Origin of the sequence: Nostoc sp. 'Lobaria pulmonaria (5183) cyanobiont' (genome assembly GCF_002949795.1) — a bacterium.
Taxonomy (GTDB): Bacteria; Cyanobacteriota; Cyanobacteriia; order Cyanobacteriales; family Nostocaceae; genus Nostoc.
The window spans coordinates 905,857-1,021,199 of sequence record NZ_CP026692.1 but is presented as its reverse complement, the minus strand read 5'-3'; the positions used below and the strand labels follow the sequence as shown (position 1 = coordinate 1,021,199).

Genomic DNA, 115,343 nt, shown 5'->3' with positions numbered 1-115,343 from the left:
AGCAGGAAGCAGTCCCCCGCCTTCAGCTGCACCGGGTCGGGAACGCCATCTACCGACAGCCAGCCTTGACCGGAAACAACGGCGTAGCATTTGATACCTGCGTGTTTGGGGAACTGGAGGCACAAGTCTCCACCGACATCAAAGCCACCGCACCCATAACTGTGCAGTTTCAGCAGCGACAGCACATCCGAAAGCGGATCCATAGACTATCCCGGACGATTGCGAAAGTAATACGGACTTTATAGCATAGCCAAACTCTTTTCAATCACCTATCTTAAGCCTAGTGGGCTGCGAGTGTAGTCTGAAAACGAAGTGAAGGAGAAGTTGTGATGCGTGTTTTCGTAACAGGTGCTACCGGCTTTATCGGTTCTGCTGTTGTTCAGGACCTGATTAACGCGGGCCATCAGGTGCTCGGTCTTTCTCGCTCAGATGTGGGTGACAAGCCTCTTATTGCCGCAGGTGCTCAGGTGCATCGAGGTGATCTTGAAGACCTGGAAAGCCTGCACAGTGGAGCCGCGATATCGGATGGCGTGATTCACACTGCGTTTATCCACGACTTCTCGAAATTCCAAGAGAACTGCGAAATTGACAGGCGCGCCATCGAGGCGCTCGGCGACGCGCTCGCGGGATCGAACCGCCCTTTAATCGTCACCTCCGGGATATCCCCCACATCAGGCCGCCTCACCACAGAGGACGATGTGCCTCCTTCCGGCTCTAGCCTGACTCCCAGGGTGTCGGAAGAGACGGCAGAGGCGGCCGCGGCGCGCGGCGTGCGCGTGTCGGTGGTGCGCCTGCCGCAGGTGCATGACCGGGACAAGCAAGGCCTCGTCACCTATATGATCACTCTCGCTCGCGAGAAGGGTATCTCGGCTTATGTCGGCGACGGGCTCAACCGCTGGCCCGCGGTGCACCGGTTTGATGCTGTACCCCTCTACAGGCTGGCGCTTGAGAAGGGATCTGCCGGGGCGAAGTATCACGCAGTCGCCGAAGAGGGTGTGCCGGTTCGAGAGATCGCAGAGGCAATCGGCCGGGGCTTGAAGATACCGGTCGTCGCCAAGTCCCCCGAAGAGGCAGCCGATCATTTTGGCTGGCTCGGTTTCTTCGCTGGTATGGACGGTCCAGCTTCAAGCGCGTTGACGCAGCAACGGCTGGGATGGAGTCCGACACAGAAGTCTGGGCTCATTGCTGATCTCGATCGCGCGAGCGCTTTCGGAGGTTGAGAAAGGCCTTCATCGCGAGGAGCAAAGTCAATTTTTTAACGTAGATGCAAAACTGCCGTAGGCTAACGCAAAGAATGCATACTCCTACGGAAAAGCAAGCTACACGTTGGGTTTCGTAGAGAAGAACGTAAAGGAAGAGAAGGAAGAAATGCTTAACTGAACTGTATTGTCCTATAAATAATTTGCTTCTCCTGCCCCCTGCCTCCCTCAAGCAGTCACTATATAAGACGAATTGATTGCTGCTACACGACCAGCATCTACCAAAGCTTGATACACTATCGCCGCTACCTCAGCGCGTGTAGCATCGCGGGTAGGATTGAGTTGTTTCAGGTTTGGGTAATTGACGATAATTTCCTTGTGTATAGCTTTTACTACCTCATCCTTGGCATATTCAGGAATCTTGGCTTGGTCATCGAAAACTTTGATAGTTGCCGTACCATCGCTAGATAACCCCAGTCCATTCACTAAAGAGACAATTACTTGCACGCGCTGGATATTTTTGTTGGGACTAAAGGTATTGTCGGGAAAACCAGAGAGAAATAAACCTTGATATGCCTGCTGAATTACCTTGGATGCCCAGAAGTCTGCTGGTACATCTTTAAATTTGCTCGCCGGACGGCTTGGTGGTGGATTGAAAGCTTTTACCAGTATTGCCGCGTATTGTGCCCGTGTCATCGTCGCATCGGGTTTAAATGTGCGATCGGGAAAACCATTAACTATTCCCAATTTAACTAATTCCCGAATAAATCCACCTGCCCAATGATTTGCAATATCGGTTAATTCAATAGTAGGTGTTGGTGTTGGTGTTGGGGTTGGAGTTGGTGTTGGGGTTGGGGTTGGGGTTGGTGTTGGCGTTGGAGTTGGAGTTGGGGTTGGAGTTGGAGTTGGCGTTGGGGTTGGTGTTGGAGTTGGTGTTGGTGTTGGTGTTGGTGTTGGAGTTGGGGTTGGGGTTGGAACTGAACTATCTGCAAACTCTATGTTTCCAGTAACTTTAGACGCATCTATTTTATTTCCTAGAGAAATCAGCTTGTTGGAACTGACATTTTGCAAATCAAATTTACCGTTATTGCGTAGAGTATTGCCCCCTGGATTATTGGTACTGCCGATATCCGGTAGAGCAGTTCCAATCACTGTAATCCCATCATCAGTATTATTTTCACTAACATTATTACGTAATACGGGACGGGCACTACCAGAGATGACTATCCCAGAACGGTTTTCATAAATTCTGTTATCTCGAAGGATGGGTGATGCAGTATCACTAATGGCAATGCCAAAACCTGTTTTGAAGTAGGTATTATTTTCAATTTGACCTTTAGAATTTTTAGCGATCGCAATTCCATTAGCTGCATTCTCACTGAACACATTACCTAGAATCACTGGGTTAGCATCGCCAGTGGCAAATACTCCCTCCCGCTTATTGTTGATGAAGGTGCTATTAGCAACAGTAGGGGCAGTTGATTCAATCCAGACACCACTACCACGGCTAGCCAAATTTGTTACAGTCACTCCCCGCAGTTCAGCTTTATCTAGCAGCACAAAAGTGACATTCTGACCAGCAAAAGTACGGCTCATATAGCTACCACTTCCTTCAATCAAAATGCCATTGCCTTTATTGGTTTCATTACCCACAACTGTTACGCCAGATGGAATCGTTAACGGAAAGACTTCACCGCTAGCAGCATTGTAATTACCATTTGCTAGTTGAATCTTAGTATTAACAGTAGCTACCTTGAGGGCTTGCGTAATAGTTTTGAAAGGGGCTTGTTGGCTACCTGGGTTGGCATCACTGCCTGCTACTGAATTTACGTAAAAAATTTGAGCCATATTTATACTTTCATAAAATACATAGCTATCCTAGCGCTAACCATGAAGATGGGTAGCAGTTGATGCATTAAGTAAGTTTAAGTACTTCTCACTACAAAGTTAAAAAATTATTGACATGATGCGATCGCTCTGGGATGCGAAGACATCGAGCAGATGGTTTACTGATTGTCTTTGTGGTGGATGATATTGATCGGGAATACGCGCGAATTCAATCAGTAAGGTGTGAAAATTACAACGGAGATCGAGACTGAACCTTGGGGTGAAAAGTTCTTTCAAGTCACAGACCCCAACGGTATCGTGATTCAACTCGTCCAGTGAATCGCCGAAAATATAGGAGAAATAGTATGAACTATGCCCCGCCACCTGCGATAAAAATAAACCTCCGCCCTGCTAGCTTTGCTGATTTGGATTTATTGCGCCACTGGGATGAGCAACCTCATGTGGTTAACTCCGATCCTAACGATGACTGGGGCTGGGAAGTAGAACTTAAGCGCGTTCCCGAATGGAGAGAGCAATTGATTGCTGAAATTGATGGTCGTCCCATCGGATTTATTCAGATTATCGATCCAGCACATGAGGATAGCCATTACTGGGGTGATGTTACGGCGAATCTTCGTGCCATTGATATCTGGATTGGGGAAGAAACTGATTTGGGTAAAGGCTATGGAACACAAATGATGCGGCTTGCACTTGCTCGATGTTTTGCTGATCCGCAAGTGACGGCTATACTTGTTGATCCGCTAGCCAGTAATACCCGCTCTCACCGCTTCTATGAACGCTTTGGCTTCAAATTTATCGAGTATCGACGGTTTGGTGACGATGAGTGCTTTGTTTATTGCCTGAGTCGAGCAGATTGGCATGGTGGGCGTTGCAGAACAGGGGGATGAATTTAGGCAGGCTCTTGAAGCAGGGGGTGCAGGGGAAGCAGGGGGAGAAATTTTATAACTTGCTAAATCATCCCTCAATTCAGCAACGCCGCATGGTGAAAGTGAAATTAACTGAATCACCAGATGAGGAACAATTCAATCAATGACTACCCGAATTTAATCAACGACTGCCCGAATTCAATCAACGACTGCCCGAATTCAATCAACGACTGCCCGAATTCAATCAACGACTGCCCGAATTCAATCAACGACTGCCCGAATTCAATTAACGACTGCCCGAATTCAATCAACGACTGCCCGAATTCAATTAACGACTGCCCGAATTCAATTAACGACTGCCCGAATTCAATCAACGACTGCCCGAATTCAATTAACGACTGCCTGAATTCAATCAACGACTGCCCGAATTTAATATAGGAACTTAGCAAACTTGCTTTTATTAAACACAAAAGCGATCGCTTACATAATTTATTTTTTCTGGTCGTTTATTTTTTTGGTAGTCCCGTAAGTTCTAAAAAAGGAAAAAGCAGGCAGAAGAGTTTCTTCTCTGCCTCTTTTCACTTATTTCCTATTTAGGACTTACGCAAAACTACAGATTGTAGGGGCAATTCATGAATTGCCTCTACCTGAAAATAAGGGTTTCGGTTATTGTTTGCGTAAGTCCTCTTATTAATAGGGCCACTTCCAATCGCGAATTTCCGGCATATCGTCGCCGTACTTATCAATATATTGCTTGTGTTCAATCAGCTTATCTTGCAAATGCTGCTTGACATAAGCTGCCCTATATCCCAATTTTGGTACGCGCTCAATTACGTCCATCACTAAATGGAAGCGATCGAGTTCGTTAAGAACAACCATATCAAAGGGGGTAGTGGTAGTTCCCTCTTCCTTGTAGCCGCGCACATGCATCTGATCGTGGTTAGTATGACGATAGGTTAAGCGATGAATCAACCAGGGATAGCCATGAAAGGCAAAGATGATGTGTTTATCGGTAGTGAAAATCGTGTCAAAGTCTTTTTCGCTCAAACCGTGGGGATGTTCGCTTTTTGGCTGTAGTGTCATTAAATCGACTACATTTACCACCCGCACCTTTAAATCAGGGAAGTGCTGGCGCAGAATGTCCACAGCCGCCAAGGTTTCTAAGGTGGGAATATCCCCAGCACAAGCCATTACTACATCTGGATCGCCGTCTTGATCGTTGCTTGCCCATTCCCAAATGCCAATGCCTTTGGTGCAGTGCTTGATAGCAGCATCCATATTGAGATATTGCAATGCTGGTTGCTTTCCAGCAACGATGACGTTGACATAGTTGCGGCTTCTCAGGCAGTGGTCAGTTACTGATAGCAAAGTGTTGGCATCGGGCGGCAAATACACGCGAACGATATCTGCTTTTTTGTTAACTACATGGTCAATAAAACCGGGGTCTTGGTGAGAAAAGCCGTTATGGTCTTGCCGCCAAACGTGAGAGGTGAGTAGGTAATTGAGGGAAGCAATCGGTTTACGCCAGGGAATATGTCTGGTCGTTTTCAACCATTTGGCGTGCTGATTGAACATGGAGTCAATGATGTGGATGAACGCCTCGTAGCAAGAGAAAAAGCCGTGGCGTCCTGTGAGGAGGTAGCCTTCTAACCATCCTTGACAACAAGTTTCGCTGAGAATTTCCATCACCCGACCGTCGGGGGAAAGGTGGTCATCTTCGGGGAGGATCTGGGCTACCCAATCCCGGTCTGTGACTTCTAAGACAGAACTTAAGCGATTCGATACTGTTTCGTCTGGGCCGAGGATGCGGAAGTTGCGCCTTTCTTGGTTAAGTTGCATGATATCCCGGAGGAAAGTTCCGGCAACTTGGGTAGCTTCAGCGATCGCTTGCCCTGGTTTAAGAACATCTACGGCATACTTTTGAAAGTCGGGTATCTTCAGGTCACACAGTAAGATACCGCCGTTAGCGTGGGGATTGTCACCCATGCGTCGATGACCTTTAGGAGCTAGTTCTTTTAATTCAGGAATCAGCCTACCGTTGCTGTCGAAGAGTTCTTCTGGTTTGTAACTCTTCATCCAATCTTCTAGGAGTTTCAGGTGTTCTGGCTGTTTGGCGATGTTTCCAAAAGGAACCTGGTGCGATCGCCAAGAACCTTCAGTTTTTTTGCCATCCACTTCCTTGGGCCCTGTCCAACCTTTGGGGGTTTTCATGACAATCATCGGCCACTGGGGACGTTCAGTGAAACCATGTACGCGGGCTTCCCTTTGGATGCTTTGAATTTCGGCGATCGCTATATCTAAAGTCGCCGCCATCTGCTGGTGGACATCTGCGGGATCGTTACCTTCAACAAAGTATGGCTTGTAACCGTAGCCGACAAATAGACTTTCTAATTCCTCACGGCTAATCCGTGCCAATACAGTTGGATTAGCAATTTTATATCCATTCAAGTGGAGGATCGGCAGTACAGCCCCATCATGCACGGGGTTCAGAAACTTGTTAGAATGCCAGCTAGTCGCTAAAGCACCTGTTTCGGCTTCGCCGTCACCGACAACAGCAGCAACAATTAAATCAGGGTTATCAAAGGCAGCACCATAAGCGTGAACGAGGGCATAACCTAATTCCCCGCCTTCGTGGATCGAACCAGGAGTTTCCGGTGCAACGTGGCTGGGAATACCACCGGGGAAAGAAAATTGTTTGAAGAGTTTCTGAATTCCTTCAGCATCCTGGGAGATGTTGTGATAATACTCGGTGTAAGTCCCTTCTAAATAGGTATTGGCTACCAGTCCAGGTCCTCCATGACCGGGGCCAGCAATGTAGATTGTGTTGAGGTCATATTTTTTGATCACCCGATTCAGGTGAGCATAGATAAAGTTCAGTCCTGGTGTTGTTCCCCAGTGCCCCAAAAGTCTTGGTTTAATGTGTTCCAGCTTTAGGGGTTCTTTTAATAGCGGATTGTCGAGTAGATATATCTGCCCAACCGAAAGATAGTTAGCTGCACGCCAGTAAGCGTTTATCTTACGTAATTCTTCATCAGTTAAAGGCTTTGTCTGTGGAGTCGTTGCTAATGTCATTTCGACACTCCATTACAAAAGGATTTTGACGGATTCACCAGTAAGTGATTGTACTTGTTTTCCTGATGATGGCCATCTAACCGATGATGAAGTTTTTCAGCCTTCTTGACTAAATTTCTTGGCTTTGGGCACAGGTTGGAGTAGGAATTTTAAATTAATAATCTCCATTCAATTAATGACCTAATTATTAATTTCCAATAACCCAGGCGGTGGTGTAATTTCAATGCGACCAGATGGCAAGTCTACCACTGGTGCGATCGCTTCCACAAATGGAATCAAAACAGTCTTTTGCTTTTTGTCATTTGTCATTTGTCCTTTGTCAGTAGTAAATGATTCATCCAACTTGACTTCTAACAAATCATTGCCAGCAGGGATGATGTCTACCACCGTACCTACGAGTTCGCCAGATACTTGCATGAAGACTTCTAAGCCAATCAAATCGAGGACATGATATTCATCTTCGCCTAATTGGGGGCGATCGCTTACTGGCACCATTAACTTACAACCGCGCAACGCCTCCGCTTGATCGCAATTTTCCACACCAGCTAATTTGATTACATACAAGTTTTTGTTACTGATGTAACGTCCTGTCAATAATTCGATTGGTTGCGGTTCTGTGTCACCTGAACGCAACAACCAACGTTTTCCCGCCATCTCAAATCTTTCGGGGAAGTCTGATACAGGATAAACCTTTAATTCTCCAGACAATCCTTGAGGGGAAACAATTTTACCAATTTCTAGCCAATTGTCGAGATTGGGGAAGGTGGGGCCCCCTCTGGGGATAAGGGGTAATGGGGATTGGGGATTGGGAATTGGGGATTGGGGATTGGACTTTTTTGATTTTCCTCTTTCTCCTCTGCTCCTCTGCGCCTCTGCGCCTCTGCTCGCTATCTCTTTGTTAACTTCTTCGTGTTTCATTTCTATTTTCCCTATTAGGCAGTCACCGCAGCACCTTTATAAGCTTCTTCAGCGACTTTTGCTAAACGTTGCATGGCAGTGACAATCTCCTCATCGCTGCCTGTAAGGCTGATGCGGAAGCATTGGTGTTTGTGCGCCCACTCTTCCTCTAAACCGGGGAAGAAGCTACTTCCTGGGACAATAATCACACCTACTTGCTTAACTAGCTGGTAAAATTCCCAGTCACTGATGGGTAGATCCTGTAACCACAACCAAGCAAAAATTGCTCCTTCACCGCGATGGAGGAACCAAGGTAAATTTTTGGGCATCGCTTGTTCTAGGCTAGTTTCTAAAACGGCAAATTTATTTTGATAAAAGGGACGGATGACAGTGTGAGAAATTTCCACTAAAGCACCAGAATTGATAGCATAAGCTGCGATCGCTTGGCCGTAACGTGAAGAATGGAGACTCATATTTGCCTGAAAACACTCCAGCGCCTCAATCCACTTTTCATCCCCAATGGCAATACCAATCCTTTCTCCTGGCAATCCGGCTTTCGATAAACTCATACAGTGGAGAATATTATCACCAAACACTGGTGTCATGTCAGTAAAATTTAATGCTGGGAAGGGAGGCGCATAAGCCGAGTCAATTAACACGGGTAGATCGTAAGGCGCAGCCAGGGCAACAATCTTTTTCACCTCATCATCGCTGAGGACGTTACCAGTAGGATTACAGGGGCGAGAGAAGAGGATACAACCTGTGTTTTCTGTAATCGATAGTTGGCTGAAGTCAGGGCGATATTTAAATCGGTGGGCAGCTGCATCGATATCAAGGGTTGGTTTGTGGGCGATTAGGGCTTTTGGAACTAAGCAGATACCGCCGTAACCTGTGTAGTCAGGGCTGAGGGGCAAAACGATTTGTTTTAATTTGCCGCTAGGGGTATAGCCACCGAAGGTATTGGCAGCGTAGAAGTAGAGGGTTTGACTACCGGGGGTAATGAGGATATTGCGTTCGGTTAAGTTTAACCCGTAGCGTTTGTTAAAGTCATTGGCGATCGCTTCAACAAATGGTGCATAGCCCTGACTTGAGCCATAACGGCAAACTACCTCGCCATATTCTGGACTAGCCAAAAGCTGTGCAGTACAATCCCGCCATAATTGCTCTACCTCTGGCAAAATCAACGGATTACCAGCACTCAAATTAATAAAATGCTGCCCTGCACCCGCTCGTAATGTCTCGATAATATCCTTCATGATTGCTCTGACGCCAGTCAGGTTGGACATTTGAGCGCCAATTTGAGTTAGGGCAGGGTTCATAAGCTGTGACAAAATATATTAATTTAGGGGTGGACAAATTACTTGGGGTTTGCTGCTGACATCCAGTTTACATTGTTGTCAAAACAGCTGTTGCCGCCTTTAACCAATCTAGCTAGAGAATGATATTTTAACAAAGTAATATTTATCGTTATAGTGGCGATCGTGCTTAGTAAATATGATGAAGTAATAAAAAAGTTTATCATGTGTTCAACATTTATGAGGGGACAAGGAAAGCAGGGGAGAAGTTGCAGTAAATTTTACCCCAATGTCCAATGCCCTTCAGAAGTGCTGAGTGCTGAGTGGGGAATCTCACTTCTTTACTCTAAGCCGAGGAACTCGAAACTCGGAACTGTTTTGCCCAAGGACAAATGACAAATGACAAAACTAAACAGGAGCGCTGAATATTGGAAGTTAAAGCAGCAGTAGCTCACAGCCCAGGTAAGCCGTTGACGATTGAAACCGTTCAACTATCGGGGCCACAAGCTGGTGAAGTGTTAGTTGAGGTGAAAGCAAGCGGAGTTTGTCATACCGACGCTTTTACCTTATCGGGTGACGATCCAGAAGGTTTATTTCCGGCTATTTTGGGACATGAAGGTGCTGGTGTGGTAGTGGAAGTAGGCGCTGGTGTCACCAGTCTCAAACCAGGCGATCGCGTGATTCCCCTCTACACTCCCGAATGTCGCCAGTGCGAATATTGTTTGAGTTTCAAAACTAATCTCTGTCAAGCCATTCGCCTAACTCAAGGACGCGGTGTTATGCCCGATGGCACTAGTCGCTTTAGTATCGATGGGCAGATGATTCATCATTACATGGGTACATCCACTTTTGCTAACTATACGGTGTTGCCGGAAATCGCTTTGGCAAAAATTCGGGAAGATGCCCCCTTTGATAAGGTTTGTTACATTGGCTGCGGTGTGACTACTGGTATTGGTGCAGTTATCAATACTGCCAAGGTAGAACCTGGGGCAAATGTCGTGGTTTTTGGTTTGGGTGGTATAGGCTTAAATGTCATCCAAGGAGCGCGGATGGTAGGGGCGAATATGATTGTTGGGGTAGATATTAATCCCAATAAACGCGCTTTGGCGGAAAAGTTTGGCATGACGCACTTTGTTAATCCCCAGGAAGTAGAGGGTGATTTAGTTCCCTATCTGGTTGATTTAACAAAAGGCGGTGCTGATTACAGCTTTGAATGTATTGGTAATGTAAAATTGATGCGTCAAGCATTAGAATGCTGCCATAAAGGTTGGGGTGTTAGCGTAATTATTGGTGTTGCTGGTGCTGGACAGGAAATCAGTACTCGTCCTTTTCAACTAGTAACTGGACGCGTTTGGAAAGGTTCGGCATTCGGTGGCGCTAGAGGGCGTACAGATGTGCCAAAAATTGTTGATTGGTATATGGAAGGTAAGATAAATATTGATGATTTAATTACCCATGTGATGCCCATTGAGCAAATTAATCATGCTTTTGAATTAATGCACAAAGGTGAATCAATTCGCAGTGTGGTAACTTTTTAGCTGTTAGATGCAAAGCTTTTTCTCAAAATACAATTAACTGTAAGAGCGCACAGATGTAATGCGTACTTCAGCCAAAATATGAGAGAAAATCCTTGTTTACAGCCTCTGGCTGTAAATGTTATATTTCCTGACATCTTTGCTCATCGGCGACAGCATCGCCAACGCCGCCGCCGCTCCCAACACCTGCTCGTCAGTCACTTCCAATCTGTAACTAAATTCAGAAATAGCTGGTACTGGTGTACTAGTTTTGATACAACTGATTTACTTATTGACAGAGTATGCTAAATCTAGCATACTAACTGTTACATGAGCGAAACGCACCAAAAAGCTTTCAAATGGATTGGAAGCGCTTTAGATGACTTAAAGGATTTCCCTGAAGACGTACAAGACGTAATGGGTTACGCCCTTGATGTAGCACAACATGGGGGTAAGCATCCCGATGCAAAACCCCTGCGCGGTTTTAGAGGAGGCGGGGTTTTAGAGGTTGTAGATGATTTTGATGGAGATACATACCGAGCAGTGTACACTGTAAAATTTGCGGGGTTTGTCTACTTATTACACGCGTTTCAAAAGAAGTCAAAACATGGTATTGCTACATCACAACAAGATATAGATTTAGTAAAAAAGAGGTTAAAAGCCGCTCAGGAAGACTATTCGGAACAAGCTGCTAAACAAAAGGAGTAAATAAGTGACTAAAGAAAATAGCGTTTATACTAGCAGTGGAAATGTATTTGCTGACTTAGGCTTACCTAATTCTGAAGAAAGATTAGTGAAAGCTGAACTAGCACGCAAAATCAGTGAAGCAATCACTTTCCGTAAATTAACACAAGTCCAAGCTGCTGAACTTTTAGGAATTGATCAACCAAAAATTTCAGCATTGGTGAGAGGCAGACTTTCAGGCTTTTCAATTGATAGATTATTTCAATTTTTGAATGATTTAGATAATGATGTAGAGATTGTCATCAAACGAAAACCTGAAGACCGCAAGCAAGCTCGGACAACAGTTGTTTGCTAAGTAATAGATAAAAACTCGTGACAGCATATAAGATACCCCTTTAGTTGATTCTAAAGGGATATCTTTAAAAGTTAGCGAATAATCTGGTTTTGCATCGTTTTAAGCTTAAGAAGCATATCAAAACGGTAGGGATTTGGCATCAGGAGAAACAAATCTGCCACTCTCAATTTTTCCCCAGCAATGTTTATATGCTTTTGAGGAAATTTTGAGCGATCGCTTTTATCCAGGTCAGCCTACCACAGATGATTTAATGGATTGACACTCCTCAATCAAAACTCACAAGTAGCAAAATTTGTCAACTTGATAATACTTCATCAAAGTATCGATCAATTTCTGCCGTAAGTATTTCAAAGTCTACAGGCTTGGTCAAGTGGCATTTAAAACCAGCCTGAAGCGCAAGCTCCCTATCCTCTTGGCTACCGTAGCCGGTAAGCGCAATCATAATTGAGCGAGTAAATTTGGAGTCTTTGCTTAGTTCCTGTGCAACGGCGAACCCATCCATTTCGGGAAGTCCGATGTCACAAATAATCACATGAGGCTCAAGTTTCTTTGCAGTTTCTACCCCTAAAATTCCATTATTGGCAATGGAAACTTCATGCCCAAAATGCTCAAGCACTGCTTTTAATGTTATGGCTGAATCGTCGTTATCTTCAATGACTAAAATCTTCAACGATTTTTTAGCCGCCTCTGTAATCTCCATATCGTTGTCCAAGGCTGTAATCTCTTCGCATATAGGGAGAGTGACTTTGAATTCTGCTCCCAAATTGATCCCTCTACTTGAGGCTTCAACATTACCACCATGAAGTTCCACAAGACTTTTTACTACCGAAAGTCCCAAACCTAGCCCGCTCCGCGAACGATCTAAACTGCGATCGGCCTGGGTAAACGGCTCGAAAAGTTCTGGTAATATTGTCGGGTCTATCCCGATGCCTAAGTCTTTTACAGATAAGACCGCTACACTACCTGAGCCATTTTCACCTGGAATAACTGAGAAATCTACCCAGATCGTCCCATCTGGCTTGGAAAACTTTAAGGCGTTATCAAGAAGGTTCCCAAAGATTTGGAAGAAGCGAGTGGAGTCAACATAAGCCCATACAGGCGTGTTTGGCAGGTCTTGTACTACGTTAAGATTCCATCTCTTTATTGCTTGTGCATGGTCATTGAGACTCTGGCAAACCAATTCCACCAAATTAACCTTCTCAAGGTTTAATGAAATCTTCCGATAGGTGATGGATGATACGTCAAGTAACTCATCGATTAATTTCGAGAGGTGCTTAATCTGGTGTTGCATCCTTAAAACTGTTTCCCCAACTGCGCCAGTCTCGCCTAGCTTCAACTTGAGTAGCTGAACGCCGTTAGATATGGGGGCAACAGGATTCCTTAGCTCGTGAGCTAGCATCGCAATAAATTTGTCTTTAAGGGCGTTTTGGCTCGTCAGTTTCTGGAAAAGTTGCACGTTAGCGATCGCAACTGCCGTAGTTTCAGTCAAAATCTCAAGCATTCCGATCTCTTGAGGCGTGGCTAGGTGTCGTGTACTCCAGTAGGCTCCGATCGCACCCAGTGGATCGGAAACCCGAATCGGAACCATCACTAAACTTTTGACAAAAGTCACCTTGTACGCCTCAATAGGAATTCGTGCATCCTGGTAAATGTCCTCAATTACGGCTGCTTTTTTATTGAGCATTGCCCAACCGGAGATGCAAGACTTGAGCGGAAAACGCATACCTTTCCAAAGTGGCCCAATGGCGTTTTCATCTACATAGTGGCAACATTCACCATCCCGCAATACAAAAGTTACTCCATCAGCATTTGTGAGATCGCGAGCCGCCAAACGCACAATCTCAATAATTTCCTCAATAGTCCGTACACAAGCTAAATCCTTCACGACCGAAAGCAGCCTGTTGTAAGACGAAATGCTATAGCTCTGATCTGAATTCTGTTCTTGAGAGATGGAGGTTTGTAATGTATTTTTCATAAAGAACTCCGAACAAAAGGGATGTCTATATAAAAACTCACCTAAAGCGGGTAGGTTCAGCAGACACCTACTTTCAATCGTAATCTTAACTTTGATCTTGAGAGGACAATAGACTTTTTGCATGAATCAAGAGCTTTCACCCTAAATCCCTCTCCCAAGCTTGGGAGAGGGACTTTGAAATTGGCTCTCTCCCAAGCTTGGGAGGAGGGAACAAGGGTTTAAGACGCTCTTATTCAAAAGGGGTCTGAATCCTAAACTGAGGTAAAACCTTCTGCCCTCAGCATAGCTGCCTTCTTCAATTAGGCGTAGCATTTGCAAGAGAATCGACGATGCGTCATCAACAATCCTTCGTAGACATCATTGATCACAGGCAAATTATTTGGCGATCGCTAGATAATACTCAAATCGCTGCCCGAGTTGTTTAACCGTTAGATTTTGAGTCCAGTACTCCACTAGGGCGTGACCAAATGCCCAGGCGTTGCGATCGGGTGAAGCGGAGTTTTCCAGCAGTAGCGGCCAAAGGGATAGCAATTCAAAGTTGAGTGAGTTGGAGTTCAAGAGCGAGAAAAGTTCATATCCCATTTGCAGTTTGCCAATCACAATCGGCAACTGTTCGACGGGAATTTGCTCCGCCAGCATATATGCTAAAGCTGGAGATCCGGTTGAGAGCGTAGAAATAAACTGAAGGACGGGGCTTTTGAGCAATGTCGTCAATCCTTGTGTTGTCGTCATCTGGAAGGTGTAGTGGTCGATGATTTTAGCGGCGGCGACGATGCGGGCTTCTAGATTACGCAAAAAGCGGGCGAGACGGAGTTGCTTGGTAGGTGCGATCGCATCGACTAATCCCAACGATAGCGCCTCCACTCCCCAAGCAACCCGACTTGTTTTGCTGTCACTTGTAACCACAGGTAGAACGAGATTACAGAATTCTCCCAGCAGTCTGGCGCGATACTCAGTGGCTTCGCGAATGGCAATTTCTTTGGGGCGATCGCCCCATTCCCAATCATAAGGTGGTTGCCACTCGCGGATCGGACGCAGCCGGTCTACTTGGGTGACAATTACGATCGCAGGTAAATCTGCAACTTCTGCTTTGATGTCTTGCAAAAAGTCCACATCCATTTGCAAGGCAGGATCGAGCGCAGGGGTGGCTAACAGCAGCAAATCTGCATTGATGGCATAATCAAGCACCAGATTTCGGAGATCGGCACGGTTGACTTGTTCGTAACCAGGTGTATCCCAAAGCGTTAGGGTTTCCCCACTTTGAGTCTGCCATTGATAATTCTGAATGCGATCGGTACTGGGTAAGACATCAACGGCTGCGAGATCCGCCTGAAATAGGGTATTAATCAGGCTACTTTTTCCCGATCCCGTGCGCCCCACCAGCAGAATATTTACAGGTTTTTGCTCAACCGCCTTGGCTGGTTGAGCTTGAGTCAGGATTTCTCGGAGTGTTTGGGTTTTTGCCTTGGGTAAAGTTGGTGTAGATACTACGGTTGCTGGAACTGGGCTACGTCCGTAAAGTGCGATCGCTTGTCGGCATAAGTTTCTCAGGGCAGCTTCCCGGAATAACTGGCTCAAATTCCCCAATAATTGCTGAGTTGCTTGGTTACTGAAACCCTGACTGGCTTGTTTTGCCACCGCCGCCACCGGATTTAAGATCCATTGTGCCCAGTTCCAAACTTTCCAGAATTTCCGAGCCGATGGTTCCAACTTTCGGTAGACTTCATATCCTTGGTATGCTTGTCCAACTGTTACCTGATTGAGGACAGGGGATAACTTTTGCATCCACCGATCCATATCATCCACTGTTCCCCGAATCAGCCCGTAAGCTTGGGGGACGTAAATGTTCAGCAGGGGATATTGAATCTCAGGATTGTAGATATGAGCGATCGCTACCACTAAATCCTGACATCGCGTCCAAAAAGTTTGCCAGTCTTCCCAAATCGGGCGATCGCTTTGTGCTGCTTGCAGAATTTCTTGAAGGGCGGCTTCTACAAGCTTTGTGGTGTCACTTCCCACAGGTCGCGCTACTGTATCCTCTGCTGTCGATTCCAGTTCTTCACGGACTTGAGTTAATACAGCTTCTACTTGGTTAACAGCTGGTTGAGTCCATTTGACTAGCAGCCAACGCCAACCAACGAATAAAACGGTGAACACACCCCAAATCCAATTAATGCCCCACGCATGAATTTGTGAACCTGCGGCTACCAGTAAGAAAATAATGATAAACGCGATCGGGATTGCTAAGACGACCCACTGCCACGGTTTTAATCGCACCATTGCCCTATACCTGCTTTGATTAGACTTCTTATATTGCTATTGTCGATCTAATTATCTTGTGGTGAGTTCTGGATTACTGCGTGTATTAAAGTGTAAGAATTTGCTGGTAATAGCTTACACTGCCTGCTAGTTCATATGATCTGTTGTGGTAAAAGTGGAGATTTGCCTACCTTTAAGATAATATTTACGTGAATAAATCACAAAAAACTGCCTTGTGGGCGTTGAATTATGCTTGTAGATTTTACAGTCGAAAACTACCGCTCAATTAAAGAACCTGTAACCCTAAGTGCGGTTGCTCAAAAACAAAGCGATCGTCAGACAATCCAAAACAGCAAACGCAAACGGGTGAAGTCAGATCATGAAATTGCACCTGGATATCATGTTGAAGGGTGGGACATTGAGCTTTTACCTGTTCTGGCAATTTTTGGAGCTAACGCGTCAGGTAAGAGTAATGTTATCCAAGCTCTCGATTATTTATTGCTTATTATGACTTATGGTACTCAGGAAGCGGTGCAATTCCAGAGAATCTTTAAATATGCAAAACTAGACCCTTTTAAATTAGATAGGATCTCTGCTCAAAAACCTACAAGATTTGAATTAAGGACTTTATTTAATAATAATATTTATACTTATTCAATAGTAATTAATAAAAATAATATAATTTCAGAAAACCTAGACTATGCTTTAAACACAACTAAACGGACTCGTCGTTTATTTCATCGTCAATGGGATGAAAGTAACAAAAAATTTATATGGAAAACTGGTGATGATTTTGCTGGAGCACATAATCAACTTCAAGATAATATTAGAGAAAATGAGTTATTTCTTAGTACATTAGTAAAATTAAAAGTAGATATAATCGAGTCTTTTATAAATTGGTTAGGAAGTGGATGGCGTGGAATTAGCTTGGGAAGTGAAGATTTTGACCATGTTTCTATTACAGTTCTACAAGATGCTAGTATTTATGTATTCAATGAATTACTTAAACAAGCATTAAATATTATACAAAAATTTGACACGGGAGTGTCTAGAATAGAGTTAAAAAAGAAATCTGATGCTCCGGCTGACTACAACATATATGCTGTGCATAAAACTAATGACGGTAACGAAATACAGTGGCTTTTCGATGAAGAGTCTCTTGGTACTCAGCGTTTATTTTACTTGGCATTCCGCATAGTAGTATCTTTGAACATAGGCGGATTGATAATTGTTGATGAATTAGGCACAAATATTCATCCTAATATTGTAAAAAGTATTATCAGAATATTTCAAAATCTTAAAACAAATCCAAGAAACGCTCAACTGATTTTGACAAGTCATGATAACACGTTACAAAGAAATAACTTGTTACGACGCGATCAAATTTGGTTTACACAAAAGCGCTCTGATCAAAGCACTGAGTTATATCCCTTGACTGATTTCCATGTGCGAAATGATTTGGCGATTGATAAAGCTTATTTAGATGGTCGTTTTGGAGCTGTTCCATTTCTCCCATCTGAAGAGGAAATGATTTTACAGAGTGATGAGCAGTGCCAAGAAAGTTAAATCGCCGCCCACCTAGCAGGAATATTGCTCAGAAAATACTAATTGCTTGTGAAGGAAGTAAAACAGAACCAATTTATTTCAATAGTATTCGCAATGAATTACGTTCGCCAACTTTAGATATTATTGTATTGCCTCATCAAAACAGAACTGATCCACGTAGCATTATTGAAAGACTTATCGAAGAACGACAGCAGAGGAAAGATAACCAGCAATGGAGTAAAGAAGATAAAACCTGGGCTGTTTTTGACGGAGATGAGCATATTGAAAAAAGTCTGGCAAATTGGCAAAGTGCAATAAATCGAGCTATAAGCCAAAAGATTAATCTGGCAATTACCAATCCTTGTTTTGAACTCTGGTATCTAATTCACTTTCAAGACCATTTTGCACAAATCACTCGTGATAGGTTAGTTAATTTGCTCGAAAAGCATATACCTGACTACGACAAATCAATGTGTTTATATCCAAAACCATTGAAATCGTTAACTGAACAAGCGATTCAACGTGCTGAGAAGATGGCAAAGCAGATAGAACGTAATGAATTATCTGAACATTCAAATCCCTGCTGTAGTGGCTTGCCTAAACTAAAGAATAGTTAGATAAATTACTTAAAATTCTTTTAATCAGTTTTATCTAATTATTGCTTGTTATAAAAACTTAAAATACTCGGAAGCGATGTCTGATGACAAGTCGCTTTGCGTCTATACAAACAACAATAAAGATAGCGATCGCTTGCCATAAAACCTAAAATATTAGTAATGTTACACTTTTCATTGCGATATTGATTCTTCTACTAACAATTCTGATGCTGCTTCACTCTCACCCACGTTATCAGATTTGGAAAAACCATCTGCTACATCTTTGATAAAACCAGCTACAGGTACCGCAACTAGTAAACCTAAGACTCCGCCAACATTGGTTCCTACAAGCAAAGCAACTAATACCCATATTGGTCTAATGCCAGTAAATTTACCTAATAAACGCGGTGCGATCGCCTGATCGATTAACTGATCGATGACAACAGCTACGGCAAAAACCTTAGCTGCTAGCCAAAAGTCATGTGACGCTATTATTAAAGTTATTAAAACCAGACTAACGACATCACCAAAGGGAATTAAGCTTAAAAGCCCAACTCCCAAACCAAAGAGTAAACCAAACTGGACTTGAAAACCTAAAAACAATAATGTTATTGAAACACCCATCAGCAAAGCCAAAGTTCCCTGACCAATTAAGTAGTTTTGGAAGTTTTGCTGAATAGACTGGCTTATCTGCTGGGCAAGATTTCCAGGTAACTTCTTAAATATTACCTCCCAAATCCTTGGACCATCTAACAACAAGTAAAAAGTTATAACTACTGTGATTAACGCCTCAGAAATACTATCAATTGTATCTATGATAATACTTAAAAGTTTATCTGAAATAAACTCTAATTCATTAGGTAATTGGTCAGTAGTTTGTGCTAATAGCTGACTTAGATTCACATTTAATTTATGTTTAAAAAACCAATCATTGACAATCTGAAGTTTTTCTTCGCTAGAATCAATCCATTGGGGAAAGACTTTAACCATATCATTAAATTGCTCTAAAACAATGGGCAATAAAGTGATACCTAGAGCCACAACAATTACCAATGCTAATATAAAAACTAATGCTACTGCATAGCCGCGTTTAACTCTCCGCTGTTGGAGAATCGAAACAGGATAGTTTAAAACGAATGCAAGCAAGGTAGCCAAGACAAGAATTGTTACGACAGGTTGAAAGTTTTTAACCAGCAAAAATGCTAGCCAACCATTGAGAAATACTAGAGGAAATAACAACGTAAAAATTAACCATCTAAGTAGTTGATTCAGTGGAAAATTCATAATTAATTTCAAAGCGAAAATTATTCTATTTACTAGATTTAACCGAATAATCAAATCTGCTCAAGAGGACATAGACAATAAAAATCTTCCCCTAGTACAGACGCAATTAATCACGTTTCTCCCAACTCTCCATTCCCTACTCCCTATTGTTCAAATTACTAACTTTCAGCGAAAGCTAAAAATTGCTCCTCATTTATTCGCCCTGCTTGATAGAGAGTATTAGTAATTTCCGAAATAGTTAAAACTGCATGACTGCGATAACCATTTTGCTCTAACCTATCTTTCACCCCCTGTTCATGATCGATAAATACCACAATATCATTAACCTTTAATCCAGCTGATTCCAACTTTCCTGCCCCTTCCATGACACTTTTGCCGCTAATGAGAATATCGTCAACCACTACAACTGTTTCACCAGTATGAAAGTTACCCTCAATTACTCTGCGAGTTCCGTGTGCTTTCACCTCTTTACGCGGGAAAATCATCGGACAATGAAGGCGCAAAGCTAAACCAGTCGCAGTAGGTAATGAACCATAGGGAATACCTGCTAATCTATCAAAATTCAGGTTCTTCAAAATATCCTCATAAGCTGTGAGAACTTGATTAAAAACTTGGGGATTGGAAATAATTTTGCGTAAATCAATGTAATAAGGAAATATAGCTCCTGATGCTTGGACAAAGCTGCCAAACATAATGCAGTCAATATCATAAAGTTGTAAAATCAAATCTTGGTGGGGGTGCTGATTTAAAAAACAAACATCAGGAAACCACACAGAACAAGTAGAATTTTCGTGAATAATTTCAGTTTTTATTTGATTAATTTCTGCACGTAGAGACTGGACTTCCTCTGATAATTGTGTATTTACCAACATATCTTGAGGAACAGGAATCAGTAAACCATCACCATTACTATTCAAGCCAGCTTCTAAAATTTGCTTCAAGTTTTGACCCTGCGCCCAGATGCTACGCGCCATAATAATTCGTTCAGGTGCAACTGCTCGAATAAGTGCTAAAACTTCAGGATTTGTAGTTCCCACTTCCAAACCCAATTGTTCTGGAGTTCCCCAGGTTTTTGATTCTTTTACCACTTGTAAATAAAGGGGTGATTCATTTGTAGGATATTGCTGTAGAGCTTCTGCACCTGGATTAGAAGTACAGCATAAAATAAACACAGCTTTATCAGGATAGACTAAAAAAGGTGCTACGTGATCTTGTCCTGTATAGGGACTGAGAGTGATTGCATCCACCTGCCATTTTGTAAACACAGTCTGGGCAAAGATGCTACTAGTATTTAAGTCACTGTGTTTGGCATCTAAAATCACTGGAATGTGGGCTGGAATAGCTGCTAAAGTTTTGTACAGCAGTTCTAAACCAGGAATACCTAACGCTTCGTAAAAGCCAAATGTCGGTTTATAGGCACAAACGAAATCAGAAGTTTCCGCAATAATGAATTGTAACCACTTTTCCAAACCAGTGATGAGTTCTTCCGATTCATAACGCACAGGCATCATCTCTGGATTTGGATCAAGTCCTACAAATAGTAAGCTTTGATTTTGCAAAATATTACGATTAAATTTATCAAAAAAGTTCATTTTTTTATTTTCAAAAAGAGTTATTGGTCATTGGTCATTGGTCATTGGTCATTGGTCATTGGTCTTTATTCTGTGCGTCTCTCTACCTCCATGACCATAGTTTGTTTACTAAAACATTGATTCTATTAGTTGAGTACCTCCAGCTTTTTTCCCTAATTGATAGTGAATTACTACAAATAATATAACCATCGGCACTGAGGCAAAGTGAACAATTCGCAATGCTTGCCAATCGCCGAATAAATCCACAATCCAGGGAAATTGAGCAGGTTTATACATTCCTATCCCTGTAAATAATGCCAGCAGCAAAATGGGAATAATTGCTGTATAAGCAATCCGATGCCAAGCATAAATTAGGCGTTGGGAATTTTGAGTTTTTTGTAATGCTTTGAAGTCATTAGCACCTACAAAGCGATGTCGCCAGCGTCGGGTAATTAAAATGTAAATTCCATACCACAACAGATTCAGCGAGAATAGCCACATTGCTGCAAAATGCCAGTGTCTACCTCCTGCAAGCCAACCTCCTAAAGTAAATATCAAAGGAATGTGCAAACCTGCGCGTCCACCAAAAACAGGGTTGGCGTTGTAAATTTGTAGTCCACTGGTGAGCATGATAAATAGACTAATGATGTTACAAGAGTGGAAAATTTTGGCTCCTATTGCTTGAGTGGGTCGCTTTCGAGTTGGAGAGGGAACGTTATAAGTCATAAATTTTGACTGATAAAATTTGCTGTTTATCTGTCTTGGGTAAATAGCCCAGCAAGTTTGGAGGTGGGCATTGCTTATCTTTATTTTCTCATCATTAGATTCAGTATTTTGACATTGATGGTCTCCATCTGCTGTTTTAATTGTCAGTTTAGGTATGGCTAGGGTTGTTCTAACTGGAGTTTAGACTAAATATAAATGAGGGAAAAAAGGAAAAAAGGGGTCGGATTGAATACAGTCTCCCAATTGGCACAAGCACCAGAGTTGAATCACCTACTCTTACCTGCCAGTATGAAACTTGCCAGACTAGAAGAATTACGTCAAGTAGCTTATCAACATTTAGGTAGAGCCAAAGAAAAAATTCTATGATTGAATCACGCCAAATAATTTAAGGATGCAAAAAATTATCAAGGCTTTTTTGTAGCTTTTTTAGTCAGGGCTGGCTGCTATATATACAACGTAGTCTACATTAACTTCCAAAGCTTAATGGTGTGAGAAAATATCATACTGAATTAGAGTCAATGAGTAATGACTATAGATGAACTAGTATTCCTGCTAAAAGCCAGTCAAGCAAGCGGTTTAACGACGCTCCAAGAGTTGATATTGCGTTCTTCGTGGGAAGGAAAAACCTACACCAATATAGCTAGTGAAGCGCACTACGACGAGGAACGTGTCAAGAACATTGCTGCTCATTTATGGCAAGTACTGAGTAATTTTTGCAAAGAAGCCAATTGAAGAACTTGCTTACGCAGAAATGGCTGAACCTAGGAGTGTAATTTGCATCAAAGCACTCAAAAAGATGGGGAAAAGCTCTCTGGTGTTGCGGTTGCTTGCACACGCTAACAAGCAAGGCTTTCACACCGTAACTTTGGACTTACAGCAAGCAGACAAAGCAGTATTTGCCAGTTTGGATAAATTTTTGCGCTGGTTTTGTGCCAATGTTAGTCGGGAGTTACAGCTAGAACCAAAACTCAATGATTATTGGGATGAAGATATGGGTAGCAAAGTCAGCTGCTCCTAAAAGGCTGTTGTAAGAAAGCTCACAAGGCTTAAGCTGAATTGTAAACATTAACGCCTTGTGAGCAAATGACTTTAAAAAATAAGAACTAAAGTCCTTACTACAAACTTGCTTAGCTATTAATTTTGAGGGATAAGAGAACGAAGCGCATACTCCTACAAAGAAGCAAGCTATGCGTAGCGTCTCGTTAGAGAAGAACGCAAAATTAAGAGGTAAAGAAGAGAAATTTGATAACTGATTCACCTGTTAAAATTTTTGCGACAGACCCACTACGGTAATTTTAAATAGAAGCCGAACTTGTAAAAGTCTGGCTAAGTTTAATCAATCATCTATACGCAGTAGCTTGCGGTAAAACGGTTGTGAAAAATCGGTCACGCGATAACGTTTATAGTTGTCCATAAGTTCAATTAAAAAATTAATAAACTCGAAACTAGCCATCATCAGTTCATAACTCAGGTCAGCATTGCCATCAAACTGAATTCGGCAACGGGTTAAGTCTGAGGGTAAAGTAGCAACATTCCAGGAGGCGACAAAGGGGACATGTTCGCTGGCTTCAATCTTCCGATGTCCTTCCAAGACCCCTTTTTGATAAAGACTGATGGCATAGGGTAAGAAATTGCGCCTAGCACCCTGAACATAAGGTAAGTAAACACTGGCTTGTTGTTGAGTTGCAGGCTGGAGTTGCTCAATAGACATAGTTAAATATTCCTCAAGTTAGTTAGCAACTGGGGATATTAGTGGATATTAGTAGTATTCCCCAAAGATGTGTCTAAAGCACATAGTGGTCAGTGAAGAAGGGAATAGGGTACAGGTTACAGGGTACAGATTATTCCCTATCACCTGTCACCTCTCCCTAATCCCAATACCAATACCCCATGACCAATAAATGAAGTTACTACTAAGAAATATTAAAATTTCGGTTACAATAATGCTGCATTAACTGTTATTGAATCTGGGGATCATTAACACTAAAAATGTCTACTGTAAAGTGGTGGATGCCGTTGTTGCAGTTTTTCCCAACAAAAAGCTGCTGCTACCTTGCTATTACTTTACCCAAACCGGAGTTCTCATTGGAGAAAGTCCGACTCTAGAAGCTTCCTACCCAAGTGGCTATCAAAGGAATCAAGCCTTTGTCAAAGAGTAGCAAAGGTGGTTAATACGAGGTAATTACGCAGATGGCGGTGACAACAAAGGTAGTCCCAGCGGCTTTTGGCTTAGGGATAGCGGGTATTACAGTTTACCCATTCCGATTAATACCGGGAAAAGTAGCTTAGGGATATTTGTCCGTAAAATTACTAACTGTAGACAAATAGTGGTTTTTGAATCAAGCAACCTAACCTATGCCAGCGAATTCCTGGCCCGAAGAAGATTCTTATCAAGACCTCGATCCGCTCAACTCCTTGTTGTCTGACCTATCAGTAGATGAGGAGTCAGTGTTAGAGACAGATTCTATGTCTCTACCATCTCGGTTTCAAGGTCGTAGAGGCAAAGCAGCTCTAGTCTTGACTATCGTCTGGAGTGGCACGATCGCTCTACATTTAGTTTCTTGGGCTTCCATTTTTATTCTAGGACTGACCACCATTCTAGGATTTCATGCTTTGGTGGTAGTGTTTACTAAATCCCGTCGCTATCCAAAAGAAATACAGGGAGATTTACCTTCTGTTTCTGTGCTGGTGGCTGCGAAAAATGAGGAAGCGGTAATTGCTAAATTAGTCAAAAATCTTTGTAATCTGGAATATCCAGGTGGGCAGTACGAAATTTGGATAATTGACGATCGCAGCAGTGATAGCACGCCACGTTTATTAGCAGAACTCCAACAGAAACACGATCATCTGAAAGTACTAAGGCGTTCAGCAGAAGCTACTGGTGGCAAATCGGGGGCGTTGAATCAGGTATTGCCGTTGACAAAGGGCGACATTATAGCAGTATTTGATGCTGATGCCCAAGTAACACCAGACTTGCTGCAACAGGTAATACCTTTATTTCAAAGAGAAAACGTGGGGGCGGTGCAGGTGCGAAAAGCGATCGCCAACGCTAAAGAAAACTTTTGGACTAAGGGTCAAATGGCCGAAATGGCACTTGATACATGGTTTCAGCAACAGCGAACTGCCCTTGGTGGCATTGGCGAACTGCGGGGCAATGGTCAATTTGTCCGGCGTTCAGCCTTGGAAAGCTGCGGTGGCTGGAATGAAGAAACCATTACCGATGATTTGGATTTAACAATCCGTTTACATTTGGACAAATGGGATATTGAGTGTGTTTTTCATCCAGCAGTGCAAGAAGAAGGAGTGACAAGTGCAATTTCACTCTGGCATCAGCGCAACCGTTGGGCAGAAGGCGGATATCAACGCTATTTGGATTATTGGGATTTAATTCTCAAAAACCGCATGGGAGGGCGCAAAAGCTGGGATTTGCTGATTTTTATGCTAATTATGTATATCTTACCCACAGCAGCAATCCCAGATTTATTAATGGCGATCGCTCGTCATCGTCCCCCAATGTTAAGTCCGATCACAGGCTTATCCATTTCTATGTCGATGGTAGGGATGTTTACAGGTCTGAAGCGGGTACGTCAAGATCAAAAATTCCCACTTTCTACATATTTTATGATGCTGGTGCAAACCCTGCGTGGCAGTTTATATATGTTGCACTGGTTAGTCGTCATGAGCAGTACTACTGCCCGGATGTCGGTAAGACCAAAGCGCCTGAAATGGGTAAAAACTTTGCATACGGGGAATGAAGAATAGGGAGTAGGGCATGGGGCGTGGGTAATGGGGAATAGGGAATGGAGCGGGGGATGAGGAATAAGGGGATGATGGAGTAGAGGAGACTTTCTTCGGATCTTTCCCCAATGCCCAATGCCCAATTTTTTATTCATCATCTACTTCTGATTCTTCTACCCATTCTGGTGTAGTTGTGGAATCGGAGAATTCTGGGAAATCATCTGCAAAACGGATAATTTGTCCGTTGAAAAATTCTGCTACACGTTGAGCTGCGATCGCTACTTCGTCAGGTTCCCAATCAGGTGCGGGTGTTTGTTTTGGGGGTAGAGGCAAAGTTTGCATCCCGTTTCCATTTAACCCGTTTCCATTTGCCCTATTTCCATTTACACCATTTCCATTTGCCCTATTTCCATTTACCTCATTTCCATCTCTTACAACCAACTCGGTTTTTTGTGGTGCTGGTGGTGGATTAGTTGGCTGCGGTACTGACGCTGAAGGCGAAATTTGCTGGTTGTAGCTAGGTGTGGGTGATTGCTGAACGCGAGTAGAGTCTTTTGGCGGAGGATTTTTTTTGGCGGAGGTAGAGTTTGAAGAAATTCCTTTTTCTATATTTATCTGGATTTCACGCTGGAAAGTCTGCTGGAAAGCTGCCGTAATCATCGGTAGATAAGATTTTCCCTTGTCATACCATGCCTGTTTAATAGCAATTAGAGCCACAACACCGTCGAACTCCATGAGTTGGCTCATTTGACGCAGCATTTCTTGCCTTGATTTTGGCTGGAGGTTGGCAAGCACTTGTTGCCAAATCTGAGTTAAGTCATATTCTACTTCGCCAACAACTTCTGAAGTTACTGGTTCAATGTTCACTGATGGCACAGGAACAGCAACAGGTTCTGGCGTTGGTGGTGAAACTAAGTTAGCAACAGAATTGTGATTTGTTTGCTGTTCATCTGAGGCAGATGAAGTGACGGGCTGATTTTGGGCAGCCGCTTGATGATGGTTTACAGAATTATGATTTTTTTGCGGTTCAGCTACAGGTAAAGAAGAGACTGGGTGATTTTGGGCAGCCGCTTGATGATGGTTTACAGAATCATGATTTTTTTGCGGTTCAGCTACAGGTACAGAAGAGACTGGGTGATTTTGGGCAACTACTGGAGGATAGCTTGGAGATACAACAGGTGTATGAATTCGCAGCGCGACACTTGGGGCTTGTGGCTGAATATTCGTCGCACTCGGTAACAGTCCTAGTAATGTTACCTCCAACCACAAACGCGGCTGGGTGGTATTTTTAATTTGTACTTCAGCTTCTCGCAAGTGTTTTTGTCCTGCCAAAATCACGCTCATATCGAAGTATTGAGCAAATTCAATCAGCGCTGTCCAGGTTTGCTGAGTACAAGCAACCAAATCGTGGCGGTTGGGTGCTGTTTTAGCAATCAGTAAATCGCGGTAAAAAGCGGCGAGATTTTGCAGAATAGTTAGGGGTTCTCGACCACGATCTAGAATGTGGTGAGTACAGTCTAAAACTGCTTCCGGTTTATCTTGAGCGATCGCATTTAAAAGCGCTAACAAGTCCTGTTCGCTTACCGTCCCCACCAAATCCCAAACTCGCTCTGGTGTGACTTCACCCGCTAACAAGCCCAATTGGTCAAGTAGACTTTCGGCATCCCGTAACCCTCCCTGAGAAAGTTGGGCTACCAGGGTGACAGCATCAAGTGAAATATGAATGTTTTCATAAGATGCGATCGCACTTAAATGCTTCACCATCGCTTCTAACTGAATGCGTCTAAAATCAAACCTTTGACAGCGTGAAATAATCGTTGGTAACACCCGTTGCGGGTCTGTTGTCGCCAACACAAAAACCACCTGTCTCGGTGGTTCTTCTAGAGTCTTAAGTAGCGCATTGAATGCCTGGGTACTGAGCATGTGGCACTCGTCGATTACATAAACCTTGTAGCGACACTGCACAGGAGCAAACTGGGCTTTTTCAATCAACTCGCGGATATTATCGACACCAGTGTTGCTAGCGGCGTCGATTTCAATTATGTCTAAGGCGTAGCCCTTGGTGATCCCCTGACAAACCTCACACACGCCGCAGGGTTCAGCAGTGGGCTTGTCACTTTTGAGACAATTGAGGGATTTAGCCAGAATCCGGGCACTAGAAGTTTTCCCCGTACCTCTAGGCCCAGTGAATAAATAGGCGGGGGCGATTTTGGATGTGCCGATCGCGTTCGTGAGGGTGGTAGCGATCGCCTCTTGGCCCACCAGTTCAGCAAAACTTTTGGGGCGATATTTGTGGTGCAGGGGTTCGTAAGACATGAAAATATAGACTTCAATGCCTTTCAAAGTTAATTACTAGCACCGAGTCGAGTTTGGGATTCAACTATTTTAAACTCTCGTACCTGCTTTGTTTGTCGATTTTTGCCATAGCGCAAGACTCAACTAATGCCGTAAATTTTGGCACTCAGGAAACTTGCAGCCAGAGCTTATCCTCTACTATGATTTCAACATCAATGTATGGGAATTATAGCATATTATTTAGTACATTTGTTCTATCAAATAAAATTGGGAGTAGGGAAGAATAACTATTGCTCAATCAGGACTTACGCACTCACATCCTCCAACCTCCTTAAGGAGCTAGGGGGATCTACGTTTCAGGCTTCAGTGCGTAAGTCCTATATATACTCAAACTAGACTTAGAACAAAAACGCAGTTTTTTAAATGTTTATACTGTAGTTGAAAAGAGAAAGTATCGTTAGATTTACATAAACTACAAAAAAAATGCTTTTTAAAACTACTCCTAATAACTTGTGACTTGGAGGCTGAGGCTACATAAACTAACATTTTGAGGTTTCTTTAGTTAAAGATTTTCAGGCGTTGCATAACAGTAGCAATTGTATAGTATTTGTCTTTATTTTACAAAGAATCAGGACGCTATTTCCGTGTGCTTTTAAATAAGAACTCTTGTAAAAGTGTTTTGTGGTATGATTAGGGTTTTGGCAATTTGTGATTAGGACTTTGAGGAGCAGTGAAAATAGAGAAAGCCAAGCAGCTTACTGCAAAAAAATTTAAGCGAATGACTGGAGTGAGCCGTAAAACCTTTGAATTAATGGTTGATGTAGTTAAAGCTGATGCTCAAAAGAAGAAGAAGCCTGGTCGCCGTCCTAAATTAATTATTGAAGACCAAGTTTTAATGGTCATCCAATATTGGAGAGAGTACCGCACTTACTATCACATTGGATTAGATTTTGAGCTTTCAGAATCTGCGGTTTGCCGAATAGTTTTTAAAATCGAAAATATTTTAATTAAGTCCAGAAAGTTTAGTCTACCAGGGAAAAAACAATTATGGAAAATATCATCTGAGGAAGGTTTAGTCGTAATGGATGTTACCGAGAGTCCAATTGAAAAACCTCAGAAAGGTCAAAAAGGATTTTTTAGCGGAAAACAGGGAGAACATACTTTAAAAACGCAGGTAGTAATCTACCAAAAAAGCAGCCAAATCATCTGTTTGGGGCATGATAAGGGAAAAATCCCTGATTTTCGCTTATTTAAAAATAGTGGAATAAAATTTGGATAATTAGTTAAGGTAATAGCGGATAAAGGCTATCAAGGAATTGCTAAAATTCATCAATTAAGTGAAACACCAATTAAAAAACCGAAAGGAAAAAAGTTGACGAAAGAACAGAAAAAATACAATCGGGAACTCAATCGATTAAGAATTGTTGTTGAACACGTAAATCGTCGTTTAAAGATATTTAAAATTTTGTCTGATAGATATCGAAATCGTCATCGACGTTTTGGGTTAAGATCGAATTTAATTGCGGGAATTTATAATCACGAATTAGCCATATAAATCGGATATAAATTGGATAAAAAAATCTAATTAATCCAATAATTTCAGTATTAATCAATAACTGAAGTGATGTTTACTGCCATCTTATTGACTAGCGATCGCCAGATAATACTTGTTAGAAGAAAATCATAATCTCTTACTATTTTAATGTCCCTAAATTGAAAATAAAATAACCCTTAATTATACTACAAAATATTTATGCAAGAGTTCTAATAAATTCAATGCAGCTACGCGCACATTTAGCGGTACACCAACTAAGGCTGATGTCAGTGTTCTCAATATTAAATTGACAGCAACTGATACATCAGATCAAACAGTCATTGCTAATTTTGCTTTAAAGGTAGACAACATAAATCATCCACCCACCTTACAAAATGCGATCGCTGATCAAATAGCTAAACAAGATACAGCTTTCAGCTTTACTTTTGATGACAATACCTTTATTGATGTAGATGCAGATGATAGTCTGAGTTACTCAGCAACTCTACAAGATGGCAGTAATCTACCTAACTGGCTAAAATTCAATGCGGCTACGCGCACATTTAGCGGTACACCAACTAACGCCGATGTTGTCAATCTGACAATTGAGGTACAAGCTAAAGATAATGATGGTGTAAGTGCCACTGACACATTTGCATTAGCTGTCGAACCCAATAACGGCACACCTACCTTCAAGCTTTCAAAAATTGCGGATGATATCTTTAAAATCTCTAATAGCAGTAGCAAATCAAAACTTCAAGTTACTCTCACCGGACAAAGCTCTAATCTTGTAAATGAACTAGGAGTGTTTACCGTTGACGATGCTCAAGGTAATATCAATGGTATTGCTCCAGGCGCAGCAGGTTATGCCCAAGCAGCTTTAGACCGAGCTAAGGTAATTTTCTCTGCTATTGCCAATCTTCCCAATGGGTTTAATACCGACAATTTGACACATCTGTTGGAATTTAACTCCGGTGATAATTTCAGATTTTATTTGGTGAAAAATAGCACAACTGATGCTGTACGGACTGGAGTAACTTCATTCACAGACATACTATTTTCCGATCCTTTAACGCAAAAGATTACAGATTTGGGGAATGATGACTTTTCCCTTGCGTGGAAAGATGGCTCTGGTAATAACGCTGCTGACTTCAATAATCTGGTGGTAAAAATTCAGTCCACAAATGATTCATTACCTCTGGGTACAAATCTGCAAGCAAACCCCCAAGGAGAAGTGATTGATTTGCGCGGTGTCACAAGTCAGGTAAAAGCTGATTTTATCGTCAACAGAGAAGCGGCTTTCAATAATTTCATCGGCTTCTATCAAGTAGCTGATGAAAATGGTGGCATTGACACCAACTCAGATGGTAAAGCAGATATTCTCACCGGACAGGCTGGTTATACTGAAGCCGCAGTTCGGGGGCGGGTTGCAGGCATTGACTTGACAGTTAATAACCAAGGTAGTGCAACTTCCACAGGAACTTTCCAGCCAGATTCTATCTTTGTACCATTTATTATTACTAATGGTACGCCTGATGCTTTACTTGATAGCAATCCAAATAACGATCCAGCAGTTTACTTCCCATTTTTGGGAGCTAACACTGATAAAGTAGATCACATTCGCTTGTTAGGGAATAACGTTTTTGGCTTTGAGGATTTAGCAAGTGGTGGTGACAAAGATTTCAACGATATGATCGTACGAGTCAATATGACTATCGCCTAGTCTAAATTATTAAACATTGCCGCTAGCTAACAGTCGCCAATATTTCATAATGTCTTCTTAATAAATCTCAACACTTCCACGATTAACTATTAAACCTCACAGAATAGAACAAAGCAGATGAGCAGAGGAGCAGAGGGGAAAGTTGCTGTGAGTTTTTCCTCTCTGCCCAATGACGCCAGTCGCTCATGGGGGAAACCCCCTTCTCTACGAGACGCTCCGCGTTCACGGAGCGTCTCGTAGAGAAGGGGCTAGCGTCTCTCTTTGGGAGAAGACCGCGCTGGCTCCCCAATAATGCACTAGAGGAAAAAAGAGATTTCCTGTCTATACGTTTTATTGACTGAACTAACGCCATAGTCCAGTGCGATCGCTACAATTTTATAGATAAGTAAAACTCGATGGTGCAGCAGATGCTCAAGCGGCTATTTCAATGGCTCAAAAAGCTTTTTCAGAGCTTGTTTGGTGGAAAACAGACTACCTCAAAATATCGGGGAAATGTCCAAAAAGAACCAGCACCACCCTTAAGCGATACGGATCTGGAATTTCTCTTCAACGAACTGTTGCAAGGAGTACATCAAGCACGAGGGGAAGCATGGGCACAGAAGTGGCTGCATAATATCGAACATCGCATCACAACTGAAGACTGGGTTGAGTGGTTAGGGCGCTTTGGCGACAGATTGCTAGCATCTCCGACACCAAATAATGAAATGGCTGCGCGGTTAGTGCAATTGGGTGAGTTGGGCATCGGAGAAATTGGAGATGTTGCTTATAATATCGGGATGCAGTTGTTGACACGCAATGAAGGCGAACCAATTTGGGAATATGAAGGGCCAGATGCTTTTAGCACTCCTTTGCCCTCTGAGGTAGCTGCCCCAGTATCAGAGTCACCAGATGCACCAGAGAACCCCCCAGAGGGAGAATACCAAACTGTCACTCTAGAACAGTTGTTTGTGATGTTGCAGGAGGATGAAAATTTACGTCAGCAGATTGCTCAACAGCTTGCCGTTGAAACAGACGATCCACAAGTGCTTGTCCAAGCATTAATTAGTCAGTTATATCCTGGTGGTCAACCGACTACAGAGCAAACTGAAAATTAACTGCTTACCAAGAGTCAAATTCAAGAGTTAAATCTGGGAATTGTTACGTTGTAATGCTATGCTTTTGAAGATTTGTATATTTTTTGCTAACCTGCTACGGAAGCGCTGTGCGAATCTAATGGATTTTTACGTAATTGATGATTTTTTTAACACAACGATGGCTACAATCTAGAAAAACAAAATCCAAGAGTGTGGCAGATGCTCAGGCGGATATCGCAGTCGCTTAAAAGGTTTTTAAAGCGCCTCATTGCAAGTAAACAGAATAGTTCTCTCAAGGGTTCGAGAGGACGCACTCTGGTGGGGATACTACCAGAACTAACCAATGCGGATCTGGAACAATTGTTTATCCAATTGTTAGAAGGCGTGCATCAAGCACGAGGACGACAGTGGGCATTGAGGTATCTGCAACGGATCGAAAATCGCATTCCGGCTGAACGTTGGATAGACTGGTTGGTGATGTTTGGTGAAAGCTTGCTAGCTTCACCTACACCAAATCCTCTTTTAGCAACACAGATGGTGCAATTGGGGGAACTTGGTGTTGGCAGAATTGGAGAAGTTGCTTATGACATTGGCATTCGGCTAATGCAAAACTTACCTACAGAGATAGAATATCAGGACAATCAGGCACAAGATGATGTAGAAAGTACTCCTGGGCAAGAACTACTCCGCGATTTGGGCGAGCAGTTATGGGAGTACGAAGAGCCAGATGTAATAGAAAGTACTCCTGGGCAAGAACTGCTCCGCGATTTAGGCGAGCAGTTATGGGAGTACGAAGAGCCAGATGTGGTAGAAACTACAACCGATGAAGAAATTCTCCCAACTTCCCCCGGACAAGGGCTAATCCGTAGCTTTGGCGAGCAATTATGGGAGTATGAAGAGCCAGATGTTGAACCAATAACGTCAGCCCCCCAAAATGCCTCTTTTGAAGAGAGATCGCCCGAAAACTTAGAGGAACTGGTATGGGAATATGAAAGGGAAGACGCCCAAACCACAATACCAGAAAATATCCCTCTCCCGGCAGGGGAAGATTCAATCAGCTTGTTAACCCAACTTAGGTTCGATGAAGAAGAAGTTGTTCAAATTACAACACCAGCAAATCTCCTTTCCACTAGACAAAGGACTGAATTAGCAACGTCTTCCTCGGTGGAAACCTGGGATAACACTTTGACGAATTTAGAGCCGAATGTGGCTAATACTTTAGATGAGTTGTGGGTGAGGTTGGATCAAAGTACCAATTTAGTCCAGCAACTTGCTTCTGATTTGGCAGTTCAAAGCACTAATTCCCCTGATATTATTGAGCGACATAGCGATAATCCGATTACTGATGCTCAAGGGTGGTTTTACCAAGGTCTAAGCCAAGCGAAAACAGGCGATTTGTTAGGCGCGATCGCATCTTATGACCAAGCCATTGAAATGCAACCCGAATTTTCCGAATATTGGTTTAATCGAGGCTTGACGCTGTTCCATTTAGAACGTTTTGATGAAGCGATCGCCTCTTACCAAACAGCCATAGAACTGAAACCAGACTTTTACAAAGCTTGGTACAACCGGGGTGGAACTCTCGGAGAATTAGGATATTTTGAAGAAGCGATCGCTTCTTTTGACAAAGCTATAGAAATCAAGCCAGACTATCAAGAAGCGTGGTCTAGCAAGGGTTTGGCACTGCTGAAATTAGGTTGGCTACCAGAAGCTATTGCTAGTTATGACCAAGCACTGCAACTCGAACCAGAAGACCAGGAAAACTGGTATCACCGAGGCATAGCCCTAGCTGTCAGCGAACAATTTGCTGAGGCGATTATATCTTATGACAGAGCTATAGAAATTGACCCAGAGTACCACGAAGTTTGGATAGATCGGGGTGTAGTGCTGTTTAATTTAAGAAGATGGTCAGAAGCGATCGCCTCCTGGGACAAAGCACTTTCAGTTCAAGCCGACTTCTACTTAGCTTGGTACAACCGAGGTATAGCATTAGACAATTTAGGACGTAGACAAGAAGCGATCGCCTCTTATCAGCAAGCGATCGCCATTAAACCCGACTTCCATTTAGCTTGGTATAATCAGGCAGTAGCACTGTTTTATTTAGAACAATTTGCCGAAGCGATCGCCTGTTATGATCAGGCTTTGCAAATTAAACAGGATTATTGGGAAGCTTGGATTGGTCGGGGAACTGCGATCAGTAATTTAGTAGATTCTGACGCCTTGCGGAATTTGTCGAGTAGTCTCATAGTGACAAATCCCACCCTACAACAGGGTGGCTACGAAGGAAAATTAGCCAGCTACGAAGAAGGGTTAAAGCATCTGCGGACAGATACCCATCCAGAAGGTTGGGGTAGATTGCATTTTGCGATCGCTAATACTTACTACGAGCAAGGCAAAAAACATACTAATCCCCGCGATTATTGGCGCAAAGCTGCATCTGAGTACCATCAAGCGCTGTTAACCTTGACACTAGAATATTTTCCCCAGTTGCACTTAGAGGTTTTGCAATCTCTAAGCAAAGTGTTGATGGGTTTGGGACAAACCACACAAGTTCAAGAATTGCTGCAACGTGGGACAGATTTATTGCGACAATTACTGAGTGAAGAAACTCGCTCAGACGAAAGTAAAAAACAGCTAGCTCTAAAATTTGCCGGCTTCGAGCAATTGGCAGTTGATTTAGCTGTGGAATCGGGTGATTTAGTAGAAGCTTGGGAAATTGCCGAACAAGGTAAAAATGCTTGTTTAAACTGGCTGCTTTCTGGTTGGAATGATAATATATACTCGCCTTATTATGGCGCAATTCAACAACTATTCAATCCCACAACAGCAATTATTTACTGGCATATTAGTCCTGTTGCCCTACATACTTTTATTCTCAAAGACCAAGCTCCATCACCAATTCTCCTGTTTACACCCATGCAAGATGCTGGAGTAATACCTTTAGGAGAAGATGTTATCCGTCTAAATGAATTGCCTCTACCCGAAGCAGTGCAACGCCTAATTGAATTTGAAATTTGGCTAGAAGATTGGCATCAACAATACCAAGAATATCGCAGCACAGCCCACGACAAAGAAAGTAAAAGTCAGCATTCTTGGCGAGTTGATATGGAAGAGAAACTGTTGCAACTGTATGAAATCCTGAATATTTCCACAATTACCCAGGAACTCGAAGGTATCACCCAACTGGTCTTAATTCCTCACCGGGACTTGTACAGATTGCCCATTCATACACTTTTCCATCTTTCTTCGCCATCACCAGAAGAGTTACCGAATGTGGAATCAAATTTCAGCTTTACCTATCTACCTAGTGCCAAAATAGGTTTATCAATCAGAACTGAGGATATTTGGCAGTGGCAAAATAAGTTATTGCTCAGTGTAGAACATCCTGAAAGTACAGGTTATCCCCCACTAAAATTTGCCAAACTGGAGTCTGAAATTGTTAGTCAGATGTTCAATAATATCCAACGAATTCAGGGAGCAGAAGCTACAAAAAGTATTGTTGAAAATGCCTTATCTGATAATTATAATATCTTGCATTTTACGGGTTATGTCACTAATAATCTAGCTGAACCTAAAAAATCAGAATTAGCATTAGCGGGTGAAGACAGACTTACTCTCGATGAAATCTGCCAACAAAATCTAGATAGTTACAACCTTATTACCCTCTCGGCCTGTGAAAATTTAAGTACTAACAACTACACTATTAGCAGCGAATATGTGAATTTAGTCAGTGGTTTTGTCACTCAGGGCGTACCTCATGTAGTAAGTACTCTCTGGAGTGTAGAATCTTCGGCTAGTGCCTTGGTGATGATCGAGTTTTACCGACGATTACAGCCCAATAAATCAGCAGTTACTGCCTTAGCTGAAGCAACACGATGGCTGAAAGAACTAACTGCTGGAGAACTGACAAAATGGTATGAAGATGTTTTGAATAATCTGCATCCAGAGGAAGTAAGAATTCAAACTTATTTAGCGACACAACTATATAGAAATAGTAAAATGGCATCAGATAAAAATCTTTATAACCATCCTTACTACTGGGCAGCATTCACGATTATGGGTAAGCCTAGTTAATACTTTGAAACTTAGTCACAAGCAATTTTTGATTTTGGACATTCTATTCCAGCCATAAAATTAGCCAGATACTTGTTTTTAGCAGAGAAGCTAGTAAGCGTTGTCAGCTTATTGATACAAGAATTGAAACGGCAATAGGTTTAAAATAATTCGTACTGAGAGGTTTATTATGCCAGATGTTCGGTTTGATAAATACTATCGTTATGAAGACTTAACACGCATTGTACACAGTTATGCAAAGGAATTTCCCCAACTAGTACGCATAGAAAGCATTGGCAAGAGTTACGAAGGACGTGACATCTGGCTATTGACAGTAACTAACTTTGCCACTGGCGCACATCAAGAAAAACCTGCCGTCTGGGTTGATGGCAATATTCACGCCACTGAACTCGCACCATCAAGTGTTTGTCTATATCTCTTGCAAACATTAGTTACAGCTTACGGTACTCACTCAGAAATTACCCGTTGTTTAGATACCCGCACCTTCTACATTTGCCCCGTGTCAATCCTGATGGTGCTGAGTTGGCATTGGCTGACAAACCGAAATTTATTCGCTCCGGTACTCGTCCTTATCCCCACGATGACGAAGGCAACGATGGGTTAGTAATGGAAGATATCGATGGCGATGGTCGGATTTTACTGATGCGAATCCCCGATGCTAATGGGGCTTGGAAAGTCTGCTCTACTGAACCCCGGCTGCTGGTGCGGCGCGAACCAACAGAAATAGGTGGTCAGTATTATCGGGTACTACCATAGGACTTACGCAATAATTCTCTGAAACCTTATTCCTTTGTGTCCTTTGCGTCCTTTGCGGTTCGTTTTTTCATGATTTTGCGTAAGTCCTGTACCAGAAGGAAATATAGAAAATTATGACGGAGTTGAGATTAAAATTCAGCGTTCTAAAGAAGGGCTAGATTTAAACCGAAATTTTCCATTTTTGTGGCGGCAAGAATCTGAGCAATCGGGGGCTGGCCCCTATCCTACATCTGAAACAGAAGTGCGTAGGCGTAGCCCGTCGTAGACATCGCTTGTCGAGTTTATCACTACACATCCTAATATTACAGGAGCGATCGCCTTTCATACCTTTAGCGGTGTTCTCATCCGTCCCTACACCCACCTCAGTGATAACGAATTCCCCGTCAATGCGCCTCTACCGGCTGATGATGTTTTACAATCTATCTGGGATGGGATTTTACATGATCCCCGTTTGTATTACATTGTGGCTGATGTTGATAACCGGTTAGTAGCAACATGTAATTTAACCATTGTTCCCAACTTGACGCGTGGCGCACGTCCGTACGGCATTATTGAAAATGTTGTCACCCATCTCGATTATCGACAACAAGGATTTGGTAGGCAGGTGCTAGATTATGCCTTGGCTTTAGCATTGCAGCAACATTGCTATAAAGTGATGCTTCTGAGTGGCTCAAAACGCGAAGAGACGTTGAACTTTTATGAAAATGCAGGGTTTAAGCGTGGACTAAAAACCGGATTTGTTGCCTTACCTCCAGAAGAGTTGTAAGCAAGATTGATACCGATTAGACATCTTCCAAAAACTCTAGTTTATCTTTGGGTTCATTTTCATAAAATTGTCTTTTGGAAAAAAATAATTCTTAGGCGAAAATCTTGGGACAATCAGGCTCGAAATTTTTGATTGCGATCGCTAATTTCCGGTCTAGTATCTGAAAATTTACCATCAAGGACAACTATCTAAAGAGTGAAAGTTTTTCTTCAAAATCCAGCCCTGAGTTAGTTGTATAATCAGGGTAAAAGATTAACAATACACCATATCGCCAAGATTGAATTTATTTCTTAAATATTGCTAAAGATCATGATACATTGAGTTTGACGGCATTAACCCTCCTCGGCAATTATAAAGAGATGGCTATTAAAGGCCAATTATTTTACTGCTTGACTGCAATTTTAGAACTGAATAAAATCGCCTACTTGCATTAATTCTCTTTATTGTTGCAACATATTAAATTACCACAGGAGCCATGCTTATTTTTAGTGTGCTCTGCGGTTCTTAAAAAAATAGGAATTCGATACTATGTGTGGTGCACATGAGGATAAACGTTATGAGATATCAGAGCAGCTACTCATAATGTCCAGCGTTTTAATTTTCCAGAGCTAACAGGTTTCATTTCTGGTTTTCATGTCGAGGCGAACCAAATAATCATCTAGATATTTGTATTCACTTAACCTTGCATCCAGTATTTTCCACATAGTCAACCCAAGAAATTGAAAAGAGGATATTTCCATGTCTAGTTTGTCTCGTTGGTCATCAACAAAGGTTGCTTTGCTAGTTCTGGGAATGACAGCTGCTACAATAACTCCCATCGTAATTTCTGCCCCAGCTTCATCTCAAACTCCTGTTCCATCTGCGACACCATCACCTGAGACACCATCACCTGCGACACCATCACCTGAGACACCATCACCTGCAACACCATCACCTGAGACACCATCACCTGCAACACCATCGCCTACTTCAACAGTTAACCTATCTGATGTTTCCTCAGATTATTGGGCGCGTCCCTTCATTCAAGCCCTAGCTGAGAATAACGTGATTAGTGGCTTTCCTGATGGCACTTATAGACCAAATCAGCCTGTGACTCGTGCTGAATTTGCTGCCTTGATTCAAAAAGCTTTCAGTAACCAAAACCGAGTTCGGCAATTAAGTGCAGGTGGATTTAGTGATGTTCCTGCTAACTACTGGGCGGCTGCTGCAATTCAAAGCGCTTACGAAACTGGATTTTTGGCAGGCTATCCTGGGAACGTGTTTAGACCAAATCAAGAAATTCCTAGAGTGCAGGGGATCGTTGCTTTAAGTAGTGGCTTAGGTTTAACTGGTGGTGATACAAGTACTCTCACTAATTTCTATAACGATGCCTCAGCTATTCCAGAGTATGCTGTTGGCAGTGTGGCAGCAGCAACAGTAGGTAATCTTGTTGTCAACTACCCGGATGTAAAACAACTCAATCCCCAACAGTCTTTGACTCGTGCTGAAGCAGCAGCACTTTTATATCAAGCTTTAGTTAAACAGGGACGCGTGCAACCCATTGCTAGCAATCTTCCAGCTAGTCAGTACGTTGTGGCTGGAACTCCTGTCAGTACTGATATTGTTTCTCTAGCAGCATCCAGTAGTTCTTTTACAACTTTGACTTCTTTATTAAAGACAGCCGGTCTAGCAGATGTTCTTCAACAGCCAGGTCCTTATACAGTCTTCGCTCCCACCAATGATGCATTTGCTGCTTTGCCTGCTGCTACCTTACAACAGTTAGAGCAACCAGAGAATAGAGAAGCGTTAGTTAAGATTTTGAGATATCATGTGGTTCCGGGTGCGGTAACTGCTAGTCAACTCTCAGCTGGAAAATTGACAACCGATGAAGGAAGACCTGTAAATATTAAAATTGATTCCGCCAGTAGTCAAGTTTCGGTGAATGATGCCAAAGTTCTCCAGGCAGACGTGAAAGCTAGCAATGGTATTATCCATGCAATTAACCAAGTCCTAATTCCGCCTGATGTTAACATCAGTAAGTTAAATCAGCCACCAACAGGAAGTACAACACCTGATGTTAACGTAGGTAGAAGTACTCGTGGTGGCAGAAGCTATATCGGAGTTGGTGGTAACATTGGTTTGAGTGGCGATGATACAGCTCTGAGCGACACTAACTTTACAGTGATCAGCAAACTTGGCCTGACAAACAATATATCGGTGCGACCATCGGTAATCTTTGGGGACGATACAGTATTTTTAGTTCCTGTGACTTTAGATTTTTCTCCCCGTAGAGCAGGTTCAGTGGGTGAAAGAAGCTTTGCTATATCTCCTTACATCGGTGCTGGTATAGCAATTGAAGCTAATGCTGATACTGATATTGGATTACTGTTAACAGGTGGTGTAGACCTTCCTCTCGGTTCTAAACTTACGCTAACAGGTGGTGTAAATGCTGCTTTTGTGGATGATACTGATGTAGGATTACAGTTAGGAATTGGCTATAACTTCTAAGTATATAGAAGTTGAATATGTAATAAGGGCGCACAGTTAGTTGTGCGCTCTTGCTGTATTAAGGTCGCTTGATTGCTAAAGTAAGTCCATCAGCGATGGGGACAAGGGAGAGGCTAATGCGTTCGTCATGATGTAACTTCTCGTTGAACGCCCGGATTGCTTGGGTGCTTTCATCTTGATTTTGCTCGTCAGCGACTTGTCCAGACCATAAAACATTATCAATTGCAATCAATCCACCTGGACGCACTAATTGTAGCGATCGCTCATAATATCCATCATAATTTTGTTTATCAGCATCAATAAAGGCAAAATCAAAAGTCTCGGCTTGTCCAGTTGCCAATAGCCGCTCTAAAGTTTCCAAAGCTGGTGCCAATCGTAAATCGATTTTATCGGCAACCCCAGCTTCTTGCCAATACCGCCGAGCGATCGCAGTAAATTCTTCACTCACATCACAAGCGATAATCTGGCCATCAGCCGGTAGTGCCAAAGCTACAGAAAGTGAGCTATAACCCGTAAAAACTCCAACTTCTAGGGTTTTCTTCGCTCCAATCAACTGCACCAGAAGGCTCATAAATTGCCCTTGTTCTGGTGAAATCTGCATTCCACTCCGGGGATGGTTGGCGGTTTCTTGACGCAACTTTCCAAGAATCTCTGGTTCTCGCAGCGAAACGGATAAAAGATAATTGTAGAGTTGGTTATCAAGGCCTATAGACTGTTTTGGCATGATAGATGAGAAAATTGAGAGAAACTACAGTTATACTATCGCTGATAAGTGAAATCTCAGGAATAACATGGTGCGGTTAGTTTTGATAACAATATTGCTGGTGCTAGTGACAGCTTGTGGCAGTATTGGACTGCTACCAACTAGCGATTTAGTGCAAAAAGCGATCGCATTTGGGCTAGAACAAACTCAACAAAAACTTAGCCAACAGTTAGATTTAGATTTTCAAGGATTTGAAATTAAGCGGTTATCAATTACCCAGGAACAACCCCTGACGATTGACAATTTACCAGCTTTCCGCGTTCGGGGAACCTACGACTTGATTGTTAAACTGCCAAAACGGCGCTTGACGCAACCAAAAAAACCCTTTGATGTTTATCTACAAATTCAGCAAGAAGGTAAAACTTGGCGATTGCTGCTTGCAGAAAAAGGTAGTAAAGATAGTCAATCAATTTGGCGTAGTTATTTAATTGAGTAAAACTGTGTCCTCAAAGTGCTTTTTTCTGGTTGCGTAAGAATTGCAAACCAGTAGCGCAAACACCAAATGCCAGTAAAGCTGACACAAAATTGGGTTCAGGAACACTAGCAGTAGATACAGAATTGATACCTACAGCAAAGTCTTTATTCGAGTCTACATTATCAGCAAATGAACTATCGGCAGCACCAATAAATATAAATTTTGCATCGATGGGAACTTGCACAATAGCACCATTAAAATCTACACGTGATATGTAAAAAATACTATTGTTTAAACACTGAAATGGAAGACAACCATTAGGAAGAATTGCATTAATAGCACCAGGAACTCTATCAGTCGTTGCGCCATTATACGTTCCGCTGCTTGGTAGCAATTTATTGTCAATACTGAAAGTAGCCCACATTGCACCAAAATATTCGTCAGTCGGATCACCAAAGGGTGAAAAACTGCCAAACCGTTCCAGTTTAATTGTGTCCCCTGAATTAATTCCCAAATCTGTTAGAGAAAAAGGTACGCTATCAGGACTAAATGTATATGAGGAAATAATACTTGCACTGGGGTCGATGTTGAATTTAGCTGCAAAGGCTTGAGCAGAATCAATTTTGAATAATAATATTAAGCTGAAGGCGGTTTTAGCTGTTGCAACTGATAATTTGGTGAATAATTTAGGAATTTTTTGATTAAAAAAAAAGATTGACATAGGGATTTATTAGAAATTATTAATTACTGGAGTTATACAGAAACTGAGGTATCAAGTGATAACTAAGGTATCTTACTGTTTAATTTTTATTTTATTTGTGAGTATATTTAAATACTTAGTCGTAAAAGTATCTTATAAAAGATAAAATTGTCAATCTACCAATAGCTAGTTGACAATTGGTAACAATACTGTACGATTGCTTTTTATCTAAGTTTTGCTTGATGAATTGAAATTTTTTGAATGAAGTACAGTGGAATATGTGCTATTAGAAAAACTATCACAAGGATTCTGAACACAAAAATTTTTGAGGTTTGAATTCCGCACAGTGGGATATGTGCTATTCAAAAAACCATCACAAGCATTTACGTATAACTGCTAGGGTACAGTCATGATCGAGGTATAGTTTCACCGGAGACAGGGTAAGATGTATATCAACTTTTTCATCGGTTCCATTATTGGAATAGTGGTTCCGGTGCTGGTGGCTTTTGGCTTACTGCAATGGTTGCACATACCTACAGGTAACTTTCTTGATTGGGTGATTGGTGGTGCTAGTTTTTGGTGGCTATTGGTAATTGTCACCGTACCGTGGAATGTGCATTTTCAAGCCAAAGAAGTTTTAGCAGAAGCAGCACAATCAACTGAGAAAGGAATTCCAGTTGATGAGAAACAAGTGAAGTATGTGACAGTGTTGGCAAAGCGATCGCTCTGGGTTGCCATTGCTTTACACTTATTCTCTACGGTTGGTCTTTATACCCTTGCTGCCACTGGTATTAGTACGGTTGGGTATATAAGTTCTGGTGCAGCTTTGTTATTAACAATTTTGCGTCCAGCGATTCGGGCTTATGAGTATTTATATGCGCGGTTAGCGATGATTCGCCAAGAATGGAAGTATCCGCGCGAAGATATTTTTGAACTGCGCGATCGCTTCTCTATATTGGAACAAAAAATCCAGTCATTGGAAGATCAACTCAATCCTGAACAACCCTATTCCTTATCTGCAACTCAACAACGTTTTGCCGAAGAAACTCGTAGAGATTTAGCCCGAATTGCGGCTAATTTAGAAGAATTACGGGCGACAAATCAAACAGAACATGAGCGTTTGGGGAGAGAAGCCAGAAATGCGATCGCGCAACTTTCTACCGATGGGCAATTTCTCGATCATGTCCGCGAAATTATTCGATTTTTTAAGACCGCTTAATTATTGCTTTAATAGCTATAGCTGTAGCAGTTCTCGTTTACATGAAGTACATCTTTCAACCTCACCCCCAACCCCTCTCCTTACTAAGGAGAGGGAAGTGTTTGCTTTACTCAAATACGGGGTGAGGTTCCGACTGTATATGTTATAACTTTGTACGAATGATGATTAGTGAAGCTCACATAACTTCAGGAGTACTCACGGTGAATCAGATCCAATTGACTTTAACTATTGGTTACTTATTAATGACGTGCTATTTTTTAACGAATTGGTTAATATTTTCCCTACGTCATTCTGCTTCCAATCCAGAAGATAAATTTTTATCGTTTGTGATGTTTGTGGTAGCAACTATCTTCTGGCCTCTGATGATTCCGATGTCTTGTTTAGAAATGGTTCAACAAAAGCGAATAGACTTTAGTAAAATGATTCCTGTTCTCTTAGCAATATTTGTATTTAGTATTTCATATTACTTAACAGAATAATCAATAATTCCTCCTCACAAATTGCATAGATATTAAAGAGAAGCCGGAGGTTTGACTTGTTACCCTCCGGCTTCTTTATGCACAACTACCTTTACTTGTTAGGCAGTCTATTTATTAAACTTGGAATTTCCTAACGGCGTCTGCTGCCAAAACCACTTGAACGGCGCGGTGCTGTACTACGCCCACTACCAAAACCACTACCAGAATTGCGTCTGGGTGAAGTGGCTCTACCAGAGGGTCGCAAGGTACTACCACCAAAACCAGAACCAGAAGGACGGTTATTACCTGTAGTGCTACGCGGTGTATTGCGTATATTTGAATTTCCAGGATATGACCTTCTAATTGTCCCTGTATTGCGGAAGGCAGTGCGATTTGTCACGGCTGCGGGTGGCGCATTATAGCGAGTTTGGTAGCTTTGAATTGCTTGGCCATAGCTTCCACCATATCCACCAAAGCCACTTAATCCTTGTCCTGGGTAATAGGCAGGGGGTACATAATACTGGGGTCTAAACAACATACTACCAATTGCCTGTCCCGCCAAGCTACCAGCCACAGACCCAGCAAATGGTGCCCAGAAGTTATTTTCTCGACGGACTACAATCGTCTCTTGTTGTCCTGTTTGGGGATTAGTTTTATTCTCGGTAACGTTGTGGACGTACTCAATTTTAAAGTCTTCCGTCAGATATAAAATCGGTTGTCCTTTTTCTACCTTTAGATAGGTTTTCTTACCTTGCTTGATTTCATCATCGGTTAACCGTGCCATTTGCAAATTTTCGGTTGCAAAGGTTGGGGGATTATTGTTAAGTAAAAACAGGCTATACTCACCAGTTGCATCGTCATAAGTAGCTTGTTGTATTTGATACTGCCCGTCACTCAATTTAGTGTTAGTAGAAGTTTGGCTAACGTTCTTAGCTGGAGGGGTAGTGGTATTTTGCTCTCCTGCCCCACAGGCTACAGTTGTCAGGCACAAACTCATAGCTAAAAAAACGGCTGTAAATTTACGTACTATGGTCATGATCATTGGATTATTGTCCTATCTCTGAGCTTAACAATTTATCGATACGAGTAGTAAGTACGGACTACCCAACAGATTACAAAGGAATCAATTCTGGGTAATATTGCAGCAGTTGATCGCTAGTAAGTTCATCGCCTAACTGTGCCGGCGAGAAATGTACTTGGATTGCCTTTAATCTATGTTTATAATGCAAATTTATCAATGCTTTCAATCCTTCCTTGAGCGCCTGAACGTTAGAAAGGTCGGTTTCCAAATCTGGTACTTCTCCTTCATAAGCTACTGTAATCATCACAATGATGTTGCGAGTTACAGGTATCGATAAAGGTTCATTCAATCCATTGGAAGCGTAATTTGGTTCGCTGAGATATCTTTCGGCAGAGTCAGTAAATAATTCATTCACGTAATCTCCTGCCTCACCTTCATTCCAAAATACGTCACCTTCGTTGGCAGCAGAAAGCCAGTATTCATCATATTGCAGCAGGGTTTGGCTAATTTCTACTAATCCTTCTCCTAAAACTTCTAAGTCACCATCAGCATCGATCGCATCCCGTCCAGCACTATTTAATACTCCCAAAATTGGCGCTACTTCACCTCCCCCTAAGTGCAGAAATAGGCGAAACACTACATAGCGAGTTCGACCAATCATTTTATTAAAAATATTGCTCATTTTTTCCTCCAAAATTTTTGTTTTTTGTCATTTGTCATTAGTTCAATGCCCCATCCCGCATAACTAATGACTAATATAATGAAATCCTTTAACAAAATCTATAATAATATCTAATGAAGGTAATATATTTTTTGTTGAATCACTGGACATATCATAAGCTGAAGCATTAAGAGGAGAGCGATTAATAAATCTTTTTCCAAAGTTAGGATGGTCATAAACAATCAAAGTGTGGGCACTGGAATTCGTTAAAACTATTTGGGCTGGAGCTTTACAAAAATTTAATTTTACGGCTACTTCGATATTTTTTTTCATCTGTTTAATTGTTGTAGCCTGATTCATAGCTTGTTCAAAAAGAGTATTTAATTGTTTGACTATATGAGGCGATTTAAAGTTTTGGTTTGCCACAACTTCACTATTAATCATTTCCACTATACTGGAAATATTTTTTTGAGTAGATGCCGCATCTAGAAAGGGAAGAATGACAATGTAAGCTGTGGGAAATAATGCTTCGTCGCTATCTACATGAAAGGTAAAAACAGTCCGGCGACGGCCACTTTCGATACTTGGAGGTTGTTTCAGCCCTCGATATTCTTGAGCGATTTGGTAGTAAGCGCCAGCGATCGCAAAATTAGCTTCATGTTCTAGAACTGCATCAACAATAATCCGAATTGTTGGCGGTGTTTCGTTAAAAAAATCTCGTGACTCTTCAGAATGGAAGTTTTGGACAATGGAGCGATCGCCAGCTGGGCTAAGATCAACCCATTCACAAACCATGCCTTCGGTTTTTAAACCAAACCTGGAAGTGGCATAAAGCTTTGCTCCTGTTAAAGTTGCTCCTGTTAAGTCAGCACCGATCCATTCTGCTCTAATTAATTTTGCCTGAGTTAAATTGGCGTGGACTAAACTTGTATTTGTTAAATTGGCATTGCTTAAATCTGCGCCAATTAAATCAGCCCCGCTCAATTTTGCGCCGCTCAAATCTGCCCACCGGAGATTTGCACCGCTCAAATCTGCCCACCGGAGATTTGCACCACTCAAATCTGCCCCGCTCAAATTAGTATGGCTGAGATTGGCTTGTCTGAGTTCGGCATCTCGCAAATTTGCACCGCTCAAGTCAGAACGACTCAGGTCACTGGCGTTTAAGTTAGCCATCTCCAAATTAGCTCCGGTTAAGGAAGCACCTTTCAAGATCGTCTCACTCAAGTTAGCGTGACGGAGATTCGCTTGGCGGAGTGTAGCCTCTCGCAAATCAGCACTGGTAAGGTCAGCCTCCAACAAATCAGCGCGACTGAGGTCAGCGCGAATTAACTCGGCGCGGATCAATGAAGCTCCTCTGAGTTGAGCGCGACTCAGATCCGCTCGAATCAAATTAGCGACGTTGAGACTGGCGTTGTTAAGGATGGCGCTGCATAGATTCGCGCCACTTAGTCTAGCTACATTCAGCTTGGCATTGCTCAAGTTAGCCTCACTCAGATTCGCGCCACTCAGGTTGACTATACTCAAATTAGCATCGCTCAGATTCACGCCACTGAGTTTGACCCCACTCAGATTGGCTTCTGGGAGGTCAACACCACTAAAGTTTAAGACTCCTGCTGCGTATTGTTCCAGTAATTCCTCTACAGTCATTGATGCTACCCCTTGGATGCCAACTTTAATAGTTGGTAAAGTCATAAAAAACGGAATGTCAAAATCAAAAATGAATATTGGAATTTTAGGATTGGGACTGATAGGCGGATCTTTGGGTTTTGATTTGCGATCGCAAGGACATCATATCTTAGGAGTTAGTCGCCGTGAAGCAACCTGTCAAAAGGCAGTTACCTTGGGGAGTGTTAATGAAGCATCAGTCGATCTGAGCTTGTTAGCAGCCGCAGAAGTTGTATTTATTTGTACACCTCTAGCCCTTATTGTGCCCCAATTTGAACAGTTAGTCGCTTATTTGCCTACCGCTACAGTCGTTACTGATGTGGGTTCGGCGAAAGCACAGATAGTTAAGGATATTTCTCCGCTTTGGGATAATTTTATCGGCGGTCATCCAATGGCGGGAAGAACAGACAGTGGGATAGAAGCTGCACAGCGCGATTTATTTGTTGATAAACCTTATGTATTAACACCGATAACGACAACACCAACTAGTGCAATTACAGTTGTAGAAGAAATTGTGCGATCGCTAGGAGCTAATATCTATTTTTGTCAACCAGAGCAACACGATCGCGCTGTGAGTTGGATTTCCCATTTACCTGTAATGGTCAGTTCCTCGTTGATTGCTGCTTGTTTGAGCGAAACTGACCCCGATGTTTTGCAATTAGCCCAAAAGTTAGCCAGTTCGGGTTTTCGAGATACTAGTCGTGTGGGTGGTGGGAATCCAGAGTTGGGCGTAATGATGGCGCGGTATAATCGTCAAGCATTGCTGCGATCGCTACAACAATATCGTCAAAACCTTGATGAGTTGACTAACTTAATTGAGCAAGAAAATTGGCCAGTTTTAGAGGAAAAGTTCAAATCAAGGCAACAGGCACGACCTGATTTTGTTTAATAGTTTTCGGGTGCGTTTAGTTATGGATAACGTACCCATTTTTTAATTTAGTGAGTTAATTAATAAAGTTTGTTGGCTGCTTTTTTGTCGAAACAACTCTTCACAGCTACTCAGAAATTCCAACAATAAAATCTTTAAAAATGCTACTCAACAGTCTGATAGTCACCAAATCGATGTACCATACAGATAAATTTACAAAAATCAACAATGGTAGAACGTCCAATTAAGAAATCGGAACGTCAGTCTCAAGCAAGCGCTGACAGCAATTCCGAAAATTCGGATTCTGTAACCCCTATTGAATCCAACCCCAAAAGCTCAAAACCGAGCCGCGATCGCTCGTCTGACAAAGGGAAAAAAGGATCATCATCTAGAGATGAAAGCAGGCAACCGGTGAATCCGGCACTAGCGCGCGGCCCAAAACCTGTTAAACCACCAGCCCCCAAAGTTGAAACAGAAGAACTTGAAACAGAATCAGAATCTATCTCTGAGGAGTCTCAAGACTAACATTACAAGTGTTGTTGTGTGTGATGTGGGAGGCTATAAGCATATAAAGACTGGGATTTCTGGCTCCGAAGGCAGCGATCGCGCCCCCCATCACCATTAGGTTATTTTTAGCGATCGCATCTCTCAGAGAGTTCCTGTATGTCAAATGCGCGAATGGGTAGGTGTACAAATTCCACAGCCACAAAAAAGTGCTTCTATCTCAATACCGGCAAGCATTTCACCCTACTCATCACCCAATTATCATCCGCGCAATCTCTGAAATGCTCACAAAAACTAGGGTGTCAGTCTTTAATCTTTCCCGGCACTCTTCCCAAAGGAATTCTCTAATGCTATGATTGCTCCAGAATCGCGCAACCGCACCTTGAAAACTAAATATAGCTTGGCTTTGCGGCTTCCGCTATTGCAATTCATCAAAATCCCTATTAGGGATTGAAACAAAAGCTGTATCTATAGCTGCATAGTCCATACCATTGCAATTCATCAAAATCCCTATTAGGGATTGAAACATATTTTTCCTACGTTTATATGAAAAAAGCGATATTGCAATTCATCAAAATCCCTATTAGGGATTGAAACGTAGTTTGGCGATATCTGCTTTAGACTGCTCAACATTGCAATTCATCAAAATCCCTATTAGGGATTGAAACGTAGGTGCTGCCCTTCGTGGTAGTTGAATTTTGGTATTGCAATTCATCAAAATCCCTATTAGGGATTGAAACAAAAAACCACGGTTCCTTAAGAGGTGTTCGCAATAAAATTGCAATTCATCAAAATCCCTATTAGGGATTGAAACAAATATACCATTCCAACCACTGCCATTGTTGAACGAATTGCAATTCATCAAAATCCCTATTAGGGATTGAAACAATTGATTTTGAGCTTGTTTACGCCCTTGTATAAAATTGCAATTCATCAAAATCCCTATTAGGGATTGAAACAGAAAATTACTTGGTAAAAATGCTGAAAAGGCAGTAATTGCAATTCATCAAAATCCCTATTAGGGATTGAAACAGATATTTCTGATTACCCTGCCGTCTTAACGGCTATGATTGCAATTCATCAAAATCCCTATTAGGGATTGAAACTTTAAAATCCTTTTACGAAAAGGATGAAGCAGAACATTGCAATTCATCAAAATCCCTATTAGGGATTGAAACAACCTTGATATTTACAATAATGCAAAAAACCACATTAAATTGCAATTCATCAAAATCCCTATTAGGGATTGAAACTCGCCTATAACATCCTCCATCCCCGGATACATCGCATATTGCAATTCATCAAAATCCCTATTAGGGATTGAAACAATGGCAGGAATCTATTAAGGAAAAAGCTTTAAATATTGCAATTCATCAAAATCCCTATTAGGGATTGAAACAACTTACAGATTCAGCAGGTAACAAGTCTGACAATTGCAATTCATCAAAATCCCTATTAGGGATTGAAACTAGTATCTTAAAAAGTTGTATACTTGCAAAGTAGAATTGCAATTCATCAAAATCCCTATTAGGGATTGAAACATTAAAATCAGTTCCCCCAAACTGTAAATCATTAAAAATTGCAATTCATCAAAATCCCTATTAGGGATTGAAACTTTTAATTAACTCTTCAGACTTGTTACCAGTCTGATTGCAATTCATCAAAATCCCTATGAAATTTTTGTTGAGCAAACTAATATTAATGACTTCGCCTTTGACGTGGAAGGCAATCTTTATGGAGCAACGCACATATACAACAGTGTGGTGCGAATTGCAAGCGATCGCAGTAGTACTATTATTGCTCAAGCCGAGGCAGGTGTAATTGATAGCACATCTGTGGCTTTTGGTCAAACTGAGAGCGATCGCTCCACCACAATATATTACTGTTCTTCACCTTTTTCTTGAAGAAGCGATCGCCAATCTTCAATCGCCTTCTCCGTCCACAGCCAATTTTTAGCTAATTTATCTACCTGAAAATTTTCTGGATCGGACTTGAGAACCGTTTGCCGCAACTTGATCGCTTCGTTCAGATACTGTGTTTGCTTGCCATTAGATTGACTAAGTGCAGATTTATACAATCCCAGAGCTAAACCAGCATAAGAAGTTAAAGCATCTTGAGGAACTGCTGTATTTCGAGATGTTGAATTTGTGTTCTGTTCTTTGAGAGCTAAATTCAAAGCCTTGAACCAAGAATCATTGGCTCGATTCAGATTGCCTTCTGTGTAATAGGCAAATCCCAAAGCATTATTATACAAAAGCGATTCGGGTTTAGCTTTGGCAGCAGTTTCCCAATAACGACGAGCATCATCGACACTATAGTTATTGTCTCCAGTTTGGATAGACTGCCACGCCAATCTTCCCTTGTAAAAATTCACAGATGGATCGTCAGCTTGTTTACTGGGAATTAGTTTTAAAGAAGTTTCAGCCGCAGCCAGTGCGCCCCGATTGAGTAGTTCTTCTACAGCCAATAAGCCACCTTGCAAGTCACCCTGGCTCAATTTTTCCGTAGCAGTAGTGGTGACAATTCCAGTCGCTTCTATTTCTAAATCGATATTCGGCTGCTTTTGAATCGGTCGAGAATCAGGTAGAGACTGGGTGGGAATTTCTGGTATTTTAGGCAGTGCTTGGGGGCGATTTTGCCACCACCAATTTAAACCGATCGCAGCTGCTAATGCACTGATCCCCACAACACCCACAATCGGCCACAGCTGACGGCGACGGGTACGATTTCTTGGTGGGGGTGGTTGCGATGCCTGCGGCGGGCTATGCCTACGCGAAAAATTAGAATTTTGCCAATTTTCTTCAAGGTTCCCAGGAGTTGCAGGTGGCGGTGGGGGAACTTCTCCCCACAAATCTGCTGACTCTTCTGAGGAAGTCATTTCTTCTGAAATCTGGCTTTGGTGAAGACTATTTTCGCGAATTTGTCGATCCGGTTCAGTTGCAGCTTTTTGGTTATCTAGCTGACGAAACAAATCCGAAACGATCGCAGAATCCTCTTCATAGCTGGGGTCATCATACTCAATTTCATCAACCAGATCGCCCCAAGTATCTTCACCCAGCCAGTCCAACCCAGAAGAGTCCCGCGTCAAACCAGAAGGAATCATGTCCTCCATTCCTAAAGGTATCTCGCTATCATCGACCATAGGAGAGTACATTGTAGAAGTTGCCCCTAAAGGCGAACTATACTGATTCAGCGACTCCGTACTTGCGGATACCTCAGTTTCCTGACTCAGAAAACCGTCAAATTCTGGCTGGAGATATAAAATCGGTAATGCCCAGTACATCTGGAGAGAACCATAAGCAGAAATTAATCCTTGGCGCACCCGACTGACGCACAAATCTACTGGATATCCCTGACTTAAGTTGCGGTAAAACAATTGTGTGAGCGTTAACGCCACTTCATCAGGAATCCGTTCTGACATCGCCAAAACGCTTCTAATTCCGCGCTTCACCAGACTTTCCGCTAAGTTTCGTTCGCCAGTATCTCCAGAGGAATTGGACGCTGCTATGTACGCGCCCAAGCAGGAATTAAACACTGCCATTTGGATATTATTGTTGACGAGCAAACCTGCCAAATCGTCCCCAGTCAATATTTCTGTTAAGCCAGTTCTGCGACTAACAAGATAAATTTCTCCGCCATTTGCGCCTAAGTTACTATGACCAGAGTAGTGGAGAACGTGGTATCTACCTTGTTCTAGGGCTTGCGTCAGTTCTTCCCGTCCTGGTTGATCTAATACAGTGAGTTCAATTTCAGGGAAACGATTGCGACCTTCACCAGATCGTGACGTTTGACGGTGAAGTTCCGCTTGCAGTTTAATCGCTTCCTGTTTCTGTAAGTCAAGACGGACTTGATCTGAGGGAGAAGCAATTACCATCAAGACTTTGACACCAACTTGTTCAAGTGGTGTGGGCATATTTTGCGTAGGCGTAGCCCCCCGCAGGGATCGCAAAGGAGAAGCCCCTAAAATTCCACTTTGGAAGCGAGAAAAAGCTACATAAGGCCCAGTAGCCAGAGGGCGATCGCCTGCGTGCATCACTTCCCAAGGCAAACGAGCTAACCTAGTGTCTTTTAACCCTAAACGTAAGCGTAGTACTTGTTGGTGATTCTGGGCAATACCTTGGGCAGTAATCCAACTATCTCTGAGAGTGCCTTGAAATAGGGCATTATAAAATTGTTGACCCAATGCCACCAAATTCACAGAGTTTCTGGCGATATCGCTTTCATGCCCGCCAGAGGTAAATGGATCTCCTTGCAACACCGAATTCAACGGGTCATTCATCAAATGCCCAGCAGCCATCAACCAATCAGCTATAGGCCAAGTCACCAATTCTTCTGCCAATGGTACCCCAGGCGCGACTTGTTCCGTCCGCACCAAGTAGTCATTTTGCCCTACTGGGGTTACGGAAATATGGAATTCCTGGGTCACAACTTCTCCTGTCCGCCTCCTAAATCTGGTTTGAAACGCGAAAGTTTCAAGTCGATTTTTCGCTTCCTCTGATAATTTAGATGCATCGCGCCCCTGAATGTTTCTGATTCGGTGTTGTTTTGGTTTTTCTGCCTCTACAACTTTATCCGGATCGGATTACTTGGGTCTAGAACACTTAATTGGTAGATGCACCTTGATCTTCAACTCCCCTAGTTGGCTAACACCCACTGGGGGTTTTTTTATTTTTGGCAAACAACAGCAACTTCTGACGCAGATATTCTCTACCAGAAAATAGTGCTTAATCCTAGAATACTTGATTAATAGATGGATGTCCCTCGATCTTTAACTCTCCTAATTGAGTTAATATCCACTTTTGTTTTTTTTGACACAAGACAACAATCAATTTTTTAATAAATTTATCCGGAGCATGGTGGTTAAACCTAGAACATTTAAGTGGTAGATGCACCCTGATAACTAGCTCCCCTGGTTGGCTAACGCCCACTGGGGGTTTTTTTATGAAAATTGAGTGCTATTGATTAACCCTGACACACCCATTTTGTAAAACAGCGCACCGAGCGTTTAATTGGTAGGTCTGTCCTGATACCTAACCCCTCTGAGGTTTTTCTTCGAGCGATAAACAGTAACAACTTCAACCTCTGCTAATTTATCCGGTAGCGACCCATTTGTTTTAGAAAAGATTATTGGTAGATGCACCCTGATAACTCACTCCCCTGGTTGGTTAACACCCACTGGGGGTTTTTTCTAGTTGCGTCACCGATAACCAATGCGTCTTGTAGAGAAATGTTAGCGAGTCTTTTCCTCTCAGAGACGCTACGCGTAGCTTGCTTCTCCATAGAGGTACGAGCTTCACAGCCTGTTGTAGACATCGCCTCTGATTTAGTTCTTTTTTCCCGGAAGATGCTGGCTACCCCTAGAAAAGATTATTGGTAGATGCACCCTGATAACTCACTCTCCTAGTAGGTTAACACCCACTGGGGGTTTTTTATTTAAAAAAATAACTGATCCTGATAACTCACTCCCCTGATAGGTTAACACCCACTGGGAGTTTTTTCTACTAGTTGCGTTACCAATAGCGATCGCAAATGCGTCTTGCAGAGAAATCTTAGCGAGTCTTTTCCTCTCAGAGATGATACGCGTAGCTTGCTTTTCCATACAGGTATGAGCGTCACAGCCTGTTGTAGACATCGCCTCTGATTTAGTTCATTTTTCCCGGAAGATGCTGGTTGCCCCTAGAAAAGATTATTGGTAGATGCACCCTGATAACTCACTCTCCCAGTAGGTTAACACCCACTGGGGGTTTTTTTTATTTAAAAAAATAACTGACCCTGATAACTCACTCCCCTGATAGGTTAACACCCACTGGGAGTTTTTTCTACTAGTTGCGTTACCAATAGCGATCGCAAATGCGTCTTGCAGAGAAATCTTAGCGAGTCTTTTCCTCTCAGAGATGATACGCGTAGCTTGCTTTTCCATACAGGCATGAGCGTCACAGCCTGTTGTAGACATCGCCTCTGATTTAGTTCATTTTTCCCGGAAGATGCTGGTTGCCCCTAGAAAAGATTATTGGTAGATGCACCCTGATAACTCACTCTCCTAGTAGGTTAACACCCACTGGGGGTTTTTTTATTCAAAAAATAACTGACCTTTGTCCAAATTTATCCGGAGTATGGTCTTCAACCTGAGAACATTTAATTGGTAGATGCACCCTGATAACTAACTCCCCTGGTTGGCTAACGCTCACTGGGGGTTTTTTTTGGCGTAGACGCGTAGCAGTGAGCCACATAACTGGAGTACATCACTTTTGTTACTACTGCTGGTAGACCTTGAGTATCCTCCTGTTGCCAGGATAGAGCATAACTTGCTCACTCAATCCCTAAATCGCTTTCTTTTTATTTTGAGCTAGAAATGCCACTCCAAAATGATTGCTATGATATTTAATCAAACTCTTAATTTTTTTTATATATTTTGAGGAGTTCCCTATTCCTTGTTCCTTTTTAACTTTCACTATTTGTCTGCTTGTCTGTCTCAGCAAACTTTACCTTCTTACTCAGCACAGACTAACAAACTAAATGTTAAGCTACCGCTAACAGCACGCCTGAAGCAATTGAAAAATGCTAGAAGTTCCAATTTGTAATCTGGCTGGGATTAGACGGTATTTGTGTGGTGAACAGGCGGTCTAAAATTTCTGATTTCTGTTCTGAACTGAAGTTGTCATATCCGAAATTTCTGAAAGCCTCTAAATTAGAATCTGATTTTTCAGTTAGAGATTTTTGTCTATTCGGGGAATAAGTAAGCATATCTACTGTATGATTATTCCTTCGATGCACAAGCTGCATCAATAAATCCATTGCAACAGTTGGCAGAACACGGTAGGTATAATTCACAAAAAAATCAAAAGTCATATTTCCTAGACGGATGCGATCGCCATCTTTGAGCTTGATCGGCCTAAGAGCGCGATTACCATTCACAAACGAGCCATTGGTACTGTTAAAATCAATTAAGTAAAAGCCTTGCTCGTCAATATGCTGAATAGCAGCGTGGCGACGAGACAGATGACTGTCAGCAATGTAAATACCACTGTTGCGATTACGACCTATCGTCCAGATTTGTTGTGGCTGTCGTAAACTTTGAGTCTGATTGTCGCCCAAGTTAGTCATCAGATAAACAGCAGTATTATCCACTACACCATGTACGTACCCCGCCTTGACTCTCTTCAACGACGGTTGAGATAGGTTTTCTAGCTGAAGAATTTCATCTAGAAGGCTGCTGTGGTGTTCATACAACTTGAGGAATACTTGATATAAAGTTAATCGGCGTTCTATTTCCGTTTGTGCAAAGTCAGTCATTATACGTAAACCTGATACTACCTGATTTCGGTTGTGGTATACTTTTCCAGCCTACAATCAGGGATAATTGATTTTTTGCTTTTTGCTGCCATCTGAAAAATTTAGTGGTTTAGATCATTCTATTTTAAAAATTTTAGGTGTGAGATTCCCTTTTCTTTATAGCCATAAAAAGCATGAAAATATATTTAGAAAATTATTATGCTTTATTGTTTATTGTAAATAATCATTTGTTATTTGTAACAGATAAAAATCATAAAGATTTCATGAAGTATTGACAAATATCTACGTATTTTTACTAAATATTTGGATATTTCTTAATATTAGTGATATTGATGACTATCGCTCAACCTAAACATTATATATATTTGGTCAATTCTGAATAAATTTAAGTTTTTATCGAGAAGAATCAGGGCTAATTTTCCCAGATATAAGAAAAGTTCAGCCTTGTGACTCTGATAAAATAAGAGTTTTAAAATTGTTAATAAAAATGGAGAACTTCAAAACAGAGAGGTTAAGGCTATTCTGCTAATCTAGAATCTAATATTAGGAGAATATTCGGATAGAAGTACAGCGACAAGAGAGGCTATTCCCGGCGAATTGGGAAACCCCATCCGTCTATAGGCTGGGGTAGTTCACACTTTAAAATCACAACAAGCCTCGTTTACCATTGGGACGCACGGTCATCCAATTTGTTTTTGCTAGTGCTAGCTGCTCATCAGAAATTTTGGCACTGGTGAGATTAGCACCACACAGATTAGCTCCTCGGAGGTTAGCATTACTGAGATAAGCATTGCTAAGGTCTGCACCTCGCAGGTCTGCTCCTTCTAAATCAGCATGGTTAAAGTATGCTTTGCTCAAATTAGCATCTTTAAGATTTGCTCGAGTGAGACTGGCTCTGCCAAAGTCACTATTGTGAAGATTAGCTCCCTGAAGATTGGTTTTTTGCAATTGAGCAGAATGGAAATTTGTTTGAGATAAATCAGCACCTTGCAGATTCAGCAAATTTAAATTGTGTAAGGCAAAATCCCGTCTTCCCTTCAGATAGGCTGTTAATAAACCTTGGGTATCTAACTTCCGCCCAACTTTAGAATTTTGAACTTGTGAACCATTGCTGTTGCTAGTGAAAGTCGTTGATTTGGCCATCCCAAAACCCTGGTGTAATCCTGCGGCTTCCGTCTTGGCTCGTCTAGCACGAATTGCAGCCGCTACCTGTGCTACTCCGGCACTGGTAACAGCAGTAGAAGGGTGATTAGATAAAACAGCAGAATTTTCTAGGTAATTATGTGTTCGCTCTTTAGATCCATTATCAGATTTAATCAGCAAACCCTTTGCTAAACTATCTAAGTATGGTTCTATTTCCAATGCTCTAAGAACTTCTACCGCTGACTGATAGCGATTACGTACAGACACCTCTAACATTTTTCGTAACACATTGCCCAAGTGATCGCTCACTTGCACAAGCTGCTCCCACATCATCTCGCCAGTATTGGGATTGTAATCTAAATCTTTAGGAGTTTTGCTAGTCAGTAAATAAATGCATGTTACCCCCAATGCATAAATATCACTGGCGTAGACTGGACGCATAGCCATTTGCTCTGGAGGTGCAAAACCAGGAGTACCAATAGCATACGCAGTTAATGCTGTCTGTCCTGATGGACTTGTCGCACTTTGGCTAATTTGGTTTTTGACGGCACCAAAGTCGATGAGTACCATTCTGGCATCTTGAGTGCGGCGAATTAAGTTGGCTGGCTTGATATCACGGTGAATCACCTTTTGCTCGTGGATGTATTGCAACAGTGGCAAAATCTCGCTCAAAAATTGCTTGACTCCAGTTTCGCTCAAGATGCCGTTAAGTTTGACCTCCTCTTGCAAGGTATCGCCACTGATATATTCTTGAACTAAGTAGAATTGCTCATGATCTTCAAAATAGTCTAATAATCTTGGTACTTGGGGATGATTGCCAATCTTACCTAGAGTTTTGGCTTCTCGTTCAAAGAGTTCTCTGGCCATCTGCAAAACGTGTGGGGCGCTTCCTGATGGGCGTAATTGTTTGATGACGCAACTCGGTTCTCCTGGTAAGCCTTGATCGTTGGCTAGGAAGGTCGCTCCAAAGCCACCCTGACCTAATGGTTTGATCACCTGATAGCGATCGCGCAACAGTAGTTGCGAGCCACAAGACTGACACCTTTGGCTATATACCAAATTTTCTGGATTGGAACAGGTAGGATTTAAGCAGTAGCTCATGCACTCTCAACTCGCTGCACGAATAATCACGGGGAGTGTTATACTCCCTTTCAATTATTTAGACATTAATCAACTCTTGCCAGGTAATTTTTGCTGGAAATCCTTTGAAGAGTTCCTAAAGTTTAGCTGAAATTACGTAAAGCGATCGCTAAACAAGATTATTTATTATACTTAAATTGGCAAATAGTGTTTATCCTACTTTATACCAATTTGTAATTCCTAATGACGCTCTCTTAAGGCTTGTGACGTGCATCGTGCTGCTATCCCATTGAAAAAGTCAGCTTTAATCTGGGTTTTTGCATGAGAGAATTAGTATTTAAAGGTATTGGAGGGCAGTGCCCAACGCCAGTTACTATACTTGGGGAGACTCCCAAGACCGCACTGGCTCCCCTACAGAAAATCGCTGTAGGATTTTGGATGCCCAAATTTGGAGGCAATTTAGAATCATCTCCATTAGTCGTTAACAGATTATTAGCTAGCTTTCATGTTCACACTAATCAGCTGTTCGATTAGTGCAAAAACATCACTGCGGCTGAGTTTCTCTTTACCATTAGCAAGGGCGTCAAGAGTGCCGTTTGCCAAGGTGAAGGGGATTTGACAAAAATCTAAGGCTGGCCCCGTAGGAAGGTCTTTGATATAAGCTTCTGCCAGACCTAGATTGCGCCGGGCATACTCTTGCATCTTTTCTGCACTCCAACCTTCTGGGAAGAATTCTACCCCACGCCCCAAATCTTCAGTATGATTACGCAAGATATTAACTGCTTGTAAACCTCGACCAAAACCAATTGCCTGGGTACGGTTCGTTTGTGTTCCATCATACCAAGTCCACAAGTCAGAAAGTAACAGTCCCACTGCACCTGCAACTCCAAAGGTATAACGATCCAAATCAGATTCTGTGTAAATTTTCCAGTTTCTTTCTGCCCAGTAAGCCATTCGGTCTGCCATTGCAGCAGTGGCATCCCAAATTCGAGGTGCAATGGTGTCTGGTGCTAGCAGTGACCATTCTCTAATCCTCAAAGTGACTTCTTCTAATGAATTCTCATACCCACTAAATCCTGCAAAGAAAGCATCTACCGCGAAGCCATCAACTCCTGCCTGTAATGTCAGGCTAATGGTTCTTAACAGCTTTGCTTTAGTAGCGTTATCTAGTTCGGGATGATCTTCAATTTCATCAATAGCACGCATACACAAATATGCTGATGCTACCGCTTCTTGCAATCCTGGCGGTAAAACACTAATTGGGATATAAAAAGTTCGGCTAGTTTCTTTGAGGATTTGCAATGCATCTCTACGTAAATTCATGTTTTCACTCCCCACTTGATTTTGGCACCAGATGAAGTTTGCAATTTTTTGATGATACTGGATATAGTTTTGACTAAACCTTAAAAACTATAGACTATAAGATACGCTAGTATTTCATTTAAAAATTGATAGTTTTTGGTGTTGCAATTAACAAAACTCTCAAATTTATCAAAGTCTAGTCTAGTATAGAGGTTTTTGGATGCAAAAGTGTTTGGAGTGTCGTTTAATAGAGCTTTCATCAACTTTTAGCATAGATATAAAGAATTATGGTAATATTTGGTTGGATATGACGAAATTTTTCCATAAGCAAACATCCATTTTAGCGATTTGAAAGTGCTTTAAGTCTGCGTTAATCTGACTAACAAAGTGTAATTATTGTATATATAAAGACAATTCAGGAAAAGCTGACAATGGATAACAGCATTTGTACATACCTTTAGATGGGTACAGTGGTTTACCAAAGAGTTAGGGTTCAGTTAAATTGGACGACATATAAAGCTGCAATGCCTGAGTTAGACTATACCTAATTGATTGGAGTCAGAACCGCCTTGCTATTCAAAGTGACATAAAGTGACCAAAACTCAAAACAAGAAGTTCCCGTATATTTACGAGATTGACAATAAAAAAGTTGGCTGTTTGCCCACTCAACATAATATTTGTGAATATTTGACCTCTCATATCATGTCCGCTTGATTGCTTATTAAACCCGAATAACCCCAAAGAGCTTAAGCTACACTTCCTCTCTCCTCCTTGCTTGTCTACGCTGCACACACAAGTCTTAAAAACCTAAGCTTTGATGAGGTTTTCCTCGTTCCCATACTCTACATGGGAATCAGAGGAATAGTAAATCGAGCTTTTTTCGACTTGTGTACATGCTAGCCCCGCTTACAGAGAGGGGATTAAGGAGAACCATCAAGAAATTAGTAAGTTTTTAGAGACCCCTCCCAAGCTGCTCTTAGCAAGGGAGGTGCCGCAGGTAGTGGAGTTCTTTTGCGTATTCATGAAGAATCGGTCTTATAGTCGAGATTATATTGACAAACAAACCGAACAGTCTCTAAAAACTCGAAAAAATATTGAAGTATTCCTAATTATTAAATTTTTTGAATCCCTTGTTGATACTGTAAATATTTTTTCTGTAATTCCTCTGGAATGGGAATAAGACGATTATTTTGCAGATTGACAAAACCACCCTTCTGGCTAGCCACTGCTGCTAACTCATTGTTAGATAAAATTTCAGCTTGCACAGTCCACTTTAAGCGTCCTAAACTACTCAGCCATAAACGTCCAATTACCCGATCAATAATCTTTATCGGACGTTTATATTCAATTTCAGTTCCGGCTAGAATCGGTGTATATCCTAGCTCAATTTGTTGATTGAGTTGCCAATGTTCATCTAAAAACTTTAGACGTAAATCCTCTAGCCATCTGATATATACGATATTACTCACAATTCCCATAAAATCAATGTCGTATGTTTTTACAGGAATTGCTAATACTACTTCTAATGGTCTGTGTAAGTTGTTATTTACTAGCATTATTTATCTTAATATTTTTTAATACTGCTCGGTCTGTTCAATTAAAGAGAAGTTTCCAAGTATTGAATCAGGTGATTAATTACCCTATGTATATGAATTGAATCTCCATAAAGCTTGCTGATCATTATGCCTCCTTCCAGTGTTGCGATGATGATGGTAGCGATTTCATCAGCACTCACTTCCGGGCGAATTTCACCCTTTTCAATTCCTTTTTCAATAATTCGACAAATTAGATGCAGCCAAGAGTTCATTGCTTGTTGAGCACGTTCTCGCAACGCCGGATGAGCATCATCACTTTCCACAGCAGTATTCAGCAGTGGACACCCTCCTTTGATCGGTGGATTTTCTGCGAAGGTACTAAACACCCCAATGATTGTTTGCAAACGTTCTACTGCGTGGTGTTTGCTTCGTAATGCAAATCTAGTATGCTGCTTAATGCGAGCGATCGCAAAATCAAAAGCCTGTAGTGCGAGATCGTCTTTGCTTTGGAAGTGATTGTAAATTCCTCCTTTCTGCAATCCAGTTACACGCATAATGTCTGACATTGATGAACCTGCATACCCTTGTTGATTAAACAGTTCGGCTGCTTGCTGAAGAATTCTGGTTTTTGTTTCTTCGCCTTTGGACATGACAGCGATTTTGATAGTAGGGAGTAGGGAGTTTATTGAATTGAAAATTGCTATAAATAAAATATTACCGACCGAATGGTTTGATAAAACTAGCATGATAGTTGCTTGCAAGTCAAGCTTTTTTAAACACTGAGTAAAGAACTAGGCATTGGCTATTCCCCAAACTCGCTCGGTATACTGTAAGAGTTTTTGCCATTTGCGATCGCGCCTAATTGTCAGGGTGCTATATAGCACAATAGCCAAAGTTTGACCACGATCTAAACCATACAGTGCTGTCAATTCTGTCCAGCCAATGTAGACTTCACCTGGTCATAGACGCCGTTAGCTTTGATGCTACCTCTACCATAAGTAATCAGGATTTTGGCATTTATCAGAAATTTCAGCAGCAATGTTGGCGATTTGACCTTTGCTAAACAGGATTTTGACTGGATTGCAAAAAACAAAATTTGGAATTATCCCTATGGTTATTAACTTGTAGGTAAATTTTTTAGCAACCAGTCCGTAGTGAGTTTGATGGACTGCGGTGTATTTTCCAGATAATTGAGCGATATACAACGCGAATACGCTGGACGTTTAATCATGCTTACTAGTAAAATACGGTAAGTGCATCGCCTTACGTGGTTTTATATGTCCAACCGCCGAAAAACCCAGTTAAAAGTTGAGTTTAGTAGAGCGACTGACCAATAAGCAGTTATCAAAGTCTGTTTCACCTAAATGCCAGTCGTTATGCTTACAAAAACTTCCACACAGGTTTTAAGTTGTCCAGGAATCCTTGAGAAAGACAATAACTTGTCATAACTAGCCCTGTCTAACACTGGGCTATAAGTTTGCCTGAGTTGCTGCTCTCTAGCTGCTCGTAGTTAAGTCAGTGAAAAGTTATTAAGGCTTCGTTTGGGGATTTAATCAACCCCTACCGACGCTGCTCACTTATAGAAGTGAGAGACTCAACAGGACTCTGATAACTAATAACTAATTGTTGAAACCCCCGAAGAGTATGCACTATTTATTACTACCGTTCTTAAGCTTTTTTGTTGGTATCATCGTTGGCTTGACAGGAATTGGTGGAGCGTCTCTGATCACCCCAATGTTGATTTTTATTTTTCAGGTTCCGCCTTCCATCGCTGTGAGTTCTGATGTTGTGGCCGCCACCTTAATGAAAATTGTTGGTAGTGTCAAGCATTGGGAACAGAAAACCCTTGACACAGAAGTTGTCAAATGGCTGGCATTTGGGAGTATTCCAGGCTCATTGTTCGGAGTGGGGATTTTGCACTTCATTAAATATACAGGTGAGTATAGCCTGGATAATATCTTGCTCCGTTTGCTTGGCGGGATGATTTTGCTAGTCACAGTGTTAGCACTAGTGCAATTGTTGTTATTGACTTTTTTCCCCAAATTTAATTTACCCGAACTGCCAAAGTTAGACTTAGAAACTAACTTTGGTCGATTTATGACAATTACTTTGGGAGCAATTTTAGGCTGTTTGGTTGGTCTAACTAGCGTCTCATCAGGTTCAATGTTTGCCCTAGTGCTGATTGGGTTTTTCCGCCTTGATGCCCGGAAGTTAGTGGGTACAGATATTTCACACGCAGCGATTTTACTGCTGTTTACAGCCCTTGGTCATCTGAGCTTGGGAACTGTTGATTGGAGTTTGGTACTCCCTATATGGCTAGGCTCTGTGCCTGGGGTGTTACTAGGTGCTAAAATCTGCCAAGTAGCTCCCCAGCGCCCACTACGGTTTATCATTTATGCCATTTTGATGATGGTAAGTTGGAAATTAGTTCATCAGGTGTAACCAATTTGAGATTTCCAATTGCAAATCCAGCATTCAACATCCAACATCCAATATTGATTAACCTCTTACCCAAGGTAGTAGAGTGAATGTGCCTCGTTCGTACATAATGAACAGACCCAAGCCAATTAACACAAAAGGTACAACAGCGTTACCGTAGCGACTTAAAATATCAGCAATAGTAGGTTGACGGCTTAAAAAATAAGCGATCGCACACCAAACCCCTACCATGATAAAAAATATACCTAGAATTACTCCCAAACTGGCAAGATTGTGACCTGCGAACAAAGGAATATATATACTAATATTGTCACCACCATTAGCGATCGTTACTGCTGCAACTTTATAGGTTTGGGGATGCAAAACACTCAAAATAAAAGACAATACTGGGTTAGTAGGTGTAGACTGTCTAAAATCACTACTGACTGTCTGAACTGTTATAGTTTCTTCTTTTCTAGATACTAATTGCTGAATACCAATAGCAATTGGTAACAATCCTAGCAATCCTATCCATTCTCGCTGTACAACCAATCCCCCAAAAAATCCTGGTAAGCTAGCGATGATAATGGCTGTAAAACCCAGATATTGACCAAGTAAGATATGCCGCCGCCGAAAGTTAACATCTACCTGTGAAAAAAAGATTAACAAGATAATGATGTCATCTATGTTAGTGGCGATGAAGGCAATTATCCCTTCACTGAAGGCTGTCCCTAGCTGACTCATGCTGGATTTTTAGAATCTACAATTTACCACCATACCAAATTCACTAATTCGTAATTCGTAATTATTGGGTTGAAGTCCCCCACAAAATTATATTTATTGGTGGTCTAGAAGAAAGTTGGGGTCTAAATTACCAACTAATTCAATTACAAATTATTTTAACCTTCTAGCACAACTAAGCTTTAAAATGACAAAGTAATTATCCTCACAAGTAAGCCGGCGGGAAAATTTACAAGTATGTAACCAAAAGTTAATCATAGTCATCATAGAAAACGGAATAATAATCGAAGTTATCCAACCCTAACCCCACAACCACCACAACAGCTTCCCTAGCCTCAAAACTATGGGAGGTTTGGAATTAGACTAAGTAATTCTTAAACAAGAAACCAAGTTTTAGTGATAAAAAAACCCAGGAAATATGAATGAGTTAGTTACTGCAATTACTACAGGGTCAATTGCGTTCATTGCCACTAATATTGATGATATTGTCATTCTATTATTGTTTTTTTCTCAAATAAATGCTAACTTTCGCCCTCGGCATATAGTTACGGGCCAGTTTCTAGGTTTTACGGTTCTGTTAATTCTTAGTCTTCCTGGTTTATTTGGTGGGTTAGTTTTATCAAAAAGCTGGATTGGATTACTTGGTTTACTACCAATGTCCATAGGTATCAGTAGCTTAGTGAATCGGGAAGAAGATTCATCAAAAGAAGTTGTAGCTGGAACAGAAGAAGGTGAAGCATCAACAATTCCTAGCTTCTTTTCTCCCCAAGTATATAGTGTGGCAGCTGTTACAATTGCCAATGGTAGCGATAATATTAGTGTCTATGTGCCTTTATTTGCTAGCAGCAACTTAGAGACTTTTTTGGTAATTATTGGATTATTTTTTCTATTGTTAGGAGTTTGGTGCTACGCTGCATACAAATTAATTAATAACAGAGTCATAGCTAATGTATTGACTCACTATGTTAATAATCTTGTGCCTTTTGTTCTTATCGGATTAGGCACTTTTATTGTATTAAAAAGTGAAGCTTTAAGTCCAATAAAGCTAGCTGCTAGTTGTTGCTGTTTAACAGTTTTGGTAAAAAATGATGTTGCTAGCCATTAACAACAAATAATTTAGGAGCAAAATTGAAGATGCTTTGTTTTTGGTTAGTAGTTAGAGGATTTTAGGCACTTTTATATCTCCCCTAACCCCCTTTTTAAGGGGAATTTAGAGGGATCTAGAACTTTTGATACCGACAAGTGGACTTTTAAAACATCCTCTAAGGTCAATTAGTGAAGCGATCGCTTATCACCATTGCGTATGCTTAACTTTTGTCAAATGATGATTTGCACTGTATATAGCGGTTCTCGTTTACGTGAGGTATACCCGTAAGGGCACGGCACTGCCGTGCCCCTACACCTCGCAATATAATGTTGTACCGCATCTGAATAGAAACCGCTATATATTGTGACTAATCAACTATCCAATAGGTCTAACACACGCTACAAAATCAAATATTAAACTTTACTCAACCACTCATTCTCCTCTGGGTCTTTGAATAGTGAGGTGCTGAGGTAGCGTTCGCCGAAGCTAGGCTGGATCATCACGATGAGGCGACCTGCATTTTCTGGCCGTTGTGCCACTTGAATAGCCGCGTATAAAGCAGCGCCAGTAGAAATCCCTGATAGCAATCCTTCTTCTTTTGCGAGGCGGCGGCTGTAAGCGATCGCTTGTTCATCCGCTACCTGAATCACTTCATCTACCACTTCTGAACGGTAAATTGCTGGGACAAATCCTGCGCCAATACCCTGGATTTTGTGAGGCCCTGATTTTCCGCCTGCTAATACTGGGCTGTTGCTTGGTTCAACTGCGATCGCTTGAAAACTCGGCTTCCGTTTTTTAATAACTTCTGCAACTCCCGTAATCGTCCCACCAGTACCCACTCCCGCCACGAGAATATCTACTTCTCCATCGGTATCATTCCAAATTTCTTCGGCTGTGGTTTCGGCGTGAACTTTCGGGTTAGCAGGGTTGCCAAACTGCTGTAACATATAAGCATTGGGCGTTTGAGCTACAAGCTGTTCTGCATGAGCGATCGCTCCTCGCATCCCTTCTACCCCTGGTGTTAACTCTAGTTGAGCGCCATAAGCTTTGAGCATAGATCGTCTTTCGTGGCTCATTGTGTCAGGCATCGTTAGAATGAGATGGTAGCCCTTGGCAGCTGCCACCATCGCTAGCGCAATTCCTGTATTTCCAGAAGTCGGCTCTACTAAAACAGTTTTTCCGGGGTGAATCAAGCCTGCTTCTTCTGCCGCTTCCACCATACTCGCGCCAATCCGGTCTTTCACAGAAGATGCTGGATTCATGCTTTCTAGCTTCACGACAATCCGAGCAACCGCTCCTGAAGCTTGGGGAATCTTGTTTAATTGAACTAAAGGAGTCCGTCCGATTAACTCTGTGATATCTTTTGCTATCCGCATGTGGGTACTCCGTGGTGTCTAAATATAATACATTGGACTCTGCTGGGCGCGAGTTTCTCTTTCCTCGCACAAGTCTTGGAGTGTATAACGACCCAAAACTTCAATTGAGGCAGCGTTAGCTTGCTCCCAAACTTCATAAACCAGAGTCTTTTCTAGAGTCGGAGAGTTAGAGGTATCTTTCTCTTTCCGTTCGCCTTCGACCAAAGTGACAATTTCAAGTATTGTAATCTGCCAAGGTTCACGAGCTAAAACGAAACCTCCTTTAGAGCCGCGTTGACTCTGCACCACACCAGCACGCCGGAGGTTAGTCAAAATTTGTTCCAGATAGCGTTCAGGTATGGGTTGCTTGGCAACGATCTCGCTCATGGTTAGAGGAAGTTTTTTCCCGTGGTGGCTTGCCAGTTCTAAGAGTGCTAGCAGCGCGTATTCCACTTTGGAAGACAGATCCAAGAGAGCGTAGTTTTGGCTATTCAAGACTGTACTCAATATACTACGGTGATTTGAGGGACTTATCGCAGTTTATGCGAAATTAATTTTTTTCAACTGTGGAATGTGATAGCATCCCACTTATTACCCACAAAAACACTATAATCTATCGACTTACCGTAGATTTTTATTTAACATAATTCCCATAAATAACTTGATCTTTCTGTGGGAATTATCCTGAGTTTCTGTTTTCAGAGCCTCACCTACCAACAAAAATCTCAACAGAGTATGCTACTAACTGATTTGCAAACCATTTTTGAGCGTGACCCAGCAGCCCGTAACTGGCTAGAAGTATTATTTTGTTACCCTGGACTTCATGCCCTAGTGTTTCATCGATTGGCACACTGGCTGCATAAAATTGGAATTCCCTTTATACCAAGATTCATCTCTCATCTTAGTCGGTTTTTAACCGGAATTGAAATCCATCCTGGGGCATTAATTGGTCAAGGAGTGTTTATTGACCACGGGATGGGAGTAGTGATTGGTGAGACAGCGATCGTGGGCGACTATGCCCTAATTTATCAAGGCGTCACCCTTGGCGGGACAGGGAAAGAAAGCGGCAAACGCCATCCAACTTTAGGCTCTCATGTAGTTGTGGGAACGGGTGCGAAGGTTTTGGGAAATATTCAAATTGGCGATCGCGTCCGTATTGGAGCCGGTTCTGTGGTGCTAAGAGATGTCCCCAGTAACACTACTGTAGTTGGGATTCCAGGGCGTGTGACTCGTCAGAACAACTTACCTACCAATGTTCTGGATCATGATAAATTCCGGGACGTAGAAGCTGAAGTAATCCGCGCTTTATTTGAACGCGTCAAGTCTCTAGAGAAACAGTTCGAGCAGTTGTCAGATCAATCAAGTTCGTCTCCAACTGAGCTAGGCGACGAATTAACCGACAACCCTAATAACAAAAACTCTGATGGGATAATTGAAGATTTTCTTGATGGTGCGGGAATTTAATTTAGGGAATGGGGCATTGGGCATTGAGAAGAGACAAGGTAGACAAGAAAGAGCGAGGAGATAAGGGAGAGACTTGTTCAATAATTCACCCTTGTCCCCCTTGTCTCCCTTGTCTCCCCTGCCCCTCTGCTCCCCTCTTTAAAATACCCATAGGTTCTTAGAACCTGATATAAATATAATACTACGGTTCATTTATCGGAGAATAGTTTTATATAATATGGTGTCTTTGTACACAAGCTTCTCTACTTCAAACAGTAACAATACTAAGCAACTTTTTGCCCGTAGGTCATTTCTACCAGAGCATTATAACGACCTTTGGAAGATTGAAACGGGTTTTGTAAGAACTTTTAGCTATCTGGAAGATGGTACAACTGTTGCTCTAGGATTGTGGGGGCCTGGAGATGTCGTTGGTAAGAGTTTGTCAAAATTAGAACCTTATCAGATGGAATGCCTAACTAAAGTGGAGGCAACAGTTTTACCTATAGAGGAGTGGACTGAACTAACAGAAACTCTACTTGCCCATATCCAACAGGCTCAAGAATTGACGATCATTCGTAGCCATAAAAAAGTCGATACTATGCTCATCAAGCTATTGGCATGGTTATCCAAAAAGTTTGGTTCGGAAGTTGAGAAGGGACGTTTAATAGATATGCGTCTGACTCATGAAGACCTGGCGGAAATGCTCGGTTCAACTCGTGTGACTATCACTCGTATTCTTGGGCAGTTTGAGCAAGAGGGCTTGATCGATCGTCTTTCTCTACATCGAATTGTGTTGCGAGAAGAAGAAATTTGGTACTATGAAATTTAAATTATTTCAGTAAAACCAACTATCGCCGTTAGCATTCGGCTTGCCCACAATTCTAATATTCAAGGATTCTAGGTAAGCTAAACCGCTAGAAATTTGTGGCACTGTTCCCCGCAGTTCAATGTCAAAGCATCCTTCTGCATCTGCATTTGGATGTAGCATAGCGTTGGTAATATTAACTACCAAGCCATAAGTAGAAATTAACTGCGAAATCACGGGCGCTTGCAGATAGCATTTGGGAATATGTATCCGCAGACGAATCTGAGTAACTTGGCTTTTTTCGTAAAATGAAGAAACCAGTGATAATCTGTTTTGGGAATTGGTTTTTTGGTTATTTAGTGCTGCCATTGGATAGTGATGATTTTATTAATTAGCGATCGCTATAAACGCTAGACAAATCCAACCATATCGGTAGTCACCAGTTAGTTTCTTCTTTCAGCAGCAATGATTTCACCTAGATCATTCGGCAATCAGTAACATTGCGTGTCCGTCAGGATCTTTAACTAAACAACCTTGGCGGTAAGAACTAGTACAGCGCGGCGGAAATAAACAACCCATTTCAAATCAACGAAACGTTTACGCTGTATTTCTTTTGACTTTTGACTTTTGACTTTTGACTTCCGCCTTGCGGTACTAGTGCTATCTGCAAATTGGACAATCCACGATGACACAAACTGAACCCCGTTCTGGCGCAGTATCTCTACTGTCTGCTCAATGTAATTGACGACAAGCTCAACTTGCACCCTCGCGATATCGTAACTTTTCCAATCACTCGGTATAGGACGGTCTTTTTCAGGCACTTGCTTTGCGAATCGCTGGGGATAGGTTTTCTCTCAACGTTGAAATACTCCATTAACTCGATGAGTTCATCTCCTAATCGCAAGGTGACAATGCGAATTTTTGCCCTAGTTACACCTTCTAGGTCGCTGTAATCCTGTCCTTCACCAATGATGTTAGAAACGAGTTCAAAGGCAAGTGCTTGCGTATAGAAATCAACAGAGCGATGTCTACGACGGGCTACGCCTACGCAGTTTATTACCCCTGTCACGGATGCGTTTACCGTGGGTTCTCTGTGGGTACTGATTGCCAAGCAAGGGGATGTTTCCAGTGTGATGTGAAATTAAGTTGAACTGCTTGGTTAAAGTCCTCCAAAGCTGCTGAAAAAGCTTTCTCTTTTAGCTTTGCTGCACCTTGATTGTTCAACTGTTTAGGGCATTGTGGATTCCATACATATTTTTGACAAGTTTGGTGGGCAATTTCTACATCACCGCCATTTTCAAGATTTTGAAAGACGGGATGATAATGTAACCTGTTGCAGCAAACTTGCAACCATTCTTGCCACCCACAGTTCCACAAGCGCACTGTTCCATCAAGACTACCACTGGCAATCAGTTTACCATCAGGGCTAAAAGCTGCGGAATTTACCCAATACTCATGCCCGCGCCAAGGTTGAGCGATCGGGTTGCCGTCAAGATCCCACAAGCGGATTGTCGAATCATTGCTGGCACTGACAATCCACTGACCATCAGGGCTAAAGGCGACAGAATTAACTTCTTTTTCATGCCCGCGCCAAGGTTGAGCGATCGGGTTGCCGTCAAGATCCCACAAGCGGATTGTCGAATCATTGCTGGCACTGACAATCCACTTTCCGTCAGGGCTAAAGGCGACAGAATTAACTTCTTTTTCATGCCCGCGCCAAGGTTGAGCGATCGGGTTGCCGTCAAGATCCCACAAGCGGATTGTCGAATCATTGCTGGCACTGACAATCCACTTTCCATCAGGGCTAAAGGCGACAGAATTAACTTCTTTTTCATGCCCGCGCCAAGATTGAGCGATCGGGTTGCCGTCAAGATCCCACAAGCGGATTGTCGAATCATTGCTGGCACTGACAATCCACTGACCATCAGGGCTAAAGGCGACAGAATTAACTTCTTTTTCATGCCCGCGCCAAGGTTGAGCGATCGGGTTGCCGTCAAGATCCCACAAGCGGATTGTCGAATCATTGCTGGCACTGACAATCCACTGACCATCAGGGCTAAAGGCGACAGAATTGACCCAATTCTCATATTTGCGCTGCGATCGCCCGATCACCCGATCTTGTAGTATTTGATCTAGCTCCCACAAACGCACAGTTTGATCGCCACCACTCACAATCAGCTTGCCATCGGGACTAAAGGCTAGGGAATTAACCTGTCCTTCATGTCCGTGCCAAGGTTGAGTGATGGGGTTGCCATTGATATTCCACAAGCGTATTGTCCGATCGCAGCTACCACTAATAATAAACTTGCCATCAGGGCTAAACGCTACAGAATTTACATGTCCTTCATGTCCGTGCCAAGGTTGACCGATGGAATTACCTTGGATGTCCCACAACCGCACTGTAGAATCACTACTACCACTGACAATAAACTTGCGATCGGGGCTAAAGGCGACGCAAATAATTTTTGCCTCATGTTTGTGCCAGGGTTGAGCGATGGTGTTACCTTGTAAATCCCACAAACACACCGTTCCGTCAAAACCAACACTGATAATACGATCGCCATTTGGGCTAAAGGTGACGGAAATAACTCCTTCCTTGTGTCCGCGCCAAGGTTGAGTAATGGCGTTACCTTCTAAATCCCACAAACACACTGTTCCGTCAAAACCAACACTGACAATGCGATCGCCATTTGGGCTAAAGGCGACGGAAATAATTCCTTCCTCATGTCCCTGCCACGGTTGAGTAATGAGATTACCTTGTAGATCCCATAAACACAAAATTCCGTCAATACTGCCACTAACAATAAACTTGCCATCAGGGTTAAAGGCTATACAATTAACCTCTTGCTCGTGCCCCAACAAAAATTGAGCAGTCGGATTGCCAATGATATTCCACAAGCACACCGTAGAATCACTACTGCCACTGGCAATAAACTTGCCATCAGGACTAAAGGCTACACAATTCACCTCTCCCTGGTGTCCGCGCAAGCTATTTGCCTCTGTGGGTGTGTTCATTGCTTCCTTTAAGCTTCCCAAAACAGAAGCTAGAAGCTGGTTTGGGTATTTCTCTAAATTCTCACCCATTGTTTGAATTGCCAACACCAAACCCTCTAGCGGTTGGACAGGAAGTAAATTCAAAACCCTGGCAGATTGCTCGCGCAGTTTTAATTCAGTCAGTGCAAGGTTTAACTTTTGAATTTCTTGTTCCTGGCGATCGTGCCATCCAACACTAACATTAATAAATCGATTAGCTTGTTCGCTTAAATAACCAAACGTTTGCTCTTTTATTTCTTTATAAGTCTTTGTCTTCAGAACCCGGTTTGCAATATTTTCCCTTTGCCACAGCACATCCAAGGTGTATGCCAGAAGTGGTAAATAATCATTTTGTTGGTGAAAATCATCAATAATTTGCTCAATTAATCCTTGTTCAAAGGTAACGCCATTTCTAGCAGCAGGTTCAGCGATCGCTAACTTTAATTCGCAATCGCTCATTCTAGTGAGTATAAGACTATAGCGATCGTGAATCTTTGCAAGTTGGGGATACTCACTAAATCTATCTAAAAAATCAGATCGCATTGTTAAAACAATTTTGACAGAGCTATCCTGCTGCTGGAACAGTTGAAAGAGACTAGCAACAAATTTATCGCGTTCCGGCTTCTGAGTTTTCGTAAACAGTTCTTCAAATTGGTCAATAAAAATCAGAACGCACTGATAATCTTGTTTGAGGAATGTGACAATTTTAATTAGCAAATCTTCTCTAATTTTTCGAGCTATATCGGCTATTTGCGATTTTTTCCCATAAGTAAAAGCAAGGCACTGATAAAGAGATTTAAAAGGATTTTCATCTGGATGAAAACTTATATTAATTAATGAATTTTTATTATATCCTAAATAAGGAATTAAGCCTGCCCGAATCAATGATGATTTGCCACTGTCTGATGCTCCTAAAAGCAAGAGTACATTATCTTTTTTTAAGCGATCGCCCAGATTAACAATCCACTCCTCCCGACCAAAAAATTTGTCTTTATCTTTAATTTCAAAAGTTTTTAGTCCTAAGTAGGGATCTGTTTTGAGTGGACAAGGATGAATGTCCTCAGACTTAATGTCAGAAAAAAAGTTGTATTCAGAAATACCTTGGACATTACACCCAATATTTATATCGCCTTCAGAACTGTTAACCATCTTATCTCCTTACCTTTGGACACCTCTGGCTAAATCTTTACCTCAGTTATAGTTCCTCGGCTAATCTTTGTAAGTACCTCAACAAAATTAATTACATATTCTCTTGTGAAGCTTTCCCTGTCGTCGCCCTATAGGATAGAAGTTTTGTAAATCCCATCTGTGAAAGATTAAGGTTTTAAATAGCCTTATTCAGCAAAATTACTTAAGTAAATTTCAAAAATATGTAGTAACTTTATCCTAAAACGCCGGAAATGACAAACGGGATGGAACTTTTTGATAATCTACACCTTGCTATGTTTAGCGGCAAAGGTGGAGTCGGAAAAACGACAATCTCCTGCACCTTTGCATGTGGTTGGGCGCAGAAATTTGCCAATGAGCAAATTCTTTTAATCTCAACCGATCCAGCTCACTCTCTTGGAGATGTCTTACAAGTTAGCGTTGGTGACATTCCTCGTCCGATAGCGGAACTACCCAATCTACGAGTAAGGGCGTTGGATGCAAAGCGTCTCTTACAAGAGTTTAAAGAACGTTATGGTCAGGTGTTAGAACTGTTAGTGGAGCGCGGTAGTTTTGTTGAAGGAGAAGACTTGCTTCCAGTTTGGGATTTAAATTGGCCTGGACTGGACGAGTTGATGGGCTTATTAGAGATCCAACGCCTTTTAAACGAGCAGCAGGTAGATCGAGTAGTAGTAGATATGGCTCCTAGCGGTCATACTCTCAATTTGTTTGCATTGATGGACTTTTTAGACACTTTCCTCCACTCTCTCGAACTGTTTCAAGAAAAGCATCGGTATATTAGCAAGACCTTTGCCGGAAGTTACACACCCGATCGCGCTGACGAGTTTTTGCAAACTCTGAAAGCTGAACTGTCCCAAGGTCGTCGTCTGCTTCAAGATCCCACCCATACAGCTTGTTTGTTAGTTGCGATCGCCGAACCAATGAGTTGGTTGGAGTCAAAACGATTTCTAGAAGCCTTACAAACCATGCAGGTTCCTTGCGGAGGGTTGTTTGTTAACCAAGTCCTTGCCAGTGCGACTGACCCAGATCGTTATCAAGAACAACAACCGCTTATCAGCCAGTATACGGCTCTTGCTAGCGGAAAGCCGATGTTTATTGTGCCACAACAAGATGAGGAGCCTTTGGGAATTGTAGCCCTGAAGCATCTGATCGACCAAATCCATATTCCTCAACTTGAACCGCCATCTCCTGTTCATCCACTCCCAATTCAATGGCCTGAAAAAATTCCTCCTAGCTTTGGAGATTTTCTAAGCAAAGGTCGTCGCCTGTTACTAATTGGCGGTAAGGGTGGAGTAGGCAAGACCACAGTAGCAGCTGCGATTGGTTGGGCTATGGCTCAACAATATCCTGAGCGTAAAATTCGCATGGTTTCTATCGATCCAGCCCACTCCTTGGGTGATGCCTTTGGTCTGAGTTTAGGACACGAACCATATCAAATAACTACCAATCTTCGAGGTCAGGAAGTGGATAGCGATCGCATTCTCGATCAATTCAGAGCCGATTACCTATGGGAACTGGCTCAAATGATGAGTGGCGAAACCCAAACAAGCGAAGCTATTGAAATGGCCTATGCTCCTGTTGCCTGGCGCAAAATTGTCGATCAAGCTTTACCAGGGATTGATGAAATGCTTTCCCTGTTAACAGTAATGGAATTGCTAGAGCAACAAGAAGAAGACTTGATTATTTTAGACACTGCTCCTACAGGTCATCTTCTGCGTTTTCTAGAAATGCCAACTGCATTAGCAGACTGGCTAGCTTGGATTTTCAAACTCTGGATTAAGTATCAGAATGTCCTTGGTCGTACAGAGTTTATGGGACGTTTACGAATTTTGCGACAGCGCGTGGTCAAAGCCCAAAAAGTGCTAAAAGACCCACAACAAGCAGAGTTCATTGGGGTTACGCTTAACCAAGCTAGTGTAATTGCCGAGCAACAACGCTTGTTCAAATCTCTGCAAGAAATGGGTGTGAGCCAAAATTACCTTGTTCTCAACCGCTTTACTTCTACAGCAACGATTAATTGCGATGACTGCAAGACAAATTTTCCAGGTTTGACAATGGTTCGCTTACCTGTGCTTCCTCGCTCAGTTCAGCCTTTAGAACGCATCCAAGCAGCAGCCGGCTGTTTATTTTAACGGCTAATTAGACTAAATACTTTCATACCCAAAGAGAAATTTATTATGCATCGCACTCCAAACCGCAGACAAATTCAAGCCAAACTTAGCACCATGCCTCCTCAACGTTCTCAAGCAACAGTTTACTTAAATGCTTACAAAATGATGTTAGAGAAGGAGCGTTTAGAGGAGGAACTAGAGAAACTCGAAGCACGCCGACATCAGATTCAGCAGCGTCTTGCTATTTTAAATAGTCAAACAATTCCTGAAGAGAACATAACCCATCAGCAAGCAAAGACTGACTTGGAGGACAATACACCAAAATTCAAAACCTTAACATTGGAATATTAAGTAATCCTTCACGAGAAAATCTCTTTCCTCCAACAGGAAACCTACAGTGTACACAAATAATTTAATCACTCCAAATCCTTCAGAAGTAGGGTGTGTTATGCCGTAGGCTAACGCATCATCCTAAATTTTCGGTGCTTAGGACTAAAGTCTATAACTCACCCTACCGAATCTAAATATGTTTCTATTGCTCAAAGTAACTAAAAACGGGAAAGAATTTCTAATATCATTGTCTCAATCTCAGGTAGTACTTCTTGAAGATAATCATGCTCCTTACCTGCGTATTGCATTAGTTTGAAATCGGCTCCAATCTTTTGCAGAAAATCTATGATTTTTTCAGGCTGTCGGGCATCCAGGACGTACCAGCAGATGTTTTTCAGTAATGGGTAGAGATCGTCTCTATGTTCAAATCTGCAAAGCGATAAATTCCACCCACTTTTTTCTAAAATGTTAACAAAAATACACGCTGTGACTCTGCCGAAAATAGTTTTCAAATTGATATCTACATTGGGTTCAGCCGCTATAACAAAATGAGTAACTAAGCAATAACCTTGCAAATCTCTTTGATAAGACACTACGTTTTCAGTTATACCTGATATGCCCTGTGCTATATAGGCTTTAACCTGATGTCCAGGTAATCCGCGCAATTGCTTACCTAGACTATCAATGTATAAGCCATTTTGATCTCTAAAAGCCATGCGACTGCCAAATCCTGGAGAGTTGTAATTATCTGCTATGCTTCCCAGGTGTAACTTCTTACAGTGATGAGATTGATCGTTGATTAAGATTTTGAAGTGAAACTTATTGCTGTCTCTATCAAAAAATATTGAAGTACCTTCTAAAAAAGCTAAATTAAAGTCTGAAAATAAACTTTCTGCAAATTCATGATGAGAAAATCCGGCTATATATGTAATGAAATTACTTTCAGCCTCAGAGAATTCTCGCCTACATAAAAGCACCTCCCTAAGTAACTCAACAGTTGGTCTTCTACACTGATTAACTAGTTCTGCAAATTTCTGATGCACTGTGTATTTCTTGCGCTATGCGTCTCTAAGTACTGCGTCCTTACTAAATCCCCTAAATTTGTTTATGGGGATTACCTTCTGCTACGGCAGTTGCTTTATGCGGGGAAGATGACATTAAGCTAAAAGGTCGAAAATCAAGAATCAGTATATAAAATTGTACAATAATTAATAAAATTATTAAGTATATGCTTGAATTTAATATCCAGCCACAGGCTGGTGGATGGTTTATCTTCCCGGAAAATGTTGGTTGCAAAATATATCAACCGCTTGACTATCCATCAAAAATAATTGATGGGTGTGATGCTTGCCATATTGAAGTTTGTGGCTGTGAAGTCTCATTTTCCTATGAAATGCACGGCATTCATGTTGTTTTCGAGTCGGGTATCATAACAGAAGAAACAGCTTTTGCAATTGTTACATCAATCAGTAATCGTTTAGCAACCATCACAGGACAGTCAACTGTTATTTATGAAAGTTAAGTACAAACTAAGAAAGGTACATCACGTAACAAGAATATTTTTGGCGAAAGTCCCCTTCTCAAATGTAATTAGCCAGATCGCTTCACAAGGAATGAAGAATCGACATCTAAAAGCCAATTCTCATCAATAAATTCTAGATTTTCATCATAAACAAGAACCAATTCACCAAGTTTTTGAGCATTGCTACTTGCAGTTTTCGTATTATCAACAGCATCAGCTATGAGCAAAAACTTTAGTTGTAAAAAACGTTCTTTGTGAGCAACGCCTATTGAACTACTAACTAATTCGGCTTTTAGGGTACGAGGTAACGTAATTTTCTCATAATATTCATCTTGTTCATCCCAATAGCCACACACTTTATAATCACACTGGTCAAGATGTTCTTGAACAAGAAGATTAGCATCTAAACTTTGTAATATTTCAGTTAAATCTTGCCAAACTTGATGATTTTTTAATTCGAGTCTTGTCATAGTTATCTGGGTTTAATGTTCTGTTACCAAACCAGGGAAGTGCAATATACCATCAATGAATTTTGCATGAAATCGGCGGTCGCCACCTTTACCTAAGACTTTAGATTTCAAATCGTAGCCAGATTCTTGGGAAGCCACCAACCCAACATTACCGCGAGGAGGTACAAGCCCTTTCTCAATGGCTTTTAAATGTTTCCCCTTCTGCTCATATTTTAATCCCAGCTTTATTTGTTCACTGCCAAATGAAACTAGCAGACCACTGATTGAAAGATATACAGTATCAGGTTGAATATCTGCCCAATTATCGGGTAAAGCTTCCATAGTAGGCATAGCCGAGACCCTTAGTTTTGTTAGGTATTTTTAGTCTCGGCCTTTTTTTATCACTTTTTCACCGATTCTCAATCAATCGTAGCGATTGCTGGCGTACACATCCAGTTGTGCAAATCGATACTTAGCAGGATTTTCGCCTTTTTCCTACCGTCGAACTCACGTTAGTTAAAGCAATAAATCACACAAGCTAGGAAAGAATTTCAATACTCTTGTGTTTGATCGCGTTCTTGCTGTTCTGCTTCCAGAATTGCTAATAAAAGAGCTTCTTCCTGAATTTCAAACTCTTTTTCAGGAATTTCTCCCATATCAAAAGCAAGTTGGAGTGCAAGAAGTTGCTTGCTGAGATTTTCTTTATCATCAATTTCAGTATTCGCCTGTTCTAAAATTTTTTCCCCAAGCCACGTTACCCCCATTAATGGGCCAGTAATCGGTAATAGTAAGAAGCGCAGAACCATATTATTTACACTCGTGTGGATTTATTAAGCTATCCTCGCAAGACCGTAATTATGCTGATGACATAGATATTAAACATTACTAGTCTTGTGTTGATGCCAAAATGCGTTGGATTTGAGTCCAGTTAAGGCTGATTGACATCTGTATTTGATATTTATGATGTAAAAAAAATTACTCTGGCATAATCTTACTATTTAGGAGGAACTTATAGTTTGACAACTGTATTAAACGCATCTCCGCAGCGATTTGTCAATACACCTGCTGTTCAACGCATTGCTCAACGTGCTTTGCGCTATCTACAGTCAGGTTTTTCAGTACATTTACGTGGTTCAGCCGGAGTCGGAAAAACTACTTTGGCAATGCATCTAGCTGATCTGCTCAACCAGCCGATCATCCTCTTATTTGGAGATGATGAGTTTAAAACCTCAGACTTGATTGGTAATCAATTAGGTTATACCCGTAAAAAGGTTGTTGATAACTTCATCCACAGCGTTGTCAAAGTTGAGGATGAACTCCGACAACACTGGGTTGATGCACGATTAACCCTAGCTTGTAAAGAAGGATTTACGCTGGTTTACGACGAATTCAATCGTTCGCACCCGGAGGTAAATAACGTTTTACTCTCCGTACTTGAGGAGAGGTTGTTAGTATTGCCAACAAACCAACATCGAGCCGAGTATATCCGGGTTCATCCTCAGTTTCGGGCAATCTTAACATCAAATCCTCAAGAGTATTGTGGAGTCCATGCAACTCAGGATGCTTTGATGGATCGTGTTATTACCATCGATATGCCTACACCTGATGAACTGACTCAGCAGGAAATTGTAGTTCATAAAACAGGCATAGATTCCGAGAAAGCAGAAGGAATTGTCCGCTTAGTACGGATGTTTTGGAGTCGATCTGGCTCTGGGCTGGGCGGTGGATTGCGTTCCTGTCTGATGATTGCCAAAATCTGCCACGAACATGAAATTTCCGTAAACCCTGGAGATCCTTGCTTCCAAGATATTTGTGCCGATATCCTGCTTTCTCGCACGAATCAACCTCTCATGGAAGCAACTCGGGTACTGGAAGAGGTTTTAAGTGAATTGTATCATAGTATAAATACTCAATCTCAGTCGGCAGAGATAATACCAAACAATCAAAATCAGATTGTATTGGAACAACGAGTACCTTACGAGCATGAAGTCTACAACTACCTGTGTAATTCTCCGGGAAGGCGTTTCTCTGAATTGGCACTAGAATTAGGGATCGATCGCAGTCAAATTGTGGCTGCACTTAAGTCTCTCAGAGAGCAGGGAGTATTAGTACAAATGCAGGGCAATGCCGATCTGCCGAACGTATCACAAACAGTTGCTTTTGATTCTAGCCATTTAATAAACAAATGAGTACTAATACTAATCGGGGAGTTATCACAGCAACTCAGGGTTCTAGCTTGGCAGATATTTTAGAACGGGTTCTGGATAAAGGCATTGTTATAGCAGGAGATATTTCTATTTCCGTAGGCTCCACAGAACTGCTCAACATCCGAATTCGTTTGTTGATTTCTTCTGTTGATAAAGCCAAAGAGATTGGAATTAACTGGTGGGAAAGCGACCCCTATCTTAATAGTCAAACTCGCACCTTATTAACAACTAATCAACAACTTCAAGAGCGTGTTGCCAGTCTAGAAACAGAACTGCGATCGCTCAAAGTACTCAATCCTAATAATCATCAGAATGCAGGCGATTAGCAAATCAAAAAATTCCGATTCCGGGCTAGCACCATTGTTATTGACGGTTGTCGAGCTGATACGCCAACTCATGGAAGCTCAGGTGATTCGGCGAATGGATGCTGGCACCCTCAACGACTATGAGCTAGATCGAGCTGCCGAAAGCCTGCAACAGCTAGAACAACAGGTTGTTAAGCTTTGCGAGGTATTTGATATTGACCCAGCCGATCTAAATATTAACTTGGGTGAAATGGGAACTTTACTTCCCCAATCTGGAGGATACTACCCTGGCGAAACCTCTAGTCAACCCTCTATTCTAGAACTCCTCGATCGCCTATTAAATACGGGTGTTGTGGTTGAAGGTGACTTGGACTTAGGAATAGCTCAGTTAAGCTTAGTTCATGCCAAGTTAAGATTAGTACTCACTTCTAAACCCCTGTAACTTTTTTATCTACATTCTTCTTGGTAAGACATTGTTATGAGTTATGGCTTTTACATTTATGGAATTTTGACCTTACCTGCTCCACAAAACTTAAATTTACAGGGCTTAGATCGGCAACCTGTACAAATTAAAATTTTGGATGATTTTGCAGTAATTTACTCCGAAGCACAGCAAGAGCGTTATTTGGGCAGTCGTCGTAACCTGCTAAGTCATGAGAAAGTCCTTGAGGAGATCATGCAAGCAGGCGATCGCAATTTACTCCCCGTGCAATTTGGACTTTTGGTTTCCAGCTGGGAAACTGTTTCACAGCAATTAATTCGTCCTCATCAAGAAGAATTAACACAATTACTTGCAAAGTTATCGGGTTGCCGAGAAGTGAGTGTCAAAGTTTTTTGGGATACCGATGCAGAAATTCAGGGACTATTGGCAGAACACCCAAATCTCAAAACCGAAAGGGATAAGCTAATAGGTCAACCCCTGAGTATGGAACAAGCGATCCAAATAGGGCAAACCATCGAACAGGGAATGAACGATCGCAAGCAAGGCATCATAGATGTATTTCAAGGCACGCTCAACTCCATTGCGATCGATGTGGTGGAAAATACTCCCCAAATGGACACAATGATCTACAATTCAGCCTACCTAATTCCTTGGGAAGCAGAATCACAATTTAGCGAACACGTTGAAGCACTCGATCGTCAATTTGAAGACCGTTTGCGAATTCGCTATAACAATTTCACTGCCCCGTATAACTTTGCTCGTCTGCGATTATTCAATTCCAACTGATTAATTCCTCTCCCTGTTGAACAGCAATAAAAATTGAGAATCAAAAATTATTGAAACTTTTAATTTTTTGGAAATTAAATTTTTCTCTGTCTTTTATTTAAGTAAAATCAATGGACGATATATTTAAAGGATTTGAACAGCTATTAGAAATTGCCAAAGCTTTAGAAGAAAAAGTAGAGAAAGGGGAGTTAAAAACTTCTATTCAAATTCAGTCTCATCATCTCAGTAGTATTCCCCGGCAAGGCAATATTCCGAGAACAAGTAATTCCAGCCGAGTCAGATCCAATTCCACCGTTGGCACCACCGATACAGGTACACCAACGGATGATGCTGATGTCAACCCCCCATCAACTCGGACGAACTCAAAAGATTCTTGGCAAGATGTCGGTGGCTTGGCTGATGTTCTCAAAGAAATCAGAGAGTTAGTTGAAATTCCACTTAAACGTCCAGATTTATTAGTGAAATTAGGGTTAGAGCCTCCGCGTGGGGTTTTGCTAGTTGGCCCGCCCGGTACGGGAAAAACTTTAACAGCCCGTGTTTTAACAGAAGAATTAGAGTTAAACTACATTGCCATCAATGGCCCAGAGGTGATGAGCAAGTATTATGGGGAAGCAGAAGCTCGTTTGCGAAGTATTTTTGAGAAAGCAACTCGTTCTGCTCCCTGCCTGATATTTATTGACGAAATTGACAGCCTTGCCCCAGATCGCAGCCAAGTGGAAGGTGAAGTTGAAAAAAGACTAGTGGCGCAGTTGCTTGGGTTAATGGATGGGTTTGCCAAAACCGAGGGCGTACTTGTATTAGCGGCAACAAATCGTCCCGATTATCTCGATCCGGCGCTTCGTCGTCCGGGACGCTTCGATCGCGAAGTTCATTTTCGGGTTCCCGATCGCGATGGACGATTGGAAATTCTCATGATTTTGACAAGTGCCATGCCCTTGGAGACTTCAGTGAATTTAGGAGCGATCGCTGATTTGGCAGTCGGTTTTGTCGGTGCCGATATTAAAGCTCTTTGTCAAAAAGCAGCCTACATTGCCCTTCGTCGTCAAGTCCCCTCGCTCAACAGTCCCATTCCTGAGAACATGACTATCATGCAGCAGGATTTTCTCGAAGCAATTAAGGAGATAAAACCCTCAGTTCTCAGGGATGTAGCAGTTGAAGCACCAAGTGTCAGTTGGGATGACATTGGTGGTTTGGATAACGTTAAACAAAAACTTCAAGAATCTGTTGAGGGCGCACTCCTCTATCCCGAACTATACGAGCAAACCAAAGCCAAGCCTCCCCGTGGGATTCTGTTGTGGGGACCGCCTGGAACAGGAAAAACATTACTTGCAAAAGCGATCGCTTCCCAAGCTAGAGCCAACTTTATTGCTGTGAATGGCCCGGAATTACTCAGCCGATGGGTAGGTGCCGCAGAACAAGCAGTCAGAGAACTCTTTCGCAAAGCTCGGCAAGCAGCTCCTTGCGTTGTGTTTGTAGATGAAATTGATACCCTCGCACCAGCACGGGGACGATTCAGTGGTGATTCTGGAGTTAGCGATCGCGTTGTCGGTCAACTGCTCACCGAACTGGATGGGTTGCATGAATGCCCGAAAGTACTGTTAATAGGAGCAACCAATCGTCCAGAAACGCTCGATCCTGCCTTGCTCAGAGCGGGAAGATTGGACTTACAAATAAAAATCGATCTACCAGATCGAGCCAGCCGATTAGCGATTTTACGAGTTCACAATCTAGATCGTCCCCTGGTTGATGTCGATTTAGAAACCTGGGCGACAGTTACCGAGGGTTGGAATGGGGCAGACTTGGCTTTGTTGAGCAATCAAGCTGCTTTAAGCGCAATTCGTCGATACCGCGCCCAGGGATTGAGTGACTCCAGCCTGATTCAGATTACAAATGATGATTTCCAAGTTACATACCAAATGCTTGCTAATCAGCATCAATCTCAATAAAGGACAGAATGCAAAAGGAAGAGGTAAGAATTTTCATGCTTGATTGTGCCAAAACTAGGCATGAATAGCTTACTTGAAAAAACGCAGAAGTTCAGAGCGGAAGCTACTTAAGTATAACGGTGCAAATAAACAGAACTATGTAACTAAAAGTAAATTTAACTAAAACCCTCTTCTCTTGTGCCTCTTGCCCTCTGCTTTCTGTCGCCTGTCTTGTGCCTCATCCCAACTATAAATATTCACGCCGACCTACTATATGTCAATATACGCTTATGCTCTTCTAGTACCGACCGCATCACCGCTCGTTCTACCCTTAGGGATGGAAAGGAATATTGAACTCGTTTACTCTTCTGGTTTAGCCGCGATCGTAGAGCCAGAAATCTCATTGGAGGCAATACAGGCAAAGGATGAGCGTTTACTTCAAGCTGTATTAAACCACGATCGCGTAATTCGAGAACTGTTTCAACAAACTCCCCTTCTTCCCCTACGCTTTGGGAGCGGTTTTACCTCTGTAGAAAAACTGCTGAATCATCTAGAACAGCACCAAGAGCAATATCTAGAAACCCTAACTCAGCTAGCAGACAAAGTTGAGTACACTTTAAAAGCTACACCTTGTGATTTGCTTGACGATTCTGACACTATTGATACTAGGGGAAAAGCCTATTTATTAGCTAAAAAACAACGCTACCAAACACAGCAAGCATTTCAAACACAACAATGCGAACAGTGGGAACTCTTGAACCAGTTAATTCTCAAAACATATACAAATGTTATCTGTGAGACTCGACAGCCAGATGTGCGGCAAATCCACTTTTTGGCACAGCACAACGATTCAACGCTCAGTACGCAGCAATCCCTCTGGCAGGTACAATGCTCGCACTGGCAATTGGCACTGAGCGAACCTCTACCACCTTATCATTTTCTCAAAAATACTCTCATATAAATTCATAAAAAATAAGATTTAAAACTTTCCCAGAAAAAATAAAGGTAAGCTGATTTTTTCTTTAATTTTTTTCTAGAAAAATAGTAACTGCCTAGCTGGTAGTATTTGAAGAAAGGAAACCAGAGAGATTACCTTGTAAAGCCTCAGTAATAACTTCCAAAAGATTCAGACCATGCTTAGAAGCAGTAGAGAGAAAAGAACGGATATTGGCGAATGAAACCGCAAAATCGAATCAGCCAAAGCCACCGGAAATTTTCTGCTTACACCTACTATATTTTTTCCTTGATGGGAATCATTTTTACCTTCTTACCTGGGCAGTTACAAAAAATATTGTTGACTTTTTAAGATTTTTTTATTTTCTTATATTTATCTCATATTTTTGGGAACACTAAACCCAGGAAGAATAAAACACATTGTGTAAATTTTACCTATTGCTCAATCAGAGCAAGATGAAACCCATAATTAGATTTATGAGAGGAAAAGAAAATGGCTGTTGAAAAAGTTAACTCATCTTCGAGTCTGGCTGAAGTTATTGACCGCATTTTAGACAAAGGAATTGTAATTGATGCTTGGGTGCGTGTTTCTTTAGTTGGTATTGAACTGCTATCAATAGAAGCTCGGATTGTGATTGCTTCAGTTGAAACTTACTTAAGATATGCCGAGGCAGTTGGTTTAACATCTCAGGCTGCTGTTCCATCTGCTGCTTAACAGCATATTAGAAAAAGGGAGTCTTCATGGCTCCTATTTAATATTTTTAGTTAACAAAATAGGATATTTCCGCTGATGGCTCTCAAGAATTTATGGGAACAAGAGCGATCGCAGCGATTGCAAATAACTGCTGAACGCCGTCAACAAGTTAACCAGTGGAAACAGCTAACTCAACAAGAATTTAAGCTGCAAGCAGATTTGCTTCATCAAGAATTGAGCAGTTTTGTTACCAGCCTTGACAACGACAGAAAGTTACAACAACAGCAATTTCAGCAAGAGATTGTAGAGCGGCAATTAGAAATATTGCAAATAAAAACAGATGTCTGGCAACGCCAACAAGAATATCGCCAACAGCGGACAGCAAAGGCTCAGGCATTATTCCAAAACTTGCAAAATTTCCGGGCAATCTTACATAACAGTGTTTGGGGCGATTACAGTGATGGACAAGCTGTTTCCCCGACTCCTGCTAAAGAAGAGAAATTAGTTGTAACAGTTCCAAAATTGTCAATCTCCCGTTCTGCAATTAAAGCTACTGGTTTTCGTTCTTCCGTCAATACCATGACTAAGAAAGTGCCTGCCTTGAATGCAGATTCTGTTAAATCTAAAGTGCTGCAATACATTCAGCAAGCTGAAGGAGCTACTCTGATAGAAATTGAAGAGGTGATAGGCTTAAGTCGGGTGCAAACGATAGATATCCTGCGCTCCTCGATCAAGCAAGGGGTACTAGAACAACGCGATCGCCAATATTTTATTCGGCAACAAGCAATTTCTTCACCAACTTAATTCAAGCTCATTTTTTGCATTTGCAGACTAGCGGTTGGGCGATCGCTTCTGTCTATCGCCTTAAGCAGCATAGTACAAAATCGATAAGTATTAAAGTTGGTCTATGCTTTGTAGTATTCAATATTTCCATCTTTTTCCGGTCTCTATTGCAACTACATCTATACAAGCAATTTGCTCAGTAGATGTAACATGGCAAAAAGTTAACCTATTAATAATTAGTTAACCTATTAATAATTAGAAAAAGAGCTAAAATCTTGTGTTCAAGCTTCCGGCTTTGAACTTTAAAAATGTCCCGATTGGAAAAGGATATAACAAGCTGGGGTAGCTAGATCGAGGTTTTGAACTGTGCTATTGGCAATTGCACGATGAAGTTAGTAAGCTGGATTGTTTGAGGAATTCTAATGTAAATGCAAAACTCAAGATATATAAGGAGGTGCGATCCATTGTGAATCAATTGATCGAGCAACTTCAAACTAAATTATTCACAGGCAGGCTGAATCTTGAAGCAAGGGATGGGCCGACTTGGACGCTATATTTTCGTTTAGGACGATTAATTTGGCAAGCTGGCGGTTCTAATGCCGATGAGCGATGGCGACGACACTTGTCGCAGTACTGTTCTAATCTGGATGTGACACAGTTGCAGTGGCTTGTCCCTCCCCAGGAAAATTATCGCGAGTATTGCATTCTTGCTAAGTTGCGAGAACAAAAATTAATCGAACAACAACAACTTGTTAGCCTGATTATAAGCTTAATAGCTGAAGTCCTGTTTGATATAATGCAGTACGTTGAAGCCAAAAGAAATGGCGAGAATCCAGCAGGGCAGTTGTCACATACTACCGTTGTTGGTGAAGTTCCTGGGTTTCTCCTAACTGTAATACCAACTGAGGAAGTCTTGAAACAGGCTACACAAGCCTGGCAAGAATGGCGAGGTGCAGGACTAGCAAGTTACTCGCCCAATTTATTTCCTGTTATTCAACAACTTGAGCTACTCCAAGGACATGCATCCTCTAAACAGATTATTTCTCTAGTTGATGGAACAAAAACTTTACGAGGTCTAGGGCAAAAAAGCGGTCGGGATGCTTTAGTTTTGGCTCGGTTATTAATGCCGTTAGTAAAAGCAGGGGCGATCGCTTTTTCACCCATCCCAAACTTCAAGAAGGTTGGGATTAGTAAAGAAACTGGCAACTCGTCCAATACAGTTAATAATTCCAATTCTTCACCAAAGACAGAAGAGGATACTGTTATACAAGTTGGGCCTAATTTTAAAAAAGTTGCTCCTCCATCAACTAATAAAGAAACTGGGAACCTGTCCAATACAGTTAATAATTCCAATTCTTCACTAAAGACAGAAGAGAACACTGTTATACAAGTTGCCCTCCCAGCGGCTAGTAAACAAATTGTTAGTCCGTCCAGTGCAGTTAATAATTCCAATTCTTCACTAAAGACAGAAGAAAACACTGTTATACAAGTTGCTCCTCCAGCAGCTAGCAAAGCAATTATTGATGTCTCAAGACCTTTAGTAGCCTGTGTAGATGATAGCCCGACGATCTGTCGCAGTTTGGAGGAAATTCTCACCCATCAAGGTTATCGCTTTGTTGGCGTTCAAGAGTCATTGACGGCAGTTTTAAAGCTAATTAAAAGCAAGCCTGACTTCATTTTTTTGGATCTTTTGATGCCAAAAGTGAATGGCTATGAAATTTGTTCTCAAATCCGTAAAACTCCAAGTCTTAAAGATGTGCCGGTTGTCATCTTAACGGGGAAAGATGGCATAGTAGATCGGATGCGAGCAAAATTAGTCGGGGCAACTGACTTTTTGGGTAAACCCGTAGAGGCAGAAAAAGTACTCAATGTGCTTCACAAATATTTAAGCGTTTAGGTTGAAGCGACAGTCATGCCAATGGCTCCCATACATCCATTTTCAAAACAGATTTTGGATGGAAAATTGCTCTCTAAATCTGGCTTGGTGTTAATTCATTTGTCACAATTATTTTTCAAATTCTGAATTAAATAGTTAGGAAATAAAAATGAAAAAAGTTCTTTTAGTTGAAGATAGCCTTACAGAATCCGAAAAGATGACACGTTACCTAGAGCAAGGAGGATATTCAGTTTATGAAGTTCGCAGTGGTGAAGAGGCTCAACTCAGGTTGAAACAACAAAAACCTGATTTGATCTTACTAGATTTGATTTTGCCAGGCCAAAGTGGATTTGAGTTCTGCCGCAAGTTGAAAGCCGATCCGATAACAAAAGCAATTCCGGTAGTGATTTGCTCAACTAAAAACACAGATGTTGATAAAACTTGGGGCACTATGAGTGGTGCCGATGGCTATTTAGTCAAACCTGTAGATGAAAATACCTTGCTCCAGACTGTTAATAAATTTATTCGCTAAAGGAAACCGGGGCAATGGTACAGGGCAATGATAGCTTTTCTTCGCTACCCATTAATAGCCAATTTCGACTTGAAAACTCTTCCCAAGGAAACAACCAGAGGTTTTTAAGATTTCCGTTGAATGGAAAGGTAAATGGGTTACTACCATTAGCTGATTTGCGGGGAGTAATTCAGGTTGCACTTACCGAGATTTTGCCAGTACCGCAGGTAGCAGAATTCTTGTTAGGCATAATGAATTGGCGGGGAGAAGCTATCTGGATTCTTGATTTGGCAGGTTTGTTGGGAGCAACACACTGGTGTCAGCGAGAAAGTGTGCGTAACTCTGGCATGGCGATGCTTGTTCAAGTCCAGAATCAAACCGTCGGGCTGTTGGTGGAGCAAGTCAATACCATTGAAGTTTATGACCCCCAAGAGCGGTTAGCGGTTTCGACATCGATGTTACCTGCCCGACTAGGCTCGTTCTTGCAGGGTTACTTTGTGGATTCTCAAGGTAGCCCTTTGATGTTAATTGACACCCATGTTGTGATTCAAGCCCTTCAGCCTCTTTAAAGTTCAGAGCTTCCTACACAACGCCAAGGGCTTCTGGACGCTGAAGCCGTTTTAGAAAAGTAAGTAGCCTCCGCTCTGTATTTTACTTATTAACTCCGACAACCTTCATAGCAAGAAAGATTATGGTAATGCAACACAATCTTACACCCAGCCAATCACACACAAATTCCAGCAACGGTTATAAGGACACCGATAATGGGCATAGCGTTGATGTACCAGCAAAACAGCAAATTATCTCCACTCTCGAAGAATTCCGAACTGAACTGGATCAAGCTGATTGGGTGGAAACAGGGCCATTGCGAGAGAGAATCCGCAAGTTAAAAGAACTGGTAAGTGTGTTGCCATATCAAAACGGAGGAGATGGATTAGAGGTAGAGCAAGTACAGGCGATCGCCACCAAAATCCGCCAATTTTCCGATCTAGATACCTTGCTCGCCACTGCTGTTATGGAGGTACAAAGCGCACTGCAAGTCGATCGCGTGGTGGTGTATGAGTTTACGAATCCGACGCTGGGAATAGTTGCTGCGGAGGCGATGAGGGATGGCTTTACCCCAATGCTGAAGGAAAAACTGCCTGCCATCACTTTTGGGTTAGGTTCTGCCAAGCTTTATCAACAAGAAAAATTAGCAGCGATCGCGGATACCTACACTGCAAGCTTGTCTCCTTACCAAAAGCAGCTCGTAGATCGGTTTCAGGTAAGAGCTTGTTTGAGTTTGCCGATCTTAGCAAAAGATGGGGTTTGGGGTTTGTTGGTAGTGCAGCAATGCACTGCTGCTCGCCAGTGGCAAAATGCTGAAATTCGGTTACTAAAACTAATCGAGCAGGAATTAGAAGTGCAACTGCAAGTTGCCGTGATTCAAGCTACTTTGCAACAAGAAGTGGAAAAAGACCAAATTCTTGTCGGTGTAACAAATAAAATTCTCCAGTCCAAAGATTTGGATACCATCTTTCGCGTTGCCAGCCAAGAAGTGCGACAGTCACTAAAATGCGATCGGGTGGCAGTTTATCGTTTCCAGCCAGATTGGAGTGGGGAATTTGTTGCTGAATCTGTTGGATCTGAGTGGGTTTCTCTGTTAGAAGAACAGCAAAACAACCCAGCAATTGTCAAGAACGTTAACTATTGCAGTGTTAGGAACCTTGCAGACGAAGGGGGATTGGCTGGGACAACAGGGCGATCGCACAGTGCGGATAGCTATATTCAGCACACCCAAGGCAAAACTTTCCATCGTGGACAAATCTATCGAGTTAATAATGATATCTACAGTGCTGGTTTTTCTGACTGCTATATCAAAATTTTAGAAGCCTATCAAGCCAAAGCATACATTATTGTTGCCATCTTCCAGGGAGAACAGTTGTGGGGCTTGCTCGCTGCCTATCAAAATTCTCAGCCTCGTCAGTGGAAAGATAGTGAAGTTCGACTAATGGTGCAGGTTGCATCTCTGTCTAGTATTGCTATTCAACAGTTGCAATATCAGCAACAACTTTATAACCGCTCTGAGGAGTCAGCGAAAATTGTTGAACGAGAACGTACTGTTTTCGGCATCATTGAAAAGATTGGGCAAGCAACGGATCTACGCACCCTTTTCCGCATTACAACCCAAGAGTTGCGGCGATTTTTAAAATGCGATCGCGTTGTCGTTTATCAATTTTATCCAGACTGGAGTGGAGAAATTATCGCTGAATCTGTGGCTGCTGGTTGGTCGTCACTATTGGAGATGCAGGAACAAGACGGCATTTTAAAAACAGGTCTGATATCTTCAGAGCGTTGCCATGTTAAGGATTATGGCTCCCCTGTTAAACTTGATGCCGATACCTATCTGAAGGAAACGCAGGGTGGAATATACGCCAAAGGAACGGGCTTCCGTAAAGTCAACGATATTTATGCTGCTGGTTTTTCACCTTGCTATTTAGAATCATTAGAGAAGTTCCAAGCCAAAGCATACATCATTGTTCCCATCTTCCGCGCTGGTAATCTTTGGGGTTTGTTAGCAGCCTATCAGAATTCTGATGTTCGCAAATGGACTGAGGAAGAGATCGGTGCTTTGTTGCAGATCGGCGAACCGTTGAGCATTGCCCTCCAGCAAGCTGAATATATCGAACAGCTACGGTTAAAAAATCTAGAAATGACACAAGTAGCTGAAATAGAAAACGCGCTTGCACGAATGGCAGATAGAGTGCGTCATTCCCAACAGCCAGAAACAATTTACCGCACTACCTTGGCAGAATTGCGGCAGTTGTTCAAATGCGATCGCCTAGCAATATATCGCTTCGACTCTGACTGGAGTGGTGAATTTATTGCTGAATCTGTAGGAAGTGACTGGGTGCCTCTGGTTGGCCCCGATATCAGAACTGTATGGGAAGACGAACACCTACAACAAACCCAAGGCGGGCGCTATGGCAATAATGAAACTTTTGTCGTCAATGACATCTATACTGTTGGTCATGCCCAGTGCCACATCGACTTGTTGGAGCAGTTCCAGGTTAAAGCTTACACCATCGCTCCTATTTTTGCTGGAAACAAACTTTGGGGTTTGTTAGGAGCTTATCAGAATAGCGGGTCGCGCCAGTGGAATTCCGAGGAGGTGCGATTACTAACCAAATTGGGCATTCAGTTGGGGTTAAGCGTGCAGCAAGCCGAGTACATCCAAGAACTGAAAACGAAGAATGCAGAGTTGGCGCAAGCAGCAGAAGAGGAACAGTTGCTGACAGCGATGGTAGAAAAAATTCGCCAAGCTCAAGAGCTAGATACAATTTTCCAGAATGTGCTGCCAACTTTACGCAAACAACTACAGTGCGATCGCCTCGCAGTATTTCGCTTTAATCCCGACTGGGGTGTAGAGTTTATTGCCGAATCCGTAAAAGATCAATGGCTGTCTTTAGCTGGTTCCGACAGCAAAACGATTTGGATGGACGAGCACTTACAACAAACTCAGGGCGGACGCTATCGCAATTATGAAACCTTTGTTGTCGATGATATCTACACTGTCGGTCACGTTCAGTGCTACCTAGAGATATTAGAAAAAATCCAGGCCAAGGCTTACACGATCGCTCCTATCTTTATTGGAAGCAAACTCTGGGGCTTTTTAGCAGCATACCAAAATACTGGCCCTCGGCAGTGGAAATCCAAGGATGTGCAACTGTTGAGAAAAATAGCTGTGCAAATAGGTATAGGCTTGCAACAGGTTGAGTATATCGAACAGCTCAAGAAGAAGAATGCAGAGTTAGCCAGAACCGCAGAAGGGGAGCGAGCACTGACACGGCTGGCAGAAAAAATTCGCCAAGTTCAAGAGCTAGATACAATTTTCCGCAATGCTCTACCAGAATTGCGATCGCATTTACAATGCGATCGCCTAGCAGTGTATCGCTTCAATCCAGATTGGGGTGGGGAGTTTATTGCCGAATCCGTAAGTCGTGAATGGGTGGCTTTGGTTGGCCCCAATATCAAGACTGTATGGGAAGACGAACACCTACAACAAACCCAAGGTGGACGCTATCGCAACAACGAGACCTTTGTTATTAATGATATTTACACTGCTGGTCATGCCCAGTGCCACTTGAAAATTCTCGAGCAATTCCAGATTAGAGCCTATATCATCACCCCGATTATTGCCGGAAACAAGCTCTGGGGTTTGTTAGGAGCATATCAGAATAACGGGCCGCGGCAATGGCAAGATAATGAAGTCAACTTGGTAGCGAAAATCGGCACGCAGTTTGGGGTTGCCGTCCAGCAATCGCAATACTTACAACAAACCTTAAGCAAGAATGAGGAACTGATCAAACTGGCAGAACGGGAAGTAGCAAACGCCCGATTTTCCTATCGCCTGCCAAGTCGGTTAACAGAGATGGCCCAAAGTCATGGTAATGTTCTGGAATTTGTCCAGTTTGCCAGCCACGAACTTCGTCAACTGCTGAAAGTAGATCGAGTTGGAGTTTACCGTTTTGAGTCTGATTGGTCTGGAGAATTTGTCGTTGAGTCTGTGAGTGGGGATTGGCCTAAGCTTGTGGGAACTAGCCTTGCCAAAGTTAGAGATACCTATCTCCAGTACAACCAAGGAGGGCGTTATGCCCGCAAAGAAAGTTTGCGGGTTGACAATATATATACTGTCGGTCATGACGAATGTCACATCCAATTGTTAGAAATGTGGGGAACTAAAGCCTACATGATTTCTCCGATTTTTCAAGAAAATCGGCTATGGGGGCTGATGGGAGTTTATCAAAATAGCGCACCGCGCCAGTGGGAGCAATCCGAGGAGGATGTTCTTAACCAAACTAGCGTCCAGATTGGTGTTGCCCTGAATCTTGCAGAGTACTTACAACAGATGCGTATCCAAGAGCAGCAATTAGCAGAAGCAGCAGAGCGCGAACGCACCGCCCGAGAAAAACTGCAACAAGGAGCTATACGCGTTCTCATGGCTTTGGAACCATCCTTCAGGGGCGATCTCACGGTTCGCGCTCCCCTATCTGAAGATGAAATTGGGACAATTGCCGATGGTTACAACACTACGATCCAAAGTTTGCGCGATTTAGTCCGACAAGTGCAGATTGCTGCTGGTAGAGTGAGTGAAACTTCCAGCAATAACACTACCTCAGTAGTAAAACTATCTGACCAAGCTCAACAGCAGGCAGAACGGCTCGAACACGCTCTGGAACAATTACAAATGATGGTAACTTCCACCCAGGTAGTCGCTGCTGATGCCCAGAAAGTAGGACAGGCGGTTCAAAGAGCTAATAACACCGTCCAAGCTGGCGATTCTCTGATGGAAAGAACTGTAGATGGCATTTTGGAGATTCGGGAAACCGTGGCCGAAACAGCGAAGAAGATTAAACGCCTCGGTGAAGCTTCTCAGAAAATCTCGAAAGTAGTGAGTCTGATTGAAAACTTTGCCACTCAAACTAATTTGCTGGCACTCAATGCTGCGATCGAGGCTACCCGTGCCGGAGAGTATGGCAAAGGCTTTGCGGTGGTTGCAGATGAAGTTCGTTCCTTAGCTTATCAGTCGGCTAGTGCCACCACAGAAATTGAGCGACTCGTGGAAGAAATTCAAAATGGCACCAACGAAGTTACCCAAGCAATGGAAGTAGGGATTAGCCAAGTTGTCCAAGGCTCGAACTTGATCGATGAGACTCGTCATTCCCTGAGTGCGATCGTGGCAGCTACCAACGAAATTGGGGGACTGGTACAAGGAATTACCCAAGCAGTTTCCCATCAAAGTCAGCAATCTCAGATATTGACAGAGGCGATGACGGATGTTTCGGCGATCGCCCGCAAGACTTCAGAAAGTGCCATCCACATTTCCGAGTCTTTTGAGGAACTGCTGATGACTTCACAACAACTGGAAACCAGCGTTAGCCAGTTCAAAGTTGACTAATCTCCCAAAACTGTTATGAACCCCGATCCCAGTAATCAAGAGCAGTTAGAGCAGGCTTTTCTTGCTGAAGCGGCAGAGTTGTTGCAAACCATTGAGCAGAGTCTTATCGGTTTACTTGATGAAAAAACCATAGAAAAAGTTCACGCCTTGATGCGAAGCGCCCATACTATCAAAGGGAGCGCTGCCAGTGTTGGGCAGGAAACGATTAAGACCATTGCCCATCATTTGGAAGATGTATTCCAGGCGTTATATGCTCCAGAACTGGAAATCGATCCAGAATTGGGAGCTTTGCTTCTAGATGCTTATGAGTGCCTGCGAACTCCATTGAGTGCAACCTTGATGGGCTTATCCTGCAATGAGGCAGAAATACTCGATCGAACTGCCTCAATCTTCGCCCAACTCCAACACAAACTAGGCGACTTTTTTGGTCGTGAGGCTCCGCTTCCCAGTTCGGAAGAACTTGGCTTTGATGTGGTAGAGTCAATCTTTTCCGGGAGTGTACTCCAGGATTTGCAACAACTTGAAGCTGACATTCAAAGCCAAGATCCGCAACAAATTCAAACAACACTCAACTCTCAAGCAGAATTTTTTGCCGAACTAGCAGCATCTTATGGCTTATCTGGATTGGAAGAAATTGCCCAGGCGACCCTAAAGGCGCTGAATCAGCATCCAGGCAAAGTATTGCAAATCGCTCAGGTGGCTTTAGAAAATTTTAAAGCAGCTCAAGCAGCAGTACTTGCAGGCGATCGCACTCAAGGGGGAGAGATATCTCCACAATTGCGAGAATGGGCAGGACTAACTATTCCTGTCCCAGAACCGCAAAAGCAGCCAGTTTCGATAGCTGCCCAACCAACACAAACAACTACAACTGAGAATAAGCCATCCCCTCTCCTCAGTGCGAGCGAATCGGAATCAATTTGGTCGTTTTTCCCGAAGCGGACTGATAACTCCGTACCGAAAGCACCGGAGGTACTGGAACCTATTTCTCAGGATTCGGTAGTAGTCCCTTCTGCCATAGAGCGGATTTTACAGTCAATCTGGATAGGAGATCCCAAAACATGTTACCGATACTCAGACTCAGATCGGCCAGCCTCTCCACCAGCGCCAAGCCTCCAAGCTCAATCATCACCATCACTTCCCACTATCCGAGTAGCGATAGAACAGCTTGATCGCCTCAGCCACACGATTGGGGAATTGCTAATCAACGAAAACCAACAAAACCTGCAATCTAACCACATCCACAAAGCCGCTCGAGACACTTTACTACAGTTTTTGTACTGTCAACAACAACTTAGTAAAGTTTCTACTTGGTCGGATCGACATCTGCTGCTCCCCGAACGCAAGCAGCGACATATACATGGATCTCCACGCTCAGTTCCAACTGCCGAGGCACAATCCAATTTTGATGCCTTAGAAATGGATACCTATAGCGAATTGCACATTCTCCTGCAAAATCTTACAGAAGACATGGTGCAATTAGGAGAACGGATTGAGGCTTTTAATGGCTTAGTTCAGCAATCTCGCTTCAGTCTCGGAAAGCGCAAGCAACTGCTTTCAGGAGCGCAGTCAGATTTGCTGCAAGCCAGAATGGTTCCACTGGGAACAGTGTTGAATCGATTTCCCCGGCTGCTGCAACAGATGGTAGCAACTTATCATAAGCCTGTTGAACTCAAGCTTGGCGGTACGAAGGTACTAGTGGATAAAGCCATTTCTGAGCAGCTGTACGATCCCTTGCTGCACATGATTCGCAATGCCTTCGATCACGGCATTGAACCGATAGAAACCCGCCGCCAGCAGGGTAAACCAGAAACCGGAACAATTACAATTCAAGCCTATCATCAAGGCAACCGCACTACTATTGAGGTACGAGATGATGGTCGAGGCTTTAACTGGGAATCCATTCGTCAGCGAGCTATGGAAAAACACCTGCTGACTCCCGAACAAGCCGCTGACGCCTCACAAGACCAACTGGCAGAGTTATTATTTGAACCAGGCTTTTCTACCGCTAACCAGATTGGTGAGTTATCTGGCCGTGGTATCGGCTTAGATGTCGTTCGCACTAAATTGCAAGCTTTACAAGGTTCGATTGTGGTGCGATCGATTTCAGGGCAAGGAACCACCTTCATCCTGCAATTGCCTCTGAGCTTGACAACAGCACGCTTGCTCGTTTGTCAATCTCAAGGTATTACTTATGGGTTGCTGTCTGAACGAATTAGCCAGGTTTTATTACCGCAGCCAGAGCAGATTCAAGTCCAGCAATCTTTACACGGGCAAGGCAGCCAAAAATTCTGGCAGTGGGGAGAAGGGCAAAGTCAGCAATTAGTTCCCATCCGCCCGCTTGCCAATTTGCTGGATTACAAATATCCTTTATTCACCCAAGACCAAAATTTGACCCTAAGTCCTTTTCCAGTCAAACAACGGAACACTGTCGAACCTCTGCTGCTGTTGGAAACAGAGCATCAATACCTGTGTTTGCAAGTCGAGCAGATTTTAGTCGAGCAGGAATTAGTAATTAAATCCCTCGGCAGAGTCCTGACTTTACCTAGTTACATCCAAGGCTACAGCGTGTTGGGAAATGGGAGTCTTACCCTAATCGTTGACCCGTTGGAGTTAGTTCGGCAAACCTGGGAGACAGATATGATGCCGACTTCCCCGACATCTAATCTTGCACTATTGCCCGCGCCTGAGCCTGTTCTTGCTCTAGAGGGTCAGCAATCCGAGCTAACTATAACGCAACTGCAACAACAGCCGATGGAAGTCAATACAGCCATTACTCAACCTAACCGACTGATGGTGTTGGTGGTGGAAGATTCGGTTGTACAAAGGCAAAGTTTGGTGCAGACGCTCCAGAAAGCCGGTTATCAAGCGTTGCAAGCAGGCGATGGTCGAGAGGCGATCGCGCAAATGCTTCAACACGGTGATGTAGATTTAGTGATTTGTGACATTGAAATGCCGCGTATGAATGGATTTGAGTTTTTAGAACACCATCGCCAAGACGAGCGTTTGTCCGGGATTCCTGTGGTGATGCTGACTACCCGTAGCGGACAGAAGCACCGCCAATTAGCTTTAGCTCTAGGAGCGAAAGCTTACCTGACCAAACCCTATTCAGAACAGAACTTCTTAACCACGATCGCCGAACTAGTTAATATTCCTTAGACCAATTCTCTAAAATGAGGCAACACATTCAAACCCCGAAAGCCATGCCATATCTAACTTTCTTAATTACGAATTACGTTAGCGTAGCGTTAGCGAGTATTCGAGCGTCATTACGAATTACGAATTGGTATTCAACCACTTGCTATGCTTAACACTCCCTTTCCGTTTAAGCGATTATCTAGCGCTGGGAGCGAACGCGACTCACTGCGAGTTGTTGTTTTTGCGATCGCAGACTATTTATTTGCCCTGCCAGTTGGTGCAGTTCTTAAAGTAATTGCTTGTCCACCGATTAGCAGTACGGTTGAAAGTGGTATCGGGATGGTTGATTTGGGAACGCAAACCATTACGATTGTGGACTTGCGCCAGAAGTTCATTTCGCAAGTACAAGCCCAACAGGCGCATCAAGTTCTCTCTGCGGTTGACACTTCAGGACGCTTCTTACTTCTGACTCAAACGCGGACTGGGGAAATTTGTGGCATTCCTGTGGACAAGCCCCCTGCCTTAATTGATATTCCTTTGTCAGCAGTGCGTCCGGTGCCTTGGTCTTATCGGCAAGTGGCGGAGTTAAGCTGTGTTAGCCACATGGCTGTTTTGTCTGTAGCACCAAACGAGGAACCACTCAAAGTACTTCTTCTAGGCATGAGCCAGATATTGGCTGATAAGTTGGGGTTGCCCGGAACAACCCACCAAACCTTGGCTCTTGGGCTGACATCAGGCGAACAACGGCAAAGATTTCTCCGTTTTTCTTTGGGGAATCAAGGAAGTGGATTGCTACCATTTCACTCATTACTGGATATTTTTCATCTCGCTAGCCAAGAAATTTCCCCAGCTCCGGCCTTACCAAGTTGGATTTTAGGTTTCTATAATTGGCAAGGACAGATGCTGCGGCTGGTTGACTTGGAACATTTGCTTGGTTATGCGCCACTTTTGAAGCGGCAGTCACGACCAGAAAAGCCAATGGTTCTGGTTCTCGAACTGCAAAATCAGGTAATCGGGTTTTTGGTGGCTCATGTCTACGATGTAGAGTGGCAGGATTTACAGCAAGCACAATCGGCACCAACCGACTTTTCCCCAAACAAACTGCTAAATTTTGTTCGAGGTATTCTGCCAGGCGATCGCTGGATTTTAGACACCAGAGCCATCGCCCAGACATTGCAATGGCAAACCCACTGATTTAACTTGATGCTGCCAAGGAGTTTTCTGTGACGATCGCAACCTTAGACCCTAATTCTGAAACCCAGCCTGTTGAAAATGAAATCCAGATAGAAGAAATTTTGGCTAATGTGGCTGTAATCAAAGCAGTCTTTGAATCTGCTAAGGGACCAAAGGTCGCTCAATTGCAGCAGAAGGTGAGTCAAATCGAAGCTTTTATCCAAGCTTTAGCTAAGGATTCGCCCAGTGACAATGATCAAAATGTTCGAGGGGCTTTTCAGCTCCAGCGAGAACAACTTGCAGCCATCGAGCGACAAATGCAGCAGGCAAAAGGTCAAACCGCACTTTTGCAGGTTACAGTCACCGCCCTTCGAGATGTTCTCAACGCTGATCGCGTCCTGATTTATCGTTTTGAGGAAGATAATCGCTCTCGAGCGATCGCTGAAGCTATACAACCGGGTTGGACATCCTTGCTCAACCAATCCCTACCGATAAATTTGTTTGTTACTACCGATGTTGGCGACGAACAAAACTCGCTCCACAACTTAACTGAAGTATTAGAACTAACTGGGCGCCAACAGAAATTTTGGCAACGCTTTCAGGTGCAAGCTAGCCTGTGCTTGCCCTTGATTGTCAAACAACAGCCTTGGGGTTTGTTAGTTATTCATCATTGCCTGGAACCCCGACAATGGCAGGAAGCAGAGCGCAGTTTGCTGCAACAAGTAGGAATGATGTTGACAATTAACTTGCACTGGGCTGAAATAGTAGCTCCACCTGCTCAACAGCTGTCATCACCTCCCCAAAAGGCTGAATCCTGCGATCGGTCTGAGTTACTAGTGCCATTTCAGCAAGTGAGCCAGGCTGTACAAGAAGGAGCAAGAATTGCCGAGTTCGCCAATGAGCATTTAATGTCTATTCAAGATACTGTTGCTATTACTAATAAACAGCTGCAATACCTTGGTGAATTTTGCCAGCAAGCTTCTGGCTTTGTTCGCCTTGTGGAAGGCTTGAGTACCAAAATTCAGATTTTGTCTCTGAATACAGCCATCGAAGCAACAAAAGCTAGCGATCGGGAACGAGGTTTGCTAGCTGCTGCCGAACAGGTGGAAATTCTCGCCCGTCAAGCCCGCGACAGCACGCTCAATATAGAGGAATGGTTCCAGGAACTCCAGGTAGCAGCAGCAGATGTTGCTTCTGCTATCGAACCGTGCGATCGCCAAATCAGTGCGGGGCTGGAGTCAATCGCGCAAATCCAGGAGCAATTCAGAGCGATCGCCAACATCGCTGCTTGTACCCTCAAATCAATGTCGAAGCCATAGAATTGTCACAAACCCCATAGAAACTGAGAGTTGTTTTCATGAGTACCGATTTTGTCCCCCAACCGCAGAACGACGATCGCTTCCTAGAAGAAGCGATCGATCTGTTACTGTTCTTGGAGCAGGAGTTGCCTAACTATACAAAAGACAGTAACCCTGGTACAGCTTTGGCTCTCATGGAAGCTGCTCGCTCTCTGCATTCGATTGCCATAGCAGCTGAGCTAGATGCCATTGCCATAGTTGCGGCTGCACTAGAAGAGATTTTTCAGCTTCTGCATCAGTATCGGGCAACTGTCAACGCCCCAATCGCCTCTCTGTTGTCGGAAGGATTAGATTGCCTACAGATGCTGCTGATGGCATTTTTAACAGCCTCGCAAATTGAGGAAGTAGAAATTCTGGAGCGCATGTCTGCCATTGTTGCTCGTCTACAAGCAGAGTTTAGCGATCGCCAACAAAGCATCATTCCCCAGGAAACAAACCTTGAGATATCGATAGAGCAACCGCAGGAATATCAACCAGTTATTCAGTTTGGCGACCGCCAACAAAGCGTTATTCCCCAGGAAACAAACCTTGAGACATCGATACAGCAACCGCAGGAATATCAACCAGTTATTCAGTTTGGCGATCGCTTGACCGAGGTAGAATCTTCTGCGGTTCTACCAGAGCAAGTTATGGTTCAAGATAAGGAAAACTCGGACAGAGAACTAATAAGTGAAACTGGCAGCCTTTGTGACGTAGATACCGAGCAGTTTCCCGCCAAGGTAGGGGAACTAGCAAACCCCGAAGAGTATGGGGAAGGAGATTTTCAGGCTTGGTTGGGAGATTTTTCGCTGCCGACTGAAACTTCTGTTGCATCCCTAGTTAAATCTTTTCCTCATCACCATACACTCTCTTTGCAAGAATCCATTTCTACCATTGTTGCAGCAAGTATTCCAGCCGCTACACCCATCAATATTAAGCATCTCGAACAACTAAACGCGCTAGTTGCAACATTATTAACTACATATAATCAGCAAGCCTGTCAGGAAGAACAACAGCAACATACGATCGGGCGGTTGCTCCGACAAGTTAAACGATTACAACACCTGCTGGATAATCTACAGGAATGGTCAGGACGTTTAGCAGCAATTTCAGATACCCTTTCTCCTCTAGCTGCTTCTCGCTCTCAGCAATTATACAGTACTCTTCAATCTGTTTTGGCTGAAGCGTCTCAAGTGGCATCAACTGTTCATTCCCTGAATAACAATCATCATCAACTCAAACAAGAACTGATACAGCAGGAAAAGTTGCTTAACCATTCTTCCAATTTAGTCAAAACAGTCACAACTATTCCTTTAAGAGTAGCCTTAGAACCGTTGCATCAGCTTTGGTCTCAGTTACAAGCTCTACAAGATAAGTCTGCTAGACTACATTTACAAATTAGCGATATCCAAGTCGATCGGGCGTTTAGCGATCGCCTCCATGCTCTCCTGTTGCATATAAGTTGCTATTTACTAGAGCAAAGTATTGAGTCTTGCCAAACACGCCAACACCTTGGTAAAAATAGCAACGGTATCATTGAAATTCAAGTTTACCAGCAGGGAAATCAACTGATTATTGATGGCTGTGATGATGGCGCAGGACTTAACTTATCTCAAATTTATCAATCGGCTTTAGCCCAAGGGTTCGCCCTTACAAAACCAGGAGATTTACAAGGAACTCAACAGACTGAATTGGTACTTGAACCAGAAGTTTCATCTGTTTTATACGATCGTGCTGCCTTAGAGTTAGGAGTAGAATTAACTGAAATTTGCAAGCAATTAACAGCTGTTCAGGGAAGAATAGTATTGAAGTCTAAAGCTGGACATGGTACAGCCTTCTCGCTCCAAATTCCCCTAGATCAAAAAATTGCTCAACTTATCGTCTGTCAAGCTAACTCCAGAGTCTATGCATTTATTGCCGATTCTGTAGAGCAGATTTGTCTATCCCAGTCCGAACAAATTATCCAAACTCAAGCAGGACGCATGTTGTTATTGCAGTCTTCTGGCAGATCGAGTGGCTTCCTTGGTTGTGCTCATGAGCATTTAACAACAGAAATGCTCGTCCCTATCCATTTATTGACTGATGTGCTGATTTGTCCTAACCACCTTCCCACCTCAGTTACTACTTACAGCACAGATACACTCAATGCTTTCAAGCAGGATAAGCCTTTATTAGTATTTCGTTACTTAGACAAACTATGTGCTTTAGAATTAGATTGCATCATCGGCAAGCAATTCTCTGCGATCCATTCTCTGGGGGAAGCAATCCCAGTTGCTGCTTATATCCAAGGAACTAGCATTCTTGCCAATGGGCAACTTAGCCTAGTTTTGGATGGTCGCCTTCTCACGAAATCTCTAACTTGAACTCAATACCACCAAGCAATGACTGAAGCTGTAAATTACATTACTGAAGATGATGCCTTCTGTTGGTTCAATCACTGTGGTCTATTTATCTGAAATTTGCTGTAACTAAAGTCTTGCAAAGCGATGTCTGCGACGGGCTACGCCTACGCCTAACGTAACAATGCTATATCTGGACGTAACTGAGCAGCACGATGCAGATAGACTGGGCGTAATGCATTCCGGGGTAGAGGAGTGTTTAAGTGGATTAGCACCCGAATACAGCGATCGAGGCTATTGGCAACCTGCATCTGTTGCACATCTAGCAAAGGAATTTGATCCCAACCAGGACGACGACGTGCCACCGCAGGCGGAAACATTGCATCCAAGTCTGGAGTTGCAGAAAAGGTAACACTGACAATTTCCTCAGAGTCTAAAACATTGTTTGTTTCTAATACCAATTCTTTATGAAGCTGCGCTAAATAAGGCTTCAAGGATAAAGTCGTAATACCAATTCACGATGAAGATGTACTTAATATTTATTAAACGAATTGCCAAGTACGCCTTTTCTTAGAGAGGGCTATGGATGCGGGTGATTTTCCCAATTGGCAGACGCTTTACACCGACTTCTGCAACTGGTAAAGCGCGATCGCTTTTTTATTATTCATAATTGAGCCATTTTGTAAAGTCGCCAAACTCCTACTTCACTATGGCGACAGCCTGATCAACAAATCGGGTAAATTAAGATAAGTAAAGAAAACGCTTTGAACTAAATGGCAGCTCTAAGCTTACAAGAAATTTCTACTCAGCTAGAAAGTCCGAATTTACGCGATCGCATGGTAGCCCTTGCTAATCTGCGTCACGTTGCGGCTGAGGATGCAGTTCCTTTGATTAAAAAGGTACTAGACGACGAATCTTTGCAACTGCGATCGATGGCAATATTTGCTCTGGGAATCAAGCCAACGCCAGAATGTTATTCTATTTTGGTAAAAATTCTCGAAAATGACCCTGATTATGGTATCCGCGCTGATGCCGCCGGTGCTTTAGGATATTTGGGTGATGCCAGAGCCTTTGAGGTACTTTCACGGGCATTTTATGAAGATACTGATTGGCTAGTACGTTTTAGTGCAGCTGTTTCTCTAGGTAATATTAAAGATCCCCGTGCCCATCAAATTCTTATTCAGGCATTGGATAGCAAAGAAGTCGTATTGCAACAAGCTGCAATCTCTGCACTGGGAGAAATTCAAGACATCGAATCTGTAGATAAGATTCTGCGCTTCGCCCAATCAGATGATTGGTTAGTGAGGCAGCGTTTGGCAGAAGCCTTGGGAAATCTTCCCACTCCCAAGAGTGTCTCAGCTTTAAAATACCTGGAAAAAGACAATCATTTCAACGTTGCTGAGGCAGCCAGAATTGGCCTCAAGAAGCTTGAGGAAATAGGCAATCAAGCTTAATATTAGAGCTTCCTGCTATCTTTTAATAATAATTAAGCGGGAATTTTAGCATTTTGATGCAGGGTAATTTCATTCATGAATATTGAAGAGTTTTTTCAGTTAAGTGCTGGTAAATGGTTTTCTCATCGTACTAGTCAACATTTGGCTTTTAACCAATCGGAACATAGCAAGTCAGATATTATCATTGAGGCGCTGGCAGTAGATCATCCAGAAGCCGTCAAGCTGTGTCAAAGTTATAATATTAATCCTAGTTCTGCTTCCTGTGCTACCAAAATTATCTGGAATGGCACAATGGACAAGGATCAAACAAAACATAGTGGTTCAATTGTGTTAGTTTCAGTACCTGATGCGGATAATCCCACCCAAGGCAGGTTACTGAGAGAAATAGTTGATGCCAATAAAACTCCAGTTGCCGGACGCTATAAAATTGACAGCGATGGTGCTTTGATCCTAACTACAGAAGATGAAACCATCTTCTCAGAGGAACGCCTGTGGTTTGCTAGCCCCAATTTGCGAATGCGGGTAAATGTCCTCAAGAGTTTTGGTGGATTTAGTATTACTTCCTTCACTTCTGAGATTCGTATGGGTGGCTTTCCACCCCCTGAGAAGGTTTCCGAGGCGGCTAATTCAGTATCTAGTTAGTTCGCATCGCAAAATATTCCCCCCGTTTCTGGGGGGAATTAAGTAGAGATGAGTTAGGGAAAGTTTTTTATTAAGCCTGTAATACTTTAAACCACTTATTCAAAACTGTGCTAATGGTTTTCTTAATCTGATGGTTACGACTCCATTTTTGGAATGCCATTTCATACTCTTCGCCTTTAATTTGAAAGGTATTCCAGACATCAAGCGCTACAGGCAATCCACAGAATAGTAAAATGTACAGCGACCAAGAAATTCCGCCACCAGTGATTAAATCAAGCAGTATAAAAAAGCCATTGAAAATTGCATATTTGCTTAAACGCTTCTGAAATCTTCTGATGCGGTAGGCGTCAAAAGCTTTTCGCTGTTGAACTTGGCCTTGTTGTAATACCCAATCGCGTTCTGCTAATTTTAAAGACTCAGGTGAAATTTCTAACTCAGCAGCAATTTCTAATATATGCTCATAAGAAAATTCTGTGTCTTTATCATCTGCTTGACGAGCGATCGCTAAGTGCAGAATTTGTTGGACATCTTCTTGGCTATACGAGCGGATGCTTTGAGGTTCAAAGGCCGTCATAATTCTTTCTCTTATATTACTTTTAATAGAAATTTGCTGCTTGATAGATTTTAAGCAGCTACGCCAGTACTATCTCTATTATTCTTAGATTAACAAATCTAGATGCTGTCCGGCATCGAATGTATGGGATTTTTAACTTTGGGCATTGGGCATGGGGTATAAGAGGCAGAGGGGATAAAACTTACTGCAACTTCTCCCTTGCTCCCCTGCTCCCCCATCTCCCCACTCCCCACCAATATAAAGACTCTCCAAATATCCAGATATTATCAAATGCAGCAGAGCATAATAACGAAATAACAAGCATTAACAAGGATGTAACTCAATGGTTGAAGAAAATGGATCGATTCGTACCCTATCGGTTGATATTGGCGGTAGTGGCGTTAAGGCTATGGTTTTAGATATTACAGGGAATCCTATAACGAAAAGGGCGCGTTTAGATACACCTCAACCTGCGACACCGGAGGTTGTAATTAATGCAATTGTTGAGTTAGCAGCGGCTCAAAGTGAATTTCATCGCGTTTCGGTCGGTTTTCCTGGTGTGGTACGGTCTGGAGTCACAGAGACAGCCGTAAACTTACATCCAGATTGGATTGGATTTAATTTGGAAACAGCATTATTAAAACACTTAAACAAGCCTGTACGGGTGATTAATGATGCAGACATGCAGGGTTTTGGTGCGATCGCAGGTAAAGGTGTCGAATTGGTGATTACTCTGGGTACGGGGTTTGGTTCGGCTTTATTTGTAGATGGTAAGCTAGTACCAAATATGGAAATGGGGCATCATCCGTTTCGCAAAGGGGAGACTTTCGAGCAGCAGTTGGGGCGTGCAGAGTTAGAAAAAATTGGTGAGAAAAGATGGAATAGGCGTTTAGAAAAAGCGATCGCATCTTTGCAACATCTGTTTAATTATGACTACCTTTACATTGGCGGTGGTGAAGCTGTGAGAGTGAATTTACAGCTACCGTTAAATGTCAAACTCATCCCCAATATCACTGGTTTATTAGGCGGTATTGCTTTGTGGCGAGATGAAAAAAGGTAAAAAGTTTTTCAATATCCATAACTGAGAGTACTAAGCGATATCTAAGGGCGGCCTACACCTACACGCTTTTTATCAAGGTACATCCTTTCTCAAAGTTTCAAAATGATATAAAAATTAACACAGACTAGACAAGGAATTGTACAAACATTATGTTCAGTGCCCCTGTGTAATTTTGTCATGTAGTATCTAAACTTTAACTCAAATTTAATACCGTGCAACAAGGTTGTGCGGTTTCATTCTTTTGAGGTTAAAGTGTGCGCTTTCTGAGAATAGGTTGAAAGAGCGACATAAGTTGTGATTGATAAAAAGTTTATAACCCCCTGTAATATCGTGTTCGACTAAAGACTTATCATTTAGATCGCAGTTATTGCTGGGAGCCGGGGGAAAGAGGCTTTTGGGATTTTTGCACAGATGTGGTAATTATAAGTAATTAACCGAACTTGATATAAAATAGGAAAAAGTATTTGAAATTAATTAAGAGCTTTTAATCAATAGTTAAAAAACTGACTCGATGAATTGAGTAGTATTTTTACTGACAGTATAAATATGATAAAAGCAACATAGCATACCAAGCACGATCCAAATATAACTAGGTAAATTTGTTTGATGGCATTCCCAGACGCTCGTATAGTATGTTATTGTCTAAACGATCGATTTAGATAGTATGTCTGATAACTTGATGGCTTGATTAAGTATATTAATCTGATTAAATGGAATCGGAGGTGAGCAAATATGAACATGAAAATATTATCTGGAAAAATTAGTACATGACTTTTTTATTTGGTCAGTATGTACTATCCCGAACAGCAACAATGTTGTTGGTTAAAAGAAATATTGGTTAAACTAAAATGACTGAAATTAGCCTGATGATGACGGGCGAGTTAACAATAAGACAAGCATCTGGGGCTAATTTGCCACAGCAGCAATTATTTCAGATGGAAAATGACGTAAACCAGTCAAAACAGAGTCAGTTAGAGATAGCTGCTAAAGTTACACCACCTGAATTCATGCAGACAGATGGGATTTCCCAGGCTTCTCTCTCAGCGCTGAAACTAGAAAAAGAACGCATACTTCAGAAAATCAGCAAAAAGAATCTGGGACTAGTTTCTTCTAACTTAGGTAAGCCTAAGAAATCTTTTCAGTCTGGAGGTAAAGTCCGTACAAAGGCTACAGGACGGTTCCAGAAGTTTAGCAGCCAACTACCGACTCTTTATTTTGGTAGTTCTGGTATTGCTGTCAGAGCCTTACAACAGCTATTAGTGTCTAACGGTTATGCTGTGAGGGTGGATGGGATTTTTGGCGCACTAACAGAGACTGCTATCAAAGCCTTTCAAAATCAGCAAAATTTAGGAGTAGATGGAATAGTTGGTCAACGAACTTGGAGTGCATTGACAATTTAGTTATTTGTGCTTTAGTCATTTGTCTTTAGTCTTTAGCTAATGACAAATGACAAATGACAAACTAACGGTACTTATGCTGCTCTAATAGCTGTTGCGCTCTTGGCTTGTAAATTAAATAGAACAAAGCCTCTATATAGCGTAACAAATCTTCCCGATTTTCTTTTGAGGTAAAGTTCCAGAAGCCATAAATTCTTGCTAACGATAACAGCTTGGTAGTGTGAATTTTCCAAGTATAGGTGCTGTAAACTCGGTCAACTCCTCGCTGCGAAATTTCATTCCAATAGTTGGGATTTTGTTCGCATTTAGTAATGAATTCTATAATTTTTGTGGCTGTCTCCTCTAAATTTGTCGGGTTAATATAAAATCCATTCACCTTATCTTGAATAATCTCTAATGGCCCACCAAACTGTGTGGCAAAAGTTGGCAATCCTGAAACCATTGCTTCTAAAATTGTTAAACCAAAAGCTTCAAATAAAGCTGGTTGTACAAAAATTCCCTGATGATCGGCAATGACTCGGTAAATTTCACCAGAATCAGTTTTAGTCAGGCGCACACCCAGCCACCGAATTTTCCCGTGGAGATTGTACTGATCAATAATTTGGTAAAGTTTGATAATTTCGTCACGTTCTTCGTTGTCGCCTGATTCTTCGACGCGCAATTTACCCGCCACCAAAATTAAATTGCAATGCTCTTGTAATTCTTTACTTTGACCATAACATTCAGCTAAACCTGTGAGGTTTTTGATGTGGTCAAGACGCGCCATTGAGAAGAGAGGGCGCTTGTTAGGATCGTCGAGTTTGCCAAAGATTTGCGTGGGGTCTTCCAGAGTAAAAAGCATTTCTGCAAGGCGTTGGCGATCGCTCTCCACGCGGTCTTTATTCCGGGTGTAGGGGAAGTAATTATTTTCGTTTACTCCAGGCGGTACAACATTAAATTTGGGACTAAATAATTCAATGCCATTGGTAACATGGTATAACTCCGGCATGGTGAAGCACTTATAAGACTCATACTGTCCCACACTATCCGGTGTTCCGACAATTTCTTGGTAGGTGCTGCTAATCACAAAATTGGCTGCATTCATCGCAATCAAATCAGCAGTGAATTGCAAAGAAAAATGATATTTCTCCTCTAATTCTTGCCAGTAGAGGTTACTGAACAAGTATTTAGATTTTTCTAAAGCATGGGCAACATTGCATTGAGTAACTTTCAGCCGTCGCGCCAGCAAGAATGCTACTAAATTCCCATCAGTATAGTTTCCAACTATTAAGTCAGGTGTGCCGTGAAATTCTGCCCTTAGTTCTCTTTCGGAATCAATGGCAAAAGTTTCTAGATAAGGCCAAAACTCAAACCGGGAAATCCAGTTTTGAGTCATGTTAGGGTTAAAATCCCGTAAAGGCACTCGCAAAATCCAGGCATTTTCGGTATCGTGGACTTTTTCTAGCCGTTGATTACAAAGAGTACCATCACTATTGGGAATCAAGCGGGTGAGAATAATTACCTTTGGCTGGACATTCAATTTCTCTAAACCCGCAAGCAGGACATCTTCTTGTAGCTGCTTCTCTAGGCTCTTTGCCTGGTCAAGGACGTAAACTACCTGCCCGCCGGTATCGGGACGCCCTAAAACTCCCTCTTGCCCAAACCAACCGTGAGCTGACACCAAGACGATTCTAAAAATCATCGGCACACGAGAAATGAAAGCTTCTAGGGTCTGAGGATCGGCAGAATCAATCAATTCATCGAGAATATTTAAAGTTTCCCCCACTCGCGCTGCGGTGTTACCCCAACCTGGCTCAAAACCCATTGACTGCAATTGGAATCGGAATTGTTCGTAAGGTTCATCATCGGGGCGATCGCTAACAAAAGTTATGGCTTTTTTAACTTGTTGGGAAAGTAGCTGCTGTGATTGAATGCGATCGTTGAGCAGCAGCTGAACACCGTTGTATTGGTGCAAACGCAAGAAATTCAACAAGCTATCCAGCAATTGTTTGGAGTCTTGAAATAGTTGGCTGGAAAGATAGCGGTTGAGAAATTCTACCCCCTTACCAATATTTTTGGGGTCGCGGATGACTGGGGAGTAGTCATAAAACGGGCCGAAGTCCAATTCTAGCAGGCCGCCCTCGTTAGGATGATATTTGTTCACCAAGCGATCGCGTAGATCCAACAAATCCTGCACCGTCATCGGCTCAATGCTTAAGTCTGATGTCAACCAATAAACTTCTTGGCTGGCAATCTTAGAACGGATGATGAAACAGAAGTTTGAGTCCTCCTGAATTATTTCCTGAGTATAGTAAATGAGTTTGCCTAACTCCGAAGAAGTGTAAAAAGTCTCAGGTTTTTGGGACTTGGAGCAATACTCACTATATACATTGAGTATATCGTTCCGCAGCAAGTACTTCTTTTCTTGTTGGCGTAATTCACTAAGAAAGGAACGTAAATCACTTCTTTCTTCACTATCTAAGACTGCTTGAAGCAATTCAGACATAGCAACTCCACTAAATGACGATGTTTGCATTGCTAACTTTCTAAGCGAGACAAATAAGCCTCCACCTTTTGTTAGACACATATAAAAACGAAACAACACAGATAAATATAATTTATCTGTGTACCTACAAGTATCAGCTTTTTAGCAGACACTTAAATCGTGTTCTTCTTTACCTAAAGTATCTATGACTCAGTATTTTTGGATCTTACTAAAGAAATACAATTTTTATTTCTTTTGATAGATGTTAGTAAATAACTCCATCATAATATTTGGAGGACAAATTATCACGCTCTCAATAGCTTGATGTAATCTTTAGTATATCATTTATTCGCGTATATTTTGATTGTCAACACATCTAGAAGAAAAATATTTAACTAAGTAAGTTGGTACAATCAAACCAAACTGTGTGAAGAAAAGTAAACAAGGCTCAAACCCTTTTTCTTTTTGCTCCCTGCTCCCTGCCCTCTGCTTTATCCCAACGATAATTATTTACGCCGACCTATTTATCAAGCTCTATAAAACTTGTAAATGAATATTTTTTTAATTATTTCAGAGTGCTAATATTCCTTTTTATAGTGCGTATAAATAATTTATTCTTAGAATAATTGTAAGAATTCAGCACCCAAAAGTCAGGAGTCATAATTTATAAGGAATCTAGAATAATTAGTATATTTATTCATCAAATGTTATTCTGATTCTTTAACTATTTTGAATTTTGAATTCTGAACTCTGAATTCTGCTGTAAGTCCGCATTTCGACGACGATCGCCACCAAAGCTTCTGGATCGATAGGTTTGGGGACATGACGTTGAAATCCGGCAGCGATCGCTTGCTGCCGATCGAGTTCTCCGGCATAAGCTGTTAAGGCAATAGCGGGAATTTGTCCCCCTTGCTCAAGCCCAAAGGTACGAATTTGTCGCATCAGCATATAGCCATCCATCTCTGGCATCCCAATGTCACTGATGATGATGTTGGGAATGGATTGAGCGATCGCTTGCAACGCATCAGTGCCAGATCCAACAGCAGTAACGATCGCGCCACGTTCCTCTAAAACAAAAGCGATGAACTCCCGCGAGTCTGTTTCATCATCGACGACTAAAATGTGAATGCCGCTCACATCACTCTCTTTAATGGGTGATTGATTTAAGATTGGTGCTTCAGTTAACTGAGGCGCAAGCGGAATTTTAACCGTAAATGTAGCTCCTAGCCCAACACCTGAACTGTCTACTGTCACCGTTCCACCGTGCATTTCCACAATTTGGCGCACGATCGCTAATCCCAAGCCCAGTCCGCCAAATTTGCGGGTGGTTGCGCCATCTTCTTGTCGGAAATGCTCAAACACGTAGGGCAAAAAGTCGGTACGAATCCCTTTTCCGGTGTCGGTGATTTGAATTTGGGCGTGATTTTCAACTTGAGATAGGGCAACCGTGACTTGTTTTTCTTCAGGTGTAAACTTAACAGCATTAGACAGAAGATTCCACACAACCTGCTGCAATCGCCCTGCATCCCCGATTACCACTCCCATAATCGGTGAAATGGTCGTGTGAATTTGGATTGATTTAGTTTCTGCGGCTAGCCGAACCGTTTCTAACGCGGCTGAAATCACTGCATTCAGGTCAATTGGTGAGGCTGATAAGCTCATTTTGCCTTGCAGAATCCGGGAAATGTCGAGCAAGTCATCAATTAGCTGCACCTGGATCTGGGCGTTGCGCTCGATCGTGGCGATCGCAAGATTCGTTTTTTCAGGATTAAGCTTTCCTCCCTGTAATAGTTTTGACCATCCCAGAATTGGATTCAGGGGAGTACGTAACTCATGGGAGAGAACCGCTAAAAACTCATCTTTAATGCGATTACTTTGATCTAACGCTTCGGCACGTGCCTGTAACTCTGCAACCAGGCGCGATCGTTCTAAGGCAGCAGCAACTTGATTGGCAAGGGTTTGCATGAGATCGAGTTCGTCGCGCGTAAAGTGATCGCGTTGACGAGTTCCCAGTCCCAGAGTACCCAAAACGCGCTCGCCTACCATTAGTGGATGACAGGCATAAGCTCTGGTACCGATTGACTGAACTTCAACAGCAAGTGGATCGGTCTTTGAGAGTGCATTTTCAACGATCGCTGGCTTCTGATGTTGCACCACATAACCACACACCCCCTGCCCTAACTCCAAAAATTTAACAGATAAAGCAATATCTTCTGAGATACCCCCATAGGCTTGTAGCTCAAGGCGTTGCTGGTCTTCTTGAAACAAGTAATTGAAGTAAACTTCCAGTCCCAAATAAGTGGAAACCTTTTCAAACAAACTGGCTAAAAACACCTTGGGATCTTCGTTGAGCAACAGATCGTTAGCGACTTCTGAAAGCAGCTTCAGCCGTTCGTTGCTGGCTTTGACAGTCGCTTCGATTTGCTTGCGATCGGTAATGTCTCGCGTCACACCTGCTACCGCTTCTACCATCCCATTTACGCCCAAAAGCGGGACGAAAATGTATTCATAGGCGCGCGTGCCAAATGCGCTTGTGTACAGCATTTCATCTTTGAGCGGTTGGCGCGTCTCGATGACTTGCTGAATCTGTCTTTGGAGTCTGGTTGCTAAATCTATTGGATAATCCAGGTCAAAAAAGTTTTTGCCGAGAGTTTGAGCCGAAGTTTTTTGGAAGAGGTCGAGCAACGCCTGATTGACGTAAGTGAACCGTCCAGACAGATCGAATGTGTAAATAAAATCGGTTACGGAAGAGGCGATCGCGTCAAACTTTCGCAGTTGTCGTTCGAGTTCGGTGGAAATCTGTCGCCAAGCATCTTCGGCTTGTTTGCGTTCAGTAATATCTGCCAGTGCCCCAGGAAAAGCAAGCGGTGTGCCATCAGCAGCATATTCAACGCGACCGCGGGCGGCAAGCCACCGCTCCTCGCCTGCTGCCGTATAAACACGGTACTCACTGATGAATTCTTTGCCAGTTTCAATCGCCTGGTTAATTGCAGCGGTCACTTGGGGGCGGTCTTCTTCGTGTATCGCCTGTATAAACAGTTCAATTGGTAAACCGCTTGCTGCCTCCACAGAGTCAACACCAAACAAGTGAGCAAAGGCTGCATTCACGATCACCAGATTCTCGGCAATCTTCCACCGCCATGTGTAAATCGCTCCTGCCGCTAAAGCGGCCTCCCATTGCACATAGGCTTCCCGGAGGTCAGCTTCAGCTTGTTTGCGATTGGTAATATCGATTGATATTCCGACCATCCGCTCAGGATTGCCCGCCTCGTCGTAAATCGGATGCCCACGAACGATTACCCAGTGCGTACTGCCATCGTTCCAAACATTGCGGTATTCCACATCGTAATCGGTGTGGTTGGTAATCGAGTCTTGAATTGCCGCCTGCACCCAAGTCCGATCCTCTGGATGAATCCGCTCCATCAGAACTTGGTGCGAGAAATCAGCGTCAATGGGTAGACCATAATTGAATTTGCACTGGTCAGAAACAGACAGAACATTTGTTTTGAGATCGAATTGCCAGGAGCCGAGTTTGCTGGTCTTAAGGGCGAGTTTAAGTTGCTGTTCGCTGGCTTGGAGTGTCTGAGCCGCTTGTTTGCGGATGTCTGCCTGTTTTAAGATTGACTCAATACAAGCCAGTAGTTCGCGGTCCGAAAACGGTTTGATTAAATAATCATCGGCTCCGGCTGCCAACCCTGACACGCGAGACTCTTCACCCGGCTGCGCGGACAGCAAAATTACGGGCAATTCGCTCCTTTGGGGGTCAGCCCGCAATTGACGCAGCAACTCAAACCCATCCATCCCCGGCATCATTAGATCGCTGAGAATCAAATCTGGGCGCTGTGCCTGGATCGCAGCCAGAGCCGTAGCCCCATCTGTGACTACCTCAACCTCATACCGTTGACTCAACAATCGCCACAGATAATCGCGCATATCGGTGTTGTCATCTGCCAGTAAAATTCGGGCGGGTAAGGAAGATGGCGCGATCGCTGAAGGTAAAATCCAGTTGGAAGCGATCGGTTCGGATGAAGCTTCAATCCCTGCCGCTTCCTGTTGCGAAAACTCAAGCAGTGTGTTGACTAATTTTAGCAACCGAAGTCCATTTCGCTGCACGAGTTCAAGGCGATCGCGCTGTTGCGGTGCTAATGGAGCTTGAATGTCGAGTAATAGGTCTTCGATTGGACTCAACATCAGCGTTAAAGGCGTGTGAAATTCATGCGAGATATTGCTGAAGAATACGGTCTTAGCGCGATCGAATTCTGACAACGCCTCATTCGCCGCTTGCACTTGTTCGTTGACCTCTTGTAACTCCTGCGCTCTAGCAGAAATTTCCCTCTCCATTTGTTCGGTGCGAGACTGGAGTGATTGATTGAGCTGACGCTGCTCATTTAGCTGTTGCTGCACTTGCACAAACTCGGTGACATCTTCGACTCGGTGAATAATGTGCGTCATTTCACCGTTTTCACCAAAGATTGGGGAGTTGGTTGGCGTCCAGTACCGCTCCTGAAAACCACCGCCTTCTGATTCGGGGCGGCGAATGTCATACTTCTGCACTGCCATCGTGTGAGGCTTTTGATACTTCAGTACGCTTGACAACGAGGTACGCAAATTCTGAATTCCAGTACCATTCGGATCGTCGGGATTGTCTGGAAAAACCTCGAACAAATGGCGACCAACAACCTCTTCTCGTTTGGTCTTCGTTGCCCAAAAGTAAGCATCACTTCCCCCGACAATCACAAAGTCGAGTGAATAGACGATATACAATCCCGGTATTGATTCAAATAAGGTTTGAAAATTCAGCATCCCTTCCTCTAATCGGTTTTAACTTCTTGGCTTAAAAAGCTATTAAAACAAACAGCAGTCCAATTAAAGGGTGCTGCAAAGCGTAAATTTATAGCTTCAACAGTCCAGAGCTTGGGTCTTAGAGGACAGAGGCTTGCAGAAGCAGAATTAGGATGCAATCGAGGCACTCACTATATAGTAAAGGAATAAGAGAATTAAAAGTGGTATTACTTGCCTCGATCGCATCACTCCAAAAGGATGTAAGGCATTGCATACCTAATTTTAATTTAGCAAGTAAATTTGCTTATATACATATATTCCTTTAATAAGATAACCTAATCAATTATAGTAGGCTTGCAATCCTTGCAAGTCTATAAAGCTATAGATGACAGATTGTTGGTAAAGTGATGCTTATGAGGGTTCACACCATACAACCCATCTTTAATAGGAGTATAGCTATGAATATGAAATTATCTAGGGCGAACGATGGGAATTGAACCCACGAATGGTGGTACCACAAACCACTGCCTTAACCACTTGGCTACGCTCGCCATTCAACAATTTGAATTATAGCAATAAATTGACAAGCGATCAAGAGTTTTTGTTCAAGGAACGGACTTAGTTGATTTAGAGTCTCTGGAGTCTGACGATTACAATGAATTTTACTTGGCAAATATGAAACCATTGACCATCATCGCGTATACTGGAGCAGCAGTAGGACTCGCCGCCTTGGGTGTGTCAATGGCGAAAACCAATCCCAGTCAGGTTGAATATGAAGAATATGCAGTTCAACGGCTGACAAAATACTTAAAAAACGATGTATGTAAAAAAACTACGAATGTTATTGAAAATTTAATCCGTTTTAATTGTGATAAATTAGTTGACTCGGCTAGCCCGCAAATTCAAGAAGTTATTGCCAAGACCACAGAAAGGCAAGATTTCGTTATTTTTAGCATTTACCGTACAGATTTAAAAATAAATTCTTGGATACCTTCGTACAAATTTGAAACGGTAGGGGCTTTCGATCAATTTTATACTTACACTGCCGAAAAACAATAAGGTAAGGAGTAGGGCGAGAATATAAAAGTGATTAAGAATACTTCCATTTAGTAATTAATAATAGTTTCAATAATTACCAGAGTACTTATTATCCCCAGCTTAATCTTAAATAAGAATAGTAACTAAGAATTTAATTTACCGATGTCATCTGCCTATCTGCTACTATCTCACGGAAGTCGCGACCCGCGCCCAGAAATTGCTATGCAGCAACTAGCTAGGCTGATATGTCACAAATTGCCAAAAAACCACAACTCAGCAAATAGCGAACATTTGGTTGGCATCGCTGCTTTGGAAATGAATCCTCAGC

The 115,343-nt window shown here is 42.4% G+C and carries 96 protein-coding genes, 1 tRNA gene, 5 pseudogenes and 1 CRISPR repeat array (2 of these 103 only partly in view); of the genes and pseudogenes, 59 read left to right on the top strand and 43 right to left on the bottom strand.

The window, feature by feature from the left end:
* A protein-coding gene (locus NLP_RS04330; protein ID WP_104905308.1) for an AraC family transcriptional regulator crosses the window boundary here: on the bottom strand, nucleotides 1-203 show its 5' portion. It extends 769 nt beyond the left edge of the window; the window shows 203 of its 972 coding nt (coding positions 1-203); its start codon is at nucleotides 201-203; its stop codon lies off the left edge, out of view.
* A 126-nt stretch (nucleotides 204-329) separates the two neighbouring features.
* On the opposite strand from NLP_RS04330, the gene NLP_RS04325 reads away from it, so the two are divergent.
* The gene (locus NLP_RS04325) at nucleotides 330-1,220 is read left to right on the top strand and encodes an SDR family oxidoreductase (RefSeq protein WP_104905307.1); all 891 of its coding nucleotides are present in this window, start codon (nucleotides 330-332) and stop codon (nucleotides 1,218-1,220) included.
* Between the two features lie 207 nt (nucleotides 1,221-1,427).
* Here the strand turns inward: NLP_RS04325 and NLP_RS04320 are convergent, their stop codons facing one another.
* The gene (locus NLP_RS04320; RefSeq protein ID WP_104905306.1) at nucleotides 1,428-3,047 is read right to left on the bottom strand and encodes a DUF1565 domain-containing protein; all 1,620 of its coding nucleotides are present in this window, start codon (nucleotides 3,045-3,047) and stop codon (nucleotides 1,428-1,430) included.
* Between the two features lie 222 nt (nucleotides 3,048-3,269).
* On the opposite strand from NLP_RS04320, the gene NLP_RS35750 reads away from it, so the two are divergent.
* Genes NLP_RS35750 through NLP_RS32770 form a run of 3 tightly spaced genes read left to right on the top strand, consistent with a single transcriptional unit; the run spans nucleotide 3,270 to nucleotide 4,080 of the window.
* Nucleotides 3,270-3,365, top strand: coding sequence for a hypothetical protein (locus NLP_RS35750; protein WP_325034723.1), 96 nt, complete (start codon nucleotides 3,270-3,272; stop codon nucleotides 3,363-3,365).
* Between the two features lie 26 nt (nucleotides 3,366-3,391).
* On the top strand, nucleotides 3,392-3,934 hold the full coding sequence (locus NLP_RS04310) for a GNAT family N-acetyltransferase (RefSeq protein WP_104905305.1): 543 nt from the start codon (nucleotides 3,392-3,394) through the stop codon (nucleotides 3,932-3,934).
* On the top strand, nucleotides 3,931-4,080 hold the full coding sequence (locus NLP_RS32770; protein ID WP_158680280.1) for a hypothetical protein: 150 nt from the start codon (nucleotides 3,931-3,933) through the stop codon (nucleotides 4,078-4,080). Before NLP_RS04310 ends, NLP_RS32770 begins: the two co-directional genes overlap by 4 nt.
* On the opposite strand, the gene NLP_RS04305 is transcribed toward NLP_RS32770, so the two are convergent.
* From NLP_RS04305 to NLP_RS04290, 4 genes are all read right to left on the bottom strand, one after another.
* Nucleotides 4,081-4,329, bottom strand: a complete 249-nt coding sequence (locus tag NLP_RS04305; protein ID WP_104905304.1) for a hypothetical protein — start codon at nucleotides 4,327-4,329, stop codon at nucleotides 4,081-4,083. It lies immediately after the preceding gene.
* A 274-nt stretch (nucleotides 4,330-4,603) separates the two neighbouring features.
* Nucleotides 4,604-6,985 (bottom strand): phosphoketolase family protein, encoded by a 2,382-nt coding sequence (locus NLP_RS04300; RefSeq protein WP_104905303.1) that lies wholly within the window; start codon nucleotides 6,983-6,985, stop codon nucleotides 4,604-4,606.
* A gap of 180 nt (nucleotides 6,986-7,165) precedes the next feature.
* Nucleotides 7,166-7,903, bottom strand: coding sequence for a ribosome maturation factor RimM (rimM, locus tag NLP_RS04295; protein ID WP_104905302.1), 738 nt, complete (start codon nucleotides 7,901-7,903; stop codon nucleotides 7,166-7,168).
* Between the two features lie 14 nt (nucleotides 7,904-7,917).
* Entirely contained in the window at nucleotides 7,918-9,201 is a 1,284-nt protein-coding gene (locus tag NLP_RS04290; protein ID WP_104905301.1) for a valine--pyruvate transaminase, read from the bottom strand.
* 404 nt (nucleotides 9,202-9,605) lie between these two features.
* Here NLP_RS04290 and NLP_RS04285 point away from each other — a divergent pair, with 404 nt between their 5' ends.
* The 5 genes and pseudogenes from NLP_RS04285 to NLP_RS04270 all read left to right on the top strand — a co-directional run.
* On the top strand, nucleotides 9,606-10,715 hold the full coding sequence (locus NLP_RS04285; RefSeq protein WP_104905300.1) for an S-(hydroxymethyl)glutathione dehydrogenase/class III alcohol dehydrogenase: 1,110 nt from the start codon (nucleotides 9,606-9,608) through the stop codon (nucleotides 10,713-10,715).
* Between the two features lie 78 nt (nucleotides 10,716-10,793).
* Nucleotides 10,794-11,000 (top strand): hypothetical protein, encoded by a 207-nt coding sequence (locus NLP_RS32765; RefSeq protein ID WP_158680279.1) that lies wholly within the window; start codon nucleotides 10,794-10,796, stop codon nucleotides 10,998-11,000.
* A gap of 21 nt (nucleotides 11,001-11,021) precedes the next feature.
* On the top strand, nucleotides 11,022-11,399 hold the full coding sequence (locus NLP_RS04280; protein ID WP_104905299.1) for a type II toxin-antitoxin system RelE/ParE family toxin: 378 nt from the start codon (nucleotides 11,022-11,024) through the stop codon (nucleotides 11,397-11,399).
* Nucleotides 11,400-11,403: 4 nt separating this feature from the next.
* Nucleotides 11,404-11,730, top strand: a complete 327-nt coding sequence (locus NLP_RS04275) for a helix-turn-helix domain-containing protein (protein WP_104905298.1) — start codon at nucleotides 11,404-11,406, stop codon at nucleotides 11,728-11,730.
* Nucleotides 11,731-11,851: 121 nt separating this feature from the next.
* Nucleotides 11,852-11,989: pseudogene (locus NLP_RS04270) on the top strand (DUF29 family protein); the annotation flags it as partial.
* A 36-nt stretch (nucleotides 11,990-12,025) separates the two neighbouring features.
* Here the strand turns inward: NLP_RS04270 and NLP_RS04265 are convergent.
* Together NLP_RS04265 and NLP_RS04260 are read right to left on the bottom strand one after the other, a co-directional pair.
* The gene (locus NLP_RS04265) at nucleotides 12,026-13,705 is read right to left on the bottom strand and encodes a hybrid sensor histidine kinase/response regulator (RefSeq protein WP_158680278.1); all 1,680 of its coding nucleotides are present in this window, start codon (nucleotides 13,703-13,705) and stop codon (nucleotides 12,026-12,028) included.
* A 375-nt stretch (nucleotides 13,706-14,080) separates the two neighbouring features.
* Nucleotides 14,081-15,985, bottom strand: a complete 1,905-nt coding sequence (locus NLP_RS04260; RefSeq protein WP_104905296.1) for a GTPase family protein — start codon at nucleotides 15,983-15,985, stop codon at nucleotides 14,081-14,083.
* Nucleotides 15,986-16,213: 228 nt separating this feature from the next.
* On the opposite strand from NLP_RS04260, the gene NLP_RS04255 reads away from it, so the two are divergent.
* A complete protein-coding gene (locus NLP_RS04255; protein ID WP_104905295.1) occupies nucleotides 16,214-17,530 on the top strand; it encodes an AAA family ATPase in 1,317 nt (438 codons plus the stop codon).
* Nucleotides 17,515-18,126 (top strand): RloB family protein, encoded by a 612-nt coding sequence (locus tag NLP_RS04250; RefSeq protein WP_104905294.1) that lies wholly within the window; start codon nucleotides 17,515-17,517, stop codon nucleotides 18,124-18,126. The genes NLP_RS04255 and NLP_RS04250 overlap by 16 nt, the downstream gene beginning before the upstream one ends.
* Before the next feature lie 171 nt (nucleotides 18,127-18,297).
* Here NLP_RS04250 and NLP_RS04245 read toward each other — a convergent pair whose 3' ends face one another.
* The 3 genes from NLP_RS04245 to NLP_RS04235 all read right to left on the bottom strand — a co-directional run bounded on the left by NLP_RS04245 (nucleotide 18,298) and on the right by NLP_RS04235 (nucleotide 21,686).
* Nucleotides 18,298-19,389, bottom strand: coding sequence for an AI-2E family transporter (locus tag NLP_RS04245; protein WP_104905293.1), 1,092 nt, complete (start codon nucleotides 19,387-19,389; stop codon nucleotides 18,298-18,300).
* Nucleotides 19,390-19,547: 158 nt separating this feature from the next.
* Nucleotides 19,548-20,981: a bifunctional orotidine-5'-phosphate decarboxylase/orotate phosphoribosyltransferase gene (locus tag NLP_RS04240; RefSeq protein ID WP_104905292.1), complete on the bottom strand. Its 1,434-nt coding sequence runs from the start codon at nucleotides 20,979-20,981 to the stop codon at nucleotides 19,548-19,550.
* Nucleotides 20,982-21,089: 108 nt separating this feature from the next.
* Nucleotides 21,090-21,686 carry a cytochrome b/b6 domain-containing protein gene (locus NLP_RS04235; protein ID WP_104905291.1) on the bottom strand — a complete coding sequence of 199 codons (597 nt, stop codon included), beginning with the start codon at nucleotides 21,684-21,686 and terminating at the stop codon, nucleotides 21,090-21,092.
* 225 nt (nucleotides 21,687-21,911) lie between these two features.
* Here NLP_RS04235 and NLP_RS32760 point away from each other — a divergent pair, with 225 nt between their 5' ends.
* Both NLP_RS32760 and NLP_RS04230 read left to right on the top strand, forming a co-directional pair.
* A complete protein-coding gene (locus NLP_RS32760) occupies nucleotides 21,912-22,052 on the top strand; it encodes a hypothetical protein (RefSeq protein WP_158680277.1) in 141 nt (46 codons plus the stop codon).
* Nucleotides 22,053-22,211: 159 nt separating this feature from the next.
* Nucleotides 22,212-22,701, top strand: a pseudogene (locus NLP_RS04230) (AAA-like domain-containing protein); the annotation flags it as partial.
* 321 nt (nucleotides 22,702-23,022) lie between these two features.
* Here NLP_RS04230 and ebsA read toward each other — a convergent pair.
* Complete coding sequence (ebsA, locus tag NLP_RS04225; RefSeq protein WP_104905290.1) at nucleotides 23,023-23,397, bottom strand: type IV pilus biogenesis protein EbsA; 375 nt, start codon at nucleotides 23,395-23,397, stop codon at nucleotides 23,023-23,025.
* A 250-nt stretch (nucleotides 23,398-23,647) separates the two neighbouring features.
* Between ebsA and NLP_RS04220 the strand changes: the two genes are divergently transcribed.
* Nucleotides 23,648-23,845 (top strand): hypothetical protein, encoded by a 198-nt coding sequence (locus NLP_RS04220; protein ID WP_104905289.1) that lies wholly within the window; start codon nucleotides 23,648-23,650, stop codon nucleotides 23,843-23,845.
* A 196-nt stretch (nucleotides 23,846-24,041) separates the two neighbouring features.
* On the top strand, nucleotides 24,042-25,448 hold the full coding sequence (locus NLP_RS04215; RefSeq protein ID WP_104905288.1) for a glycosyltransferase: 1,407 nt from the start codon (nucleotides 24,042-24,044) through the stop codon (nucleotides 25,446-25,448).
* Nucleotides 25,449-25,571: 123 nt separating this feature from the next.
* On the opposite strand, the gene NLP_RS04210 is transcribed toward NLP_RS04215, so the two are convergent.
* A complete protein-coding gene (locus NLP_RS04210; protein ID WP_104905287.1) occupies nucleotides 25,572-27,740 on the bottom strand; it encodes a DNA polymerase III subunit gamma/tau in 2,169 nt (722 codons plus the stop codon).
* A gap of 709 nt (nucleotides 27,741-28,449) precedes the next feature.
* On the opposite strand from NLP_RS04210, the pseudogene NLP_RS04205 reads away from it, so the two are divergent.
* The 9 genes and pseudogenes from NLP_RS04205 (at nucleotide 28,450) to NLP_RS04175 (ending at nucleotide 40,132) form a co-directional block, all read left to right on the top strand.
* Nucleotides 28,450-29,274, top strand: a pseudogene (locus NLP_RS04205) (IS5 family transposase).
* Between the two features lie 157 nt (nucleotides 29,275-29,431).
* Nucleotides 29,432-30,976, top strand: coding sequence for a putative Ig domain-containing protein (locus NLP_RS04200; RefSeq protein WP_104905286.1), 1,545 nt, complete (start codon nucleotides 29,432-29,434; stop codon nucleotides 30,974-30,976).
* Nucleotides 30,977-31,383: 407 nt separating this feature from the next.
* Nucleotides 31,384-32,070: a hypothetical protein gene (locus NLP_RS04195; protein ID WP_104909771.1), complete on the top strand. Its 687-nt coding sequence runs from the start codon at nucleotides 31,384-31,386 to the stop codon at nucleotides 32,068-32,070.
* A 198-nt stretch (nucleotides 32,071-32,268) separates the two neighbouring features.
* Complete coding sequence (locus NLP_RS04190) at nucleotides 32,269-36,123, top strand: CHAT domain-containing protein (protein ID WP_104905285.1); 3,855 nt, start codon at nucleotides 32,269-32,271, stop codon at nucleotides 36,121-36,123.
* Between the two features lie 169 nt (nucleotides 36,124-36,292).
* Nucleotides 36,293-36,727: a M14 family zinc carboxypeptidase gene (locus tag NLP_RS04185; RefSeq protein ID WP_104905284.1), complete on the top strand. Its 435-nt coding sequence runs from the start codon at nucleotides 36,293-36,295 to the stop codon at nucleotides 36,725-36,727.
* Nucleotides 36,652-36,879, top strand: a complete 228-nt coding sequence (locus tag NLP_RS32755; protein ID WP_158680275.1) for a hypothetical protein — start codon at nucleotides 36,652-36,654, stop codon at nucleotides 36,877-36,879. Before NLP_RS04185 ends, NLP_RS32755 begins: the two co-directional genes overlap by 76 nt.
* A 103-nt stretch (nucleotides 36,880-36,982) precedes the next feature.
* On the top strand, nucleotides 36,983-37,144 hold the full coding sequence (locus NLP_RS35970; RefSeq protein ID WP_199784842.1) for a M14 family zinc carboxypeptidase: 162 nt from the start codon (nucleotides 36,983-36,985) through the stop codon (nucleotides 37,142-37,144).
* 18 nt (nucleotides 37,145-37,162) lie between these two features.
* Nucleotides 37,163-37,645 (top strand): GNAT family N-acetyltransferase, encoded by a 483-nt coding sequence (locus NLP_RS04180; RefSeq protein WP_325034751.1) that lies wholly within the window; start codon nucleotides 37,163-37,165, stop codon nucleotides 37,643-37,645.
* A gap of 738 nt (nucleotides 37,646-38,383) precedes the next feature.
* The gene (locus tag NLP_RS04175) at nucleotides 38,384-40,132 is read left to right on the top strand and encodes a fasciclin domain-containing protein (protein WP_104905282.1); all 1,749 of its coding nucleotides are present in this window, start codon (nucleotides 38,384-38,386) and stop codon (nucleotides 40,130-40,132) included.
* A 58-nt stretch (nucleotides 40,133-40,190) separates the two neighbouring features.
* Here NLP_RS04175 and NLP_RS04170 read toward each other — a convergent pair whose 3' ends face one another.
* Complete coding sequence (locus NLP_RS04170; RefSeq protein WP_104905281.1) at nucleotides 40,191-40,856, bottom strand: class I SAM-dependent methyltransferase; 666 nt, start codon at nucleotides 40,854-40,856, stop codon at nucleotides 40,191-40,193.
* 67 nt (nucleotides 40,857-40,923) lie between these two features.
* Here NLP_RS04170 and NLP_RS04165 point away from each other — a divergent pair, with 67 nt between their 5' ends.
* Nucleotides 40,924-41,331, top strand: coding sequence for a hypothetical protein (locus NLP_RS04165; RefSeq protein ID WP_104905280.1), 408 nt, complete (start codon nucleotides 40,924-40,926; stop codon nucleotides 41,329-41,331).
* Nucleotides 41,332-41,341: 10 nt separating this feature from the next.
* Here NLP_RS04165 and NLP_RS04160 read toward each other — a convergent pair whose 3' ends face one another.
* Nucleotides 41,342-42,031, bottom strand: a complete 690-nt coding sequence (locus NLP_RS04160; RefSeq protein WP_104905279.1) for a hypothetical protein — start codon at nucleotides 42,029-42,031, stop codon at nucleotides 41,342-41,344.
* Nucleotides 42,032-42,455: 424 nt separating this feature from the next.
* Between NLP_RS04160 and NLP_RS04155 the strand changes: the two genes are divergently transcribed.
* Nucleotides 42,456-43,229, top strand: a complete 774-nt coding sequence (locus NLP_RS04155; protein WP_104905278.1) for a hypothetical protein — start codon at nucleotides 42,456-42,458, stop codon at nucleotides 43,227-43,229.
* Nucleotides 43,230-43,429: 200 nt separating this feature from the next.
* Nucleotides 43,430-43,708 carry a hypothetical protein gene (locus tag NLP_RS04150; protein WP_104909770.1) on the top strand — a complete coding sequence of 93 codons (279 nt, stop codon included), beginning with the start codon at nucleotides 43,430-43,432 and terminating at the stop codon, nucleotides 43,706-43,708.
* Between the two features lie 130 nt (nucleotides 43,709-43,838).
* Here NLP_RS04150 and NLP_RS04145 read toward each other — a convergent pair whose 3' ends face one another.
* From NLP_RS04145 to NLP_RS04135, 3 genes are all read right to left on the bottom strand, one after another.
* Nucleotides 43,839-44,729: a hypothetical protein gene (locus NLP_RS04145; protein ID WP_104905277.1), complete on the bottom strand. Its 891-nt coding sequence runs from the start codon at nucleotides 44,727-44,729 to the stop codon at nucleotides 43,839-43,841.
* 70 nt (nucleotides 44,730-44,799) lie between these two features.
* Nucleotides 44,800-45,390 (bottom strand): DUF1517 domain-containing protein, encoded by a 591-nt coding sequence (locus NLP_RS04140; RefSeq protein WP_104905276.1) that lies wholly within the window; start codon nucleotides 45,388-45,390, stop codon nucleotides 44,800-44,802.
* A 63-nt stretch (nucleotides 45,391-45,453) separates the two neighbouring features.
* Nucleotides 45,454-47,016 (bottom strand): pentapeptide repeat-containing protein, encoded by a 1,563-nt coding sequence (locus NLP_RS04135; RefSeq protein WP_104909769.1) that lies wholly within the window; start codon nucleotides 47,014-47,016, stop codon nucleotides 45,454-45,456.
* Nucleotides 47,017-47,086: 70 nt separating this feature from the next.
* Here NLP_RS04135 and NLP_RS04130 point away from each other — a divergent pair, with 70 nt between their 5' ends.
* The 3 genes and pseudogenes from NLP_RS04130 to NLP_RS32750 form a co-directional block, all read left to right on the top strand.
* On the top strand, nucleotides 47,087-47,923 hold the full coding sequence (locus NLP_RS04130; protein WP_104905275.1) for a prephenate/arogenate dehydrogenase: 837 nt from the start codon (nucleotides 47,087-47,089) through the stop codon (nucleotides 47,921-47,923).
* 207 nt (nucleotides 47,924-48,130) lie between these two features.
* Nucleotides 48,131-48,427 (top strand): hypothetical protein, encoded by a 297-nt coding sequence (locus NLP_RS04125; RefSeq protein WP_104905274.1) that lies wholly within the window; start codon nucleotides 48,131-48,133, stop codon nucleotides 48,425-48,427.
* Nucleotides 48,428-48,826: 399 nt separating this feature from the next.
* Nucleotides 48,827-50,021: direct repeats of the CRISPR family, unit length 37 nt; unit sequence ATTGCAATTCATCAAAATCCCTATTAGGGATTGAAAC.
* A gap of 58 nt (nucleotides 50,022-50,079) precedes the next feature.
* Nucleotides 50,080-50,286: pseudogene (locus tag NLP_RS32750) on the top strand (gluconolactonase); the annotation flags it as partial.
* Here NLP_RS32750 and hetF read toward each other — a convergent pair.
* The 10 genes and pseudogenes from hetF to NLP_RS34010 form a co-directional block, all read right to left on the bottom strand.
* A complete protein-coding gene (hetF, locus tag NLP_RS04120) occupies nucleotides 50,286-52,832 on the bottom strand; it encodes a cell division protein HetF (RefSeq protein WP_104905273.1) in 2,547 nt (848 codons plus the stop codon). The pseudogene NLP_RS32750 and the gene hetF overlap by 1 nt on opposite strands.
* 966 nt (nucleotides 52,833-53,798) lie before the next feature.
* The gene (locus NLP_RS04115; protein WP_158680273.1) at nucleotides 53,799-54,038 is read right to left on the bottom strand and encodes a hypothetical protein; all 240 of its coding nucleotides are present in this window, start codon (nucleotides 54,036-54,038) and stop codon (nucleotides 53,799-53,801) included.
* 54 nt (nucleotides 54,039-54,092) lie between these two features.
* On the bottom strand, nucleotides 54,093-54,359 hold the full coding sequence (locus NLP_RS04110) for a hypothetical protein (RefSeq protein ID WP_104905271.1): 267 nt from the start codon (nucleotides 54,357-54,359) through the stop codon (nucleotides 54,093-54,095).
* Nucleotides 54,360-54,967: 608 nt separating this feature from the next.
* Nucleotides 54,968-55,699 (bottom strand): FHA domain-containing protein, encoded by a 732-nt coding sequence (locus NLP_RS04105; protein ID WP_199784758.1) that lies wholly within the window; start codon nucleotides 55,697-55,699, stop codon nucleotides 54,968-54,970.
* Between the two features lie 645 nt (nucleotides 55,700-56,344).
* Nucleotides 56,345-57,943: a serine/threonine-protein kinase gene (locus tag NLP_RS04100; RefSeq protein WP_104905269.1), complete on the bottom strand. Its 1,599-nt coding sequence runs from the start codon at nucleotides 57,941-57,943 to the stop codon at nucleotides 56,345-56,347.
* 471 nt (nucleotides 57,944-58,414) lie between these two features.
* Nucleotides 58,415-59,245 (bottom strand): squalene/phytoene synthase family protein, encoded by an 831-nt coding sequence (locus tag NLP_RS04095; RefSeq protein ID WP_104905268.1) that lies wholly within the window; start codon nucleotides 59,243-59,245, stop codon nucleotides 58,415-58,417.
* Between the two features lie 1,091 nt (nucleotides 59,246-60,336).
* Nucleotides 60,337-60,780, bottom strand: a complete 444-nt coding sequence (locus tag NLP_RS04090; RefSeq protein ID WP_104905267.1) for an acyl-CoA thioesterase — start codon at nucleotides 60,778-60,780, stop codon at nucleotides 60,337-60,339.
* 41 nt (nucleotides 60,781-60,821) lie between these two features.
* Entirely contained in the window at nucleotides 60,822-61,409 is a 588-nt protein-coding gene (locus tag NLP_RS04085; RefSeq protein ID WP_104905266.1) for a TetR/AcrR family transcriptional regulator, read from the bottom strand.
* A gap of 141 nt (nucleotides 61,410-61,550) precedes the next feature.
* Nucleotides 61,551-61,688, bottom strand: a complete 138-nt coding sequence (locus tag NLP_RS04080; RefSeq protein WP_199784757.1) for a hypothetical protein — start codon at nucleotides 61,686-61,688, stop codon at nucleotides 61,551-61,553.
* Nucleotides 61,688-61,862, bottom strand: a pseudogene (locus tag NLP_RS34010) (NADH-dependent alcohol dehydrogenase); the annotation flags it as partial. The pseudogene NLP_RS34010 and the gene NLP_RS04080, both read right to left, overlap by 1 nt.
* 541 nt (nucleotides 61,863-62,403) lie before the next feature.
* Between NLP_RS34010 and NLP_RS04075 the strand changes: the two are divergent.
* The gene (locus tag NLP_RS04075; protein WP_104905265.1) at nucleotides 62,404-63,201 is read left to right on the top strand and encodes a sulfite exporter TauE/SafE family protein; all 798 of its coding nucleotides are present in this window, start codon (nucleotides 62,404-62,406) and stop codon (nucleotides 63,199-63,201) included.
* 57 nt (nucleotides 63,202-63,258) lie between these two features.
* Here NLP_RS04075 and NLP_RS04070 read toward each other — a convergent pair whose 3' ends face one another.
* Nucleotides 63,259-63,921: a cadmium resistance transporter gene (locus tag NLP_RS04070; RefSeq protein ID WP_104905264.1), complete on the bottom strand. Its 663-nt coding sequence runs from the start codon at nucleotides 63,919-63,921 to the stop codon at nucleotides 63,259-63,261.
* Nucleotides 63,922-64,336: 415 nt separating this feature from the next.
* Here NLP_RS04070 and NLP_RS04065 point away from each other — a divergent pair, with 415 nt between their 5' ends.
* A complete protein-coding gene (locus tag NLP_RS04065; RefSeq protein ID WP_104905263.1) occupies nucleotides 64,337-65,023 on the top strand; it encodes a cadmium resistance transporter in 687 nt (228 codons plus the stop codon).
* Between the two features lie 395 nt (nucleotides 65,024-65,418).
* Here NLP_RS04065 and cysK read toward each other — a convergent pair whose 3' ends face one another.
* Complete coding sequence (gene cysK / locus NLP_RS04060) at nucleotides 65,419-66,381, bottom strand: cysteine synthase A (RefSeq protein WP_104905262.1); 963 nt, start codon at nucleotides 66,379-66,381, stop codon at nucleotides 65,419-65,421.
* A gap of 18 nt (nucleotides 66,382-66,399) precedes the next feature.
* Entirely contained in the window at nucleotides 66,400-66,855 is a 456-nt protein-coding gene (locus NLP_RS04055; protein ID WP_234017202.1) for an RrF2 family transcriptional regulator, read from the bottom strand.
* Between the two features lie 240 nt (nucleotides 66,856-67,095).
* On the opposite strand from NLP_RS04055, the gene cysE reads away from it, so the two are divergent.
* A complete protein-coding gene (cysE, locus tag NLP_RS04050) occupies nucleotides 67,096-67,824 on the top strand; it encodes a serine O-acetyltransferase (protein WP_104905260.1) in 729 nt (242 codons plus the stop codon).
* Between the two features lie 217 nt (nucleotides 67,825-68,041).
* Nucleotides 68,042-68,632, top strand: coding sequence for a Crp/Fnr family transcriptional regulator (locus NLP_RS04045; RefSeq protein ID WP_104905259.1), 591 nt, complete (start codon nucleotides 68,042-68,044; stop codon nucleotides 68,630-68,632).
* Between the two features lie 6 nt (nucleotides 68,633-68,638).
* Here the strand turns inward: NLP_RS04045 and NLP_RS04040 are convergent, their stop codons facing one another.
* The 3 genes from NLP_RS04040 to NLP_RS04030 all read right to left on the bottom strand — a co-directional run bounded on the left by NLP_RS04040 (nucleotide 68,639) and on the right by NLP_RS04030 (nucleotide 72,790).
* Complete coding sequence (locus NLP_RS04040; protein WP_104905258.1) at nucleotides 68,639-68,977, bottom strand: NIL domain-containing protein; 339 nt, start codon at nucleotides 68,975-68,977, stop codon at nucleotides 68,639-68,641.
* A gap of 352 nt (nucleotides 68,978-69,329) precedes the next feature.
* Complete coding sequence (locus tag NLP_RS34005) at nucleotides 69,330-69,677, bottom strand: hypothetical protein (RefSeq protein WP_234017201.1); 348 nt, start codon at nucleotides 69,675-69,677, stop codon at nucleotides 69,330-69,332.
* 8 nt (nucleotides 69,678-69,685) lie between these two features.
* Nucleotides 69,686-72,790, bottom strand: a complete 3,105-nt coding sequence (locus tag NLP_RS04030; protein WP_104905257.1) for an nSTAND1 domain-containing NTPase — start codon at nucleotides 72,788-72,790, stop codon at nucleotides 69,686-69,688.
* 251 nt (nucleotides 72,791-73,041) lie between these two features.
* On the opposite strand from NLP_RS04030, the gene NLP_RS04025 reads away from it, so the two are divergent.
* Nucleotides 73,042-74,940 carry an ArsA family ATPase gene (locus NLP_RS04025; RefSeq protein WP_234017200.1) on the top strand — a complete coding sequence of 633 codons (1,899 nt, stop codon included), beginning with the start codon at nucleotides 73,042-73,044 and terminating at the stop codon, nucleotides 74,938-74,940.
* A 45-nt stretch (nucleotides 74,941-74,985) separates the two neighbouring features.
* The gene (locus NLP_RS04020; protein WP_104905255.1) at nucleotides 74,986-75,270 is read left to right on the top strand and encodes a hypothetical protein; all 285 of its coding nucleotides are present in this window, start codon (nucleotides 74,986-74,988) and stop codon (nucleotides 75,268-75,270) included.
* Between the two features lie 197 nt (nucleotides 75,271-75,467).
* On the opposite strand, the gene NLP_RS04015 is transcribed toward NLP_RS04020, so the two are convergent.
* On the bottom strand, nucleotides 75,468-76,292 hold the full coding sequence (locus tag NLP_RS04015; RefSeq protein WP_104905254.1) for a hypothetical protein: 825 nt from the start codon (nucleotides 76,290-76,292) through the stop codon (nucleotides 75,468-75,470).
* Nucleotides 76,293-76,477: 185 nt separating this feature from the next.
* On the opposite strand from NLP_RS04015, the gene NLP_RS04010 reads away from it, so the two are divergent.
* Complete coding sequence (locus NLP_RS04010; RefSeq protein ID WP_104905253.1) at nucleotides 76,478-76,771, top strand: hypothetical protein; 294 nt, start codon at nucleotides 76,478-76,480, stop codon at nucleotides 76,769-76,771.
* Between the two features lie 68 nt (nucleotides 76,772-76,839).
* On the opposite strand, the gene NLP_RS04005 is transcribed toward NLP_RS04010, so the two are convergent.
* The 3 genes from NLP_RS04005 to NLP_RS03995 form a co-directional block, all read right to left on the bottom strand.
* Nucleotides 76,840-77,241, bottom strand: coding sequence for a hypothetical protein (locus NLP_RS04005; RefSeq protein ID WP_104905252.1), 402 nt, complete (start codon nucleotides 77,239-77,241; stop codon nucleotides 76,840-76,842).
* A gap of 12 nt (nucleotides 77,242-77,253) precedes the next feature.
* Nucleotides 77,254-77,562: a hypothetical protein gene (locus tag NLP_RS04000; RefSeq protein ID WP_104905251.1), complete on the bottom strand. Its 309-nt coding sequence runs from the start codon at nucleotides 77,560-77,562 to the stop codon at nucleotides 77,254-77,256.
* Nucleotides 77,563-77,771: 209 nt separating this feature from the next.
* Entirely contained in the window at nucleotides 77,772-78,026 is a 255-nt protein-coding gene (locus NLP_RS03995; protein WP_104905250.1) for a gas vesicle protein GvpG, read from the bottom strand.
* A gap of 210 nt (nucleotides 78,027-78,236) precedes the next feature.
* Here NLP_RS03995 and gvpN point away from each other — a divergent pair, with 210 nt between their 5' ends.
* From gvpN to NLP_RS03915, 16 genes are all read left to right on the top strand, one after another.
* The gene (gene gvpN, locus NLP_RS03990; RefSeq protein WP_104905249.1) at nucleotides 78,237-79,409 is read left to right on the top strand and encodes a gas vesicle protein GvpN; all 1,173 of its coding nucleotides are present in this window, start codon (nucleotides 78,237-78,239) and stop codon (nucleotides 79,407-79,409) included.
* Nucleotides 79,406-79,753 (top strand): gas vesicle protein, encoded by a 348-nt coding sequence (locus tag NLP_RS03985; protein WP_104905248.1) that lies wholly within the window; start codon nucleotides 79,406-79,408, stop codon nucleotides 79,751-79,753. The genes gvpN and NLP_RS03985 overlap by 4 nt, the downstream gene beginning before the upstream one ends.
* Nucleotides 79,740-80,174, top strand: coding sequence for a gas vesicle protein K (locus tag NLP_RS03980; RefSeq protein ID WP_104905247.1), 435 nt, complete (start codon nucleotides 79,740-79,742; stop codon nucleotides 80,172-80,174). The genes NLP_RS03985 and NLP_RS03980 overlap by 14 nt, the downstream gene beginning before the upstream one ends.
* 36 nt (nucleotides 80,175-80,210) lie before the next feature.
* Complete coding sequence (locus NLP_RS03975) at nucleotides 80,211-80,960, top strand: GvpL/GvpF family gas vesicle protein (protein ID WP_104905246.1); 750 nt, start codon at nucleotides 80,211-80,213, stop codon at nucleotides 80,958-80,960.
* A 110-nt stretch (nucleotides 80,961-81,070) separates the two neighbouring features.
* Nucleotides 81,071-82,906 carry an AAA family ATPase gene (locus NLP_RS03970; RefSeq protein WP_104905245.1) on the top strand — a complete coding sequence of 612 codons (1,836 nt, stop codon included), beginning with the start codon at nucleotides 81,071-81,073 and terminating at the stop codon, nucleotides 82,904-82,906.
* Between the two features lie 253 nt (nucleotides 82,907-83,159).
* A complete protein-coding gene (locus NLP_RS03965; protein WP_104905244.1) occupies nucleotides 83,160-83,846 on the top strand; it encodes a GvpL/GvpF family gas vesicle protein in 687 nt (228 codons plus the stop codon).
* 486 nt (nucleotides 83,847-84,332) lie between these two features.
* On the top strand, nucleotides 84,333-84,554 hold the full coding sequence (gene gvpA, locus NLP_RS03960; protein ID WP_012408764.1) for a gas vesicle structural protein GvpA: 222 nt from the start codon (nucleotides 84,333-84,335) through the stop codon (nucleotides 84,552-84,554).
* Nucleotides 84,555-84,629: 75 nt separating this feature from the next.
* Nucleotides 84,630-85,337 (top strand): gas vesicle protein GvpC, encoded by a 708-nt coding sequence (locus NLP_RS03955; protein ID WP_104905243.1) that lies wholly within the window; start codon nucleotides 84,630-84,632, stop codon nucleotides 85,335-85,337.
* Nucleotides 85,338-85,782: 445 nt separating this feature from the next.
* Nucleotides 85,783-87,213 (top strand): response regulator, encoded by a 1,431-nt coding sequence (locus NLP_RS34585; protein ID WP_234017199.1) that lies wholly within the window; start codon nucleotides 85,783-85,785, stop codon nucleotides 87,211-87,213.
* A 148-nt stretch (nucleotides 87,214-87,361) separates the two neighbouring features.
* Nucleotides 87,362-87,724 (top strand): response regulator transcription factor, encoded by a 363-nt coding sequence (locus NLP_RS03945; protein ID WP_104905242.1) that lies wholly within the window; start codon nucleotides 87,362-87,364, stop codon nucleotides 87,722-87,724.
* A 14-nt stretch (nucleotides 87,725-87,738) separates the two neighbouring features.
* Nucleotides 87,739-88,272, top strand: coding sequence for a chemotaxis protein CheW (locus NLP_RS03940; RefSeq protein WP_104905241.1), 534 nt, complete (start codon nucleotides 87,739-87,741; stop codon nucleotides 88,270-88,272).
* A gap of 122 nt (nucleotides 88,273-88,394) precedes the next feature.
* A complete protein-coding gene (locus NLP_RS03935) occupies nucleotides 88,395-93,641 on the top strand; it encodes a GAF domain-containing protein (RefSeq protein ID WP_104905240.1) in 5,247 nt (1,748 codons plus the stop codon).
* Between the two features lie 15 nt (nucleotides 93,642-93,656).
* Nucleotides 93,657-96,797, top strand: coding sequence for a hybrid sensor histidine kinase/response regulator (locus NLP_RS03930; RefSeq protein WP_104905239.1), 3,141 nt, complete (start codon nucleotides 93,657-93,659; stop codon nucleotides 96,795-96,797).
* A 144-nt stretch (nucleotides 96,798-96,941) separates the two neighbouring features.
* Nucleotides 96,942-97,970: a chemotaxis protein CheW gene (locus tag NLP_RS03925; protein WP_104905238.1), complete on the top strand. Its 1,029-nt coding sequence runs from the start codon at nucleotides 96,942-96,944 to the stop codon at nucleotides 97,968-97,970.
* A gap of 29 nt (nucleotides 97,971-97,999) precedes the next feature.
* Nucleotides 98,000-99,268, top strand: coding sequence for a GAF domain-containing protein (locus tag NLP_RS03920; RefSeq protein WP_104905237.1), 1,269 nt, complete (start codon nucleotides 98,000-98,002; stop codon nucleotides 99,266-99,268).
* A gap of 38 nt (nucleotides 99,269-99,306) precedes the next feature.
* Complete coding sequence (locus NLP_RS03915; protein ID WP_104905236.1) at nucleotides 99,307-101,649, top strand: hypothetical protein; 2,343 nt, start codon at nucleotides 99,307-99,309, stop codon at nucleotides 101,647-101,649.
* A gap of 149 nt (nucleotides 101,650-101,798) precedes the next feature.
* On the opposite strand, the gene aroH is transcribed toward NLP_RS03915, so the two are convergent.
* On the bottom strand, nucleotides 101,799-102,119 hold the full coding sequence (gene aroH / locus NLP_RS03910) for a chorismate mutase (protein WP_234017197.1): 321 nt from the start codon (nucleotides 102,117-102,119) through the stop codon (nucleotides 101,799-101,801).
* 279 nt (nucleotides 102,120-102,398) lie between these two features.
* Between aroH and NLP_RS03905 the strand changes: the two genes are divergently transcribed.
* Nucleotides 102,399-103,079, top strand: a complete 681-nt coding sequence (locus NLP_RS03905; protein WP_104905234.1) for a HEAT repeat domain-containing protein — start codon at nucleotides 102,399-102,401, stop codon at nucleotides 103,077-103,079.
* A 75-nt stretch (nucleotides 103,080-103,154) separates the two neighbouring features.
* The gene (locus tag NLP_RS03900; protein ID WP_104905233.1) at nucleotides 103,155-103,721 is read left to right on the top strand and encodes a phycobiliprotein lyase; all 567 of its coding nucleotides are present in this window, start codon (nucleotides 103,155-103,157) and stop codon (nucleotides 103,719-103,721) included.
* 70 nt (nucleotides 103,722-103,791) lie between these two features.
* Here NLP_RS03900 and NLP_RS03895 read toward each other — a convergent pair whose 3' ends face one another.
* Nucleotides 103,792-104,295 (bottom strand): 2TM domain-containing protein, encoded by a 504-nt coding sequence (locus NLP_RS03895; RefSeq protein ID WP_104905232.1) that lies wholly within the window; start codon nucleotides 104,293-104,295, stop codon nucleotides 103,792-103,794.
* Between the two features lie 322 nt (nucleotides 104,296-104,617).
* Here NLP_RS03895 and NLP_RS03890 point away from each other — a divergent pair, with 322 nt between their 5' ends.
* Both NLP_RS03890 and NLP_RS03885 read left to right on the top strand, forming a co-directional pair.
* A complete protein-coding gene (locus NLP_RS03890; protein ID WP_104905231.1) occupies nucleotides 104,618-105,334 on the top strand; it encodes an ROK family protein in 717 nt (238 codons plus the stop codon).
* A gap of 848 nt (nucleotides 105,335-106,182) precedes the next feature.
* Nucleotides 106,183-106,734 (top strand): peptidoglycan-binding domain-containing protein, encoded by a 552-nt coding sequence (locus tag NLP_RS03885; RefSeq protein ID WP_104905230.1) that lies wholly within the window; start codon nucleotides 106,183-106,185, stop codon nucleotides 106,732-106,734.
* A gap of 61 nt (nucleotides 106,735-106,795) precedes the next feature.
* On the opposite strand, the gene NLP_RS03880 is transcribed toward NLP_RS03885, so the two are convergent.
* The 3 genes from NLP_RS03880 to NLP_RS03860 form a co-directional block, all read right to left on the bottom strand.
* Nucleotides 106,796-109,216 (bottom strand): sucrose synthase, encoded by a 2,421-nt coding sequence (locus tag NLP_RS03880; protein ID WP_104905229.1) that lies wholly within the window; start codon nucleotides 109,214-109,216, stop codon nucleotides 106,796-106,798.
* Between the two features lie 699 nt (nucleotides 109,217-109,915).
* Nucleotides 109,916-113,998: a response regulator gene (locus NLP_RS33995; protein ID WP_199784755.1), complete on the bottom strand. Its 4,083-nt coding sequence runs from the start codon at nucleotides 113,996-113,998 to the stop codon at nucleotides 109,916-109,918.
* Nucleotides 113,999-114,455: 457 nt separating this feature from the next.
* Nucleotides 114,456-114,528 (bottom strand) — tRNA-His (locus NLP_RS03860).
* Nucleotides 114,529-114,652: 124 nt separating this feature from the next.
* Here NLP_RS03860 and NLP_RS03855 point away from each other — a divergent pair.
* Nucleotides 114,653-115,036: a DUF4359 domain-containing protein gene (locus NLP_RS03855; RefSeq protein WP_104905228.1), complete on the top strand. Its 384-nt coding sequence runs from the start codon at nucleotides 114,653-114,655 to the stop codon at nucleotides 115,034-115,036.
* Nucleotides 115,037-115,177: 141 nt separating this feature from the next.
* On the top strand, nucleotides 115,178-115,343 hold the 5' portion of the coding sequence (locus tag NLP_RS03850) for a sirohydrochlorin chelatase (RefSeq protein WP_104905227.1). It continues 581 nt past the right edge of the window; the window shows 166 of its 747 coding nt (coding positions 1-166); the start codon lies at nucleotides 115,178-115,180; its stop codon lies off the right edge, out of view.

Excerpts from the sequence above, each read along its gene's own strand:
- NLP_RS04005 (WP_104905252.1), bottom strand. The coding sequence starts at position 77,241 with ATGACAAGACTCGAATTAAAAAATCATCAAGTTTGGCAAGATTTAACT.
- NLP_RS04095 (WP_104905268.1), bottom strand. The coding sequence starts at position 59,245 with ATGAATTTACGTAGAGATGCATTGCAAATCCTCAAAGAAACTAGCCGA.
- NLP_RS33995 (WP_199784755.1), bottom strand. The coding sequence starts at position 113,998 with ATGCTGAATTTTCAAACCTTATTTGAATCAATACCGGGATTGTATATC.
- NLP_RS03945 (WP_104905242.1), top strand. The coding sequence starts at position 87,362 with ATGAAAAAAGTTCTTTTAGTTGAAGATAGCCTTACAGAATCCGAAAAG.
- gvpA (WP_012408764.1), top strand. The coding sequence starts at position 84,333 with ATGGCTGTTGAAAAAGTTAACTCATCTTCGAGTCTGGCTGAAGTTATT.
- NLP_RS03890 (WP_104905231.1), top strand. The coding sequence starts at position 104,618 with ATGGTTGAAGAAAATGGATCGATTCGTACCCTATCGGTTGATATTGGC.
- NLP_RS32765 (WP_158680279.1), top strand. The coding sequence starts at position 10,794 with ATGAGAGAAAATCCTTGTTTACAGCCTCTGGCTGTAAATGTTATATTT.
- NLP_RS04170 (WP_104905281.1), bottom strand. The coding sequence starts at position 40,856 with ATGCCAAAACAGTCTATAGGCCTTGATAACCAACTCTACAATTATCTT.
- NLP_RS03915 (WP_104905236.1), top strand. The coding sequence starts at position 99,307 with ATGAGTACCGATTTTGTCCCCCAACCGCAGAACGACGATCGCTTCCTA.
- NLP_RS04155 (WP_104905278.1), top strand. The coding sequence starts at position 42,456 with ATGTATATCAACTTTTTCATCGGTTCCATTATTGGAATAGTGGTTCCG.
- NLP_RS03905 (WP_104905234.1), top strand. The coding sequence starts at position 102,399 with ATGGCAGCTCTAAGCTTACAAGAAATTTCTACTCAGCTAGAAAGTCCG.
- NLP_RS04045 (WP_104905259.1), top strand. The coding sequence starts at position 68,042 with ATGGTGTCTTTGTACACAAGCTTCTCTACTTCAAACAGTAACAATACT.
- NLP_RS04300 (WP_104905303.1), bottom strand. The coding sequence starts at position 6,985 with ATGACATTAGCAACGACTCCACAGACAAAGCCTTTAACTGATGAAGAA.
- NLP_RS04025 (WP_234017200.1), top strand. The coding sequence starts at position 73,042 with ATGACAAACGGGATGGAACTTTTTGATAATCTACACCTTGCTATGTTT.
- NLP_RS04135 (WP_104909769.1), bottom strand. The coding sequence starts at position 47,016 with ATGACTGTAGAGGAATTACTGGAACAATACGCAGCAGGAGTCTTAAAC.
- NLP_RS04105 (WP_199784758.1), bottom strand. The coding sequence starts at position 55,699 with ATGACTGACTTTGCACAAACGGAAATAGAACGCCGATTAACTTTATAT.
- NLP_RS03925 (WP_104905238.1), top strand. The coding sequence starts at position 96,942 with ATGCTTAACACTCCCTTTCCGTTTAAGCGATTATCTAGCGCTGGGAGC.
- NLP_RS03940 (WP_104905241.1), top strand. The coding sequence starts at position 87,739 with ATGGTACAGGGCAATGATAGCTTTTCTTCGCTACCCATTAATAGCCAA.
- NLP_RS04125 (WP_104905274.1), top strand. The coding sequence starts at position 48,131 with ATGGTAGAACGTCCAATTAAGAAATCGGAACGTCAGTCTCAAGCAAGC.
- NLP_RS03980 (WP_104905247.1), top strand. The coding sequence starts at position 79,740 with ATGCAGGCGATTAGCAAATCAAAAAATTCCGATTCCGGGCTAGCACCA.
- NLP_RS03985 (WP_104905248.1), top strand. The coding sequence starts at position 79,406 with ATGAGTACTAATACTAATCGGGGAGTTATCACAGCAACTCAGGGTTCT.
- NLP_RS04165 (WP_104905280.1), top strand. The coding sequence starts at position 40,924 with ATGGTGCGGTTAGTTTTGATAACAATATTGCTGGTGCTAGTGACAGCT.
- ebsA (WP_104905290.1), bottom strand. The coding sequence starts at position 23,397 with ATGTCTATTGAGCAACTCCAGCCTGCAACTCAACAACAAGCCAGTGTT.
- NLP_RS04320 (WP_104905306.1), bottom strand. The coding sequence starts at position 3,047 with ATGGCTCAAATTTTTTACGTAAATTCAGTAGCAGGCAGTGATGCCAAC.
- NLP_RS04260 (WP_104905296.1), bottom strand. The coding sequence starts at position 15,985 with ATGGTGCGATTAAAACCGTGGCAGTGGGTCGTCTTAGCAATCCCGATC.
- NLP_RS04085 (WP_104905266.1), bottom strand. The coding sequence starts at position 61,409 with ATGTCCAAAGGCGAAGAAACAAAAACCAGAATTCTTCAGCAAGCAGCC.
- NLP_RS04070 (WP_104905264.1), bottom strand. The coding sequence starts at position 63,921 with ATGAGTCAGCTAGGGACAGCCTTCAGTGAAGGGATAATTGCCTTCATC.
- NLP_RS04240 (WP_104905292.1), bottom strand. The coding sequence starts at position 20,981 with ATGAACTTTTTTGATAAATTTAATCGTAATATTTTGCAAAATCAAAGC.
- NLP_RS04145 (WP_104905277.1), bottom strand. The coding sequence starts at position 44,729 with ATGATCATGACCATAGTACGTAAATTTACAGCCGTTTTTTTAGCTATG.
- cysE (WP_104905260.1), top strand. The coding sequence starts at position 67,096 with ATGCTACTAACTGATTTGCAAACCATTTTTGAGCGTGACCCAGCAGCC.
- NLP_RS03995 (WP_104905250.1), bottom strand. The coding sequence starts at position 78,026 with ATGGTTCTGCGCTTCTTACTATTACCGATTACTGGCCCATTAATGGGG.
- NLP_RS04040 (WP_104905258.1), bottom strand. The coding sequence starts at position 68,977 with ATGGCAGCACTAAATAACCAAAAAACCAATTCCCAAAACAGATTATCA.
- NLP_RS04290 (WP_104905301.1), bottom strand. The coding sequence starts at position 9,201 with ATGAACCCTGCCCTAACTCAAATTGGCGCTCAAATGTCCAACCTGACT.
- NLP_RS04280 (WP_104905299.1), top strand. The coding sequence starts at position 11,022 with ATGAGCGAAACGCACCAAAAAGCTTTCAAATGGATTGGAAGCGCTTTA.
- NLP_RS03895 (WP_104905232.1), bottom strand. The coding sequence starts at position 104,295 with ATGACGGCCTTTGAACCTCAAAGCATCCGCTCGTATAGCCAAGAAGAT.
- NLP_RS03955 (WP_104905243.1), top strand. The coding sequence starts at position 84,630 with ATGGCTCTCAAGAATTTATGGGAACAAGAGCGATCGCAGCGATTGCAA.
- NLP_RS04190 (WP_104905285.1), top strand. The coding sequence starts at position 32,269 with ATGCTCAGGCGGATATCGCAGTCGCTTAAAAGGTTTTTAAAGCGCCTC.
- NLP_RS04175 (WP_104905282.1), top strand. The coding sequence starts at position 38,384 with ATGTCTAGTTTGTCTCGTTGGTCATCAACAAAGGTTGCTTTGCTAGTT.
- NLP_RS03900 (WP_104905233.1), top strand. The coding sequence starts at position 103,155 with ATGAATATTGAAGAGTTTTTTCAGTTAAGTGCTGGTAAATGGTTTTCT.
- NLP_RS04140 (WP_104905276.1), bottom strand. The coding sequence starts at position 45,390 with ATGAGCAATATTTTTAATAAAATGATTGGTCGAACTCGCTATGTAGTG.
- NLP_RS04210 (WP_104905287.1), bottom strand. The coding sequence starts at position 27,740 with ATGTCTTACGAACCCCTGCACCACAAATATCGCCCCAAAAGTTTTGCT.
- NLP_RS04265 (WP_158680278.1), bottom strand. The coding sequence starts at position 13,705 with ATGAAAAATACATTACAAACCTCCATCTCTCAAGAACAGAATTCAGAT.
- NLP_RS04065 (WP_104905263.1), top strand. The coding sequence starts at position 64,337 with ATGAATGAGTTAGTTACTGCAATTACTACAGGGTCAATTGCGTTCATT.
- NLP_RS04160 (WP_104905279.1), bottom strand. The coding sequence starts at position 42,031 with ATGTCAATCTTTTTTTTTAATCAAAAAATTCCTAAATTATTCACCAAA.
- NLP_RS04110 (WP_104905271.1), bottom strand. The coding sequence starts at position 54,359 with ATGTCTACAACAGGCTGTGACGCTCATGCCTGTATGGAAAAGCAAGCT.
- NLP_RS04010 (WP_104905253.1), top strand. The coding sequence starts at position 76,478 with ATGCTTGAATTTAATATCCAGCCACAGGCTGGTGGATGGTTTATCTTC.
- NLP_RS03885 (WP_104905230.1), top strand. The coding sequence starts at position 106,183 with ATGACTGAAATTAGCCTGATGATGACGGGCGAGTTAACAATAAGACAA.
- NLP_RS04115 (WP_158680273.1), bottom strand. The coding sequence starts at position 54,038 with ATGTCTACAACAGGCTGTGACGCTCATACCTGTATGGAAAAGCAAGCT.
- NLP_RS04245 (WP_104905293.1), bottom strand. The coding sequence starts at position 19,389 with ATGAATTTTCCACTGAATCAACTACTTAGATGGTTAATTTTTACGTTG.
- NLP_RS03930 (WP_104905239.1), top strand. The coding sequence starts at position 93,657 with ATGAACCCCGATCCCAGTAATCAAGAGCAGTTAGAGCAGGCTTTTCTT.
- NLP_RS04130 (WP_104905275.1), top strand. The coding sequence starts at position 47,087 with ATGAATATTGGAATTTTAGGATTGGGACTGATAGGCGGATCTTTGGGT.
- NLP_RS04215 (WP_104905288.1), top strand. The coding sequence starts at position 24,042 with ATGCCAGCGAATTCCTGGCCCGAAGAAGATTCTTATCAAGACCTCGAT.
- NLP_RS04020 (WP_104905255.1), top strand. The coding sequence starts at position 74,986 with ATGCATCGCACTCCAAACCGCAGACAAATTCAAGCCAAACTTAGCACC.
- NLP_RS03975 (WP_104905246.1), top strand. The coding sequence starts at position 80,211 with ATGAGTTATGGCTTTTACATTTATGGAATTTTGACCTTACCTGCTCCA.
- NLP_RS04090 (WP_104905267.1), bottom strand. The coding sequence starts at position 60,780 with ATGCTAGTAAATAACAACTTACACAGACCATTAGAAGTAGTATTAGCA.
- NLP_RS04185 (WP_104905284.1), top strand. The coding sequence starts at position 36,293 with ATGCCAGATGTTCGGTTTGATAAATACTATCGTTATGAAGACTTAACA.
- NLP_RS03965 (WP_104905244.1), top strand. The coding sequence starts at position 83,160 with ATGTCAATATACGCTTATGCTCTTCTAGTACCGACCGCATCACCGCTC.
- NLP_RS04195 (WP_104909771.1), top strand. The coding sequence starts at position 31,384 with ATGCTCAAGCGGCTATTTCAATGGCTCAAAAAGCTTTTTCAGAGCTTG.
- NLP_RS03935 (WP_104905240.1), top strand. The coding sequence starts at position 88,395 with ATGGTAATGCAACACAATCTTACACCCAGCCAATCACACACAAATTCC.
- NLP_RS03855 (WP_104905228.1), top strand. The coding sequence starts at position 114,653 with ATGAAACCATTGACCATCATCGCGTATACTGGAGCAGCAGTAGGACTC.
- NLP_RS04100 (WP_104905269.1), bottom strand. The coding sequence starts at position 57,943 with ATGAGCTACTGCTTAAATCCTACCTGTTCCAATCCAGAAAATTTGGTA.
- NLP_RS04325 (WP_104905307.1), top strand. The coding sequence starts at position 330 with ATGCGTGTTTTCGTAACAGGTGCTACCGGCTTTATCGGTTCTGCTGTT.
- NLP_RS04310 (WP_104905305.1), top strand. The coding sequence starts at position 3,392 with ATGAACTATGCCCCGCCACCTGCGATAAAAATAAACCTCCGCCCTGCT.
- NLP_RS04255 (WP_104905295.1), top strand. The coding sequence starts at position 16,214 with ATGCTTGTAGATTTTACAGTCGAAAACTACCGCTCAATTAAAGAACCT.
- NLP_RS32770 (WP_158680280.1), top strand. The coding sequence starts at position 3,931 with ATGAATTTAGGCAGGCTCTTGAAGCAGGGGGTGCAGGGGAAGCAGGGG.
- NLP_RS04030 (WP_104905257.1), bottom strand. The coding sequence starts at position 72,790 with ATGGTTAACAGTTCTGAAGGCGATATAAATATTGGGTGTAATGTCCAA.
- NLP_RS04000 (WP_104905251.1), bottom strand. The coding sequence starts at position 77,562 with ATGGAAGCTTTACCCGATAATTGGGCAGATATTCAACCTGATACTGTA.
- rimM (WP_104905302.1), bottom strand. The coding sequence starts at position 7,903 with ATGAAACACGAAGAAGTTAACAAAGAGATAGCGAGCAGAGGCGCAGAG.
- NLP_RS04075 (WP_104905265.1), top strand. The coding sequence starts at position 62,404 with ATGCACTATTTATTACTACCGTTCTTAAGCTTTTTTGTTGGTATCATC.
- NLP_RS03970 (WP_104905245.1), top strand. The coding sequence starts at position 81,071 with ATGGACGATATATTTAAAGGATTTGAACAGCTATTAGAAATTGCCAAA.
- NLP_RS04235 (WP_104905291.1), bottom strand. The coding sequence starts at position 21,686 with ATGACTTATAACGTTCCCTCTCCAACTCGAAAGCGACCCACTCAAGCA.
- NLP_RS03880 (WP_104905229.1), bottom strand. The coding sequence starts at position 109,216 with ATGTCTGAATTGCTTCAAGCAGTCTTAGATAGTGAAGAAAGAAGTGAT.
- cysK (WP_104905262.1), bottom strand. The coding sequence starts at position 66,381 with ATGCGGATAGCAAAAGATATCACAGAGTTAATCGGACGGACTCCTTTA.